We start from the raw sequence: 113,458 nt of genomic DNA on the forward strand, positions 1-113,458 counted from the left end.
CGGCTGGCCGGGCTTGGTGGCGAAGCCATCACGGCAGCACTGTACGAACTGGCGCATGGCAGCCTGGACCCCGAACCCCAGGACGATCACAGGGCCTCCTATGCGCGCAAACTCGAGCGCAGCGATGGCCGCATCGACTGGCAGGGATCGGCGCAGTCCCTGGCGCGCCGTATCCGTGCCTTCAACCCCTGGCCCATGGCCCACACCACGGTGGATGATGAGGCTGTGCGCGTGCTCTTCGCGGAGCCGGTGAACACCGAGGTGACGGATGCCGAGCCGGGGACGGTTCTCGAGCGCGAGCCCTCCGGCGCCCTGGTGCAGTGCGGCGAGGGCGTCCTCCGCATCACCCGGGTCCAGCTGCCCGGCGGCCGCCCCCAATCCATGCAGGACCTCATCAATGGCGGCAGGCCCGTGCTCCTCCCCGGTCAGAGGCTGGGAGCATGAGCGGCGTGACAGGGGGCTCCCTGCGCGCCACGGCAACCCGCATCATCCACCAGGTGGTTCACAGCGGCCAGTCCCTTGGGCAGATCCTGCCCCCCGCCCTTGAGGGTCTGCCGGCGGATGAGCGCGGCCGGCTTCAGGACTGGTGCTTCGGCAGCTGCCGCTGGTGGCACCGCCTCAACGCGGAACTCCAGCAGCGGCTGCACAAGCCCCTGCCGAAACGCCATGCGCAGCTGGAATCCCTGTTGATTCTAGGTCTCTACCAGCTTCGCCACACGCGGATAGCACCCCATGCGGCCATTCACCAGAGCGTCGAGACCGCCAGGGAACTCGGCGCGCACCAGCTCACCGGCCTGGTCAATGGCATACTCCGGAAAAGCCTGCGTGACGGCGAATCAGAGCCCGTTACCGATGCCATCCGCTACAGCCATCCGGAATGGCTGGTAGCCAAGCTCAGTGCCAACTGGCCGGAGCACTGGCAGGCTATGCTGGAGGCGAACAACCGCAGGGCCCCCATGAGCCTGCGCTATCATACCGGTCATCATGACCAGGCCAGTGCCCTGGCAGCACTGGCGGACGCTGGGCTGTCCGCACAACCCGGCCAGCTCGCGCCCCATGCCCTGCAGCTGGATGAAGCCTGCCCCGTGGAACGCATTCCAGGCTTCGCCGAAGGCCACTTCAGTGTGCAGGACGAAGCCGCGCAGCTGTGTACGCAACTGCTTGAGCTGGCCCCGGGCCAGCGGGTGCTGGACGCCTGTGCTGCCCCCGGCGGCAAGACCGGCGCCATCCTGGAGCACGAACCGGACCTCACGGAAGTAGTAGCGCTGGACTCGGACCGGGACCGACTCGGGCGGATCACCGAAAACCTTGAACGCATCGGCGCCGGCGCCCGGCTGGTGGCGGCGGATGCCGGCGATCCGGACGCCTGGTGGGACGGCACCGCGTTCGACCGCATCCTGCTGGATGCCCCCTGCAGTGGCACCGGTGTGATCCGCCGCCACCCCGACATCAAGCTGCTGCGCCGCGAGACCGACATCCGCGAGCTGGCGGATACCCAGCTGCGCCTGCTTGAGGCCTGCTGGCAGACGCTGGCCATCGGCGGCCGGCTGGTCTACGCCACCTGCTCCGTGCTTCAGCAGGAGAATGCGCGTATCATCCAGCGCTTCATCAATGGCCACATGGATGCCCAGCTGGTCCCCATAACGCTGGACTGGGGCATCGAGACCGGTTACGGTCGCCAGTTAATCACGGGGGAGCGGGAACAGGACGGCTTTTTCTACGCCTGTCTGGAGAAAAACCCGGCCCACTGGGTCTGACGGATCCGGCGAGGGAGTCAGCAGTTACCCATGAAGATCATCATTCTCGGCGCCGGCCAGGTTGGGGGTACGCTCGCGGAAAACCTGGCCAGCGAGGCGAACGACATCACCGTGGTGGACAACAACCCGGGCCGGTTGCGCGAGCTCCAGGACCGGCTCGACATCCAGTCCGTGCTCGGGCGTGCCTCCTATCCGCGCGTGCTCAAGCAGGCCGGGGCCCAGGACGCGGACATGCTGATCGCCACCACCAACAGTGACGAGGTCAACATGGTCGCCTGCCAGGTGGCCTGGACCTGCTTCCGAACCCCCACCAAGATCAGCCGTGTGCGCACCGGCGCCTATCTGGCCCGCCCGGAGCTGTTCGAGCGGGACAAGAAGGAAGGCTTCCCCATCGACGTGCTGATCAGCCCGGAGCAGGTGGTCACCGAGCACATCACACGACTGATCGAATACCCCGGCACGCTTCAGGTGCTGGATTTCTCCCGGGGCCTGGCGCGGCTGGTGGCGATCCGGGCGACCGAGGGCGGCCCACTGGTGGGGCATGAGCTGTCGTACCTGCGCGCGCACATGCCGCGCATCGACACCCGGGTGGCGGCCATCTTCCGCCGTGACCGGCCCATCATTCCCCAGGGCGACACCGTGATCGAGGAGGGCGACGAGGTCTTCTTCATCGCCGCCAGTGACCATATCCGTGCGGTCATGAGCGAACTCCAGCCCCTGGAGAAGCCCTACAAACGCATCATGATCACAGGCGGCGGCAACATCGGCCACCGGCTCGCGCGCACCCTCGAGGACCGCTTCCGGGTGCGCATCATCGAGCGCAGTCAGGACCGCTGCATCGAACTCTCCGAGAACCTGAACAACACCATCGTCCTCCAGGGTGACGCCGCCAACAAGGATCTGCTGCTGCAGGAGAATATTGAGGATACGGACGTCTTCTGTGCGGTAACCGACGACGACGAAGCCAACATCATGGCCTCGATGCTCGCCAAGCGCCTGGGCGTGCGCAAGGTGATGACGCTGATCAACAATCCGGACTACGTGGACCTTATCCAGGGCGGTGAGATCGATGTGGCGATCTCGCCGCAGCAGACCACCATTGGCAGCCTGCTCACGCATGTGCGCAAGGGCGATGTGGTCAACGTCCACTCCCTGCGTCGCGGGGCGGCCGAGGCCATTGAGGCTATTGCGCATGGCGACCAGCGCTCCTCGCGGGTCGTGGGTAAGCGTCTGGACGAGATTCCCCTGCCAGAGGGCACCACGATCGGCGCCATCGTGCGCGACAACGAAGTGCTGATCGCACACGATCACGTCCGGGTCCAGCCCGACGACCACGTCATCCTCTTCCTGGTGGACAAATCACGCATCCGCGAGGTGGAGAAACTCTTCCAGGTCGGACTGACGTTCTTCTAAAGGACATACCATGCGTTACGGGGTCATCGCCAGAATCCTTGGCCTGCTGATGATGGTATTCAGCCTGACGCTGCTGCCTCCAGTGGTGGTCTCGCTGATCTATGATGACGGCCAGGCCTATGCCTTCCTTGAGGGTTTCGGTGTGGTGCTTCTGGTTGGCGCCCTGGTGTGGTGGCCGAACCGCGGCAACAGCGATGATCTGCGCGTCCGCGACGGCTTCCTGATCACTTCCCTGTTCTGGATCGTGCTCAGTCTGGCCGGTTCCGTGCCGTTCTTCTTCAGCTCCGACCCCAGCATGCGCTACGTGGATGCCCTCTTTGAGGCAGTCTCGGGCCTGACTACCACGGGCGCCACCGTGCTTACAGGGCTGGACGCACTACCGGAGTCCATCCTCTGGTACCGCCAGCAGCTGCAGTGGCTGGGCGGCATCGGCATTATCGTACTGGCCGTGGCCATCCTGCCAATGCTGGGCATCGGCGGCATGCAGCTTTATCGCGCGGAAGTGCCCGGCCCGGTCAAGGACAACAAGCTGACCCCCCGGATTGCCGAGACCGCCAAGGCCCTCTGGTACATCTACGTGGGGCTGACCATTGCCTGCGCGCTTGCTTACTGGGTTGCGGGCATGACGCTGTTCGACGCCATCGGCCACAGTTTCTCAACCGTCGCCATCGGCGGCTTCTCCACCCACGACGCCAGCATGGGCCACTTCGACAGCCATGCCATCAAGCTCATCGCGTCTTTCTTCCTGTTCCTGAGCGGCGTCAACTTTGCGCTGCATTTCATGGCCTGGAATCAGCGAGGCCCCTGGCATTACTTCCGTGACCCGGAATTCCGGTTCTATGCCGGTGTCATGGGGGGGGCCTGCGTGGCAACGGTGGGCATATTGATCCTGACCGCCACCTACGATCCCTGGCACAGCCTCAGCAACGGGATCTTCCAGGTCCTGTCCATTGCCACGACCGCCGGCTTCACCTCGGCCGACTTCCATTACTGGCCAAGCGTACTGCCCGTCATGCTGATCCTGATGGCCTTCATGGGCGGTTGCGGTAACTCCACCGCCGGCGGCATGAAGGCCATGCGCATCCTGCTGATCTACCGCCAGGGCGCGCGGGAGATCCGGCGCATCCTGCACCCGAACGCGGTCATTCCCATCAAACTGGGTCACCGCCCGGTCTCGGACCGGATCCTCCAGGCGGTCTGGGGCTTTTTCTCCATGTACATGGTGGTCTTCGTGGTGCTGCTGCTGATCAACCTCGCCATGGGCCTTGACCAGGTCACCGCCTGGACCGCCGTGGTCGCCACCCTGACCAATCTCGGGCCGGGCCTCGGGGAGGTCTCAAGCACCTTTCAGAGCATGCCGGATGTCACCAAATGGAGCGGCATGGCCGCCATGATCCTGGGACGACTGGAAATCTTCACGCTGCTGGTACTTTTCACACCTGAGTTCTGGCGGCGCTGAACGGCCAATGTGACAACCACTGCGGCTCAACTAGACTGCGGAACATGAAACGTATTGTCGGAACGTGGTTTGCAGTCGTCATCCTGGTCCTCATGGTACTCGGCAGCGGCCCAGCAGCGGCGCTTGAGCTCGTCGAGGTCGATGATGAAAGGGAACTGGACCTCAGCGCTGATATGCGGTGGGTGGCCGACCCCAACTCTGAACTGAGCGCGCAATCGCTGTTACAGGCGCCTGGGGAGCCGGACTGGCAGACCACCAACGGCAGGATCCTCAACCTCGGGCTGGAGAGCGCCCCCGTATGGATGGGCGTCTGGCTCAAAAGCAGTTCGGAAATCGACCGCTATCTCCAGATAGGTTATCCACCACTGGATGATGTCCGGATCCAGCTTCTGCGGGCCAGTGACGGTGAAACCATCACCGAGGTCCACACCGGGGATACCCTGCCATTCTCATCCCGACCGATCGCGCATCACGATTTCGTGAGCCGGCTGACACTGGCTCCGGACACCCGCTACCTGCTGCTGATCCGCATCCAGACCGAAGGGGCCCTGCAGGCCCCGGTACGTCTGTGGGAGCCGGAGGCCTTCCTCAGGGATACCCAGGTATCCTCGGCACTGCACATGATGTTCTTCGGCATCATGGGGGCGCTCGCCATCTACAACCTGCTGCTGTACTTTGCGGTACGGGATGGCGCCTATCTCTGGTACGTCCTCTATCTGCTGGCCTTCGTTCTGTCACAGGCGGCGCTGCGGGGCTTCGGTTTCCAGTACCTGTGGCCCGGCGCGCCCTGGTTCAACGGCATCAGCCTGACGGTGCTTCTCTCACTCAGCCTTGCCGCCGTGGGGTTCTTTACCCATCAGTTCCTCAATGCCCCCAGGCACAGCCGCCTGTGGTCCATCATCTTCCGGGCCATCGGCTGGTCGGGTATTGCCCTGGCAATCATCAGCGTGCTCGTGCCCTATCACATCGCCATTGCTCTGATGCTCGGGGTCGTCAGCAGCGAGGCGGTACTGGCGCTGGTGGGTGCCTGCTATCTGTGGTGGCGCGGTGAAGTGCTGGCCCGCTTCTACGTCATTGCCTGGGGCATCTTCCTGTTTGCCAACATCGCCTATACCGTCAGCAAGACCGGCGTGATTCCCACCAATATGCTGGTGGACCATGGCACCCAGATCGGCGCCGTCATCCAGATGCTGCTGCTGTCCTTTGCTCTGGCCTGGCGCATCAACCAGGAACGCGAACAGCGCCAGCAGGCCCAGGCCGAGGCGCTGCGGGTGCAGCAGGACGCCAACCTCAAGCTGGAAGCACGGGTGGAGGAGCGCACCGAGGAGCTCCGCCACGCCTATGATCAGCTCAAGCAGCTGAGCGAGCTGGATGGCCTCACGCAGCTCAAGAACCGACCCTACTTTGACCAGGCCCTGGAGCGCGAATGGCGGCGCAGCTGCCGTGAGACCCATACCATGTCCCTTCTGATGCTGGACATTGATCATTTCAAGGCGGTTAACGACGACTACGGCCACCTCTGCGGTGATGACGCGCTGCGCCGGATTGCAGCGATCTGCGAAGAGGGAGTGGGACGGGTCGCCGACACCGTCGCGCGCTACGGGGGCGAGGAATTCGTGATCCTGCTGCCCATGACCGATCTCGGAGGCGCGACCCTGCTGGCCGAACGCATACGCGAGGCCGCGGCATCAGTGGAATTTGAATGGGAGGGCAACCCCATTGCGCTGAGCGTTTCCATTGGGCTGGCGTGCTGTATACCGGACTGCCAGCGGGACCATGAGTGGTTGATCCGTACCGCTGACGAAGCCCTCTATCAGGCCAAGACGCGCGGCCGTAACTGCACGGTTGTGGCCCGACAGAACGCTGATGGCGGTATCGACATGCTCACCCCCGAATCCCTTCAGGCATCCGCCGATGGCTCATCGCCCAGCGCCTGACGTTCCCATAGCCGGGCGTAACGACCGCCCAGGGCAAGCAGCTGTTCATGGGTGCCGCGTTCAACAATACAGCCGGCATCCATGACAAGGATGCTGTCCGCGTCATTCACCGTGGACAGGCGATGGGCAATGGCAAGCGTGGTCCGGTTGCTGGCGACCTCGTCCAACGCCTCCAGAATATGCTGCTCCGCCACCGAGTCCAGTGACGACGTGGCCTCGTCGAGCACCAGTATGGGCGGATCCTTGAGGATGACACGGGCGATGGCCACGCGCTGCTTCTCACCCCCGGAAAGCTTCAGGCCCCGTTCACCGACCCGCGTTTCCAGCCCCTCGGGAAGGCGTGCCACGAAGTCCTCCAGATGGGCCATGCGCAGCGCCCGCTGCAGGTCCTCCTCACTGGCATCGGGCCGTCCGTAGAGGATGTTGCGGCGCAGACTGTCGTTGAACATCACGGTGTCCTGGGGCACCACGCCGATGGCCTCGCGCAGGCTCTGCTGGGTGACCTCGCGGATATCCTGACCATCGACTGTAATGGCGCCTTCCTGCACATCGAAGAAGCGGAACAACAACCTTGCCAGGGTCGACTTGCCGGCGCCGCTGGCGCCCACCACCGCCACCCGGGAGCCGGCCGGCACCTCAAAGGAGACATCCTGCAGGATCCGCTGGTCCGGGCGATAGCCGAACCCAACATGGCGGAATTCGATCCGGCCCCCGGTGACCGCCAGTGGTTTCGCGTCCGGCGCATCCACCACTGTTGGTGGCTGTTCCAGCAACCCGAAAAGGCGCTCCACGTTGACCAGTGCCTGCCGGATCTCGCGGTAGACAAAGCCCAGGGCGTTCAGGGGAATGAACAGCTGCAGCAGGTAGGCGTTGATCATGGTGAAATCGCCCAGGGTAATGTCCCCAGCCGCCACATCCGTTACCGCCATGGCCATGACCGCAATGAGCCCGATGCCGATGATCAGGGCCTGACCGGCATTCAGCGTCGCCAGTGAAAGGCGGTTGTTGAGCCGGGCCTGTTCCCACTCGGCCAGGTTGGCATCGTAGCGCTCGGCCTCAAAGTCCTCGTTGCTGAAGTACTTGACCGTCTCGTAGTTCAGCAGGCTGTCCACCGCACGGCTGTTGGACTCGTTGTCCTTGGCGTTCGCCTCGCGCACGAACCGTGTCCGCCACTCGGTGACCCGGATCGAAAACACCACGTAGATCACGACGGCCACCAGGACGGTCAGCATGTAGCCGGGATCAAAAGCGAACAACAGGATGCCGCAGACCATCACCAGTTCCAGGATAGTGGGCGCGATGTTGAACAGCGTGAAGCGCAGCAGGAAGCTGATGCCATTGGTGCCGCGCTCGATATCCCGGGCGAGGCCCCCGGTACGGCGGTCCAGGTGAAAGCCCAGCTCCAGCCGGTGCAGATGACGGAAGACCTGCAGCGAAACACGACGCATGGCCCGCTCTGCGACGCGCGCGAAGACCGCGTCGCGCACCTCGTTGAACAGGGTGCCGCTGAAGCGCAGCAACCCGTAGGCGACCACCAGGAGAACCGGAATCCAGAGGACCATGTCGCCGCTGTCTTTCGCGTCCAGATGGTCGACGATGTATTTCAGTGCCACAGGCGTGGCCACCGTCGCCAGCTTGGCGACGATCAGGCAGGCAGCCGCGATGCCAACGCGGCCCCGGAATTCCTTCAGGTAGGGCCAGAGGCTGGCGATCACCCGCCAGTCCGGGCGGTAGTCGCCCGGGTAGTCGTTATCCGCGTAGGCGCGCACTCAATGGCTCCGTCAGAGGTCTCTGTAGGGGTTGGGCTTGCCGGATGGCTGCTTGCGGAAGCGTTTGTACTCCCACTGGTACTGTTCCGGAATCCGCCGGACAACGGATTCCACGCTGGCGTTGAGGGCGGCCACCGAGGTCTCCGTGTCCGCCGCGTAGAGCCGTGGATCCGCCTCGTCCGCAACCAGGCGGAACCCGCGGGCGCCAGGCAGCCGTTCGCAATAGGTCACCACAGCCCGGGCGCCGGTTTTCTGAACCAGGCGGGAAACCAGCTTCATGGTCAGAACATCAATACCGAAGAAGGGCGCGTAGGTGCCGCCACTGGCATCCGGAACCTGGTCCGGCAGTATCCCCACAACACCGCCTTCGCGCAGGATGCTGAACAGCCGCAGCACCCCCTTGCGGTCCGCCCGGACCAGCTCCGACCCACCACGACCCCGCACCTTCGACATGTAGTCTTCCATCTCAGCCATCTTGGGCGGGCTGTAGAGCGCGGCCATGGAAAAGCGGGTGGAGTAGTAGAGCCCCAGCAGTTCCCAGTTGCCGAGATGGGGCACGATCAGCACCACGCCGCGGCCCTCGGCCCGTGCCTCGTCCAGAAGATGCTGGCCCTCGAATTCACGGATCAGGCCCAGGCAGCGCGGGACTGGGCTTTCCCACATGATGGGGATTTCCGCGATCAGCTTGCCGGTCTCCCGCAGGCTGTCGCGGGCCAGGGTACGGCGCTCGGCTTCCGGCATGTCCGGATAGGCCAGGGTGAGACTGCGCTCGGTTACCTTGCGGGTACGATCGCGCGCGGCCCATAGACAGAGGCCAACAACACGGCCCAGCGACTGGGCGAGCGCCAGCGGCAGGTGACCGATGAGCCAGAGCAGGGCGCGCAGGCCCCTGATGCGCAGGGTTTTCATGGAAATTTGAACGACTCCCGGGCCGGGGTTTCCTAAGAACCGGAGGCGGAGCGTATAATACGCGCCTTTGGTAGAACGGGAAACCGATCCCCTCAATCCCCAGCAGGTGGACGCCGTGAGCGAACAGGCACAACCCGATGTAACAACCTTCCAGGGGCTGATCCTGGCCTTCCAGCAGTTCTGGGCCGAGCGCGGCTGCATCATCCAGCAGCCGCTGGACATGGAAGTGGGCGCGGGGACTTTCCATCCCGCCACCTTCCTGCGCAGTATCGGGCCGGAAAACTGGCATGCTGCCTATGTCCAACCCAGCCGCCGCCCCACGGACGGTCGCTACGGTGAGAACCCCAACCGGCTGCAGCACTATTACCAGTTCCAGGTGGTGCTCAAGCCCTCGCCGGACGACATCCAGGAACAGTACCTGGACTCGTTGCGGGTCCTGGGCCTGGACCCACTGGTGCACGACATCCGTTTTGTGGAAGACAACTGGGAGTCGCCAACCCTGGGGGCCTGGGGCTTGGGCTGGGAGGTCTGGCTCAACGGCATGGAGATCACCCAGTTCACCTATTTCCAGCAGGTGGGCGGTATTGAATGCTACCCCGTGACCGGTGAAATCACCTACGGCCTGGAACGCATCGCCATGTACCTGCAGGAGGTGGACAGCGTCTATGACCTGGTCTGGACGCGGACACCGGCCGGCGAAGTAACCTATGGCGACGTCTACCACCAGAACGAGGTCGAGCAGTCCCACTACAACTTCGAAGAGGCGGATGTCGAGTTCATGTTCCACGCCTTCGGCGTGCATGAGCGTGAAGCCCAGCGCCTGGTGGACGCAGGCCTGCCATTGCCGGCTTACGAGCAGGTGCTCAAGGCCTCCCACACCTTCAACATGCTGGATGCCCGGCACGCGATCTCGGTCACCGAGCGCCAGCGCTACATCCTGAGGGTACGCACCCTGGCCCGGGCGGTGGCCCGGGCCTATTACGACCGGCGCCGGGATCTCGGCTTCCCCATGGCGGACGAGACCATCCGGCGCGAACTGCTCGCCGACGACGACACCCAGAAGGAGGCATGATCATGGCCACACCGGATTTCCTGGTTGAAGTCGGCACGGAAGAATTACCCCCCAAGGCGCTGAAGACACTTTCGGAATCCTTCGGGGAGGGCCTGCGCAGCGCGCTGGCGGACGCGGGCATTGAGTACGGCGAGATCGAAACCTTCGCCACACCCCGGCGACTGGCCGTACGCGTGAATAAGCTCGCGGACGCCCAGCCGGACACTCCCTTCGAGAAGAAGGGCCCGGCCGTGAAAGCGGCGTTTGACGATCAGGGCAACCCCACGCGCGCCCTGGAAGGCTTTGCGCGCAACCTGGGCATCCAGCCGGACGAGCTGGACACCATGGAGACCGATAAAGGCGCCTGGCTGGTCTACCGTGGCGTGGAAAAAGGCCGCCCCACGGCCGAGCTGCTTCCCGGTATGGTGGAGCAAGCGCTCAATGGACTGCCCATCCCCAAGCGCATGCGTTGGGGGTCCCGCCGCGAGGAGTTTGTTCGCCCGGTTCACTGGCTGATCATGCTCTATGGCAGTAAGGAAGTACCCTGCACCGTACTGGGCTGCGAAGCCGAGCAGGCCACGCGTGGTCACCGTTTCCATCACCCGGGTGAGCTCATCATCTCCACGCCTGCGGATTACGAACTGGTGTTGCGCCAGCACGGCTGGGTTGAACCGGATTTCGCGACACGCCGGGAGACGATCCGTAGCGGGGTGACCCGTGTGGCGGAAGAACAGGCTAAAGGTAGCGCGGTCATCAATCCGGACCTTCTGGACGAGGTCACCGCGCTGTGTGAATGGCCGGTACCGCTGCTCGGCCGTTTTGAGGAGCGATTCCTCGACGTACCGCCGGAAGCCCTGGTGTCCTCCATGGAGGAACACCAGAAGTACTTCCACGTGGTGGATGCCAATAACACCATGATGCCGTGTTTCATCACAGTGGCCAATATCGCGAGCCACGACCCCTCGGCGGTGATCGCGGGCAACGAAAAGGTCATCCGGCCCCGGCTGGCGGACGCCGCCTTCTTCTACGATACCGACCGGAAAACCCCGCTCATCGACAGGCTGGACGATCTCAAACCCATTGTCTTCCAGCAGGATCTGGGCAGCCTGCACGACAAGACACTCCGGATTGCCTCCCTGGCCGGGCGTATTGCCGAGGGCATTGGCGCGGATCCGGACAAGGCACGGCGTGCCGGAACCCTGAGCAAGACCGATCTGCTGACCGAGATGGTCCAGGAGTTCGACGACCTCCAGGGTGTCATGGGCGAGTATTACGCACGTCATGATGGTGAGGACGAATCGGTCGCAAGGGCATTGAGCGAACAGTACCTGCCAGGCTTTGCCGGGGACCGTGTGCCGCAGACCGACATTGGCGCCTGCGTTGCGCTCGCGGACAGGCTTGATTCATTGGTGGGCCTGTTCGGGATCAACCAGCCCCCCAGCGGCACACGTGACCCCTACGCACTGCGCCGGGCGGCACTGGGCGTGATCCGCATACTGGTGGAACGCGAACTGACCCTGGATCTCGAAGAGCTGGCCGGTTGGGCTGCCGGGGAGTTCAACAGCCTTACTGTGAACGATCCGATCCAGCCGGTCGTGGACTATATTCTTGAGCGTTTCCGGGCCAGCTTCGAGGATCAGGGAGTTCCGGCGGAGGTTTTCCTGGCAGTTCAGGCGCGCCGACCCACCCAGCCCCTCGACTTCCATCGCCGGGTGCTGGCGGTGAACAACTTCGTCGCCCTGCCGGAAGCTCAGGCCCTGGCAGCCGCCAACAAGCGGGTCTCCAATATCCTTGAGAAACAGGGCGGCACCCAGGCCGGCAGTATGGATCCCGAACGCTTTCAGGAAGAGGCGGAACGGGCACTCTATGAGGCGCTCCAGTCCCAGGAGGGACAGGTCGAACCGCTGTTCGCCCGCGGCGACTATGATGCCGGCCTCCAGTCCCTGGCGCAGCTGCGTGAGGTGGTGGACCGGTTCTTCAACGACGTCATGGTGATGGCGGATGACGACAGCCTGAGAGCCAACCGGCTGGCACTCCTGGAACGACTCAGGCAGCTGTTCCTCAGGGTCGCGGATATTTCACTGCTGCAGACTGGCAGTGACTAGGGAAGATCCGGAGATCGCCATCATTAGTGCGAACCATTCTCATTGACATATAGGAAAAGGCCGGCAATACTGGCGATTCGATGACCCCACAGGAACCATTGAATCGCCATGAGCCAGTCTTTCACCCGCCTCCTGCCCGAACTCCAGGCCACCGTCAGTGCCTGCATCGAAACCGCGCTGGTCCTTCATGCCACGACGATGCCCCAGATCCGGCGTGTTATGGCCGGTGATGCGGTCATTGAGGACTACGTCCGAGCACTGGGCTTCGGGGACCGGCTGGTTCCCTGGCAGCATCTCGGACGCGATGATGGTCCGGACCCCGACCTGATCCTGGCCCACGAGATCGCCGGCGGGACCAGCCTGTGCCCGACCTGGCTGCCTACCCGCTACCAACCTCGCCTTTCCATGGTTCAAGGAGCGCGCAGCGCATCCGATGTCCAGGATAACCTGAAACGCATTGCCCGCATCCTTGGCAATACCATGGGTGAAATGGTCCCTGCCCAACGCTTCCGGGAAACGTTCGAGGGGCTGCGCGCCCGGCTGCACGTACCGGGTCCGCGGGTTCTGGTACTGGTGGAAACCGGGCGTGGTCGGTACCGCCTGACAGCGCCGGATCACCCCTGCCACAGCATGTTCGCGCAGCTTGGCTGGATCAGTGCGCCTTCAGAGAGGGTTGCGGGTGAGAAGCTGAGCGTCCGGACGCTCAGCATGGTGGAACACGACGCCGTATTGATTCTCGAAGCGTGGACCGGGGAGGAGGGGGAATCCGCTTTGGCGCGGCACTGGCCGTTGATGCTGTCACCGGCAGCGGAAACGGAGCGTTGGGCCCGGCTTCCGATGCTGGAGTTGATGTGTTTCGGGCCATCCCTGCCCGACCGCCTGGCGGATCTGGCCACCCGCTTCCAGGCCCTGAAACCGGATACCTGGGACTCGTAACCCTCAGATATCCAGGTTTGCCACTTCCAGCGCATTGGTCTGGATGAATTCCCGGCGGGGCTCCACCTCGTCGCCCATCAGGGTCGTAAAGATCCGGTCCGCCGCAATGGCATCCTCGATTGTCACCTTCATCATCCGGCGTGTCTCCGGATCCATGGTGGTTTCCCAGAGCTGGTCCGGGTTCATCTCACCCAGACCCTTGTACCGCTGGATGGTCAGGCCCTTCTGGCCTTCGCGCATGAGCCAGTCCAGGGCCCCCGCGAAGGTGTCCACCGGATGCCGGCGCTCGCCTCTCTGGATGTAAGCGCCCGGCTCAATCAGACCATCAAGTTTTTCACCAAGGCGCGCGATAGCGCTGTACGAGGGCGACTCGAAGAATTCATGGCGGAACACGTATTCGTAGGGAATGCCGTGGATCAGGAGGGTGACCTTCGGCAGCGTGAGTCCGCGTTCCGTGTCCTCAGTGGTTGAGAACTCATAACGGATACCGGTGCGGGTATCCAGCACCAGGCGTTCTCCCAGTTCCGCCACCCACTTCTGGATGGTTTCTGGGTCCTTGAGGTCCTCGGTCGTCAGTGTCCTGTGGGTGACCATCTCCTGGAGCACCCGTTCCGGATAGACACGGGTAAGCCGCTCAATGTTCTCCATCACGCTCTGGTATTCGTGGACCAGGTCTTCCAACGCCTGGCCTGCCAGAGGCGGTGCCTCGGGATTCACATAGAGCGCGGCGTTTTCCAGCGCGGACTGTGTGACGTAGGCCGTCTTGGCCTTCTCGTCCTTGAGGTACTGTTCCTGCTTGCCACGCTTGACCTTGTACAGGGGCGGCATGGCGATGAAGACATGGCCGCGCTCTATGAGTTCCGGCATCTGCCGGTAGAAGAAGGTCAGAAGCAGGGTACGGATGTGGGAACCATCCACGTCCGCATCCGTCATGATGACGATGCTGTGGTAGCGGAGTTTATCGGGATCGTAATCCTCCCGGCCGATACCACAGCCGAGGGCGGTGATCAGCGTGCCCACCTCCACCGAGGACAGCATCTTGTCGAAACGTGCCTTCTCCACGTTCAGGATCTTGCCCTTGAGTGGCAGGATGGCCTGGGTGCGGCGTTCACGCCCCTGTTTCGCGCTACCGCCCGCGGAATCACCCTCCACGATGAAGAGTTCGGAAAGTGCCGGATCCTTTTCCTGGCAATCCGCCAGCTTACCCGGCAGACCCGCGACATCAAGAGCGCCCTTGCGGCGTGTCATATCGCGGGCCTTGCGGGCGGCTTCCCGGGCCCGGGCGGCATCAACCATCTTGTTGACGATGGTTTTGGCCTCCTGGGGATATTCCTGGAGGTAGTCCGTGAACTGCTGGTTCATCTCCTGCTCGACGGCCGTCTTGACTTCAGAGGAAACCAGCTTGTCCTTGGTCTGGGACGAGAACTTGGGGTCCGGCGCCTTAACGCTGATGATCGCGGTCAGACCTTCGCGGGCGTCGTCCCCGGAGGTGTTCACCTTGAGTTTCTTGAGCAGCCCTTCCTGCTCCATGTAGTAGTTCAGGGTCCGGGTCAATGCCGCCCGGAATCCGGCAAGGTGGGTACCGCCATCACGCTGGGGAATATTGTTGGTGAAGGTGAAGATGTTTTCCTGGAACGCGTCGTTCCATTGCATCGCCACTTCCACCACGATGCCGTCCTCGCGTTCCCGGGTGAAATGGAATACCCGGTTCAGTGGCGTCTTGTTGGTGTTCAGGTGCTCAACAAAAGCCCTGAGTCCACCTTCGTACTCGAAAACCTCATCCTTGCCGCTGCGCTCATCGGTCAGCCGGATCCTTACACCACTGTTGAGGAAGGCGAGTTCCCGCAACCGCTTTGCCAGGATATCGAAATGGAACTCGATATTCGTGAAGGTTTCGGTGGAGGGAATGAAGTGGACTTCGCTGCCGGAAGCTTCCGTATCGCCAACGATCCGGAGCGGCTCCTCCGGAATCCCGTCGTGGTAGACCTGTTCATGGACCTTGCCACTGCGGCGGATCGTTAACTTGAGTGTCGAGGAGAGGGCGTTGACCACGGACACGCCCACGCCATGCAGACCCCCGGACACCTTATAGGTATTGTCGTCAAACTTACCGCCGGCATGGAGGACGGTCATAATGACCTGGGCGGCGGAAACGCCTTCTTCCTCATGAAGGTCCGTGGGAATACCACGACCATCGTCCCGGACGGTTACGGACTCATCCGGATGGATGACAACGCCAATCTCGGAACAGAACCCTGCCAAAGCCTCGTCGATGGAATTGTCCACCAGCTCGAAGACCATGTGGTGGAGACCGGTTCCATCATCGGTGTCGCCGATGTACATGCCGGGCCGTTTGCGCACGGCATCCAGACCCTTGAGTACCTTGATGCTTGTAGAGGTGTAATCAGACATTCGCAGGGTTCCCCCAGCTTGGCGTTCATTGTTCCGTGAATCGGCCATGTTCCACGTGGAACATCGCAGGTTCATGTTTGTGCATCAGGTGACCGAGCGCTCCTTCATTCGGAGCAGTGATCCCGGTAAGAAAAACCTGTGTGTTCAGGGCCAGCAGTTCACCGGCCAGAAGAGCCTGATTTTCGCCATCAAGCTCCGCATGGATATCATCCAGGAGGCAGATACCCTCGCAGCCCACGGATTGCAGCACCCGCATCTGAGCCAGCTTCATAAGCACCACCAGGGATCGCTGCTGGCCGCGGGACAATACCTCCCCGGCGGGCTGCTTGCCGACCCGGACGCGGATATCCGCCCGATTCGGGCCATAGAGACTGAAACCGGCACGGGCCTCCGCCTCAAGATTGCTTTCCAGAACCGAAGCCAGGCCGTTACTCGAATCCCAACCTGGACTGAAAGCCAGGGAAACGCTGTTGAGCCATTCCGCCTGTGACCTGGCGCGGATCGATTCGAACTCATTGTAAAACCGGTCGAAACCCGCCTGACGCCCCTGATTCAATCGCTCACCGAGCTCCGCCACTCTGGCGTTCCAGGGGCCGATGGACGAGTGATCAATTATACCATGCCGGAGCAGGTGATTGCGTTGTTTAAGGGCTCTCTGTGCTTCCTGCCAGACGCCACTGAACCAATGTTCCACGTGGAACACCAACCAATCCAGAAAACGCCGCCGATTACCCGGCCCTCCGGCAACCAGCTCAAAAGTCCCGGGTTCAATCACTGAGACAGGCAAAAGTCTCGCGAGCTCAGAGACCGAGCGCACTGCCTCCCCGTTACGCTGCAGACGGACGCCGTTTGCATCCCCGGGCTCCCGCTCCAGTCCAATCCGGAGCGATCCCCTTACCGGATCCGTCACCACACCGAAAAGGGTCAGTGACCGGGATCCCTCCTGCACAACACGACGGTGATTGGATGTGCGAAAAGAGCGGGCAGTGGAAAGATAGTAGATCGCCTCGAGTAGGCTGGTTTTACCACTCCCGTTAGCGCCGTAAATCAGATTGAGGTCGGAAGAGAACTGGAGTTTCTGCTGCTCAATATTGCGGAAGTGATGAAGATGGAGCTCACGCAGCGCCATGGATCAGATCTGGTAATGATCGCGGAGGTGCGCCAGTATCGTTTCGCTTTCATACATTGCCGTTCCCTGGTTCGGGTCCACCAGATAAGGCACGGCAACACGGCCCGTTCTGTCCAGCAGTTCCATACGATTGCGGGAGCGTGGCTGGTATTCAAGTCCAAGCCGGTCACGGACCGCAGGAAGGACAAACTCATTCCCCGACGATTTACCACAGTTCCTGATTACATAGGGAAGCTGCAGTTCGCACAGCAGTTCGCGTACTTCCCTGGAGTACGGGCTGGACTCGAAACTGTAGAGTTCCAGAAGCCGCTCGGGCCGACGGGCCGGCTTCGCGTAAAGCCCCCGACCAAGCCTCGAGGCGGTGGCCATTACAACACGCCCTTTATCGAGCGGTAACCGGCTGCTCACCCCGGGAACCCGTCCGTGACCGTAACGCTCCCACAGATAGCGCCTGATGCGCCGGCTTTCGTAGAGAACTTCTCCCTGTTCGGGATCCACCAGCAACGGAAAGCGTTCACGTCCGCCCAGTTCGCGAGCCCGGTTCCGGAACCGGTCACCCCCTTTCGGACACGGGTAGATCACCGCATCCAGATCAAGCTCCGTAAGTGTTTCCCGCACCAGACGGCAGTGAGGGCAGCCCTCCATATCAAACAGCTGCAGCGGCTGTTCCGGCTGATCCCCGTCAGGAGCGCGGATCGCGGTGCCTCGCCAGAGCGCCAGGGTGGAGGTAACAAGCTGGGGGAAAAGTGCCATCTGCCTGAGCCTCAATGGAGCATGTTAAGGCGTTCATCCAGAAACATATCCATTTCCGGCGCCAGTATGTGAACGTAGCGGTCAAAATACAGGAACTGTTTGATCAGTAGCGCGAATTCGCGTGGAAAGTGAAGACCGTGATCCTCGCCCACCCGGACCAGATCCATCAGCAGCTCATTCACGTCATCGTCCGTTTCCTCGGAGAGTGTTTCGATATCGGGCATCTCCTGCGGATCCGTCGGAACAACCGTCTCCATGTGCTGTTGAAGGCCGGAGAGGTCCCGCGCCAGAGCCTCGATATCCACTCCTTCCCTCGTCACCCCGATCCTGGCCATGGCATCCGCCATGGCCCCGAAATCGGCGTTCATCAGCGCGCCCATGAAGTCCGACACCGCCGTCCAGGTGTCGGGATCAATGCGCCCAACGATTCCGAAGTCGATGAAACCGACCCGACCATCCTCCAGCACCATCAGGTTGCCAGCGTGAACGTCAGCATGGAAAAACTCACACTGTGTCAGGCTGGAAAACCAGGTGTTCATGGCCGTAATCAGTGTCCGTTCCGGGTCGTCACTGTAGCGCCGGATGGTATCCAGGTCCGTCAGTGGTACGCCGTGGAAGCGCTCCATCGTCAGAACCCGCCCAGTACTCAGCCTGCGATGAACCCGCGGAACCGTAGCTTCAGTGTTACCAGTGCGATCAAGGAACTCCCGGAACGCCTCAAGGTTATTGGCCTCCTGGACGAAATCGCATTCCTCCATCATGGTCCGCTGGATCTCCTGGATGATCCCGGAAAGCGATGTCCACGCGAGCTTCGGTGCCAGGGTTTCCACAACGCGGGCTGATACGTAGAGGAAGTTGAGATCGGTAAGCAGGATGTTGGATACACCCGGCTTCTGGATCTTAAGTACCACTTCTTCCCCATTGGTCAGCCGGGCACCGTGAACCTGCGCGATCGATGCGGAAGCCAATGGCGTCCGGTCAATGCGGGTGAATTCCGTATCCACCGCACTGCCCAGCTCTTCCCTCAGGATCCGCTCCATCACCGCATAGGGCAGGGGGCGAGTCTGATCCAGACAGTTCTGGAATTCATCCACATACTCACGGGGAAAGAACGTCGGGGAGGACGCGATGAACTGACCCAGCTTGATATAGGTCGCGCCAAGCCTCTCAAAGGTATCCCGCATCAGCCACGGCAGGGGATGACGGTCACCCCGGAGCCAGCGAACCCCCTGACCTCCGACCACCATGGCCGTCTGCCCGATCCGGAACGCGCCCTTGATGCCATCCCCAAGGACACGTGCGGGATTGCTCCCCAGCGTCCTACCTTCCTCGTCAGGGGCTCGTTTGCCTCTGTTGCGACCCCCTAGCGGGCTATTCTGAATCAGTACACTCATTACCAAGCTTCCCTGTCAGTCCAATCTGGAAACGATTAAAGACGCATCGGCATCACAACGTACAGATTGTCATCCGGGCCAGTGCTCTCAATCAGTGCACTGGCATTGGGCCCGGACAGAACGATCCGGACCTGATCCTCACGGATGACGTTCATCACATCGATCAGATACCCCACATTGAACCCGATCTGCAGCGCCTCACCCTGGTATTCCACCGCCATGGTGTCCTCCGCCTGCTCCTGATCCGGGTTATTGGCGTAGACATGCAGTTCACCGGGCTCGAGTTCCAGCCGCACACCACGGATATTCTCGTGGGACAGGATTCCGGCGCGCTGAAGAATGCTGCGCAACGTCTCACGATCCGCGATCACGGTCTTGTCACCGCCACTGGGAATCACCCGGTTGTAGTCCGGGAAACGACCCTCGATGAGCTTGGAGGTGAAAGTGAACCCGTCCACTGTTGCCCGTATGTGGCTACCGCCGATGGTCACCGCCACATTCTTTTCACTGTCGTCCAACAACCGGATGAGTTCCTGAACGCCCTTACGCGGCACAATGATCTGTCGTGTCTCATCCAGATAGGTAGGGGCGGACAGATTCGACAGGGCCAGACGGTGCCCGTCCGTCGCAACTGCCCGTATGGCGTCATCCCCGATCTCGAGCAGCAGCCCGTTGAGATAGTAGCGAACGTCCTGCTGCGCCATGGCAAAGGCGGTACTGCTGAGCAGACTCTGGAAGCTGCCCTGTTCAAGATTGAGCGTGAAGCTGTCCTCATCGTCCTCGACATTCGGGAAATGATCCGCGGGCAGGGTAGCCAGGGTGAACTGGCTCGCCCCCGCCCGGATCCGCATGCGATCCCCTTCCAGGGCCAGCGTCACATCCGCTGCTTCCGGAAGCGACCGGCAGATATCCACCAGTTTGCGCGCCGGCACCGTAATGCGGCCTTCCTGTTCCACTTCCAGGTCGGTTACGGTGGCAACCAGTTCCACCTCCATATTGGTCCCGGTCAGCGTCAGGGCCTCGCCCTCGGCCACCAGCAGTACGTTCGACAGAACGGGCATGGTCTGTTTCTTTTCAACCACACCGGCGATTGCCTGGAGTGGCTCGAGAAGGGATTCGCGACTGGTCCGGATTTTCATGATTATCGGATTCCGCCTGGTTCGGATGTGGGTTTGTCAGTGATTCAGGTGGTCAGAAGCCGGAGGAAGTTCTGGTAATCCTCGCGGATATTGGCGTCCGATTCCTGCAGTTCCTCGATTTTCTTGCAGGCGTGCAGGACCGTGGTGTGGTCCCGGCCACCAAAGGCATCGCCGATCTCGGGCAGGCTGTGGCTGGTCAGCTCCTTGGCCAGTGCCATCGCCATCTGGCGGGGCCGTGTGATCGAGCGTGTGCGGCGCTTTGAGTGCAGATCCGCCACTTTCATCTTGTAGTACTCTGCCACGGTCCGCTGAATATTGTCGATGCTGACCTGCTTCTCATGCAGCGCCAGCAGGTCCTTGAGACTTTCCCGGATGAATGCCGGTGTAATCTGCTGGCCGGTGAAGTGGGAATTGGCGATAACCAGCTTCAGCGCCCCCTCCAGCTCGCGCACGTTGGACCGGATCTTCTGGGCGATGAAAAAGGCCGCTTCGTTGCTGATGCTGACCTGTGCCTGCTCCGCCTTTTTCATGATGATTGCCACGCGGGTCTCAAGCTCGGGTGGTTCCACCATGACCGTCAGGCCCCAGCCGAACCGGGACTTGAGCCGCTCCTCCATGTTCACGATCTCCTTGGGGAAACGGTCACAGGTCAGGATCACCTGCTGGCCGCCCTCAAGCAGCGCATTGAAGGTGTGGAAGAACTCCTCCTGGGAGCGCTCCTTGCCCGCGAAGAACTGGATATCGTCGATCAGAAGGGCATCGAGGGACCGGTAAAAGCGCTTGAAGTCATTGATGGCGTTGAGCTGCAGCGCCTTGACCATGTCCGCCACAAAGCGCTCGGAGCGAAGGTAGGCCACGCGTGCCCCGGGATTGCGGCGCACGATCTCGTTGCCCACGGCGTGCATCAGGTGGGTCTTGCCCAGACCCACGCCGCCGTAGAGAAACAGCGGGTTATAGGATCCCCCCGGGTTTTCCGCCACCTGGCTGGACGCGGCCCGCGCCAGCTGGTTGGACTTGCCCTCAACAAAGGTCCCAAACGTGAACTGCTGATTCAGGAAGGTCTCACTATGCTGGACACCGCCTTCGACATTCGCCCGGCGGTCATCACGTCCACCATTGGCACGCCCGGCAATGCGTGCCGCCACGGGTGAATCCTCTACCGGGCGTTCATCAGCGGTGTTCAGTTCGGCATCGTTCACCGGCGGTGCCACTTCCGCGCTGGCGGACTCCACCTCGGAACCTGCGCTGACCGCTGTTTGTCGCTTCGTCGCCCTGTCACTGCGATTACTGGAAGAATGGGTCGGCCGGGACCGGTTTTCCTCCGCTGACCCCACCTTGACCTCAACCTGAAGCCCCTTGGCGCCATTCAGGTCCCGGATGACCTCCTCAATGCGATCCAGATATTTCTGGCTCACCCAGTCGCGCACAAACCGATTGGGTGCAAGCAACACCAGAGACCCTCCGTCGTCGCGGGACTGCAACGGACGCAACCAGGTATTGAACTGCTGGGCGGGGAACTCATCCTGTAACAGCTCCAGACACTGCTGCCAGATTTCCTGTGCCACGACTGCTGACCTCGCATTGTTCTTCTTCGGACGGGTCTCTCCCCGGCAAGAGCGGTATTCTACGCTCCGCCCACCGTCTGTAAAAGCCCCCCAGGCCAACGATATAAACACCCTGTTGATAACTTTTTCGTTTTAAGTCAGTAAACTACCAACTTAAAAACAGATTCGTGCACAAAATTACAGATCAATTCTCCTTAAAACGACTTTTCCACAGAAGCCTGTGCAAACACCGTGTGTTCACGACCGTATAAACCCCGGACAGACCCCTTGATAACCCGACCCCCGGCCAGGGACCCCCGGTTATACCCATTCCATCCCCCCTCTTAGTCCCAGTTTGCCAAGCGCAACTGAACAGAACCGTCCCCAGCTTCAAACGGCGTCACCAGCCGCTGGTAACCGGTTATCCACAGAAATCCGCTTCCCTAATAACAGTAACAACAGTCTTATTGATTCATTAAAGATAAAAACTTTGTTTCTACTGTAACTGCCCCGCTTTTCCGTCAACGCTGCCCATTGTCTGAACGCCACAAATTGACTAGAATCCCGCATCCCGGTGGCAGCTCCGTGTTCGGACCATCGGCCGAAACCATCGTTCCGACATTCGCAGCCCTGAACAGGACCATCACCATGAAACGAACCTTTCAGCCGAGTAACCTCAAGCGCAAACGGACCCATGGTTTCCGTGCCCGCATGGCAACCCAGAACGGTCGCAAAGTGATTGCGCGCCGCCGTGCCAAGGGTCGCAAGCGCCTCAGCGTCTGAACCCGTCCAGTTGCCGCCTGACTTCCGATTTCCCCGCCAGGCAAGACTGCTCAACAGTCGTGATTACACGCGGGTATTCGACAGTGTCGAGTTCAGGGCCGGCAGCCGTGGATTCCTGATGCTTGCCCGGAGTTCCGACGAATCCCGGGCATTGCCCCGTTTGGGCATCATCGTGGCCCGCCGGCATCTGCCCAAGGCCACAGCACGCAACCAGTTCAAGCGTGCCGTACGGGAATCCTTCAGGCATCGACAGCACGATCTGCCAGCTCTGGACGTCATTGTCCTGGCCCGGCCCGGCGGCAATACCATGGACAATGCCGAACTGTTCCAGGAATTGGACCGGGCGTGGCGGAAGCTGGGCAAACAGGCGACCTCCCGGTCTCCGGCAAAAACGGGATAACCCAATGCGCTGGCTGCTTCTTCTGCTGATTCGCGCCTACCAGTACGGGATCAGTCCACTGATGCCCCCTCACTGCCGGCATACGCCCAGCTGTTCCGAATACGCCGTGAGCGCCATCGAGCAGCACGGCATGATCCGCGGTGGTTACTACGCGCTGCACCGCCTATTCCGATGCCATCCCTGGGGCACCTCCGGTTATGATCCGGTTCCAGGGGTTTCCCCGACCCATCAATCCTGTTCACGCAAAGGATGACCCAATCCATGGATATCCCCCGCGTCGCCATATGGCTCGGTCTGGCCATAGTCAGCTACCTCCTCGTCATGGCCTGGAACGAGGATTATCACCAGCAGCCCGTTTCCACCGAACCCGTGGCTGCCGAGGAGTCCGCTCCTGCCGATCCGGGCACCCAGAGCCAGCAACCTCCGAACAGCAGCGATAGCGGCGATGGTTTTGAGCGCCCGGAATCTGACATGGCGTCGGCCGGGCAGCAGACCAGCAGTAAAGCGACCGGGTCCGGCGCGACCGCCGACAGCAGTGACACCATCCGGGTGAAAACGGACGTTCTGGATGCCCGCATCAGCCTCAACGGCGGCCATCTTGTGGAAGCCTGGCTGCCCGAGCACACCCGAACTCTGAAGTCGGACAAGCCCCTGCAGCTGCTCCGGAGTGACGAGGAACTCACCTACATCCTTGAAAGCAGTCTTCTAGGTGATGGTGGTTCCGCACGCGGCCACGGGAATCTGACCTTCAACAGCGACTCCGACAGCTATCGTCTGGAGGAAGGTGAAGACAAGCTGACCGTGGATCTGACCCATAAAACGGATTCCGGGGTACAGATCATCAAACGCTACACCTTCGAGCGTGATCACTACCGCCTGAAGGTCAGCTACCATATACGGAACAATTCCAGTGAGCCCTGGAACGGATACTTCTCCGGTCGTATCGTCCGTGATGAAAGTGGCGATCCCACCGGCCAGAGGATCCTTGGCGTCCAGGCTTTCCTCGGCATGGTTCTGAGCACACCCCAGGAGCCCTATACCAAGTACGAGTTCTCGGATCTGAAGGAAACCCCCCTGAACCGCCAGGTCGAGGGGGGCTGGATCGCTTTCCTCCAGCATTACTTCATGAGCTCCTGGATCCCGGACCAGGATGAGACCCATCGCTACCAGACCCGCCAGCGTGGCAGTAACCTCCATGTCATGGGCTTTGTCAGTCCCGGTACCAAAGTCGCTCCGGGTGAAGAGAAAGAGATCAGTTCCAGGGTCTACGTCGGCCCCAAGATCATCGAGCGTCTCCAGGGCATTGCGCCCAACCTGGACCGCACGGTCGACTTTGGCTGGCTGTTCTTCATTTCCCAGCCCCTGTTCTACCTCCTGGACTGGTTCCATGGCCTGACCGGCAACTGGGGTGTTGCCATCATCCTGCTGACTGTCGTGGTTAAGCTGGCGTTCTACAAGCTTTCGGCCACCAGTTACCGTTCCATGGCCAACATGCGCCGTGTCCAGCCGGAGATGCAGCGTCTCAAGGAACAGTACGGCGATGATCGCCAGAAGCTCTCCCAGGAGATGATGAATCTCTACAAGAAGGAGAAGATCAACCCACTGGGCGGCTGCCTGCCGATACTGGTGCAGATGCCGGTGTTCATCTCCCTCTACTGGGTGCTGTTCGAGAGTGTTCAGCTGCGCCACGCACCCTTCATGCTGTGGATCAACGACCTCTCGGTGATGGATCCGTACTTCATCCTGCCGATCCTGATGGGCGGCTCGATGTTCCTGCAGATGCAGCTGAACCCGACACCACCGGATCCGGTACAGGCGAAGGTGATGAAGCTGCTGCCGATCATGTTCACCTTCTTCTTCCTGTGGTTCCCGGCAGGCCTGGTGCTATACTGGCTGAGCAACAACGTGCTCTCCATGGCACAGCAGTTCTTCATCTACCGCCAGATCGAGAAGGAGCAGGGGAAGTCCGCCAAGGGCTGATCCTCTGACGCGCCATGAGCGGTGCTGACCGGGATACCATCGCTGCCCTCGCTACGCCTCCGGGCCGCGGGGGTGTTGGCGTTATCCGCCTCTCGGGGCCACAGGCCCTGGTCCTGGCGCAAGCCTTCCTGGGGTTTGAGCCCCGGCCCAGGTATGCTCACTATGGCCCTTTCCTGGATGAGACGGGCGATGTCCTGGATGAGGGTATTGCCCTGTACTTTCCCGGTCCGCATTCCTTTACTGGTGAGGATGTCCTTGAACTCCAGGGCCATGGCGGACCCGTCCTCATGGACCGGATCCTGGCTTCCGCCACGGCCAGGGGGGCCCGACTTGCACGCCCGGGGGAATTCTCGGAACGCGCCTTTCTGAACGATAAACTGGACCTCGCCCAGGCCGAGGCCATTGCCGATCTTATTGAAAGCAGTTCGGAACAGGCGGCTCGAAGTGCCCTGCAATCCCTTCAGGGTGCCTTCTCCAGGGTGGTCTCGGGACTCATTGAGGAACTGGTCCAGCTCCGGGTCTATGTGGAGGCGGCCATCGATTTCCCGGACGAGGATGTGGATTTCCTCGGTGACGGCAAGGTTGCCGCGGATCTCCAGGCCCTGCTGGAATCACTGGACCGCACTGTCCAGGAAGCCCATCAGGGCACACTGCTGAGGGACGGCATGCAGGTGGTCATCGCCGGAAAACCCAACGCCGGCAAGTCCAGCCTCCTGAATGCCCTGTCCGGCCAGGACACAGCCATCGTGACCGAAATCGAGGGCACAACCCGGGACGTGCTGCGAGAGCAGATCCAGATTGACGGCATGCCGCTGCACATCATTGACACCGCGGGCCTGCGCGACAGCGCCGATGAAGTGGAACGCATCGGCATCGACCGGGCCTGGGCCGAGATCGAGAAGGCCGACCGGGTCCTGTTGCTGGTGGACAGCGTCACAACGCCGGATACTGATCCCGCGACCCTCCGAACCGGTCTGCCACGCCAGTTGCCGGAAGGACTCCCGGTTACCGTACTCCGAAACAAGGTGGATCTCTCGGGAGAAACGCCCGGGTTCACCGACCACGATGGCACTCCCGTCATCCGCCTATCCGCGCAGTCCGGGGAGGGCGTCGACACCCTGCGGGAACACCTGAAGGACTGCATGGGCTATCAGACTGCTGCTGAAGGGCGCTACATGGCGCGTCGGCGTCATCTTGATGCCCTGGAGCGCGCGCGTTCCATGGTCGTCCAGGGCCAGACCCAGCTCAGCGAGTTCGGTGCCGGCGAACTGCTGGCCGAGGATCTGCGCCAGGCTCAGGACGCGCTTGGCGAAATCACCGGGGCCATGACGCCCGATGAGCTCCTGGGCGAAATCTTCAGCTCCTTCTGCATCGGAAAATAACTCCTACCCAAGCGATTCATCAGCCGCCTGAATCATTGCCGATCAGGTTGTGCCTATTAAGGTTATGTTATAACATCCGTTTATTCATCATAGGGCACCAGATCGGATTCCAGTTCAACACATCTGATAGAGGGCGTGGTCGCTGGAATACCGTTTAAAGAAGTAATGATATAACGTCGTAAGGAGAACCCATGCAATTGAAACCCTTCAATGCCGGGCGGCTATCCGATGCCATCCCGGGCACCATGGGCGTTCTGGGTCTTGCAATGGCACCCGCGTTGGCGCTGGGACAGGATACGAACACCGGGGTGATGGCCCTGAATGAGGTCGTTGTGGAAGCCGTCGCGCCCGCTCCCGGTTCGCCACTGATGCAGGCCGCCCAGATTGACGTCCTGCAGGGCGAGGACAAGGATCGCCGCGAAAGCGCCACTCTTGGCCAGACGCTGGATCACCTTCCCGGGGTCGATACCGTCAGTGCCGGCAATCAGGCTGGTAAGCCGGTGATCCGTGGCCTGTCCGGTAATCGGGTGCGGATCCTGTCCGACGGTATTGCCGTGGACCACCAGCAGTTTGGGACCCGGCATTCACCCAACGTTGAACCCTTCCTGAGCGAGCGTATTGAGGTGGTTCGTGGCGTGTCCAGCATCCTTTACGGGTCCGATGCGCTGGGCGGTGCGGTGGATGTACAACCCCTGCCACTGACTTTCAGCAGTGATGGATCCCGTCACAACAGGGGCGAGGCGCTACTGGGGCATGCTACCAACAACGACCAGAATGACCTCGGGCTCAAGGGAACCAGCCAGGGGAAGCACTGGAGTTTTGCCGCTGGCATCATTCACCGGGACGCCGGGGATGTCACCGTGCCGGATGACCGGACCTTCTTCCCGCCGCCTCCCAGTGACGCCGGCAAACGCCGGGCACCCGCCTACACCGGATCACTGGAGTACACGGACTTTGACCAGACCAACGGTCAACTCGGCGTCGGTTATCGTGGGGCCTTCGGCGAGGTCCGGATGCGCTATACCGGATGGCGCAATGAACACAACTTCCTGCTGCCGCCCCCGGCCGGCAACAAGCCGCCTGGCCAGGGCCCGGAGGGCATCGGCCAGAATCTGGAGAACGACGAGCTTCGTCTGGACGCCACGCTGCCGGTCAATGACACCTGGACCCTTCAGCCAACCCTGGCATGGCAGAATAACCTGCGCCAGTCGAACGCGGCCGGTGTCCCGAGGGATGCGCTGTTTGATGGGACCCTCGACATTGAATTCGACCAGTACACCACCCGTCTCGAGGCCAGACACGGCCAACTGGCGTTTCTCGACGCCGGGCGCATGGGGATTGAATACCGCACCAAGCAACAGGTCTCCCGGGGCACCACCCAGCTGACGCCCGGAGGTCGGGTGAACAATGTCGGCCTGTTTGCCTTTGAGGAGCGCACACTGGGGCGTCTCACCCTGCAGGCTGGGTTGCGGCAGGACTGGACCGAGACCATTGCGAAAAGCAGCAAGACGGCGGCGCCGACTTCGTTCTCAGGCAGTGACTCCAATGACTACTCGGTGACATCGGGCTCGTTCGGTGGTTCCTATGCCCTGACCGATAACCTGACGCTTGCCAGTAACATCGGGCGTGGTTTCCGGGCGCCGACCCTTTTCGAACTCCATGCGGACGGGGTGCATGCTGGTGTTGCGGCGGTCCAGAAGGGCAATGACGACCTGGACGCTGAGAAATCGCTGAATACCGACCTGTCGCTCCGGTGGCGTTCCCACCAAACGTCTGCCAGTGCCACGGTTTACCGCAATGCGATTGACAACTACATCTACCTTCACGACACGGGCAATACGCAGGACGCTCTGCCGGTGTTCCAGTACCAGCAGACCGACGCCGTCCTCACCGGCGTGGAACTGACAGCCCGGGCACAGATGACTGAAACGCTCGAGCTGAGTACCACCTATAGTGCCGTTGACGGTGAAAACGACCAGACCGGTGAGGACCTGCCACTCCAGCCGGCTGACGAACTGCTGGTCGAAGGAACCTGGACACCCGGGAACTGGGGATGGGCCCGCAGTCCCTATGTCCGCCTGGGTCTCCGGCATAACGCTTCCAGGGAGGCAGCCCCGGGTGAACCCTTCGCCCAGTTCGACAACGCCCCCTTCGGCACGGCATCGACCGATGCCTATACTGTCGCGGACCTGGCCCTGGGCTTTTCCGTGGAGGGCGTTACGGGCGCGCCCATGCGGTTCAGCCTCGAAGTGCGGAATCTGACGGATAAGACCTACCGGGACTTTCTGGATACCTACAAAGGCTATGCGCTGAGCCCCGGGCGCGATGTGCGCATGACCCTCAGGGTGCCGCTGGGGGGTTGAGATGAAAAAGCCGGCCCGGAGGCCGGCAGGGGAGGGGTAAAAGGGGTTCAGTAATCGAAGGCGAAGGCCTCGTTACCCAGCTGCATCAGGGTATCGCTGGGGCTCAGCATGCTGTCGGCATGGCCCTGGGCCTGTGGCAGCATCCGCTCGAAGTAGAACTCCGCGGTCGCCAGCTTGGCGTTGTAGAATTCCTCGCTCTGGTCACCGCCTTCCTCGAGGCCCTTGCGGGCTGCTGCGGCCATGCGCAGCCACATGAAGGCCATGTAGACATAGCCGCTGTACATCAGGAAGTCATGCGCGGCCGCCGAAACCATGTCGCGGTCCTTGCGGGCGATAACCATCAGCCGGAACGTCAGCCAGTTCCACTGGGTTGCCAGCTTGAGGATCTGCCAGGCCCAGGGCCGCAGGGTGCTGTCGGTGAGGTGCTTGCGCGCCTCGTTGCTCATGCGCAGGGTGAAGTCACGCACCGCGCCGCCCTGTGTCATCATCAGCACCTTGCGGCCGAGCAGGTCGAGCGCCTGGATGCCGGTGGTGCCCTCGTAGAGGGTTGCGATCCGGGTGTCGCGCACGATCTGCTCCATGCCGTGCTCCTTGATGTAGCCGTGGCCGCCGAATACCTGCATGCCCAGGTTGGTGGCCTCATAACCCTTCTCGGTGAGGAAGCCCTTGAGGATCGGGGTCAGGAAGCCGAGCTTGTCGTCGTACTTCTGGATCTTCTTCGTGTCCTCCTCCAGGTGGCCGCAGACCATGTGATCCGCGTACTGAGCGGCATCATAGAGCATGGCCCGCCCGCCTTCAGCCACCGCCTTCTGGGTCAGCAGCATGCGGCGCACGTCCGCGTGGTACATCAGGCTGTCCGCCACCTGCTCCGGCTCTTTCTTGCCAGAGAGTGCGCGCATGGAGCGACGCTCCTTCGCGTAGGCCAGGGCATTCTGGTAGGAGAGTTCGGCTGGACCCACGCCCTGGATGGCGGTACCGATCCGGGCCGTGTTCATGAAGGTGAACATGCACTCCATGCCCTTGTTCTCCTCCCCGACCATGTAACCGTTGGCGTCATCGAAGTTCATGGTGCAGGTGGCCGAGGCCTTGATGCCCATCTTCTCTTCCAGCGCGCCCACGGAAACCCCGTTGGCCTCGCCCGCGTTGCCCTTCCCGTCCGGCAGGTACTTGGGCACGATGAACAGGGAAATGCCCTTGGTTCCCTTGGGCGCCTCTGGGGTGCGTGCCAGCACGATGTGCACGATGTTTTCGGCCAGGTCATGGTCTCCGGAGGAGATGAAGATCTTGGTGCCGGTGATGCGGTAACTGCCGTCCTCCTGGGGGACAGCCTTCGTGCGGACCTGGCCAAGATCGGTGCCGCACTGGGGCTCGGTCAGGCACATGGTTCCGGTCCAGCGGCCCTCGGTCATCGGCGTCAGGTAGGTCTGGCGCTGATCCTCATCACCATGAAGCTGCAGGGTGTTCATGGCCCCCATCGACAGACCCGGGTACATGCTGAAGGGCCAGTTGGCGGTGCCCATCATCTCCTGCTTCATCAGGCCCAGGGAGGCGGGCAGGTTCTGGCCGCCGTATTCCTCCAGGCTGGAGAGGCCCTGCCAGCCACCGGCCACGTATTCGTCGTAGGCTTCCTTGTAGCCGGCCGGGGTCTTAACCTCGCCATCCACCAGTTTGCAGCCTTCCTGGTCGCCGCTCTGGTAGAGCGGAAACAGAGTGTTCTCACAGAACTTGGCACATTCACCGAGGATGGCGTCCACCATGTCCGGTGTCGCCTCGGCCCCGTTGCTCAGGCTCTGGTAGTGACTGGGGTAGTCGAACACTTCGTTGAGCAGGAAATTCACGTCGGTCAGAGGCGCCTTGTAGCTTGCCATCTCGGACCCTCCCATCTGTTTACTGTGAAGACAGTTTCTGACAGCTCCGTCATTCGAGCCAATGGCGACGTGTACATCTGTGTACGTCACTGCGGCCACCCAATGAACCCTCCCGGGAAAACCCACGTATCCAGTAACAGTCACTCATTCCGATGGAGGTTCAGCCCATGGCAGTCATACATCCAGCCCGCCGCGTCTACGGGCTTCTTTTTCTGGTCCTGCCCTTTCTGGCGGCCTGCTCCGGCCCCGCAATCAACGACTATGCGGGCCAGGAGCCGGAGCTGGTGCCCAGTGAGTTCTTCCAGGGTGAGCTGACCGCCCGTGGTGTGGTGAAGAACCGTTCCGGCGAGGTGATCCGCCATTTCGATGCCACCATTGATGCGTCATGGGATGAGGAGGGCGTGGGTACCCTGGACGAGGTGTTCACGTACAGCGATGGTGAGACCGACACGCGCGTCTGGACCCTGGAGCCCCGTGACGGCGGCTATCACGCCACGGCTGGGGATGTGACAGAGCCGGGTTTCATGGAGTTCGAGGGCAATGCCATCCACATGAACTACGTGCTGGAAGTGTCCTTCGGAGGAAGCACCTACAACGTCCGAATGGATGACTGGATGTACCGTGTCACCGAGGACACCGTCATCAATGAAACGGAAATGACCTGGTGGGGATTCCGTGTGGGCGAGGTGGTCCTGGTGATCCAGAGACAGTAGGTCGCCTTCCTTGTGGAAAACTCTGTTTACAGAATAGGGAGAGATCTGTAGAAAATTTAAAAAATACTTTTACGTCAGCATTCTAGGTAATAAATAAGGCTTTTTAAGGCGCCTCCAATCTGTGGACAGTTTTTTGAGTGCTTTGTGACGAAAGCACTGCAGGTGTCTGTTATTCCGGGATAGATGGTATCTGTTCAGAAATTGTCCGGATCGCCTGCACAGGCTTGACGCTTCGGGTTATACTACGCGGTTCATTCAGAGATACCGGCAAACCCCGAGGTCCAGCGTGGAATACCCCAAGCACTTCGACGTCATCGTCATCGGCGGTGGCCATGCGGGCACCGAAGCGGCCCTCGCCGCGGCCCGCATGGGGCGCGATACCCTCCTGCTGACGCACAACATCGAGACCCTTGGCCAGATGTCCTGTAATCCCGCCATCGGCGGTATCGGCAAGAGTCACCTGGTGAAGGAGATCGATGCGCTGGGCGGGGCCATGGGCCTGGCCACGGACCAGGCGGGCATCCAGTTCCGGGTTCTCAATTCCAGCAAGGGCCCGGCCGTACGCGCTACCCGTGCCCAGGCGGACCGTGCCCTGTACAAGGCCGCCATCCGCAACATGCTGGAAAACCAGCCCAACCTGCATATCTTCCAGCAGGCGGCGGAGGATCTGATCGTCGAGAATGACCAGGTGCAGGGCGTGGTCTCCCAGACCGGTGTCGCCTTCCGGGCACCCACGGTGGTGCTGACCACCGGTACCTTCCTCGGGGGGGTCATCCACATTGGCATGCAGAATCAGCAGGGCGGCCGCGCCGGCGACCCGCCGACCATCGGCCTGGCCAAACGGCTGCGGGAGCTCCCGTTCACCGTGGGCCGGCTCAAGACCGGCACACCCGCGCGGATCGACGCCAAGACCGTGGACTTCTCGAAGATGGACGTTCAGCCCGGCGACGAACGCGAACCGGTGATGTCCTACATCGGCAGTGCGGATTCGCATCCAGAGCAGATGTGCTGTTACATCACCCGCACCACGCCGGAGACCCACGACATCATCCGGGGGGCCCAGGATCAGTCGCCCATGTTCTCTGGCGACATTGAAGGCGTTGGGCCGCGCTACTGCCCCTCCATCGAGGACAAGGTCCACCGCTTCGCGGACAAGGATTCCCACCAGATCTTCGTGGAGCCGGAAGGCCTGAACAGCCAGGAACTCTATCCCAACGGTATTTCCACAAGCCTGCCGTTCGACGTGCAGATGGCCTTCATCCGGACCATCCCGGGCTTCGAGAACGCCCACGTCACCCGGCCGGGTTACGCCATCGAATACGACTACCTGGACCCGCGCGACCTCCATCACACGCTTGAGACCCGCTTTATCGGCGGGCTCTATCTGGCGGGCCAGATCAACGGCACCACCGGTTACGAGGAAGCCGGCGCCCAGGGCCTGCTGGCCGGGCTCAACGCGGCCCTGGCCGCGCGTGGTGAGGAACCCTGGTACCCACGTCGGGACGAAGCCTATCTCGGTGTACTGGTGGACGACCTCATCACCATGGGGGCGAAGGAGCCCTATCGGATGTTCACCAGCCGGGCGGAATACCGCCTGGTGCTGCGTGAAGACAACGCGGATCTGCGACTGACCGAAACAGGGCGCAATCTGGGTCTGGTAAGCGATGAGCGCTGGGCTGCGTTTGAGGCCAAGCGCGCAGGCATCCAGGCGGAGCGTGAGCGCCTTGACCGCACACGGATCCATCCGGGCACGGAAGCAGCGGCGGTGGCCGACCAGTACCTGAAACAGCCCCTGAAAAAGGACCAGACCCTGTCCGAACTGCTGCGCCGGCCGGAGGTCGACTACGAGGCGGTTGCTGCCATTGGGGGCGAACGCGCCGAGGATCCGGTGGTGGCCGAACAGGTGGCCATCCAGGTCAAATACGAGGGCTACATCTCCCGTCAGGAAGCGGACATCGAGCGCCTGCGCCGGCATGAGAACATGACCCTGCCGAAGGATCTGGACTACGACAGTGTCGGTGGCCTGTCCAATGAGGTGAAGCAGAAGCTTGAGGAAACACGTCCGGAAACCATTGCCCAGGCCTCGCGCATTCAGGGCGTGACGCCGGCGGCGGTCTCCCAGCTGCTGATCCATCTCAAGAAACGGGATCTGCTGCAGCAGGAAAGCGCCTGAATGGACACGGAGCGCCGTGAACTGGAGGCGGGGGCCGAAGCACTCGGTGTCCGTCTCGCCCCGGAGACGGCGGACCGGATGCTGCGGCTTCTGGATTTACTGGAAAAGTGGAACCGGGCCTACAACCTGACCGCCGTACGCGAGCGCAGCGCCATGTGCGCCCGGCACCTTCTGGACAGCCTGACCCTGGTGCCGCGGCTCGGCCCTGGCCCCATACTGGACGTCGGCTCCGGCGGCGGCTTCCCGGGCCTGGTCCTGGCATTGCACTCGCCGTCCAGACAGGTGACACTGCTGGACAGCAACAGCAAGAAGACCCGGTTCATGACCCAGTGCCGGCTGGAGCTGGGCCTGGATAACATGCAGGTGGTGCATTCCCGGGTCGAGGACTGGCAGGGCGGCCCCTTCCCGCAGATCACAAGCCGCGCCTTCGCCTCACTGGCGGAAATGGTACCCATGACGGCCCATCTACTGGCGCAGGACGGGGAACACCTGGCCATGAAGGGCCCGGAAGCCACCACCGAGGTTGAAGGGCTGCCCACCGGTTGGCAGCTGCTTGAAGACAGTCGGGTCACCGTACCCGGCGTGGACGCGGAACGGCGGATACTGCGCATCGGGCGCAACAGCACGGATTCCACGGGCGAGACAGGAGACTGACGGTAATGGCGCGCATCGTGGCGGTAACCAACCAGAAAGGTGGCGTGGGTAAGACCACCACCTGTGTGAACCTGGCGGCCTCGCTGGCGGCGACCAAGCGCCGCGTGCTGCTGGTGGATATGGACCCCCAGGGCAACGCCACCATGGGCAGCGGGCTCGACAAGAACGAACTCAAGGTCAGCGGCTTTGACGTGCTGACCCGCCGCCAGAACGCTGCCGACGTCTGTACTGAAGCACCGGACTCCGGGTTCGATGTGCTGCCGGCCAACGGCGACCTGACCGCCGCCGAGGTGGAGCTGATGAACGAGATCGGCCGGGAGCACCGTCTGCGCCTGGCGCTCAAGCCCATCACCGAGCTCTATGATTTCATCCTCATCGACTGCCCGCCGGCGCTCAACCTGCTGACCGTCAACGCCCTGGCCGCCGCCGACTCGGTGCTGATTCCCATGCAGTGCGAGTACTACGCGCTGGAAGGGCTGGCTGCACTCATGGGTACCATCGAGCAGATCCAGGAAACCGTGAATCCGGCGCTGAAAATCGAGGGCCTGCTGCGTACCATGTATGACCCCCGTAACAGCCTGACCCTGGACGTATCGCGCCAGCTCAACGACTACTTCGGCGACCGGGTCTACTCGGCCGTTATCCCGCGCAACGTGCGCCTGGCCGAAGCTCCCAGTTACGGCATGCCGGCGCTGCGCTACGACCGCAGCTCCAAGGGTGCCATCTCGTATCTCGCGCTGGCGGGGGAGATGGTCAGGCGTAATGGCAGCCAGCAATCAGAGGGCGCCGTCGCCGTTTGACGGCAGGCACCCGCACCAGCAACGAACAGGATAACAAGCAACCATCATGTCATCGCGCAAACGCGGACTGGGCCAGAGAGGCCTCAACGCTCTTCTTGAAGGTTCCCGGACCAACCTGGAGGATGACGCCCCGGCGGATCCGGCCATTGAAGCCGAGCTGAAAGAGCTGCCCCTGGATCTGATCCAGCGCGGGCGCTATCAGCCGCGTCGGGACATGGATGAAGAGGCGCTGCAGGAGCTGGCCGAGTCCATCAAGCAGCAGGGTGTGATGCAGCCGGTGGTGGTGCGGCCTCTGGAGAGCGGCCATTACGAGCTGGTTGCCGGTGAACGTCGCTGGCGCGCCACCCAGCTCGCAGGCCTGGACCGCATACCGGCGTTGATCCGTCAGGTTCCGGATGAGGCTGCCATTGCCCTGGGCCTGGTGGAAAATATCCAGCGCGAGAACCTCAACCCTATCGAGGAAGCCGCCGCCCTTTACCGCCTGCAGGAAGAATTCGGCCTGACCCAGCAGCAGACGGCTGACGCCGTGGGTAAGTCACGCACCACCATCACCAACCTGCTGAGGCTCATGGGGCTGGTCGAAGAGGTCCGGATTATGCTGGAACACGGCGACCTCGAGATGGGCCATGGCCGCGCCCTTCTGGGTTTGCCGGAGCAGCAGCAGGCGCCGGTCGCCCGCCAGGTGGTGAGCAAGTCACTCTCGGTACGTCAGACAGAAGCGCTGGTGCGCAAAAGCCTGGAGCAGGGCCAGGACAATGCCAAGCCGGAACCGAAAAAGGAGGATCCGGACATCCGCAACCTCCAGGATCGGCTGGCGGATAGGCTCGGCGCGCGCGTGGCCATCAATCACGGCAAACGTGGTAAGGGGAAGGTGGTGATCGAATACAACAGCCTGGATGAGCTGGACGGAATTCTTGATCATATCCAGTAGTCGGCTGCTGGCAATCGTTCGAATTTTCATCCAAATTTATTGATCCAGACCACCCAAAGCCCTATAATCTGCCCCGCTTTAACAACGGCCGACAAGGGTTGGCATTTTGAACATCAGGCGGCCTCCGGTAGGCCGACTCATCACGCTACAGCTGGGAATTCTGCTGCTGATCAGCAGTCTTTTCCTGCTTGAGTCGGCGCTCGGTGCCCGCTCCGCCCTGTTCGGGGGGCTTGCTTACTGGATACCGAACAGCCTTTTTGCCCTGCGCTATTTCCGCCATAGCGGAGCGCGGCGGATGGGGGCGGTTTTCGCGGCCATGATGGCCGGTGAGATGTTCAAGCTGTCCGCGACAGTGGTTCTTCTGGCGGGCACGCTGATGCTGATCCAGCCAATCGACGGGCCGGCCCTGTTTACAGGGTTCGGCACCATGATCCTCAGCCACATGCTGACGCCGCTTGTGTTCAGTAGGGTTGCAAACCGATGACGGGGCGAGAGTAGAACATGGCAGGTGAATCTCCAGCGGAATACATACAGCACCACCTTACGAACCTCACCTACGGAAAACTGCCGGCCGGTTTCGAGCGGAACGGCACCGAACTCCAGGAAGCCACCTGGACCATGGCCCAGTCCGCCGAAGAGGCACGCGCCATGGGGTTCATGGCGTTTCATGTGGATACTCTCTTCATGTCGGCGCTGACAGGCATCATCTTTCTGGTTCTTTTCCGGATAGTGGCCAGGAACGCCACCAGTGATCAGCCCGGCAAGCTCCAGAACCTGGTGGAAATGGTTGTGGAATTCACTCAGGATCTGGTGAAGAACACCTTCCACGGTCGTAACCCCATGATCGGGCCAATCGCCCTGACCGTCTTTGTGTGGGTTTTCCTCCAGAACTCGCTCAAGCTCATCCCGGTGGACTACATTCCGGCCCTGACCTCGGCCATGGGCATCGAGTACACCAAGATCGTACCCACCACCGATCCCAATGCCACTTTCGGCATGGCTATCGGTGTCTTCCTGATGGTGCTCTACTACAGCATCAAGGTGAAAGGCGTGGGCGGTTTCACCAAGGAGCTGACCTTCAGTCCCTTCAACCACTGGTCTCTGTCCTGGTTCAACCTGATCCTTGAGACCGTGGGGCTGTTGACCAAGCCGTTTTCCCTCGCGCTCCGGCTGTTCGGCAACATGTACGCGGGTGAGGTGATCTTCATCCTGATCGCATTGCTGCCGTTCTGGGCCCAGTGGGCGCTGCAGGTGCCCTGGCTGATCTTCCACATTCTGGTGGTCACGCTACAGGCCTTCATCTTTATGGTGCTCACGATCGTGTATCTGAGCATGGCCCATGAAGAGCATTAACCATCAATCTTTGATGATCCTAAACCCCTAAACCGTCGTTAAATCAGGAGTTGTTATGGAACTCGTAATCATCGCCGCCGCAATCATGATCGCCTCTGGTGCTCTGGGTACCGCCGTTGGCTTTGCCCTGCTGGGTGGCAAGCTGCTCGAAACCACTGCACGCCAGCCGGAAATGGCCGCTGAGCTCCAGACCAAGACCTTCATCATGGCGGGTCTTCTGGACGCGGTTTCCATGATCGGTGTGGGTATCGGTCTTTACCTGATCTTTGTTGTTGCATAACACCGGATGGTTGAGGGGTGGTCCAATAGCGGCTGCCCCATCGTCCCGAACGCAACGAATCGGAAAGAGGTAGAACGCCGTGAATATCAACCTCACGATGATCGGGCAGACCATCGGCTTCTTCATCTTCATCGCATTCTGCGTGAAGTATGTCTGGCCCCCGCTGGTTCAGGCCATGCAGGATCGCCAGAAGAAGATCGCCGACGGCCTTGCCGCATCCGACCGGGCAAACCAGGACCTGGAACTGGCCCAGCAAAGGGCAACCCAGGAACTGCGGGAAGCGCGTGACGAAGCGGCCACGATCGTGGAAAAGGCCAACAAGCGCGCCAACCAGATTGTGGAAGAGGCCAAGACCGAAGCCCGTGAACAGGGCGATCGGCTGCTGGCCCAGGCCCGCGACGAGATCGAGCAGGAACGCCAGCAGGCACGGGATGCGCTGCGCGCTGAAGTTGCCACTCTTGCGATCGCCGGCGCGGAAAAGATTCTGGAATCCTCCGTCGACGCCAAGGCGCACAGCGAGATGCTGGATAAGCTCTCCGCGGAACTGTAAACGAGGTCCAACATGGCAGAGTCAACGTCACTCGCCCGACCCTACGCGCGGGCGGCATTCGAGGCGGCACGCGACAGCGGTCAGTTCGATGACTGGAGTCAGTCGCTCAATCTGCTGGCGGCCATCACCAGTGATGACCGCATGGCCTCGGTCCTGCGCCATCCGGGCCTGAGCGCCCAGGAAAAGATCCAGCTCATCAGCGACGTCTGTGAGAACCCGCTCCCGGAGTCAGTCAACAACTTCATCCATATCATGGCTGAAAATCGCCGGCTGGCGCAGTTCCCGGCTGTTGCGGCACTCTTCGAAGCCTATCGTCATGATCATGAGCGGATTGTCGACGTCACGCTGACCACCGCCTTTGAACTGAACGATGAGCAGAAGCAGCGGCTTTCCCAGGCCCTGGAAAAACGCCTGGACCGCTCGGTTGAGCTCAGTGTTGAGTCCGATCAGTCAATCATCGGCGGCGTGGTTATCCGAGCGGGTGACGAGGTTATTGACGCCTCGCTGCGCGGGCGCCTCAACAGGCTGGCCAACGCCATGAGCGCCTGAGTCCGCCAGGCACGGCAGGAACCGAATTCCGACACGCGGTCATTTGCAGAATTTTTTGAGGACACAGGCATGCAGCAACTGAATCCATCCGAAATCAGCGAGATCATCAAGAAGCGCATCGAAAAGCTCGATGTGTCTTCTGAAGCTCGCAATGAAGGGACGATCGTCAGCGTTTCCGACGGCATCGTTCGCATCCACGGTCTGGCCGACGTCATGTACGGCGAGATGGTTGAGTTCCAGAACGGCAACTACGGCATGGCCCTGAACCTCGAGCGGGATTCGGTCGGTGCCGTTGTGCTCGGTGAGGACGAGGGCCTCGCGGAAGGTCAGAAGGTCAAGTGTACCGGCCGCATCCTTGAGGTGCCGGTGGGTCGCGAACTGCTGGGCCGCGTCGTGGACGCCCTGGGTAACCCGATCGACGGTAAGGGTGACGCGGGAACCACCGAAACCACACCGATTGAGAAGGTGGCCCCCGGGGTTATCGCCCGCGAAGAGGTGAACGAGCCCGTCCAGACCGGCCTTAAGCCGATTGATACCATGGTTCCCGTCGGTCGCGGCCAGCGGGAGCTGATCATCGGCGACCGCCAGATCGGTAAGACTGCCGTGGCCGTTGATACCATCATCAACCAGAAGAACAGCGGCATTAAGTGCATCTACGTGGCGATCGGCCAGAAGCAGTCGACCATCGCCAACGTGGTGCGCAAGCTGGAAGAACACGGTGCCATGGACAACACCATCGTGGTCGCTGCTGGTGCCGCCGATCCGGCCTCCATGCAGTTCCTGGCGCCCTACGCCGGTACCTCCATGGGTGAATTCTTCCGTGATCGCGGCGAAGACGCCCTTATCATCTACGACGACCTGACCAAGCAGGCCTGGGCCTATCGTCAGGTGTCGCTGCTGCTGCGGCGCCCGCCGGGCCGCGAGGCGTATCCGGGTGACGTGTTCTACCTGCACTCCCGTCTGCTGGAGCGTGCGTCCAAGGTCAATCCGGAGTACGTTGAGAAGGCCACCAACGGTGAAGTAACCGGCAAGACCGGGTCACTGACGGCACTGCCGATCATCGAGACCCAGGCCGGTGACGTGTCCGCCTTCGTTCCGACCAACGTAATCTCCATTACTGACGGTCAGATCTTCCTGGAGACGGACCTGTTCAACTCGGGCATCCGCCCGGCGATGAACGCGGGTATCTCGGTCTCCCGTGTGGGTGGTTCCGCGCAGACCAAGATCATGAAGAAGCTTGGTGGCGGTATCCGTCTGGCTCTGGCCCAGTACCGCGAGCTCCAGGCGTTCGCACAGTTCGCGTCCGATCTGGATGAGCAGACCCGTAAGCAGCTGGAGCACGGTGCCCGTGTTACCGAGCTGATGAAGCAGGAACAGTACTCGCCGATGTCCGTAGGTGAGATGGCGACGGTCCTGTTCGCTGCCAACGAGGGTTACCTCGAGGATGTGGACGCCAAGAAGATCGTGGATTTCGAAAAGGCGCTTATGGATTACATGCGCACCGAGCAGTCTGAGCTGCTGGCCAAGATCAACGACTCCGGCGAACTGAATGACGAGGTCGAGAGTGGTCTGAAATCAGCGCTGGATAAGTTCAAGTCGACCCAGAGCTGGTAATGCCGTTCGGGGCCTGCGGGCCCCGTGACTGTGGCGGAGCGATCAACCGGAAAAGGCACTGAACTATGGCCAGCGGAAAAGAAATACGCACTCAGATCTCCAGCATCCAGAATACGCAGAAGATCACCAACGCCATGGAAATGGTGGCGGCGAGCAAGATGCGTAAAGCCCAGGAGCGCATGGAACTGACCCGCCCCTACGCGAGCAAGATCCGGGATGTGATCGGTTATCTGGCGGAAGCCGACTCCGACTACCGGCACCCGTTCATGGAAGCTCGGGAAGCGAATCGTGTGGGCTACATCGTCGTCTCCACGGATCGTGGTCTCTGTGGTGGTCTGAACAACAATCTGTTCAAGACCATGCTTCAGGACAGCCGCTCCTGGAACGACAAAGGCGTGCCGTCGGATTTCTGCACGCTCGGTCAGAAAGCCAGCGTTTTCCTGAACGTGGTGGGTGGCAATATCGTGGCATCGGAAACCCAGCTCGGGGACCGGCCCAGCGCGGAACAGGTCATCGGCAGCGTCAAGGTGATGCTCGACGCCTACCGCGACGGCAGCATTGACCGGCTCTACGTGGTGTACAACCAGTTTGTGAACACCATGACCCAGACGCCGACCATCGAGCAGCTTCTGCCGCTTCAGGCGGAAGCGGAACCGGAAGGCAAGTATCGCTGGGACTATCTCTACGAGCCGGATCCGCGGACCCTGCTTGACGGGCTTCTGACCCGTTACGTGGAATCCCAGGTGTACCAGGGTGTGGTCGAGAACATCGCCTGTGAGCAGGCCGCTCGGATGATCGCCATGAAGAGCGCGACCGACAACGCCGGCGAGATCATCGACGATCTCAAGACCGAGTACAACAAGGCCCGTCAGGCCAACATCACGCAGGAAATTTCCGAAATTGTCAGTGGTGCAGCGGCCGTTTAAGGCGATACCGAATACTGAGTTAGTGAGGAAGCAAGCATGAGTAGTGGACGTATCGTTCAGATCATCGGGGCGGTTATCGACGTGGAATTCCCGCGCGATTCCGTACCCAACATCTATGATGCCGTGCGGCTCGATGACGTGGGCACCATTCTGGAAGTCCAGCAGCAGCTTGGTGACGGCGTGGTCCGGACCATCGCCATGGGCACCACCGAAGGCCTGAAGCGCGGCATGAGCGTGACCGGGACCGGCGAAGGCATCAAGGTACCGGTGGGCGAGGAAACCCTCGGCCGCATCATGAACGTGCTGGGCGAGCCCACGGACGAAGTGGGTGAGATCGGTGAGAAAGAGCGCTGGACCATCCACCGCAAGGCGCCCGGCTATGCCGACCAGTCGGCCTCGGAAGAGCTGCTGGAAACCGGCATTAAGGTCATCGACCTGATCTGCCCCTTCGCCAAGGGCGGCAAGGTTGGCCTCTTCGGCGGCGCCGGCGTGGGCAAGACCGTGAACATGATGGAGCTCATCAACAACATCGCGAAGGAGCACTCCGGTCTCTCCGTATTCGCCGGTGTGGGTGAGCGGACCCGTGAGGGTAACGACTTCTATTACGAGATGAAGGGCTCGAACGTCCTGGACAAGGTCTCGATGGTGTACGGTCAGATGAACGAGCCGCCGGGGAACCGCCTGCGTGTCGCCCTGACCGGCATGACCCTGGCCGAGAAGTTCCGCGATGAAGGCCGTGACGTCCTGCTGTTCATCGACAACATCTACCGCTACACGCTGGCGGGTCAGGAAGTGTCCGCACTTCTGGGTCGTATGCCCTCCGCGGTGGGCTACCAGCCGACACTGGCCGAGGAGATGGGCAAGCTCCAGGAGCGGATCACCTCCACCAAGACTGGCTCCATCACCTCGGTCCAGGCGGTCTACGTACCGGCCGACGACCTGACCGACCCGTCACCGGCGACCACCTTCGCGCACCTTGACGCGACCGTGGTACTGGCTCGTGACATCGCGGCCAAGGGCATCTATCCGGCGATCGATCCGCTGGACTCCACCAGTCGCCAGCTCGATCCGCTGGTTATTGGCCAGGAGCACTACGAGGTTGCCCGTGGCGTCCAGGGTGTGCTGCAGCGCTACAAGGAGCTGAAGGACATCATCGCCATTCTGGGCATGGATGAGCTCTCCGAGGAAGACAAGCAGACCGTTGACCGGGCGCGTAAGATCGAGCGCTTCCTGTCGCAGCCGTTCTTCGTGGCCGAGGTCTTCACCGGTTCGCCCGGTAAGTACGTGTCGCTGAAGGAGACCATCCGCAGCTTCAAGGGCATTCTGGACGGTGAGTACGACTCAATGCCTGAGCAGGCCTTCTACATGGTCGGCAGCATCGACGAGGCGGTCGAAAAAGCGAAGGAAATGGAAAACAAAGCTGCGTAAACCATTTCCGACTGAGAGAGGCGTAACCAATGGCTAACACCGTACAGTGTGACATTGTGAGCGCGCAGGAAAGCATCTTCTCCGGTGAGGTGGAGATGCTGACCGCGACCGCAAGTAACGGCGAGCTGGGCGTTATGGCAGGCCATACGCCCATGCTGACCGGCCTGGCTCCCGGGCCCGTGAATATCCGGATGGCAGATGGCAAGGAGGAAGTCTTCTTCGTCTCCGGCGGGTATCTCGAGGTTCAGCCCAAGAAGATTTCGATCCTGGCGGATACCGCCGAGCGCGCTCATGATATGGATGAGGCCGCTGCGGAACGGGCTCGTCAGGAAGCCGAACGTGAGCTGGCCAACCGCAGCAGTGAAGTGGACTATTCCCGTGCTGCCGCGCGTCTGGCCGAGGCTGCTGCCCAGCTCCGGACGCTGGAGAAGCTGCGCCGTAAGAAGCGCTGAATACCGGCTGATCCGGACATCGGGTTGTTACTGGAAACCGCATTGCCGATCATGCCCCTGCTGGGGCATGATCCAATGCGGTTTTTCTGATTCAAGGAGTACGAACGGATGACGACACCCCTGCACATCGTCGTCCTGGCCGCCGGCCAGGGATCCCGGATGAAATCCTCCCTTCCCAAGGTGCTCCACTCGTTGGCTGGGCAGCCGCTTCTGCATCATGTGCTGGAGGCTGGGCGCAGCCTGGGCCCCGACGGGCTGCATGTGGTGGTCGGCCATGGCGCGGACCAGGTTCGGGAGCAAACGCCCGGCAACGATATCCATTGGGTCATCCAGAAAGAGCAGCTGGGAACCGGGCACGCGGTTGCCCAGGCCCTCCCGGGGATTCCTGAAACCGCACGGGTGCTGGTGCTTTACGGTGATGTGCCGCTCACTTCCGCCGATACGCTGTCACGCCTCGCCGGTGTCATCAGCCGGGATTCGCTGGGTCTGCTCACCGTCAATCTGCCGGATCCGGCAGGCTATGGCCGTATACTCCGTGACAGCAGGGGAACCGTTACCGGTATCGTGGAGCAGAAGGACGCCACCCCGGAGCAGCTGGTGATCACCGAAGTGAATACAGGTCTTCTGGGGGCTCCGGCGGAACGGCTGAAGCAGTGGCTGCCCGCGCTGTCCTCGAATAATGCCCAGGGTGAGTACTACCTGACCGACATCATTGCCCTTGGTCGCCAGGAGGGGCTGGGCATCGAAGTTTCCCAGCCGGATGAACCGGAGGAAGTGCAGGGGGTGAACAACCGCGCCCAGTTAGCCGAACTGGAGCGCTGGTTCCAGCGTCAGCAGGCCCTGTTGCTGATGGCTGGCGGTGCCACCCTGGCGGACCCGTCCCGTGTGGATGTCCGAGGCCATCTCGAAACCGGCCAGGATGTGGTCATCGATGTGAACACGGTATTTGAAGGCGCCGTGGTGCTTGGTGACCGGGTCCAGATCGGCCCGGGTGTGGTGTTGCGTAACTGCCGTCTCGATTCGGATGTCCGGGTCGATGCCCATTCCGTCATAGAGGGCGCACGAGTGGATCAGGGCGCTGTGATTGGGCCCTTTGCCCGCCTGCGACCCGATGCGCTGGTGGGCCGGGACGCCCGGGTGGGCAATTTTGTGGAGATCAAGAAAAGCAGCATTGGCGAGGGTGCCAAGGTGAACCATCTCAGCTATGTGGGCGATACCACCATGGGCGCGGGCGTGAATGTTGGCGCGGGTACAATAACCTGCAATTATGATGGCACCAGCAAGCACCATACGACGATCCGTGACGGAGCCTTCATTGGCTCCAATACTTCACTGGTGGCCCCGGTGACCCTGGGTGAGCGAAGCCTCGTGGGCGCTGGCTCCACCATTACGCGGGACGTCGCTGATCGCGAACTGGCGGTGGCCCGCGGTCGCCAGCGCAACATCCCGGACTGGGTTCCGGTGGAAGACGGACGGGACAGCGAACAGGGGGGCAGCTAGGCATGTGTGGAATCGTGGGAGCGGCTGCGCGCCGTGACGTCCAGGGCATTCTGATCGAGGGCCTGAGGCGCCTGGAGTACCGTGGCTATGATTCGGCCGGCCTGGCCGTTCTGGATCCGGGCAGCGGCATCCAGCGCCAGCGGGAGGTGGGCAAGGTCGCCGCCCTGGAAGAGGCGGTTGGCAGCAACCCGCCCAGTGGGCACCTGGGCATTGCCCATACCCGCTGGGCCACCCATGGTAAGCCTTCCGCGGCCAATGCCCATCCGCACATGTCCGGCGAACGTCTGGCCGTGGTGCACAATGGCATCATTGAGAATTTCGAGCCGCTTCGCGACCAGCTTCGCAACGATGGCTACACTTTCACGTCTGAAACTGATACCGAGGTGCTGGCGCACCTGATCGCGCGTGAATACGCCCGCGCGGGGGATCTGGTCACCGGTTTCCACAATGCTGTGAGCCAGGTTGAGGGGGCCTATGCGCTGGCCGTTCTGCACGCGGATGAACCCGAGACTTTGTTGGTAGCCCGCCAGGGCAGCCCTCTGGTGATCGGGGTGGGGATCGGCGAGCATTTTGTCGCTTCAGACCAACTGGCCCTGCTGCCGGTCACGGACCGTTTCATCTATCTGGCCGAAGGCGACACGGCTCTGGTCCGGGCCGAATCGGTGACCATCACTGACGCCAGCGGCCAGCGCGTCGAGCGGCCCATCAACCGTTTCGAGCACAGCGCGGACGCCGCGGAGAAGGGGAGCTACCGGCATTTCATGCTCAAGGAAATCCACGAGCAGCCGGACGTGATCGAGGCCACCCTGCAGGGACGGGTGACTGATAGCAGGGTGCTTGAGCAGGCCCTGGGTACCGAGGCCTCGCGTCTGCTGGGGGAAGTGCGTCATGTCCAGATCGTGGCCTGTGGCACCAGCTTCCATGCCGGGATGGTAGCGCGTTACTGGATCGAAGAGCTGGCGGGTATTCCCTGCAGCGTGGAGGTCGCCTCTGAATTCCGTTACCGCAGCCATGTCATTCAGGACGGGACCCTATTCCTGACCATCTCCCAGTCCGGCGAGACCGCCGACACCCTTGCGGCCCTGCGCCAGGCCAGGGATGCGGGTTTCCGGGCCGCGCTGGCCATCTGCAATGTGCCGGGCAGTTCCCTGGTGCGGGAATCGGACATGGTGATCATGACCCACGCCGGTCCGGAGATTGGTGTGGCCTCCACCAAGGCGTTCACCACCCAGCTCACGGCGCTGTTGATGTTCACTCTGGCGCTGGCCCGGCATAATGGGCTTTCCGAGGCCCGGGAGGCGGAACTGGTCCAGGCCCTGCGCGCCATACCGGACCAGATGCGCGCGATAATGGACCTGGACGAGTCCATCAAACAGCTTTCCCAGTGGTTTGTGGATAAGCACCACAGTCTCTTCCTGGGGCGTGGTTCGCTCTACCCGGTCGCGATGGAAGGCGCGCTCAAGCTCAAGGAGATCTCTTACATCCACGCGGAGGCCTACCCGGCCGGTGAGCTCAAGCATGGCCCCCTGGCACTGGTGGACAGCGAAATGCCGGTGGTTACCGTGGCGCCTTCCAATGACCTGCTCGAGAAGCTCAAGTCCAACCTCCAGGAGGTACGGGCCCGGGGTGGTGAACTCTTCGTGTTTGCCGACAGTGAAACCGCGATGGGCGATGGCGAAGGTACCCACGTCATGACCATTCCCCACACGGACCCCATTCTGGCGCCACTTTTGTGCACCGTGCCGTTGCAGCTGCTGTCCTACCATGTCGCGGTGCTCAAGGGCACGGACGTCGACCAGCCGCGCAACCTGGCCAAGAGTGTCACGGTGGAATAACGGAAAGCGGCCATGGTGGGGTCAATCCGCGCAGTACTGGGGCTGTTGGTAGTGCTGATCAATACACTGATCGGCATCGGCCCCATGATGGCGATCGCGCTTGCCAAGCTGGTCGTTCCCCACCAGCCTTTCCAGCAGCGCTGTGCCCGGGGCGTGATGTGGATCGCCGAGAAGTGGGTGGACGCCAACGTCGCGGTGCTGAACCGTATGCTCGATACCCGGTGGGAGCTGCGAGGCGATTTCAACCCCCGGCTTGATACCTCCTACCTCGTCCTGTGCAATCATCAGTCCTGGGTGGACATTGCCGCTCTGGTGGAAGTGCTCAACGGGCGGGTGCCGTACTACAAGTTCTTCCTCAAACGCGAGCTGATCTGGGTGCCCCTCCTTGGGCTGGCCTTCTGGGCCCTGGATTACCCGCTGATGCGCCGCTATTCCAGTGAGTACCTGAAGAAGCACCCGGAAAAGCGCGGACTGGACCTGGAAATCACCCGGAAGGCCTGTGAGAAGTGCCGGGGGATGCCCATTACCGTGGTGAACTTCCCGGAGGGAACGCGCTATACACCCGCCAAGCATGAGGCGCAGCAACCAGGTTTCCGGCATCTACTGCAGCCCAAGGCCGGCGGTATTTCCTTCGTACTCGCCTCAATCGGTGACCAGATCGACACCATTCTGGACATTTCCATTGTCTATCCAGATGGTGTTCCCGGCTTCTGGGATCTTCTTGCCAACCGGATTCCGCGGGTGATCGTGGACATCCGCCAGTACCCGCTGGATCAGCAGTGGGTCCGTGGCGACTACCGCAACGACCCGGCCTTCCGCAGCCGATTCCAGCAGTGGATTACTGACCTGTGGCAGCAGAAGGATGAGCGCATTGGTTTCATCCACACTTCAGTCGATGCCGAGCGCACTGAGTGAGTCCGGGTCCGGGAACCCATCGGCCCTGAGGTCATTTTTCTTCTGGAAGTCCCGCAGTGCCGAGCGGGTGCCGGAGCCCAGGATGCCGTCAACCGGACCCGGGTCATGGCCAGCTTCCTTCAGTGCCGCCTGAAGCGCTTCGATGGTGTCTCGACTCAGGGGCTCGTGATCCGGTGGCCGGGTCTGGAACGGGCCGGCACCTACGATCCGGTCCGCCAGGTGGCCCACTGCCAGGGCGTAGAATTCGGACTGGTTCCAGCCCATGATCACCCGGAAGTTATCGTAAACCAGAAAGGCGGGACCTTCGTGGCCGGATGGCAGCAGCAGTGCTGCCTGCATGTCCGCCTGTGGCAGTTCCCCGCCCCAGGCATTGCGGATACCGAGCTCCCGCCACTCGGAGAGTGGGCGTTTGCGCTTGAGCCCTGCTGCCAGGCTGTAGTCAAAGCCTTCGGGGAGCTGGACCTCCCGGCCCCAGCGTTCGGCCTCGTTCCAGCCCAGGCTTTCCAGAAGATGGCCCGCCGAGGTCAGCGCGTCCGGTATGCTGTTCCACAGATCTACCTGGCCGGACCCATCCGCGTCCACCGCATGCTTGAGGTAGACGGACGGCATAAACTGCATCTGCCCCATCGCGCCGGCCCATGAACCTTCCATGGCTTCAGCCTCCACGTCGCCGCGCTCGATGAGGCGCAGGGCGGATACCAGTTCACCGGTGAAATAGTCACTCCGGCGTTGGTCACAGGCGAGGGTGGCCAGTGCGCGTGGGATCGGCATCCTGCCGGTATAGCTCCCGAAATTGGTTTCCAGGCCCCAGAAGGCGATCAGATAGCGGCCGGGAACCCCGGTTTCCCGGGTTATCCGTTCAAGCAGCTGCGAGTGTTCCTGGTAGAGCATCCGGCCCTTTTCGATGCGTTGTTCCGTTACACGTTTTTCAAGATAGTCCCGGAACGAGCGGGTGAACTCCGGCTGGCTGCGGTCCAGCTCAATCACCCGTTCGAGCGGCTCGATACCGGCCAGTACCCGGCTGGTGACGGATTCGGAAATGCCCTGGTCCAGCGCATGGTCGCGCAGGCCGGCCACACAGCGATCAAAGTCATCAGATGCCATGGCCTGTACAGTACTGGTAGCCGCCAGAAGTGCCATGAAGAGGTAAGTACGCATTCGGAGCGTCCTTTTATGCAGGTTCGTTTACGCATTCTGCACGAAACCATCGGTGTGTCGAGGGCTCTCGGTTGCTACCATGCATTACAATCCAAGCTCACATGTGTTCTGCCATGGAAAAGATCGAGCCGGTTGAAATACGGGTTTCTGTCAGCGAATTGAAGCTCGGCATGACGGTAACGCGCCTGGATCGTTCCTGGCTGGAAACCAGTTTCCCGGTTCAGGGTTTCGTTATCCGCCATACGGCGGATATTCAGGCGCTGCAGGAACAGTGCCGGTACGTCTATGTGGAGGGGCAGGAGGTTCCGGAAGCCCGGCCCTGGCGCTTCGGTTTTGGTGGCGGTAAACGCCGTCGGCAGGAGCCCCGGTTGAGTACCGTGGACATTGAAACGGAGTTGCCGAACGCCCGGGAGGCCTTCGAGCAGACCAGGGCGCTGGCTGAAGACATCATGGGAAACGCCCGCCTTGGCAGGACGATTGACGCCCGGCAGGCCCGGACCGTGGTCAAATCCTGCGTGGACAGCGTGATGCGTAACCATGAAGCACTGCAGATGCTGCTCCAGGTTCGCAGCAAGGATGACTACACCGCTGAGCATGGCATCAACGTCTGCATCCTGTCGGCCATTTTCGGGCGCCACCTGGGGCTGCTCGGGGGCGAGATCGAAAAGCTGGCGCTCAGTGGTCTGTTGCATGACGTGGGTAAGATGCACACACCCGCGGAGATCCTCCACAAGACAGAAGCGTTGACGGAAGCGGAAAAGGTGGTCATGCGTCAGCATGTGGAGCATGGCCGGCGCCTTCTGACCGGCATGAAGGGGGTGGATCCGGTTACCGTGGATGTCGCTTATGCGCACCATGAGCGCATGAACGGTACCGGCTATCCCCAGGGCCTTCTGGCTCACCAGATTCCCTTCTTTGCCAAGATTGTGTCCATTGTGGACAGCTACGATGCCATGACCAGCCACCGTGTATTCGAATCCGCGCGTTCGTCCAAGGAAGCGCTGGAAATCATCTATGACCAGCGCGGTGACCAGTTCGATGAAGCGCTGGCTCTTGATTTCATACAGTGCATTGGCGTCTACCCGCCGGGCTCCATTGTCCAGCTTAACAGCGGTGAGTCAGCCATTGTCATCACCACCTATGCGCTTAACCGTCTGCGCCCCAGGGTGCTGGTGGTGCGGGATCCCCAGGGCCAGCCCTGCCCCCAGCGTGTTGTGGACCTTCGCCAGAAAGAGGAGTACCGGCCGGGTATGCCCTACCAGATCAGTCGTGAGCTGCCCATGGGCAGCCACGGGATTGATTTGAAGGTCTTTACCGATGCGGGGCTGACCCTGGAAGAGGATCAGCCGGATGCGGAGGTGAGTACGCTGGTCAACGCCCTCCGTGGTATCGATACGGACTGATCAGAAACTGCTCCAGCCGGTGAACTCCGTGATACGATAAAGCAGGTAACGGCGCCGGCGGCCGTCCGCCCAGACGCCATAGGGCACGCTGCACTGGAAGCCCGGCGGGTTGCTCCAGCAGCGCTCAAACCAGTCTCCGGCCGCCCGCAGGGCGGGCAGCTCCTCATTGCCCACCAGTTCACAGCCGGCTTCAAGGTTGAGGTCATCCAGATTGCGCCGGGTCAGGTTGGCGGAGCCGAGGATCAGCTCCACCCGCCCGTCCCGTCGTTCCAGCCGCACCAGCTTGCAGTGGAACTGTTCACCATGGGTGCGGTACCAGCGCACCGGGATTCCGTGGGCGTGCAGCTCCAGCGCTACCTGCCGGTTGGGAAGACCGCCCTTGATGCGCCCGAAGGCGTCCTTGTTCGGGTCAAGCAGTACCCTGAGCCGGCAGCCCCGGGCCTGTGCCCGCTTCAGGGCCTTTATGACGCGCCTGTGGCTCAGGTAGAACAGCGCCAGATCCAGTTCATCACCCGGGTTGGCCCTGTTGATCAGTGCCACGCTGGCCTCCCGGATACGGGACTCGGTGAGCAGTCTCAGTCCCGGTCCCTCCGCTGTCGGAGCCGTTGCGGGGCCCGGCGGTGCCCTGAAATCGCAGCGATACCCCCGGGCCCAGCTCAGCAGGGTCTGCTCCTGGTCAAGCAGGGCAAGGGCTGCGTCACCATGGACCAGAAGCCCCACGTTGGAATGGGCGCTGCTGGCATCGTGTGGGTTGCCGGAGCTGATCAGCCCGCACCAGCCATCATGGGTGTCCGCCACCATGACCTTGCGGTGGTTGGCGCGGAAGTTGAACAGGGTCAGCCAGCTGCGAAGGGTCACCGGCCAGGGGCCGATGGGGTTGGGCAGCCAGCCGTTCTGGGGCCAGCGGGACCAGGGCTGAACCAGCAGGCGCCAGAATACCGACCAGCCCGGGTTGGAATCCCTCAGCCGTGCCAGGGGCGTTTCCAGTATTTCCACACCCGCCTCTTCCAGACGCTGGAGGTGCTCCGGCCAGTGGGCGCCGTAATAGCTGTTGATCGGATCCACCAGAACGGTGGCGCGCAATCCGGGGCACTGGCGCTGGCGCTCGATCAGCGCCCGGGTCAGCGTTTCCGTGACCGGCAGGTGTTCGGCAGGATCTGCACCATCCGGATTGAACAGGAACATGTCCATCACCAGCCGCTTCCGGGCATCCCGGATCAGCCTGAGCATGGCTGGAACCAGCTCGCGGCGGCTGCGGGAACGGCCCCGGGCGTCCACGTAACGGTGGTCGACCAGGAAGCGTGCTTCGCCCGGTTCGAACCAGGTGGAGGCCATGGCGACTGCCGCCGGCAATGGCTTATAGCGGTGGTACAGGCCCACCCCGAGCAGTACAGCCAGAAGCAGCAGGACCAGTCCTGTCATCATCACGGGAATACCCCAGTCCTGTTGAACGAGTTGAACAGAATCCTTTGATTGTCTGCCGGACGGCACTGGGAAATACTGGCCTCATCAGTAACCGGTATGAACCCAGGGAGTCAGACATGACCGAACGCATTGTTGAACGCCTTATCCACGGCGAGCGCGCCTCTGACGGTGATGGGGTCCAGCTCAGGCGCAGCCTGGGCCAGGGCCCGTTTGCACGCCTGGATCCCTTCCTGATGCTGGATGAGTTCCAGGCCGACGACAGAAGCGGCCCTATTGGCGGCTTCCCGCCCCACCCGCACCGGGGCTTTGAGACCGTCACCTACATGCTCGCCGGCAGCATGCAACACCGCGACTCGCTGGGCAACAGTGGCCGCATTGGCCCTGGCGGGGTGCAGTGGATGACCGCCGCCGGCGGCATTGTGCATTCGGAAATGCCGGAACTGCACGATGGCTACATGCGCGGCTTCCAGCTCTGGATCAACCTGCCCGCCGCGGACAAGATGAAGGCCCCGCGCTACCAGGACATCCAGGCGGATCGGGTACCGGAATACCCCTTCGACGGTGGCCGGGTACGCGTGATCGCCGGCGAGGTGGTGCTCGAAGGCAATACCCTGGTGGGCCCGGTCTCCGGCGTGGCCACGGCGCCGACCTACATGGACCTGGTGATCAAGCCGGGTCGGGAACTGACTCTGCCGATCGAAGCGGACCACAATGCCATGATCTACGTGTACGACGGGGAAGTATCGGCCGGCGATGACGGCTTCTCACCCGTAGCCGCCACCAACGCCGGTCTCCTGTCACGCGGAGACGAGGTCCGCCTGCGTGCCGGGGATGAAGGCGCCGGCCTGCTTCTGCTTGCGGCAAACCCGGTGAAGGAGTCCGTGGTCCAGCACGGGCCTTTCGTGATGAACGCCCGGGATGAGATTGAGCAGGCGATCCGGGATTACCAGGAAGGGCGGTTTGAGCGGGAGGATGTGGCCCTTTCCTGACCCGCCCCTTGGCGTCGTCATGCATAAAAAACCCCGGCAGGGCGAACCTGACCGGGGTTTTTAACACTCTGGTACGTGGTTACAGCACGTTGTGCTTCACCAGCTTGCGCTTGTTGTGGGCGAGCCCGTCGAACGGGAAGTCGTCCACGCTCAGCATCTCCAGTACTTCGGCCTCGTACTTGCGCATGAACTCGGCGTCGTCCTGGGAGATCAGACCGGCTTCCAGACCCGCCTCGAACTTCTGCTCGGGGTGCAGGGCTTCGGTGGGCAGCTCACCCTTGGCGTGCGCCTTGTCCAGGGTCTTGTAGAGCTTGTCCGCGCGCGGGTAGTCCGCCAGCAGCTGGTTGTAGTGTGCCAGCGGGTTGAAGACCTCGCCCTTCTGCTCAAGCGTGTCCCAGGTGTTGCTGGTGAGCTTGGCGCGCAGCGCGGAGTCCGTGCTGATCGCGCGGGCAATCGCCTGGGTGCGCTTGTCGGAGGGTGCCTTCCAGCGCCGGCCCAGCGGCATGGTGACCCAGCGCAGGGCCACGGCAACCGCCCGATTCGGCAGGTTGTCCAGCAGCTCGTCCAGCGCTTTCTCGGCGCGGTTCAGGAGGTACTCGCAGCTGTAGGCCATGAGCTCGCGTTCGCCTTCCACAGCCTGCCCTTCGTGCCAGTTCTTGAGCACCATGGAGGTCAGGTAGAGGTTGGCGAGCACATCACCCAGCCGCGCCGAGAGCAGCTCGCGCAGCTTGAGGTCCGAGCCCAGTGTGGTCATGGCTGCATCCGAGGCCAGGCCGAAGGCGGCGCTGAAGCGGTTCACGGCACGAGCATAGGGCGCCGCCGCGTTGTCGAAGGGCACGTCGCCACGGCCGAGACCAATGGCTTGGGTGAAGGCGCGGGCGGCATTGCCGAAGACGAGGCCCGCATGGTTGAAGAAGGCATCGTCGAAGGCATCAATGTCGTCACTGTCCTTGGCCGCCAGCTCATCCAGCACATAGGGATGGCAGCGGATCGCACCCTGACCAAAGATCATCAGACTGCGGGTCATGATGTTGGCACCCTCCACCGTGATGGAGACGGCCGAGCCGGCAAAGGACAGCCCCAGGTAGTTGCGTGGCCCCAGGGTGACAGTCTTGCCGCCGTGAACGTCCATGGCATCGGAGAGGATGTCACGCTGATACTCGGTCAGCTGGCTCTTGAGGATGGCCGAGGGGACGGCGGGCTTTTCGCCGTTGTCGATCATGTTGGCGGTCTGCATCACCGCGGACTGGGCGATGTAGGCCTTGCCGGCGATACGCGCCAGCGGTTCCTGCACGCCTTCCATGTCCGCCACCGGGGTGTTGAACTGGCGGCGGATGCGAGTGAAGCCACCGGCCAGGCCTACGGCGTAGCGGCCACTGCCGCTCGCGCCGGAGGGCAGGGTGATGCAGCGGCCCACGGAGAGGCACTCAACCAGCATGCGCCAGCCCTGGCCGGCCATATCCGGGCCGCCGATGATGTAGTCCAGAGGAATGAACACATCCTTGCCCTTGATCGGCCCGTTCATGAAGGGGGTACCGATGGGCGCGTGACGGCGACCGATTTCCATGCCTTCGGTGTCACGCGGGATCAGGGCGCAGGTGATGCCCAGATCCTTCTGTTCGCCCAGCAGGTTGTCCGGGTCGAACATGCGGAAGGCCAGACCGACCACGGTGGCGATGGGCGCCAGGGTGATCCAGCGCTTCTCGAAGTTCAGGCGCAGGCCGACCACTTCCTTGCCGTCGATCTCCTGCTTGCACACGATGCCGGTGTCCGGCAGCGAGGTGGCGTCGGACCCGGCGCGCGGGCCGGTGAGGCCGAAGCAGGGAATCTCCCGGCCGTCGGCCAGGCGTGGCAGGTAGTAGTTCTTCTGGTCGTCGGTGCCGTACTTGAGCAGCAGCTCACCGGGGCCCAGGGAGTTGGGCACGCCCACAGAAACCATCAGGGACTCGTTCACGGAGAGCTTCTGCAGCACCGCGGACTGGGCGCGGGCGGAGAGGCCGAGGCCGCCGTATTCCTTCGGGATGATCATGCCGAAGAAGCGTTCCTTTTTCAGGTAGTCCCAGACCTCCTTGGGCAGGTCCGCGCGCTCGAAGCCGATGTCCCAGGCATTGCACATGCTGGCCGCCACGGCGCACTGGTTGTCCACGAACGCCTGCTCGTCCTGGGAGAGACCTGTGTTGCGATTGGTCAGCAGACGGTGCCAGTCCGGGCGGCCGGTGAAGAGTTCACCGTCCCAGCCAACGGTGCCCGCGTCCAGGGCTTGCTTCTCGGTCTCAGAGACCTTGGGGGCGACCTTCTTGAACATGGCGAAGGCGCGCGGGGTGAGCCACTGGCGGCGCAGGCCGGGGAGTCCGGCAAAGGCGGTGATGCCGGCGCCGATGAACAGCAGCAGGCTGAACCAGCCGGTGCCCATGAACAGGCCGATGATGCCGACCACGACCATGACGGCGATGGCCGCCGCTGCGCCGGATTCGCGCCGCAGCACGAACAGCAGGCCGGCGAGAGCGAGCAGAACAACAATGAGGAGATCCATAGTGTTTCCCTGTGTTGGCCTTGGAGTTGGATTGTCTGGCTGTATACGATACCAGCAATGCAACGGATTGTATCGCCGTTGGGCCCGCTGATGGCAAGCGTTGTGGCGTTGTTGGCAGGGAAGGGGGAGGGGCTGGTGGTTACAAATCACAACCCGGGATGGCCGGTGGTCGGGGTTTACCTCTGGTCAGAAGTTGTTCAATATGGGAAGTAGACAACCCACCTGAGCGAGGTGAGAGGCATGATTGAAGGCATGAACCCGCAGGCGGCCAACCTGGCTCGGGATACCGGCGCCCAGCAGTTGCAGTCGCGTGGCGCCCAGGAAAGTGCCAACCAGGGGCCCCAGGCTCGTGAGAATTCAGTCGGCAACACTAATGCCCGGCCAGCGCAGGACGTGAGCGTCCAGATCTCCCAGCAGGGCCTGGATTCCGCTGCCGCCAACAGTGGTGAGGCGGTGCCCGATGCCGCCGCCACGGATACCAATACGGCGTCGACACTGTCCAGCGGTGACTTCGGCAGTGCTGCCAGTGAGACGGGCAACAGTGCCAGCAGCCGTGCCGAGGCCACCAACAGCCCGGGTGGCGGAGCCGTAGCCGGCAACCAGTCGGTCAGCGCGGACGAGCAGCTGGGCACCAATATCGACGTGGAGGCGTAAACCGCCTCCCGCCGTTTTCCTTTCTACTGGCTTTCCGCCAGCGTCGGATAATCCGTGTAACCCCGTTCATCGCCGCCGTAGAAGGTGCTGGCGTCCCACTCATTGAGCGGTGCGTCCTGCCGGAAGCGTTCCACCAGATCCGGATTGGCAATGATCGGCCGGCCGAAGGAGGCCAGGTCACAGCGCCCGGCATTGATGCGTTCAATGGCCTCATTCCGGCTGTAGGCCCCGTTGCCGATATAGGCGCCGGTGAATTCCTCGCGGATGGCGTCGATCACGGATTCCGGGCGGCCGTTCTCATGGTTGCCCTGGAAGGAATCCTCCACCACCTCGATGTAGGCCAGGCCTGCTTCCTGCACCTTGCGTGCCAGAGCCCGGAAGGTACTGTGCGGGTCCGCGTCGAACATGCTGTTGAAGCTGCCGGTGGGGCTGACCCGGATGCCGATGCGTGCCGCTGGCCAGACCTGCTTGACCGCTTCCACCACCATCATCGGGAACCGCAGGCGATTTTCCACTGAGCCGCCATAGTCGTCGGTGCGGTGGTTGCTGCCGGACTTGATGAACTGGTCCAGCAGGTAACCGTTGGCGGCGTGGATCTCGATGCCGTCGAAGCCGGCTTCGCGGGCGTTCTCGGCGCCCTGGCGGTACTGTTCAACAATGCCGGGCAGCTCATCGGCTTCCAGTGCACGGGGCGTGGGGATATCCACCATGCCGGAGTCGGCGCTGATGAACACCTGGGAGCCTTCCGGCTTGATGGCCGAGGGACCCACGGGCAGTTCGCCACCAGGCTGCAGTTCCGGATGGGAAATGCGGCCCACGTGCCAGAGCTGGGCGTGCATACGGCCGCCGGCCGCGTGGACCGCGTCCGTGACTTTGCGCCAGCCGGCGATCTGCTCCGGGGTGTAGATGCCAGGTGTGTAGGCGTAGCCCTGGCCCTGCTGGGAAACCTGCGTTGCCTCGCTGATGATCAGCCCAGCACTGGCGCGCTGGGCGTAATAGCGGGCGTTCATGTCGCTGGGTACGTCGCCCGGCTGGCTGGCCCGGGCGCGGGTCAGCGGCGCCATGATGATGCGATTGGGCAGCTCGAGATCGCCCAGGGTAAAGGGTTCAAAAAGCACGTTGTCCCCGTTGGTCATCGAAGGGTCTCCTCTTGGTGGTCGGATGGTTTCTGATAGATACGTCTACGACAGAAAACCGAATCCGATTGATGTGCTCTATAAGATGGGGGTGAGAGGAGACCCCTTCAACCGGTCAGCGTGTCTCAGGTTGTCAGTATCATCCGCAATCCCTCCAGCTCCACGCCGGCCCGGTCTATGGCCGCAGTGCCCTGTTCGCGCTGGGCTTCCAGAGCCTCGATCTCGCGGTTTTTCAGTTCATTACTGGTGGCCTGCAGTTCCCTGAGTGCTTCGATTTCGGTGTTGTAGTGGGCCTCCAGGGCCTGTCGGGCGTCGGCGATGGTTTCCGGCAGGCCTGCCTCGGCCTTCTCCCGGATGGCCGGCAGCAGGGCCTCGATGTCGTCGCGCAGGCGCGGCAGGATCTGCTGGGCGTCCTTGCGCTTGATGCGGCCACCGATCTGGTTGAGCTTGTCGTGGGTGAGCATGGCGCTCAGGTCGCGGCCGTCACTGGTCAGCAGCAACCGGCCCGGGGCCAGTGGCAGGAAGCGGCCCACGGCCACGGCGCGCGGGGCGGCGGTGGTGACGCGGTAGAGCGCCTCCAGCATCAGGGTGCCGGGCTGTACGCCCTTGAGCTCCAGGGTGATGAGGGCGGCGTTGCCGAGCTCTGAATCGGTCACCATGTTCATGGCATCGCGCACCATGGGGTGCTCCCAGCTCATGAAGGCCAGGTCCTCCCGGGCCAGCGCCACATCCCGCTCCAGGGTGAAGCTGAGGCCGTCGTCCGGCAGGTGCGGGAAGTGCTCGGTTTTCATATGGTCCGTGGGCCGGATGGTCCACTGTTCCTTGCCGGTTTCCTCGTGGTCGATGCCGTACTGGTCCAGCAGCTGGGTAAGGTAGGCGGCAAGATCGTCCGGCGCCTCGGTTTCCCGGATGGTGCTGATGCTGGCATCGGCGGCTGCCTGTTCGTCCCGGGTGAGGGAGGCGATCAGGCGGCGCTCCTCCTGCAGGCTTTCCTCCTGGGCTTCACGTGCCTGGCGCGTGGCTTCCAGAAGCCCGTCCAGCGGCGCTTCCGGGTCATTGAGGGCGGCGTCGAGCTGTTCCGCAACCTCGTGCTGAACCGCCACGCCCGTGGGGCAGTAGGCCTGGAGGGCGTTGAGGCCCTGCTGGTACCACTGGAAGAGCACCTGCTGGGCTGAGCCAGCGATGTAGGGCACATGGATGTGGATGCGCTCCCCCTGGCCGATGCGGTCAAGCCGGCCGATGCGCTGCTCCAGCAGGTCCGGGTTCTGGGGCAGATCGAACAGCACCAGGTGGCGGGCGAACTGGAAGTTGCGCCCCTCGCTGCCGATCTCGGAGCAGATCAGTGCCTGGGCACCCTGCTCGTCGTCCGCGAACCAGGCGGCGGCGCGGTCGCGCTCGATGATGCTCAGGCGTTCATGGAAGGCGGCGCTGCGGATGCCGGCACGCAGCTGCAGGAAATGCTCCAGCGTCTCGGCGGTATCCGCATGGGCACAGATGACCAGGACTTTTTCGTTGCGGTTGGCCTTGAGCATCTGCTGGAGCCAGGCGACACGGGGATCCTCTGCGAGCCAGGTTTCACTGTCCAGGCCGGTTTCCGGGAAAAGGCCTGCAGTCCCCGCCAGCTGCGCCTGTTCGGCGTAGTCCAGGCCCGCCTCAAGCGGGGCGGATTCCACCACCCGTTCCGGAAAGCCACCCACGTCATCGCGGGTGTGGCGGAACAGGACGCGGTGCTGCTCGGGCAGGCCACCGTGGTCACGCACTGTCTGCTGGAAGGCCGCGTAGTCGGTGAAGCGCGCGGGATCGATCAGGCGCAGCCGCGCGAAGTGGCTGTCCAGGCCCACCTGTTCGGGGGTGGCGGTTAACAGCAGCACCCCCGGAATCTGCCCGGCGAGCCGTTCCACGGCCTGGTAGCCGGCATCAGCGCCGTCCGGCGTCCAATGCAGGTGATGGGCTTCGTCCACCACCAGCAGGTCCCAGCCCGCTTCCTCCGCGGCGGCCAGGTTGGCCTCGCTGTCACTGAGCAGCGAGAGCGGGCAGAGTACGAACTGTTCGTTCTCGAAGGGGTTGCCTTCCTCGGCCTCCAGGCGTTCCTGGTTGAAGAGCGCGAAATGCAGGTTGAAACGCCGGCGCATCTCCACGAACCACTGGGTCAGCAGTGCGTCCGGCACCACCACCAGCAGCCGTTCGGCCTGGCCGGTGATGACCTGGCGGTGGAGAATCAGCCCGGCCTCGATGGTTTTGCCCAGGCCGGCCTCGTCCGCCAGCAGCAGGCGCGGATGGGGGCGGCGGGCGGTCTGCTCGGCGATCGCGACCTGGTGCGGCAGCAACTGGGTCCGGGTGCCGATGAGCCCGCGAGCCGGCGAAGCCTGGAGTCGTGCCTGGTGCTGCAGGGTGGCATAGCGGAGCTGGAAGTCGCCATTGCGGTCAAACTGGCCGCAGAACAGACGCTGCTCGGGGTGCACGAAACGGGCATGGGGGCTGAGCATGACCTCCGTCAGGGTGACCGGTTCGCCGGTCTCGTCCTCGCATTCGTAGGTAAAGAGCCCCTCGGAATCCTCCACTTCGCGCACGGTCAGTGCGCGCTCATGGCGGTCCCTCAGGGTCTCACCCACGCGGTAGCGCACCCGGGCGAGGGGCGCGTTGTCCATGGCGTAGGTGCGTTCTTCCTCGGCTGCGGGAAAGGCAATGGTAACGCGGCGGCCGCTGACGTCGGTGATCAGGCCGAGGCCGAGATCGGATTCGGTCTGGCTGACCCAGCGCTGGCCCATTGTGAAGGTCATGGAGGCTCCGGACTGGCTGTTTCGGGAGCGCAAACGTAGCGGCTGTGTCGGCTTATTGCAATGCGTGATTGGCCGGGGGTACCGGGCCCGGCTAGAATGCCGGCAGCAGCCCTTCACAGGAGCCGGATTTGGCAGCCAGCGACATGGACACCCGTTATGCCTGAGGCGGACAGCAGCATCCTGGCTGGCCTCTTCGCGGTTTTCTACGTGAGCCTGGCTATTGCGGCCTCCGGGCATGCCATCCTCAAAAAGGAAGACAGCCGCGCGGCGGTGGCCTGGGTCGGCGTTATCTGGCTGGCGCCGCTGATGGGATCGCTCCTTTACCTGATGTTCGGCATCAACCGCATCCGGCGCAGGGCGGCCGAGCTGCGTGGCGAAATGCCCAGGGTGGATCAGGGATCGGCGGTGCGGGCCTATGTGCCCGAAGACATGGGCCGGGAGCTTCCCCGGGAGATGCAGGCGCTGGCCCGCCTGGCCGACCGGGTCTCACGCCAGCCCCTGCTCACCGGCAACCGTCTTACACCGCTGAGTAACGGAGACGAGGCCTATCCCCGCATGCTCGAGGCCATTGCCAGCGCCCGCCAGAGCATCACCCTGAGCACCTACATTTTCAGTAACGACGCCGTGGGCCGGGATTTCGCCCGCAGCCTTGGGCAGGCCGTGCGCCGGGGCGTGAGCGTGCGGGTGCTGGTGGACGCGGTGGGGCTGCGCTACTCCGTTCCATCGATCATCCGGCACCTGCGCCGTGAGCGGGTGCCCTATGCCCGCTTCATGCCCACCCGCACCCCGCTCACCATGCCGTTCATGAACCTGCGCAATCACCGCAAGATGCTGGTGGTGGACGGCCTGCTCGGATTCAGCGGGGGTATGAACATCGCCGCCGGCAACTGTGTGGAGAGCCAGCCGCGCCATCCCATCCGGGATCTGCATTTCGCCATTGAAGGGCCGGTGGTCGCGGAGCTGCAGACCGTATTCGCCGAGGACTGGGCCTTCGCCTGCCGGGAACGGCTCAACGGCGAACGCTGGTTCCCCAAGCCCTATGCCCCGGGCTCCACCCTCAGCCGCGTTATTCCCGACGGGCCGGATGAAAACCTGGATACCCTGCGCCAGGTCATTGTCGGGGCCCTTTCAGTGGCGCGGCGCCATGTACGGGTCATGACGCCCTACTTCCTGCCTGATGCCACCGTCCAGGACGCGCTCAAGACGGCGGCGTTGCGCGGTGCCACCGTGGATGTGGTACTGCCGCTGCGCAACAACCTGCCGATGGTGGACTGGGCCTGCCGGGGGCAGCTCGAGGATCTGCTCCATTGGGGCGTGCGGGTCTGGTACAGCCCGGGCGATTTCGATCACAGCAAGCTGTTCACAGTGGACGGGCGCTGGAGCATGGTCGGTTCCGCCAACTGGGATCCGCGCAGCCTGCGCCTGAACTTTGAGTGCAACCTGGAATGCTACGACGCGCGCCTGGCTCGCTCGCTGGAACGGATGGTCGATCAGGTAACGGCCCGGGCCGAACCTCTTGAGCTAGCTGAGCTGCGCAATGCCTGGCTGCCAGTGCGCCTGCGCAACGGCATTGCTCGGCTGATGTCGCCCTATCTGTAAAAGTGTTAATGAATTCGTGGCCTTTGCGCGTGAAACACCCCCCGGAGTCGCGTTATGCTCGCGGGCTCATACATCATTAACACTATAACCGGAGTGTTCCCTATGAAGACCTTCCGACTCCTCGCCGCCGGCCTTGCCATGGCGTTTGCCTTCACCGCCGGCGCCCAGCAGATGGGTCAGCAGGGTGGTGACCAGGTGGATCAGCTGGCCCGCATGATCGATCTCACTGATGAGCAGCAGGAAGAGATCCGTGGCATCCTGGATGAGATGCAGGGTGATATCCAGGAGACCCAGAAGCAGATCCAGCAACTGCAGCAGAAGCTGGACGGCCGGGTTGGCCCGGACTATGACGAGGAAGCCATCCGGGCGGATGCCGAAAAGCTGGGTAATCTTACCGGTGAGATGACAGCGGAAAGCATTCTGCTCCAGTCCCGCGTGGAGTCGGTGTTCACCGAGGAACAGCGCAAAGAGCTGGAAAAGCAGATGCAGAAGCAGCGCCAGCAGATGCAGCGTATGCAGCAGCAGATGCGTCAGCAGCGTAGTCAGGGCCAGGGCCAGGGCCAGGGTCAGCAGTAAGACTGACGCGCGTGATGCGTACGGGTGGTTTCCCGGTCAGAACAGGCTGGGAACCACCCGTCAGAACATGCCGGCATCCAGTCCCGCTGCCAGGTAAAGGCCCAGTTCCTCACACTGGGTTATGAATTCCTCCCGGAATTCACCGTGGCAGAGCAATGGCTCCTGCACTGCCCGCCAGCGCAGCCCGGTGGTGATGGTATCGATGGCCTTCAGTGTTCCCGTTCCATCCTTCCCCGCCCGTACAAAACTGGCAAACGGCAGGGCCTGTGTCTGTTCCAGGCAGGGGTAATAGATCCGATCAAAAAAATCTTTTAGCGCCCCACTCATATATCCTAGATTCTCGGTGGTCCCGAGAATGATGGCGTCCGCTGCGAGCACATCGTCCGGACCCGCTTCCAGGGGCGGTATGTGCCGAGCCTCGACGTTTTCGATATCCTCATGACGAGCGCCCTGCAGTACGGCCTCGGCCATGCGGGATGTATTGGGCGACGGGGTGTGGGCGACGATCAAAAGCTGCCTGGCAGTCACTGGGCCACCTCCTGCGGGGAACCAGTCCTTATGGTGGTGCGTATGAGACTCAAGTCAATCCATTCCAGCGCAACGGGGAATCCAAACCTATGAAATACCGTGGCATGAGTGAGCACTTCACCCACGACCAGCCGGCCAGGGTGGGCGTGCTCATCACCAACCTGGGCACGCCGGATGAACCCACCACGCCGGCGCTGCGCCGCTATCTGGATCAGTTCCTCTCGGATCCCCGCGTGATCGAGCTGCCGCGGCTTCTCTGGTGGCTGATCCTGCACGGCATTGTGCTGCGGACCCGCCCGAAGAAATCCGCTGAGGGCTATCGCAGCGTCTGGAGCGAGGACGGATCACCGTTGCTGGTGCACACGCGTGGCCAGGCCGAGGGGCTGAAGCAGCGCCTGCAGTTCCGCTACGGGCAGAACATCGAGGTGGCCTACGCCATGCGCTACGGCAATCCGTCGATCGAATCCGCGATTGAGGATCTGCAGCGCCGGGGTGTGCGCCAGCTCCTGGTTCTGCCGATGTACCCCCAGTACTCGGCTTCCACTACCGGGTCCACCTTCGATGCGCTGGCGCAGGACTTCCAGCAGCGGCGCTGGCTGCCGGATCTGCGCTTCATCAGCCATTACCATGACTTTGAGCCCTACATCGAGGCCGTGGCGCGCAAGATCGAGCGCTACTGGGAAGACAATGGCCGGCCGGACATGCTGGTGCTGTCCTACCACGGCGTGCCCAAGCGCTACCTGCTCAACGGGGATCCCTATCACTGTGAATGCCACAAGACCACGCGGCTGCTGGCCAGGCGGCTGGGGCTGCGCGAGGGTGAGTACATGACCACCTTCCAGTCCCGCTTCGGCAACGAGGAGTGGCTCCAGCCCTATACGGACGAAACCATGAAGTCACTGCCCGGCCAGGGCGTGAAGCGGGTCCATGTGGTCTGTCCCGGTTTCTCATCGGACTGTCTGGAGACCATCGAAGAGATTGATGAGGAGAACCGGGAGTACTTCATGGAGGCCGGAGGCGAGGATTTCCACTACATTCCGGCCTTGAATTCGGACGAGGATCACATCGACATGATCACCACCCTGGTGGAAAAGCATATTCAGGGCTGGACCCTTCCCGAGAACAACCCGGAGGAGCTGACGGCCAGCCGCGAGCGCGCCGAGGCACTCGGGGCTGACCAGTAGGGCGGGTCAGGCGTCGACCAGATCGAAGCGGATCTGGCGGCGCTCCTCATCCACCTCCCTGAAGCGCACCGTCACCGCCTGGTCCAGCCGGAAGCGGCGCTGGTCACTGGCGATGGTGTGGGTGACCGGGTCGAAGCTGAACTTCTCGGGCAGATCCCGTGCGGCCACAAAGCCCACCAGGCCGGTTTCATCCAGCTTCACCTGGAAGCCCCCGGCGTTGACCTGGACGATGGTGCCGTGGTGCGCCGCGTCCCCCAGGCTGGGGGCGAACTGGCACTTGAGACTGTGCTCCATTTCGTTGACCGCCTGGCGCAGCTGCCACTGGGACTCCTGCAGGGCCTTGAGCACGGACTCATCCCATTCCGGTTTGCCAGCAAGACCCAGGTGGTGGCGGATCAGCCGGTGCACGAAGTAGTCGCTGTACTTGCGCAGAGGCGAGGTCATGGTGGTGTAGAGAGAAAGGCCCATGCCCTGGTGGGGCGCCGCCTGGGTGGCCATTTCGGCGCGTTCGAGCTGGCGCATGACGATGGCCTTCACCGGCAGCTCCGTCTCCAGTGCCGATGCCCGGCGTACGAGGCTGGTAAAGCCCTCCGGTGTGGTCGGGTCAACGTCCAGAAGCTCCGGGCAGTGCTGTTCCAAGAGCTGGCGGATGTTGTCCGCCTTTTCCTCACGCACGCCGGCATGGGTGATGAAGAGTCCATCCCCGCTGCGCTGCTGCAGGAAGTCCGCCGCACAGCGGTTGGCGGCGATCATGCATTCCTCGATCAGCCGGTGGGCGCTGGTCTGGTAGGCTTTCTGGATGCTGCGGATCTTGCGGTTCTCGTCCAGTCGGATGCGGTAGTCCGGCCGTTCCTCGTTGACCAGGGCGTTGGTCTCGCGCCACTGACGCAGGGCCTGCCCCACGGATTTCAGCTGGTTCAGGCTCTCCAGGGTGCTGTCGTCCAGCGCCTGGATCTCCTCGTCAGTCCGGTCCTCAAACAGGGCTGCGACGCTTTCGTACGCCAGCTTGGCGCGGGAGCGGATAGTGGCGGCATACAGCTGGTAATCGCCCATGTTGCCTTCGGCGTCCAGCTGCAGGTCACAGACCAGTGCCAGCCGGTCCCTGCCCGCCATGAGCGAGCCCAGGTCCTGGCTGATGGCCGAGGGCAGCATGGCCCGGGGCTGGCCGGGGAAGTAGGCGGAGCTGGCGCGCAGCCGTGCTTCCTGTTCCGTGGCTCCATCCTCCGGAAGCAGCGCCGCTGGGTCCGCAATGGCGATGCACAGGCGCCAGCCCCCTTCCGGGCGTGCCTGGGCCATGACGGCGTCGTCCATGTCCTGGGTGCTGGGGGCGTCGATGGTGACGAAGGGCAGATCCGTCAGATCCTCACGCCCGGATGTGGCCTGTTCAATGGCCGCCTCCGAGAGTGTGGCGATCTCTTCGTTCACCGCCTCTGGCCATTCGTCGCGCAGCTGGTATTTGGCCATGGCGTAGCCGCGCTCGATGCCCGGGTCCGACTCGTTACCGATGACACTCAACACCTCGGCCTGGGCGTTGCCGCTGCTGAACGGATGACGGGTAACCCGGGCATGGACGAAGTCGCCGTTCTTCGCCTCGTTGCGCTGTTTCGGGGGTACGAAGAACCAACGGCTAAGGCCGTTGATGTCCGGCGCCACAAAATGGCCCTTGCCCCGGACCACGTACTGGCCGATGAAGGTATCCAGTACCCGCTCATCGACGCTCTCAAGCTCCCCTGCCTGCTTGCCGCCGTTGCCCTGGGTGATCTGGATCTGGACGCGGTCGCCCAGCAGTACCTTCTGGGCTTCGTCCTTGGGCAGATAGATGTCGCGGCCGTCATCCAGGGTGACGAAACCGAAGCGTCCGGTGACGCGCTTGATGGTGCCTGCAAACAGCTCCTTGTCGGACTGGATGTCGGAACGGAGCTGCTGGAGCTGGTTCAGGGCGTCGCTGTTCAGCATTGAGAGAATAACCTGTCAGTATTGCGGAGTCAGAGGCTGGTCTGGGCGGGGTAGTGTTCAAAGACTTCCTGCTCACCGTTGTCCCGGAAAAGAATCACATCGAAGGCGTCCCGGCCACGGCCTTCCACCTCCATGCCCGGCGAGCCTACCGGCATACGCGGCACGCTGAGGCCGGCGGCTTCGGGTTGCTCCCGCAGAAGACGCTTCACGTCGGAGGCGGGGACATGGCCCTCAATGAGGTAGCCGTCGATGAAGGCGGTGTGGCAGCTTGCCAGTGAGCGTGGCAGCCCGGCTTCCTGTTTGACGCGGTTGATGTTGCTGACTTCCCGCTTTTCAGCCTGGAAACCGGCGTCGCGCATGTGATTGATCCAGTCGCCGCAGCAGCCGCAGGTGGGCGAGGCGAAGACGGTGAGGGTCTGCTCCGGGGCGGCGCTGTTGTTCGCCTGCTCCGCTGTGGCGGTTTCCTCCCGGGTGCCGGAAACCAGCTGGGTGGCGCCAAGGGCGACAGCGGCGATGGCGGCCAGGCTCAGTACAGTGATGATCAGGCGGCGCATGATGGTCAGGAGTACTCTGTTGTGTTGGCTCGGTTGAAACCGATGTGTTTCACCAGTTCATCCGCGGCCAGGGGCGGGCTGATCCGCTCACCCTGGGCGAAATCGCACCGGTGTGCGTTGACGAACGTCAGGTGCGCATCGGTATCGACACCCGTTGCGGTGACCTGCATGCCCAGATTGTGGGCCAGGTTGATGATCGCCCTGACGATGACACTGTCATTATGACGGCTGGTGACGCGCCGTACAAAGCCCGGCTCGATTTTAAGCTGATGCACCGGGAAGTCCCTGACCCAGGCGAGGGAGGCGGTGCCCTGTCCGAAGCCGTCGATACTGATGGGCAGGCCCAGCTCGCTCAGCGCCCGCAGCTGCTTTTCCCGCTGGTGGCCGTTGCTGGCGAGACTGGCCTCGGCCAGCTCCATTTCCAGGGCTTCCGGGGCGATCTCACAGCGCCTCAGGGTCCCGGCGATATGCTCCACCAGGCCGCCGTCCTCAAGTTCCGGGCCGTACAGGTTCACCGCCACCGTCAGGTGGTGCGCCCCGCTCTCGCGCCAGCGCCGCAGCTGATCGCATACCAGCGTGATGGTGTGACGGGTGATGGCCGGTGTCAGGCCTGTTTCCAGTGCCGCTTCCATGAAGGATTCGGGCCCCAGGTCCCCGCGTTCAGGGTGCTCCCAGTACAGCTTGGCCTCCGCCGAAACCCATTGCCCTGTGGCCAGGTCCTGCTGTGGCTGATAGCGCAGATGGAAGCGCCTGTGCTCCAGGGCATCGTGCAGCCCCCAGTGCAGCTCCATACGCTCCCGGATCCGTTCGTGCAGGCGTTCGTTGTAGAACTGGTAGCGGGTGCCGGAAAGCGCCGCCGCCTGGTTGAGCGCTGCCTCGGCACTGGCGATCAGTGACTGGGCGTCGCCCACGTGATCCGGGAAGAGGGCGACACCAATGGAGGCGGACAGGTAGCGGTCCTCGTCATCCATTCGGATGGGACGCCGGAACAGATCCCGGATGCGGTCCAACAGGTGGATCAATGATTCCAGATCCGACAGCGGGTAGCAGCGCAGGTAGAAGTCGTCGCTGCTGGCCCGGCAGAACAGGTGGTTGCTGTCTTCCAGGGTGCGCAGGCGCTCGGCCACCGACATCAGCAGCTGGTCGCCGTAATCGTGGCCCATGGAGTTGTTGAGCGTCTGGAAGCTGTCCAGGTCAATCGCGATCACCGCGATCTTCTCACCGGACAGGCGTGCGCGCTGGACCGCGTAATCCAGGTCCTCCATGAAGAAGTGCCGATTGGCGAGGCCTGTCAGCGGGTCGTTGCTGGCAATGCGTTCGAGGTCAGCTACGGCACTCACCCGTCGGTCCGTTTCCTGACGCAGGGCGGCACGGGTTTTTTCCAGAAGCTGATTATGGCGCTGAAGGCCCTGTCCCAGTGCCAGCGCCAGGGTGCCCAGGGCCCCGCAGGTGAGGATCAGCGGTGGCCAGAACGGCCCCTGGTGCCAGGACAGTATGGTCCCGGCTGCAACCAGCGACAGGGTGGTGAGCCAGGCCAGCGTGAGCAGAATCGGCGGTCGGGTGTCAGCACTGAACAGCGAACGCAGTGACATCGGGGTCGGGCCTCAGGGCCGGAAGCGGTGGTTCCTCAGTGTAGGAAAGTGTGCACAAATGTCCACGGCCGCTATGAGCGCTGGCGGGACGCCCCCAGTGTAACCGACACCGAGTCCGAGAAACGCAGGGCATGGGGCTTGTCGATTTCCACCTCGGCCTCCAGAACAGCCTCGGGCTCCATGGCCAGGTCCAGGACTTCACGGGTCATCCGTTCCAGCAGTGCGAAGCTGTTGCCCTCGACATACGCAATGATGTTCTTGGTGATGGTGCGGTAGTTCAGCGCCGCCTCGATGTCGTTATTGCGGATGGCCTGGTCGGCGTCATACAGCAGTCGGATGTTGATCACTACGTCCTGGCGGTTGTTGATCTCCTCCTCCTTGATACCGACGTAGGTGCGCAGGCGGAGATCCTTGATGCGGATGGTGGCGGTGCGTGCGTCGGTCATGGCGGCCCCGTGGCGGTCAGCTGCGTTTGAGCAGGGTCAGGAATTCCATGCGCGTGGCCTGGGATTCACGGAAGGTGCCCAGCATCACTGAGGTCTTCATGGTGGAGTTCTGCTTTTCCACCCCGCGCATCATCATGCACATGTGATGGGCCTCGATGACCACCGCCACACCCTTGGCACCGGTGACCTCCTGGATGGCCTCGGCGATCTGGCGTGTGAGCGATTCCTGGATCTGCAGCCGACGGGCGAACATATCCACGATGCGGGCACACTTGGAAAGCCCCAGGACCCGTCCGTTGGGCAGATAGGCCAGGTGGCACTTGCCCACAAAGGGCAGCAGGTGGTGCTCGCACAGGGAGTAGAGCTCGATGTCCTGGACCGCAACCATCTCATCATTGGAGGATTCAAAAATGGCACCGTTGACGATCGAATCCAGGTCCTGATGATAGCCATGGGTCAGGAATTCCATGGCCTTGGCGGCGCGTTCGGGGGTCTCAGCCAGGCCCTCGCGTTCCGGGTCCTCTCCCAGCCGCTGGATGATGTCCCGGTAATCGGCCGCCAGCCCCTCAGTGTTGTGCTCCATGGTGTGCTCCCGGGTTCAACCCATCGTTGATCAGCGATCCATTATGCCGTTCGCCCGAATCCCATCATAGATAGGCTCAATGGAGGACGGCGGACGGATTATCTCTTTTTCTCGGTTTACGACGCAATGAAGGCACTGGATCAGTGCTACAGGCTCGTTGCATATTGCACATTGCGATAGACTCAGCCGCCGGAAGACAGAATCGTCGCACAACAGACAGGGAGAGACCGTGATGGACCGGATCGAGGGGGAATCCCATGGACTGCAGCGCTGGCAGGAGGCCGGGTGCTGGTTCATGTACGGCGAGCATGCGGTCTTCAGCCGTATCGGCGGTCGGGGTGAGCCCCTGCTGCTGATCCACGGCTTTCCCACGGCCTCCTGGGACTGGCACCGATTGTGGCCGGCGCTGAGTGAGCACTACCGGCTGCTGGCGCCGGACATGCTGGGATTCGGGTTCTCGGACAAGCCCCAGGATCATGACTATTCCATCATTGAACAGGCGGACCTGATCCAGGGCTGGCTGGAGCAGATGGGCGAGGAACGGGTGCATGTCATGGCGCACGACTACGGGGCGACCGTGACCCAGGAGCTGCTGGCGCGCCAACGCGAGGGCAGCCTGGGATTCCGCCTTGAGAGTGTCGCCCTGATGAATGCCGCGCTCTTCCCGGAGGTCCACCAGCCCATCCTGATCCAGAAACTCCTTCTGGGGCCGCTGGGCGGGCTGGTGAGCCGGGCGCTGACCCGACGGGTGTTTGAAAACAGCCTGGGGCGCATCTTCGGCGCGGCCACCCAGCCCACGGCACGGGATATCGAGGATTTCTGGCAGCTGCTGATCCACAACAACGGACGGGGCGTCATCCATCGCATCATCCACTATATGGAAGAGCGCCGGGTTCACCGGCACCGCTGGGTGGGTGCGCTCCAGGCCATCGATCAGCCGGCGCTGCTGATCTGGGGCGGGGCGGATCCGGTCTCCGGGGCCCCGATGCTGGCGCGTTACCGCGAGCTGGTCAGTGACCGCGGGATTGCACTGCTGGACGACATTGGTCACTATCCGCATTTCGAGGCGCCCGCGGAAACGCTCCAGCACTACCTGGCCTTCCGTCGCCGTATTGCACTGGGTAATGACTGACCGCGCTGATGACCGATTCCATACCGCCCCTGAGCATCCATGCCGGTGACCGCGCCCTGGCACGTATCCGTGAACGCGGACTCCATCCGGGGGATGTGGGCACCATTCCCGGCGCGGCGGGTGGCCCCAAGGCTCTGGGGCTGCTGGGGCTGGACCGGGTACTGTTCGGGGACTGGCTGGAACGGGAACCGCGAGAGCGCACTCTGATCGGCTCGTCCATTGGCAGCTGGCGTTTTGCCTGTGCCTGCACGCCGGAGCCGGTGGCCGCTCTGGAGCGCCTCGGGGAGCTCTACACCACCCAGCGCTTTCCGAAAGGGATAACCCCGGCGCAGGTTTCCGAGCAGTGCCGGGAGATGCTGCAGGCGCTGCTTGGCGGGCATGAGGCCACCATCCTTGAGCAGCAGCGTTACCGTCTGAACGTGATGGTGGCACGCTCGAAAGGGCTGGTGGCTTCGGACCACAGGCCGCTGCTGATGGCCGGTCTGGCGCCGGTGGTGCTGGCGAATGCCATTCACCGGCCCTGGATCCGGCTGGGGTTTGAGCGGATGGTGATGCACGATGAGCGCGCCGAGCCCCCACTGGATGCCTTCAGCGACTTCCCCGGGCGTTATGAGGGACTGAACGCGGGCAACCTGCAGGCCGCGCTGCTGGCCTCAGCCTCGATTCCCTTCGTGATGAACGCCGTGGACACAATCCCCTGTGTTGCGGGCCACTCGTTCCGGGACGGCGGCCTGACCGATTACCATCTGGACCTTCCCTACGCCGGGGACGATCTTGTCCTCTATCCGCACTTTACCCAGCGGATCGTGCCGGGCTGGTTCGACAAGAGCCTCCCCTGGCGCAATGGGGATCCCGAGCGCCTGCGCAACCTGGTCCTGATCGCGCCCACACAGGCGTACCTGGAGGGGCTGCCGGATGGCAAGCTGCCGGACCGTCGGGATTTCCCGGCCTACCGGGACGATGACGCCACGCGCGAAGCCCACTGGCGCCGGGCCATGGCTGAGAGCCAGCGGCTGGGGGACTACTTCCTGGAGCTGGTGGACAACGACCGCGTGGCCCAGGTGGCGAGGCCGCTGTCCGAACTGGGCTGAGGCTCAGTCGCGCGTCCGGTCCTTTTCCAGCTCATCCACCCGTCGGCGCAGCTCGCGGACCTCCTCAAGCAGGTCCAGTGACAGGGCCACGCCGGGCAGGTTGACGTCCAGATCCCGGCGCAGCCGTTCCGCTTTCTTGACCCTGACCAGATCCTCACCGGCAAAGATCCATTCCCGTGGGCTCCGGCCCTCGCGCGGCTGTACCACGCCGAACTCCACCAGCTCGATGACATACTCGGCGTTGACCTGGCAGTCATGGCAGAGATCGCGCAGTGTCAGCCGCATCAGCTCGTCCATCATCTCGGCTTGAGGCGTTCTGCTGCTCATGATCAGACTCCCAGGTGGTCGCGTGGGTTGAACGGCACTTCCTCGCCCAGCTCGCGGAAGAGGTCGCGGCTGCGCTCGGTCTGTTTCGGCGGCATGGCGATCTGGAGTACCACGTACTGGTCGCCGGCCGTCTTACCGGGCATGCCCTTGCCGCGCAGGCGCAGCTTTTTGCCTTCGCGCGTGCCTTCCGGAATGGTGAGCGTCGCTTTGCCGCCCATGGTGGGTACTGTAATGCGACCACCCAGTGCCGCCTCCCAGGGGGTCACGGGCACAGTCACATACAGATCGCCGCCCTCCAGCCTGAAGTGTGGATGGGGAGCGATCTGGATGTCCAGATAAAGATCCCCGTCCGGACCGCTGCCCATGCCGGGCCCGCCCTGGCCGCGCAGGCGTATGGTCTGGCCGTCGCGCACGCCGGCGGGTACCTTCACTTTCAGGGTGCGCTCGCGGCGCTGGACACCGCCGTCAGGCCCGGGTTCCGGCTGCTGCATGCGCAGGGACTTCTCACAGCCGTTGTAGGCCTCCTCCAGGAACAGCGACAGCTGGTGGTGGAGATCCTCGCCGCGCATGGCGAAGCCCTGGCCGCGCTGCTGCCGGAAGCCGCCTCCGGCGCCGCCGAAGATGGATTCAAAGAAGTCGCTGAAGTCCATGCTGTCCGCACCGGTGAACCCGCCGCGCGAGAAGCTGGCACCGGATTCCCAGTCGGGCGGCGGATCAAAGCCACCGTCCGCCGTCTGGCCATACTTTCGGAGCTGGTCGTACTCAGCGCGTTTCTCGTCGTCCTTCAGGACCTCGTAGGCCTCACTCACTTCCTTGAAGTGGTCCTCGGCGTCCGCTTCCTTGCTTACATCCGGATGGTACTTGCGCGCGAGCTTGCGGTAGGCGGACTTGATCTCGGACTTGGAGGCGTCCTCGTCCACGCCCAGTATCTTGTAGTAATCCTTGAATTCCATTGGCGAACCTCTGTTCAGAATCTGGCGCCGTGTTCAGGTCATCTCTGCTCACAGAGGTGGTGGCGAATCACTGCTATTCAATGGGGCCACGTGGTGAGCAGACCACACGGAAGCCCTGGCAGTGGGAAAGCGCGTCCACGATGGCGCAGATACGTACGTGCACGGACAGGGGCTCGCCCCCAGGCTCCGTGAGCCAGGTGTCCAGGGTGGTGTGGCGGGCCTCGCGACGGCTGGTTTCCAGGGCTTCATCAAGACGCTCGTGTTCGGATTCCGGAAGGAGAGAGGCAAAGCATTCGCCCGCCAGAGTGGAGGGGGTATGCCCCAGCCAGCTTTCAACCTGGGGCGAGACATAGCCGATGGTCCGGGCATCATCCAGCTCCAGGGCAATACCGGTGCCCAGGCGGATGAAGTCACGGGTCCGTTGTTCACTGTCTGAAAGCGCCCGGCTCATTACTTCTTTTTCGAGGCGTTTGTTCTCAAGGGCGCGGCTGTCGCGCTGGCGCAGCCGTTCCAGGCGCACCTCGCGGCGGATCATGAGTCGGTGGGCACGCACGAGCTGCCAGGTGACCAGGGCCATACCAACGCTCAGAAGGACACCGCACAGCAGAAGGAGGCCCGGGAAGACCGGGTCGTCGCCGGTGGTGGCTGCACGGGCCAGTGCCTGGCGGGTCTCGGACCACAGCAGCAGGCTCAGAGCCAGCCCCACACCCAGAACGATCGGGGGCAGTGCCCGGTACCAGCCCGGCTGATCGGTATCGGGTACGCTTTCCGGTTCCATCGTCCTGGCTCCCCCGCTGTCTGCCTTGTTTCACTGTAGCGCAGTGGTGTGCGCAGACCAAGCGGTGGGTGTCTCAGGCCGGCGCGCGAGCCCGCACGAGCCAGAGGAGAAGGAAGAAACCGAAAGCGGCCACCACTACCGAGGGGCCGGCTGGGGTGTCCACGTGCCAGGACAGGGTCATGCCTGCCACCACCGAACCCATGCCCAGCAGGGAGGCGATCACCGCCATGCGCTCGGGGGTGGCGGCCAGCGGCCGGGCGGCGGCTGCGGGTATGATCAGCAGAGCGGTGATCAGCAGAACCCCCACGATCTTCATGGCGGTGGCGATCACCAGCGACAGCATCAGCATCAGCGCCAGCCGCAGCAGACCGGTGCGGTGGCCCTCCACTGTCGCCAGTTCCTCGTGGATGGTGATCATCAGCAGGCCGCGCCAGAGCCAGACCGTGAGCATCAGGATGAAGGCGCCGCCGAGGGCGATCCAGAGCAGGTCCCGCTGGTTGATGGCGAGCAGATCCCCGAACAGGTAACCGGTCAGGTCGATGCTGAAATCCTGCATCATCCCCAGCACCACAAGCCCGATGGCCAGGGAGCTGTGGGAAAGGATGCCCAGAAGGGTGTCGCTTGCCAGTGACTGCTGGCGTGAGAGCAGCATCAGGATCACTGCCAGCAGTACACACACCAGGACGATGCTCAGGTTGAGATTGGCCTGGAAGGCGGTGCCCAGCGCGATGCCCAGAAGGGCGGAGTGCGCCAGTGTGTCCCCGAAATAGGCCATGCGCCGCCAGACCACGAAGCAGCCCAGGGGCCCGGCGACCGTTGCCACCATCAGGCCGCCCGCCATGGCGCGCCAGAAGAAGTCGTTCAGGATAAGGTCGATCATGGCACGGTCTCTCCGTGCACGTCATGGCTGTGGTTATGGTGGTGATGGTAGACCGCCAGGGTGTTGGCCAGGTTTTCGCCGAACAGCTGGGTGAAGGCCGGATCCTGAGAGATCTGTTCCGGCTGGCCGCGGCAGCAGATGTGACCGTTCAGGCACAGCACCGTGTCCGTCGAGGCCATGACCACGTGCAGGTCATGGGAGACGGTCAGTACCGCGCAGTTGAGCTCATCGCGCAGGGAGCGGATCAGCTCGTAGAGCGCGGACTGGCCGTTAACGTCCAGCCCCTGGGCCGGTTCGTCCAGCACCAGCAGCTGGGGGCGGCGCAGTATGGCCCGCGCCAGCAGTACCCGCTGGAACTCGCCGCCGGAGAGGTGATGCACGGACTCGTCTGCCAGCTGGGCCACGCCGGTGCGCGCCAGGGCCGCCTCAATGGCGCTGGGGTCGCCGCCGGCGAGCCCGAGGAAGCGGCCCACCGTCAGCGGCAGGGTAGGCTGGAGGGTCATGCGCTGGGGCACGTAACCCACCCGGGTACCCGCGCGCTGGCGCACATGGCCGGAGCTGGGCTTCTCGATGCCCAGGATCAGCTTGATCAGGCTGGTCTTGCCAGCGCCATTGGGGCCGATGACGGTGACGATGTCCCCTTCGCTCATGCTGAAGGTCAGGTCGTGCAGGACATGGGTTTCGCCATAGCGCAGGCCGGCGTCCTCCAGTGATACCACGGGTTCAGTCATGGCCGTCTTCCTCCCGACAGGCGGGACAGAGCCCGGTCACTTCGGCCACTGTCTCCTCATTCAGGAACCCGTGGCTCCGGGCCTCACTGTCGATGGCCTTCTGTATGCCGGATGCCTCAATCTCCAGCACGTTGTGGCACTGGCGGCAGATCAGGAAGCAGCCGGTATGGCGATGGTCCGGCTGGTTACAGCCCACAAAGGCATTGAGCGAGGCGATCCGGTGAACCAGGCCCATCTGCAGCAGGAAGTCCAGAGTGCGGTAGACGGTGGGTGGTGCCGACCGGCGGCCTTCCCCGTTGAGGATATCGAGAATGTCATAGGCCCCAAGGGGCCGGTGGGACTGCCACACCAGTTCCAGTACCTGTTCCCGCAGCCGTGTCAGGCGTGCGCCTTTCTCGGCGCAGATACGTCGGGCGTCGCTGAGGGCCTGGCTGACGCAGGCCTCATGGTCGTGGGAGCGGTAGGGCAGTGGATGCGTCATATGTTACAGGGTAACACTGGCTCCACAGGGACGGAACCTCAGCCGGCGGCGCGCTGGGCCAGGTCCTCGAGCACCGACATGTCCGGAATCACACAGTGCTCCCCCTCGAAAACGACCTCCATCAGGGTCGCGTCGCCGGCTGCTTCGGGCTCCCGGCGCAGCTCCTCGGGGCTGACCTTGGCCTGGCGGGGGATGCCCCGGGTGGCCATGGCCATGAAGGGCATGGCCTCATGGTGTTCGGTGATGGTGTTGAGCACCAGTATACGCCCGCGCCGACCCTCGGGCGGGAAGGGGTCGCCGCCGTTGGCTGCCTCCCAGGACAGCACCGGCAGACTCACGCCCCGCCACTGGAGCCGGCCGAGCACCCATTCCTGGTCCTCGTCCGCCGGGTCGGGCTCGTAGTCCACGATCTCGGCGATGGAGACGTTGGGCAGAAGCAGGGTGGTGTCCTGGACCGGGATCAGCACGCAGGACAGTTGTTCGGGGTTCTCCGCCATGATGGGTTCCTTGCAGGTCGAATCAGGCTGAATGGCATCGGGAGCGGCCCGTCAGCAGGGTCTGTTCCTCGAGCACGCGCAGAAGCCGTGCCGCCAGCTCGCGTGGATCGCCCTGGAAATCCACCGTGCCGGTGGCCTGGACGGATTCCGGCATGGCCGGGCTGGCGCAGGTATCCGGGCGCTGGACCCAGACGTGACCGCCCGCCTGGTTGAGGGCGGGCGCGGCCAGAGCGCCGTCGTTGCCCATACCGCTGAAGATGATGCTGTGACAGTGGCCGCCGTGCACCCGGGCGATGTGGGTCATCACCTGGTCGATGGAGGGGCCGTAGGGGCCGGACCAGGACTCCTCGTGTAGCTGGATCCGGGCGTCCCCGTCCAGCCAGAGCGCCTGTTCCACGGGCACTTGCAGGATCTCACCGCAGCGCAGCGTGCGGTCCTGTTCGGCATTGACCAGATGCCATTCCGAGTCGCGGGTCAGCACCCGGCTGAGCACGCTGCTGAAATGGGCATCGATGTGCTGGGCGTAGACGAAGGCGATGGGCAGACGCCCGGGCAGGGCATCGAGGAAGGCCTTCACTGCCGCGGGGCCACCCAGTGAGGCGCCCAGAACCCAGAGCTCCCGGGCCGGTTCGTCCTCTCCCACAGGTTCCAGCCAGTTGGGCATGGGCAGGCGTTCCCGGGTTTCCGGCTGCGCGGCCAGTGCATCCAGGCTGCCTTCATTCTCAAGAGCCTCCAGGCGGCCCAGCTGGTCCTCCAGCTTGGCGAACAGGCGCCGCTCCCAGCGCACGTATTCCTGGCGACCCGGCTCCGGTGCCGCGCCCGGGCCGAACAGCAGGGGGCGCTCGTCCTCCGCCAGCAGCGCCTCGATCAGCTCCGGATATTCCTCCTCATCGGTGAGTTCCACCAGGCAGAGATCCGACTCGGGGGCCGGGTCCAGGGTGGCAAAACGCTCCGGGTCGCCGATGAACGCGACGGGCAGGCCGTGCCGGTCCAGCGCCTGCTGCAGCCGGTGGCGCTGGAGCACGTCGTCGGCGATGACGATCACGCCCCTGCCCGTGCTCATTGCTCCGCTCCGACGCTGGCATGCTCCATGATGGTGTCCAGCAGCTCCTGCTCCTGGAACGGCTTGCCGAGGTAATGGTTGACGCCAATGGCCTCGGCCCGCTCCCGGTGCTTATCGCCGGTCCGGGACGTGATCATGATGATGGGCACGTCGCTGAGCTTACTGTCATGCCGGATGAAGCTGGCCACTTCGAAGCCATCCATACGCGGCATCTCGATGTCCAGCAGGACAATATCCGGGCGCCGGTCCTGGAGCTGGCCGACGGCGTCCAGCCCGTCCTTGGCCAGCAGCACCTCCATACCGTGGCGTTCCAGCAGCCGCGAGGTGACCTTGCGGACCGTAACCGAGTCGTCCACCACCATGACCTGTGTGGCGCGCTGTTCACGCGGCGTCTCGCCGGTCTCAACATGGGCCAGCATGCGCTGGCGCTGGGCCAGGATGTCGCCACGGATCATGGCCGGCAGGTCGAGAATCACCACAACGTTACCATCACCAAGGATAGTGGCACCGGAGACGCCGCGAACGCTGCCGAACTGTGGCCCCAGGGATTTGACCACGATCTCGCGGCTGCCCATCAGGCTGTCCACCTGCAGGGCCATGGGCTGGTCGGCGCCACGCACCAGCATCACGGGCAGCGGCAGGGCCTGACCCTGGAGCTTCGGCTGGCTCTCGGAATTGAGCAGGGCGCCCAGGTACTGCAGGCGGTACTGTTGGCCGGCGTACTCGTACATGGGGGCGTTGGGCTGGTAATACTCCTCCAGCTCATAGGTGGAGACCCGCACAATGCCTTCGATGGTGTTCAGCGGGATGGCGTAGTAGTCGTCTCCGATGGTGACCATCAACGCCCGGTTCACGGACACCGTGAACGGCAGCCGCACCGTGAAGATGGTGCCTTCGCCCAGGGTGGAGTCGATGTCCAGGCTGCCGCCGAGCTGCTTGATTTCGCTGGCGACCACGTCCATGCCCACGCCACGCCCGGAGATCTGGGTGACGGAGGCAGCGGTGGAGAAGCCCGGCTGCAGGATGAACTGCAGGATCTCGTGATCGGTCAGGTCCTCGCCGCTTTCCAGCAGTCCCTGCTTGATGGCCTTCTGGCGGACCTTTTCCGTGTCGATCCCGCCGCCGTCGTCCCTGAGGCGCAGGACCACTTCGCCGCCTTCGCGGCTGAGGTCCAGGCGCACGTTGCCGGTGGCGGGCTTGCCGGCCTGTTCGCGTTCGCCGGCATCCTCGATGCCGTGGTCGATGGCGTTGCGCAGCATGTGCTCCAGTGGTGCCACCATGCGGTCCAGTACCGTCCGGTCCAGTTCCCCCTCGGCGTTGTTCACCTCGAAGTGGGCCTTCTTGCCGGTCTCGCCGGAGATCTGGCGCACGATCCGGCGCAGGCGCGGCACCATCGAGGAGAACGGCACCATGCGCGTCTTCATGAGCCCTTCCTGGAGCTCGGTGTTGGTGCGTTGCTGCTGCAGCAGCAGCGTCTCGGCATCACGCACCTTGTCGCTCATGGTCTCGCGCAGGTCGGCAAGGTCCGAGGCGGATTCCGACAGGGCCCGTGACAGCTGCTGGATGGCCGAGTAGCGGTCCATTTCCAGCGGGTCGAAGTCCTGGTCGTAGTCCGGACCGAATTCCTGTTCGGCGCGGTGCAGGATCTGGGCTTCGGTCTCGATCTCCATCCGGCGCAGCTGCTCGCGCAGGCGGTCGGTGGTGGCCGCCATTTCGTCCAGGGTATGGCTGAAGTCGCTGATCTGCTGCTCCAGCCGACCGCGGGTGATACTGGTCTCACCGGCGAGGTTGACCATCTCGTCCATGAGCTGGGCATTGACCCGCAGGGTCTCCTGGGCGCTGCGGGCCAGTTCGGCCCGGCGCTGGTCCCGGGCCTGCTGCTGGGGCTGGGTCTCCTGGCCCGCGGGACTCGGTTCCGGGGTGGTCTGTGCCTCGGGCTGCGCGGGCTCTTGCGGTGACTCAGCGGTTTCCGCGGGTGCTTCCGGCTCCTGTGCCTGCGGGGCCTCGGTTGCCGCCCCGGACGGTTCCTCCCCCGTATCCCCCTGCCAGGTGCGGCGGACCTGTTCCACGCGGCTGATGATCTCGTCGTGGAGGCCGTGGATTTCCTCCCACTGGGCTTCCGAGGGCTGATTGCCCTCGGATTCAATGCGCGAGAGCAGGCTCTCGAACCGGTGGGCCTTTTCACCCAGGGTGGTCAGCTCGGCCAGCCGGGCGCCGCCCTTGATGGTGTGAAGGGCGCGCTGCGCTTCCTGGCTGTGGGCGGCTTCATCGCCGTCCTCGGCTCTCTGCCAGGCGGCCAGGGTGTGATCCAGGGTGTCCACCAGCTCGCCGGCTTCCTCCAGGAAGATCTCGAGGACTTCCGGATCCACGTTGCTGGGGTCGTCTTCCGCCTCGTCGCCCGTTGTGGCTTCGCCGGCTTCCGCTCCGGTCGCATCGGCCGCGAGTGACTCACCGGCCTCGACCCGGTCGAGCATTCCGCCCAGCCGGGTCAGGCTCTGCTGGCTGAAGCTCAGGGCCTGGTGGCTGTCGCCGGCGCCTTCGATGACGCTGTCGAGGGTGCTTTCCCAGGTATCCGCGAGCTCGGCAATGGATTCGAGTTCGGACAGGCGGGCACCGCCCTTGAGGGTGTGGAGCTCTTCGCGCATCCGCGCCATGGGCTCACCCTGTTCGGGGTCGCCTTCCCAGTCCCGGACGGCCTGCTCCAGGGCATTCTCAATCTCGCGGGCTTCGTCCAGGAAGAGAACACTGAGTTCATTTTCGGGCGCGCTTGTGGGCTCTGCTTCGGGTTCGGCGGCGGTTTCCGCTGCCGATGCCTGCTCCGATGTTTCGGGCTCGGGCTCTTTGGCTTCGGTCTCTGCTGCCGGGGTGGCCGTTTCGCCCCGCATCAGGGCGTGCACCCTTTCGGTCAGCTCATCCGCCGGTTCACAGGGTTGGAAGGCACTGGTCTGATCCACCATCCGCGCCAGTGCGTCATGGCAGGCGAGCAGGGTTTCGCCAGTGGCTTCGCCCAGCGCCAGTCGCCCTTCGGCCACGCGCTCGAACAGGTCCTCCAGCGAGTGCGACAGGTCCGCGATGGGCGCGATCTCCGCCATACGGGCGCCACCCTTGAGGGTATGCAACTCACGCTGGAGCGTTTTGGCCAGCTCGGTGTTGTCCGGTTCGGAAATGTACTGGTGCAGCGCCTCCCCGGTGCTGTCGATCAGTTCATGGGCTTCCTCGAGGAAGATTTCCGCCAGTTCCGGGTCGATGTCCGCGCTGGCCTCCCCGCCACTGGCGGTCTCATCCTGTTCTACAGGCTCAGGCTCAGGCTCAGGCTCAGGCTCAGGCTCAGGCTCAGGCTCAGGTGCCGGTTCCGCTTCGATGTCTTCGTTCAGGGCTTCGTCCATGGACGCCAGATCCCCGCCAAAGCGTTCCTCGAAGACCTGTTGTTCGGCGTCAGTGCGGGCCTGACGCAGGTCTGCCGCCTGTTCGTTGAGGCGGGTCACGAGCCCGGCCGGGGATTCGGTGGCAAGCCCCGCGGCCAGCTGGTCCATGAGGTTGATCATGGCCTCGTGGGCTTCCCGCAGCAGCGGTGTCAGCTGGTCCACGGGCAGATCCGTGGTTTCGATGACTTCCTCGTAGAGGTGCTGCAGGGCCCCGGCGAGTTCACTGACGTGCTGCACCTGGGCGCGGTCGGCACTGGCACTGAGCGTGGCCAGGCTGTCGATCAGGGCCTGCAGGGGCGCTTCGCCCGTATTGCCCTCCAGCCACTGCTCAAGGGTCTGGTCGGCGTCGAGCAGCTGTTCAATGCCTTCATTGAGGAAGATGCTGATCAGGCTGTTGTCGCCGGCCGCCCCGGTCTCGGGCGAGGTGGTGCCGGCCGGGGGCGCCTCGTCGGGGTAACGTGCCTGGTGCAGCTCCCGCAGGTCGGTGAGGAACGCATCCGTTCCGTCGAGCGGGGTCAGGGGATCGCTGGTCAGGCGATCGAGCCCCGCCTGCACAAAGTCGCGCACCCGCCGGATGAGGCTGATCACATCGGCGTCGGCCCGGTCGCCCGCGGCCCGGGCCCGTTTGACGAACTTCTCCATGGGCGCGGTGACCCGGGCGATGGGCTCAATGCCGGCGGTGTGTGCGCTGCCCTTGAGGGTGTGCAGCGCGCGCGACAGGTTATCGGTGTAGTCGGCTGTTTCCTGGTCTTCGGCGTCCGCCAGGAAGGTGTCCAGCGCCTCCAGGTGGCTGTCGGCCTCGGAACGGAAGATGTCCATGAGCATCGGGTCGAGCTCGGGCTCTTCGACGTCTGCTGGCTCTTCGGCCGGGGCTTCGGGAGCCGGGGCTTCGGGCTCGGCTTCCGGCATGGGTTCGGTGTCCAGAACCTCACCACGTGCCAGGGCATTGGCGCGCTCCCCAAGCCGTGTGGTGTCAATGGAGGGTGCGCGCTGTTGCCGGAAGTCTTCCACCAGGGTGGGGATGGCATCGGTCACCTCCTGCAGCACCGATGCCATGTCATCGCTCATGAAGAGGGTGCCGTCCAGGACGCGGTTGAGAGCGTTCTCCACCGCCCAGGCCAGTTCGCCGATGCGTTCCGCCTCGACCATGCGTCCGCTGCCCTTGAGGGTATGGAAGGCGCGGCGGACTTCGGTGAGGGCGCTGGTGTTCTCGTAGCTTTCCAGCAGCCGAGGCAGGTATTCATGGATGGTTTCCAGGACTTCCTCTGCCTCCTCGATGAAGATATCGAGGATCTCCTGGTCCACCAGCGGCTCGTCGGCGGTTGCCGCCTCTGTTTCCGGTGCCGACGCTGCGCTGGCTTCAGGCTGTGGCTCCGTGTCTGTTTCCCTGTCTTCTGGCTCTGGCTCTGGCTCTGGCTCTGGCTCTGGCTCTGGCTCTGGCTCTGGCTCCTCGCGAACGGCGTGCTCCGCGTCCGTGTCCTCGGGCTCTTCGGCGTTGCGGGTATCCGCGAGGCCGTGTGCCTCGTTCATCAGGTCGTCCACATCGCCGGTGGCCTCACCGTCACGGAAGGACTGGATCAGACCGGGGAGTCGTTCGATCACCCGGTCGAGCAGGCTCATAATGCGCTCACCGGGCTGGATGGAGCGGTCCAGAACGCGGTTCAGCAGGTTCTCGACCGACCAGGCAAGCTCGCCGATGCTGGTTGCTCCCACGAGGCGGCCGCTGCCTTTGAGGGTATGGAAGGCGCGGCGCACTTCGCTGAGTGCCTGATGGTTCTCGTAGTCAGCCCGGAAGGTCGGGTAATGCTGCTGGATGGCCTCCAGAACTTCATCGGCCTCTTCCACAAAGATCTCAAGGATGTCGTCATCCAGCAGTTCGGAATCGCGCTCCTTGGGCGGCTCCGCGGTGGCGGCGGCAGGGCTGTCGGCGGGCGCCGCTTCGGTGGCTTCATCGGCTTCCGGTTCGGGGGCGGTGCGGGTCGGTTCGCGTCCGGGTGGGAACCCGAGACTTTCCAGGCGTTCCTCGGCCATGGCCAGGATGGCATCGTTGTCGTCGATGCCGTCCATCAGCCTTTCCAGGTGATATTCGATGCTGGTGATGGCGTCCGCGAGGGTATCGAGCTGTTCCCAGTTGGGAGTCCAGACGCCGTCAATCAGCACGTCCTGGATGAAACGCTCGCAGGCCCCCAAGGCGGTGGCGGTGCGTTCCAGCGGAATCAGGTGCAGGCTGCCGCGGATGCTGTAGAGCAGTTCCGGCACGCCACTGATGGCTTCGGTATTCCACTGGGATGCGATGAAGTTGACCACACCGGTCTTCACCTGCTCCAGCGCGTTGCGGGATTCGCGCAGCACGGCGCCGCCGGCTTCGGTGGCCTGGATGCCGGTGATGCGGTGATCGGTACCGTGCCCGGCATCGGACGGTTGTTGGCTCTCGCCTTCAGAGAGGCCGGAGATCGCGGCTTCCACATAGAGCAGTGCCCCGGCGATGTCCATCAGTGTGCCGTCGTCCACGGCATCCGCACTGGCTGAAAGTTGCTCGATCCGTTCGATCTGGTCGTTGATGACCCGCTGGCTGGTGCCCTGTCGCAGCATGGCGAGGGTGTTGGCCACCTGGCGCAGCCCGGGTAGAAGTTCCGCGAGATCGGCGTTGCTGCGCTCGTGGGCACGCACGAACAGGTCAAGCCGGTCCTTGATGGTGTTGAGTTCCTCGGTAAGCACTTCCACCACCGAGGTCATGGCCGCCCGCGCCGGCGCCTGGCTCTGGCCGTGGTCGCCGGTGTCGTCCGGGAGCGCTTCCCGCAGGCGGTAGCGTTCCACCATGGTGCTGACGCGCTCGCTCTCGCAGTCCACGCCACGGGCAACGTAATAGAGCAGGTTCTTGAGGGTATCCTCGGGAACGGACTGGCTGAGGATGGTGTCGCTTTCGCTGATCAGCCGCTCCAGCTCGCCATCGAGATCGCTGATCAGTGCCAGGGTGGCTGCGCCCATGGGGTTGTGGCCGGATTTCAGGGTATCAACAAGGGCGCCCGCGGCCTGCCAGATCTCACCCTGTGGGGTTCTCTGGCAGAGTTTGATCAACCGGGTGATGACCTTGTCGAGATAGTCCAGGTGGGTGTCCACATCCTCGCCCCGCTCCAGGCCGGCACGGGCGAACTGGAACATCTGCTGGAGCTTGCGCACCTTGTCGAGCACACCGGAGGCGGTTAGGCGCTGGTTGACCTGGGCCGGTGCCTGAAAACGTGCCGGGCTCAGATCCGGGTTGAACAGGGCGCTGGCGGAGAGGAAGGTCTCGCCGCGTGCGGCCCGCAGGTCATTGAGCAGCGGCAGCAGCCGCAGTGGCACATCCTCGCCGCGGGAGTGCAGGGTACTGAGGTAATCCGGCAGCTGCAGGATGCTCTGCATCAGGCTGCCGATGGCCGTGTCGCTGTCCCCGGGTTCATGGTTGAGCAGGGCTTCGGCCAGGGCTTCCATCTCCGCCGCGACCAGGCTGGCGCCCTCGAGCTGGACCATCCGGAGTGTTCCGTGAACCTGGTGCAGGTGGTTCAGGCAGAACCGGAGCTGGGCCAGATCCTCGCGGTTCTCGGCAAAGGCTTCCAGCGCATGCTGGCTCTGTCTGAGCGTTTCCTGGATTTCGCCCCTCACCCAATGGAGGGAAAGGCTGTCATCGTGCTGGGCCATGATCACTCCGGTTGCCATTCTGGGGGTCCGATCGCTGCCAGGCGAGGACCTTACGTGCTGCCACAGGGGTCAGCTCCGGGTGCTGCCAGTCTGTCAGTTCGCCCTGCCCGAGAATCAGCAGTCCGCCCGGGGCGAGCAGATCGGCCAGTCGGTTGGCGATGTCCCGCCGCCGCCAGCGGCGGAAGTAGATCAGTACATTCTGGCAGAAAATGATGTCCATGCCGTGCATGGGCGCGTGTCGCAGTTCAACAATATTGAGCTGGGAGAAGCTGACGCGCTTCCTGAGCTCCGGAATCACGGAGACACTGTTGTCTGTAAGGGTCTCGAAATAGTGTGACTGCCAGTAAGGGGCCGTGCCCGCCAGCCGACGCGGTCCGTATACACCGTGGCGGGCTTTATCCAGTGCCACCAGGCTGATGTCGGTGCCAGTAACGCCGAAATAGCGGCGTCCTGCTGCCTCGCTGGCCGCCTTATGCAGGATCATGGCCAGGGTGTAGGCTTCCTCGCCGGTGGCGCAGCCCAGGCTCCAGGCCTCCAGTGTTCTGCAGTTGGGCTCCCGATAGCGCTCGCGGGCATAATCGGCTACCAGTTCAAACGCATCCGCGTCGCGGAAAAAGCGGGTTTCCTGAACGGTCAGCCGGTCCACCAGGGTCGCCCATTCGGCGATGGCCCCGGGTCCGTACATGACCTTCTCGTAGTAGGCCTGATAGCTGGGAAAACCGAGTTCCCGGAGGCGGGTGCCCACATTGGCTTCCAGGAAGGAGCGCCGCTCCGGGGTCAGCGTCATGCCGGTACGCGATTCAAGCAGGTCCCGCCATTGCTCGAACTGGGCATCATCCATAGCCATTCCCGGCGCGAAGCCGGGCATGGCCATTGTGGATGGGTTGTCGTTTTCAGCATTGACCATGGTACGCCCGCACCTGACCGCTGGTTCTGATTAACGGACTGTCGGGACATCCTGGTCGCTGTCATCCCCGTCATCCATGGGCTCGTCCTCGTTGGAAATCTGCGGGGCTTCCGGCGCTGGTTGTGCCTCCTCGCCCTCGCCGGCCGTCTCCGGCAGCTTGAACCCGGCCACGGACTCACGCAGCTCGGCGGCCATCTCCGCCAGATTGCCGATGGACTCGGCGGTCTGGTTGGTGCCTGAGGACGTCTGCGAGGTGATCTCCTGGATCACGTTCATGGTGTTGGAGATGTGCGCCGCTGAAGACGACTGCTGGCGCGCGGCATTGGAGATGTTCTGGATCAGTTCCGCCAGGTTGGTGGAAACGTTCTCGATCTCTTCCAGTGCCACACCGGCGTCCTGGGCCAGTCGGGCGCCACGCACCACCTCGGAGGTGGTGTGCTCCATGGAGATGACGGCCTCGTTGGTGTCGGACTGGATCGTCTTGACCAGGGCCTCGATCTGCTTGGTCGCTGCGGAGGAGCGTTCCGCCAGCCGCTGGACTTCGTCCGCGACCACTGCGAAGCCACGGCCCGCGTCACCGGCCATGGAGGCCTGGATGGCGGCGTTCAGCGACAGGATGTTGGTCTGGTCGGCGATGTCGTTGATCAGCGATACGATGTCGCCGATCTCCTGGGAGGATTCACCCAGGCGTTTGATCCGCTTGGAGGTCTCCTGGATCTGCTCGCGGATGTCGTCCATGCCCTTGATGGTGTTCTGCACCACTTCGGCGCCCTTCTTGGCGATGGATACCGAGCGTTCCGCCACTGAGGAGGATTCGGAGGCGTTCGACGACACCTGGTCGATGGAAACGGCCATTTCGTTCACGGCTGCCGAGGCACCGGCAATCTCCTGGGCCTGATGCTCCGAGGCCTCGGCCAGCTGTTTCGCCGTGGCCTGGGTCTGCTCGGCGGAGGAGGCCACGTTCACGGCCGTGTCGCGAATCGACTGCACCAGGGTGCGCATCTGGTCGATGGCGTAGTTGATGGAGTCGGCGATGGCACCGGTGAAGTCCTCTGTGACCGTGGCCTCGGTGGTCAGGTCACCGTCGGCGAGGTCGGCCAGTTCGTCCAGCAGCCGCAGGATGGCGTTCTGGTTCTGTTCGTTCTGCTCCTGGGTCTCGCGCAGCCGCCGTTGCGAGGCCTGATACAGAGCCACGCCGATGGCGATGATGTTGGCCAGGATGGCGATGAGGATCACGTAGGCCCACAGCGGCGTGACGATGTGGCTGCGGTTCTGCACCAGGGAGACCAGCTCCGAGGTTTCGCTGAGCAGTTCAGGGCTCTGGCTGAAAATGGTGTTGGCGGAGTCCCGCGCCTGGAACAGGTCCGGGGAGAAGTTGAGGATCCGGTCGACGTTTTCGTCCACCACGCTGAAGAGCTCGTTCTCGACATATTCGAGGATGAACTGCGCGTCCGGATCCTCCAGCGCGCTCACATCCATGGACTCGTCGCCGCGAAGCTGGGCGTTGAGCACCCGGCCGAAGCGCTGGGCGTCCTGGCCAAACTGGTTGGCGGCCACCACCGCGTCCTCGTCACCACTGAGGATATTGTTCACGCTCCGGGCGATACGCTCGGCCAGCAGCGACTGGCGCTGGGCCAGTGAGATCTGCTGGGGGGCTGCTTCGGTGTTGATGAGGATGTCCACCACGTCCTCGTATTCCACCTGCAGGTCCGGAATGATGCTGTTGAGTTCGCCGGCCACCTGGTGCAGTTCCAGGACGGCGCCGCGGGTGGCGAGGATCTCATCCGCGTTGGTCCGTACATCGTTCCACAGCGATTGCACCCCGGTTTCCCCGGTGAGCTCGAGCGGGGGCAGGCCGGTTTCCGGGTTGCCTTCGCGCAGATAGCCCCAGAGCTCATCGAACCGGTCGCGGGAGCTCTGGAGCTGGTCGAAGGCCGACTCGGTGCCGCCGGCGGCCTCGGTGGCGTTCTTGGCGATCTCCTGGGAGAGCACCCGCAGGTCACCCGCGTAGTCGATGTACTGGGCATCATGGCTGCTGTTGCGGTTGATCAGGAACAGCACCACCACCAGCGCAATGGTCAGCACCCCGAGCAGACCGATCAGACCCACAATGGGCCGGTTGGCGCTCTGCGCTGAGATGAATTTTCCGGCACGGTTCTGCATTTTCGGCTCCTGGCCTGTCACTCTGATGTTGTTTTTGATTGATGGATCCGGTGGCTACCACGCGCGCACTACCAGTGCGCCACATCCAGAAACTGTTCATTCTCGGCCAGCGCCAGCGTGGAAAACACGTTCCACACCTCGTCGCTGCGCTGGTAAGCCCCCCGCAGGCAGGGTTTCACCGCGGCGGGAGGATCTTCCGGGTCCGGCACATGACTGTCGACACTGAAGTACTGCATTCCGAGCACGTCATCCACCACCAGCCCGCTGAACAGGTTGCCCTGTTCGATGACCAGCACGCGGCGTTCACGCAGGGCGCCGGCGGGCCTGGGTAGACCAAAGTAGAGGGCCAGATCGGTGATCGGAAGCAGACGGCCACGGACGTTGGCGACGCCGAGCATGAAGGCACGGACGCCGGGAACTGGAGTGAACCGGGGGACGTCCAGGATTTCGACCACCTCACCCATGGGGGCCACATACCGCTGGCCCGCCAGGGTGAACCCGATACCGCTGAACAGTTCGACCGCTTCTTCCTGCTTGGGCAGCCCGGCCGCCTGTTCACGGCTGCGCCGGGCAATGTCGGTCAGGACGCTGAACGGATCGGCTTCGGGGGAAGTGGCCTGCGCGGACATCCGGAGCTCCTGTTCAGCTCAGCAGGTCGTCGATGGTCTTGAGCAGCTCGTCCTCGGGCACAGGCTTGACCAGATAGCCACGGGCGCCCTGGCGCGTGCCCCAGACACGGTCTGTTTCCTGGTCCTTGGTAGTCACGATGACCACCGGGATGTGCTGGGTTTCCGAACTGCGGGTCAGCTGCCGGGTCGCCTGGAAGCCGTTCAGTCCAGGCATGACCACGTCCATGAGGACCAGATCCGGCTGCTCCGAACGGGCGATGGCCACGCCGTCGGAGCCATTGTCGGCACTGAGCACTTCGTGGCCGTTCTTGGTCAGCAGTCCGGAGATCTTTTTCACCTCTGTGGGTGAGTCGTCAACGATCAGGATGCGAGCCATGGGTTCCTCTACTCTGGGTCGTCAAATGATGGGCATGCCGGCGCTGTTATTCCTGGCGTGCGGGCATGTGGTCGCGGATGGTGCCGAGCAGCTCATCCTTGCTGAAGGGCTTCGTCAGATACTGGTCCGACCCCACGATGCGGCCCTTGGCCTTGTCGAAGAGGCCGTCCTTACTCGACAGCATGATCACGGGTGTCTGCTTGAAGGCATCATTGTTCTTGATCAGGGCGCAGGTCTGATAGCCATCAAGCCGTGGCATCATGATGTCCACGAAGATGATGTCCGGCTGGGAGTCCGCGATCTTGGCGAGTGCGTCAAAGCCATCGGTGGCGGTGATGACTTCGCAGCCCACTTTCTTGAGAAGGGTTTCAGCGGTGCGACGGATGGTTTTGCTGTCGTCGATCACCATGACTTTGAGGTTTTCGAAGTTATCGTCCATTGTCCAACAGCCCTGCGCTAGAGATAGAGATCATTATTGTTGTCGGCGGCCCGGATGGCGTCCAGTGCCCGTGCTTCGGCCTCAGTAAGAGGCGCCGTTTTAACACAGATCCCGTGCATGTTCTATATAGCCCCACTGTTATAGCGGACGATGGCCCGGGCCTCCAGCGGCACCGTGTCACTGATTGTGATCTGTCTCACTATATGGGCGCCATGCAACAGCCTGCAAAGCCAGCTTGCAGAACCGCTGCCCTTTTTCCAGCATAGCAGGTATTCTCTGGCACGCATTTCCGGCACATTGCCGGTCCGTTAATCCGTCTCCGGGAGGCCCCCTGATGAGTGTGACCCTGGGTGTGGTCATGGATCCGATCGAACGGATCAGTTTCAAGAAGGACACCACGCTGGCATTGCTGCTGGCGGCCAGGCGCCGTGGCTGGGCGCTGCGCTACATGGAGCTCGACGACCTCTACGTGCGCGATGGTGCGGCCCGGGCCAGGACGCGCGAACTGGAGGTGTTTGACGATCCGCAGCACTGGCATGAGTTCGGCGAGACCCGGGATCAGGATCTGGGTGAGCTGGACGTCATCCTGATGCGCAAGGACCCGCCGGTGGACGACGCCTTCACCATGGCCACCTGGATTCTGGAGATGGCGGAGGGCCAGGGCGCGTTGGTGCTCAACCCGCCGCATACATTACGTGATTGCAACGAGAAGCTGTTCGCGACGCGCTTTCCCCAGTGCATTCCGCCGCTGGTGGTCAGCCAGGACCCGCAGCGGCTGCGTGAGTTCCACGCAGAGCACGGCGACGTCATCATGAAGCCCATGAACGGCATGGGCGGTAAGTCCATCTTCCGGGTACGCCCCGACGATGAGAATCTGAGTGTCATCCTCGAGACCCTGACCGAGGACGGTACGCGGACCGCCATGGCCCAGCGCTACCTCCCGGAGATCCGTGACGGTGACAAGCGCATCCTCATGATCGACGGCGAACCGCTGCCGTATTCGCTGGCGCGCATCCCCGGTGCCGGTGAGAGCCGTGGCAACCTCGCCGCCGGCGGACAGGGCGTCGGGCGAGAACTGACCGACCGGGACCGCTGGATCTGTGAGCAGGTGGGCCCGGCCCTGAAGGCGAGGGGTCTGCTGTTCGTTGGCATTGATGTGATTGGCGACTACCTGACGGAAGTGAATGTGACCAGCCCCACCTGTGTGCGCGAGCTTGACCGGGCCTTTGACGACGACATCGGCGGACGCCTGATGGAGGCCATTGCAGTGCGCCTGGACAACCGGGCCGGCTGAGGGCTGTTGTGGCGGAGGTAACGCATACGGATCGCCTGGGGCTGACGCTCTTTGCAGCCCTGGTGTTTCACGGTGTACTGATCCTGGGGGTGGGGTTCGCGCCGGAAGACCCCTCGACCACGGATCACAGCATGGACGTGACCCTGGCCACCCAGCCGAGCGCGGAGACGCCCGAGGACGCGGACTTCCTGGCGGAGGCGGCCCAGAAGGGCAGTGGTGATGCGGACTCCGTCCAGGAGGTTACGGCCACCGAGCCGGCGCCGCTGTCCGCCCCCGAAACCCGCCAGGCCGTGCCGCCGCGGCCCGAACCCCGGCCCGAGAGTGGCGGAACCACCAGCCGTGTCACCACGCAGGCCGAATCCCGCCGCGAGGTGCCGGAGGACAGCGAGGAAGACCGGGAGGCCCCGGAGCGGGACAATCCCCATGAAACCCTCCGGGAACGCAGCCAGGACATCGCCAGCCTGGAGGCCCGACTCAGCCAGCAGCAGAACCAGTACGCCAAACGCCCCCGTATCACACGGGTCACCGCCGTCTCCACGATGGAGGATGCCGGCGCCGCCTATGTGCGCAACTGGCAGCAGACCATTGAGCGCACGGGCAACCTCAACTACCCAGAGGAGGCGCGCAGGCGGGGGCTGCACGGCCAGGTGCGCATGCTGGTCGCCATCAACCGCGATGGCAGCCTGCGCGAGCTGGAGGTCCTGCAGTCCTCGGGGCACGCGGTTCTGGATGACGCGGCCCGGCGCATCGTCCGCCAGGCGAGCCCGTTCGAGGCCTTCAGCGGACGCATGGCCGAGGAACAGGATGTGCTCGAGATCATCCGCACCTGGTCGTTCCAGCCGCGCGGTCTCAGCGGCAGCGCCCCGGATAGGGGATAACCCCTCTTGTACGCACGCCGCAGGCAAGGAATACTGCGGCCATGAGCACGCAGCCGGAATTCCTGACGAATCAGTTCCTCATCGCCACCCCTTACCTGGCGGATCCGCGCTTCGAGGGGTCGCTCACCTATATCTGTGAGCACAGTGATGAGGGGGCCATGGGCCTGACCATCAACCACCCGCTGGATCTCGACCTGGGGGATCTTCTGTCGCAGCTGTCGATGGAAGGCGAGCCTCCCCATGAGCCCGTCTACCAGGGCGGCCCGGTCCAGCCCGAACGCGGCTTTGTCCTGCACCGGCCGGTGGGCCACTGGCAGAGCTCGCTGGCACTGACCGACACCCTGGCGCTGTCCACCTCGCGGGACATTCTCAGTGCCATCGCCGTGGGCGAAGGGCCGGCGGACTTCCTGATGCTGCTGGGGTATGCCGGCTGGTCGCCGGGGCAGCTGGAGGAAGAACTGGCGGGGGATGCCTGGCTCACCTGCCCGGCGGACGAAACCATCCTGTTCGAGCGTGAACCGGGGCAGCGTCTCAACGCCGCCCTGGAGAAACTGGGCGTGAGTCCCGGCCACCTCAGTGGAGGCGTGGGGCATGCCTGAGAGCCGGAGCCTGATGGCCTTCGATTTCGGTGAGAAGTGGATCGGTGTGGCGGTGGGGCAGGAGATGCTCGGGTACGGTTCCGGCAAGGCGCGGCTGAAGGCGCGGGACGGGATCCCGGACTGGAACCAGGTGGCGGAGCTGGTCGAGGACTGGCAGCCAGATCTGTTCCTGGTGGGGCTGCCGCTGAACATGGACGGCACCGAGACCTGGCTGTGCCATCTGGCCCGCAAGTTCGCACGACGGCTCGAAGGGCGCTATCATCGCCCCGCAACCATGGTGGACGAACGCCTGACCACCCATGAGGCCAAGCAGGAATCGCTGGCACAGGGCCGGGTGCCGGATCACGCGGATGAGGGCGTGGACCGGCGCGCGGCGGAGCTGATCCTCGAGACCTGGTGCGCCTCGGCCAGTGACTGACTACAGGAGCCTCCGTGCAGGATATTGAACAGCTTCTGGACCGGATGACCGACGACCTGCGCGAGCACATCAATGCGCGGGGTCTTTCCAGCCTGTGCCCCGTGGGCATCCGCACCGGCGGTGTCTGGGTCGCGCAGGCGCTGCGCGAACGCCTTGGCATCCAGGCCGAATGCGGCGAACTGGACATTACCTTCTACCGGGACGACTTCAGCCGCATCGGGCTTCACCCCCGGGTCAGCCCCTCGCGGCTGCCGTTCGAGACCGAGGGCCAGCACCTGCTGCTGGTGGACGACGTCATCATGAGCGGTCGTACGATCCGCGCCGCCATGAATGAACTCTTCGACTACGGGCGTCCTGAGTCGATTACCCTGGCCGCGCTGGTCGACCTGGGTCGGCGTGAGCTGCCGATCCAGCCCGACGTGACCGGCACCCATGAGACCCTGGGCCCGCGTCAGCGCATCAAGCTCCGGGGGCCGGAGAGTCTGGAACTGGCGGTGGAGGAGGTGCCCGATGCCTGAGACCAGCCGCGATCTCCAGCTGACCGCCGATGGCGAGCTGCGCCACTTTCTCGCGATTGAAGGACTGGACCAGGCTCTGCTCACACGCATTCTGGACACCGCCGATTCCTTTATCGAAGTGGGTGAGCGCACCATCAAGAAGGTACCGCTTCTGCGCGGTCGCACCGTGGTAAATCTCTTTTTCGAGCCCAGCACCCGCACCCGCAGCACCTTCGAACTGGCCGCCAAGCGTCTCTCGGCGGATGTGCTGAACCTCGACATCGGTACTTCCGCGACCTCCAAGGGCGAATCCCTCTCGGACACCCTGCTCAACCTGCGCGCCATGGCCAGCGACATGTTCGTGATGCGCCACTCCCAGAGCGGGGCGCCGCATTTCGTGGCCCAGTCCGTCACGCCGGATGTGGCCATCATCAACGCCGGCGACGGGCGTCATGAACACCCCACCCAGGCCATGCTCGATATGCTGACCATCCGCCAGCACATGAAGACCTTCAGCGGTCTGCGGGTGGCCATCGTCGGCGATGTCCAGCACTCGCGGGTGGCGCGCTCCCAGATCCGGGCACTGAACACCCTGGGCGTGGACGAGGTCCGGCTGATCGCGCCGGACACACTGCTGCCCCATGAACCCGAAGCTTTGGGCGCGCGGGTTTTCCACCGCATGGAGGAGGGGCTGCGCAACGTGGACGTGATCATCATGCTGCGGCTCCAGCACGAGCGTATGGAGGGGGCACTGCTGCCGAGCGAGAGCGAGTTCTACCGCATGTACGGTCTGACCCGTGAGAAGCTGGCCTATGCCAACCCCGGCGCACTGGTGATGCACCCGGGGCCGATCAACCGGGGCGTGGAGATTGAATCCGCCGTCGCGGACGGCCCCCAGTCCGTGATTCTGGGGCAGGTAACCAATGGCATCGCCGTACGCATGGCCGTGATGTCCATGTCCATGGGCGGCCAGCTCAATGAACGCCAGTCTGCAACCGGAGAGGGAGTGGCTTCAACGTGAAGTGGCGCGTCGATAATGTTCATCCGGTCATTGATGGCGAACCGGCGGTGGAGGCCACCTCGGCACTGGTGGTCGATGGCCGCATCGCCGCACTCGGGGCGGGTCTTTCGGGCGAACGGGTGGAACGTGAGGTGGATGGGGCCGGCCAGTGGCTGCTGCCCGGGCTGATCGACCTCAACTGCCATCTGCCGGAGCCGGGCAGCGACCGTGGTGGCAGCATCGAGAGTGAAACCCGGGCCGCCGCCCGTGGCGGCTTCACCACCGTCTGCACCACGCCGGATACCAGCCCGGTCAACGATTCCAGCGCCGTAACCCATCTGATCCGGGATGTGGCCGAACGCAACGGTCACACGCGGGTGCTGCCCGTGGGGGCGCTTACCCGGGGCCTGGAAGGCGAGCGGCTGAGCGACATGGCCGGGCTGACCCGTGCCGGGTGCGTGGCGCTGGGCAATGGCGGCCACGCCACCGCCAGCTCACGGGTGCTGCGCCGCTGCATGGCCTATGCCCATACCTTTGACATCCGGCTGTTCCTGCAGCCGGAGAACGCCTCGCTGGCCTCGGATGGCTGCGCCCATGACGGACTGGTGGCCGCCCGCCTGGGGCTGCCCGGCATCCCCGAGGTGGCGGAAACCACCGCTGTGAACGAACTGCTGATGCTGGCGGAGGAGACCGGGGCGAACCTGCATATCGGGCCGCTCAGCTGTGCCCGCTCGGTGACACTGGTCCGTGCCGCCAAAGAGGCAGGGCACAGCGTCACCGCCGAGGTGGGTATCGCCCATCTGGTGGCGACGGAGGCGGCCATTGAGGGCTACAACGGTACCTTCCACAGTCGTCCACCGCTGCGGACGGAGGCGGACCGGCGCGCCCTGCTCGAGGGCGTGGAAAGTGGCGTGATTGATGCCATCGTCAGCCAGCACCGGCCTTCGGATAAAGCCGCCAAACTCGCGCCGTTCCCGGAGACCCAGCCAGGGCTCTCCACAGTGGAATCCACGCTCTCGCTGGGGCTGGAGCGGGTGGCCGCCGGAGAACTCTCCCGCGGGGCTCTGCTGCGGGCGTTGACCAGTGGGCCGGCGCGGGTGTTGGGTCTGGACGCGCCGACCATTGCCGAGGACAGTGTCGCGGATCTTACCCTGGTGGCGCCGGAACAGCACTGGATGCCGGCCGTGGGGAGTCTGTATTCCGCGGGCCCGCACCTGCCGGTCATGGAACGGGAACTGCCCGGAGTGGTGATGTTGACGGCCGTTGATGGCCGCATCCGGCACGAGCATGAAGGAGACGGATCATGAACTGGCTCGCGATACTGCTGCTTGCCGTTATCGTCTGGCTGCTGTGGCGGATTGTCCGTAATACCGGGGATGCCCTGGATCGTCAGGCTGCTATGCAGACGGAGCTGACTTCCATTGAGCGGCGGCTGGCACGGCTCGAGGCGGGAAAGGATGAGAACCCCGGGTGAAACCCCGGGGTCCGGGTTTTACTTGATGGCCTCGCGAAGAGGCTTGCCCGCCTTGAAGCCCACCGACTTGCTCGCCGGAATCTGGATGGAGGCGCCCGTCTGCGGGTTGCGTCCGGTGCGCGCACTGCGCTCACGCACGTTGAAGCTGCCGAAGCCCGGCAGGGTCACGCCTTCGTTCTTCGCCAAAGCCGCACTGATCTGATCCGTGAAGGCATTCAGTACTTCCTGAGCCTTGCTTTTTGAAAGGCCCGTTTCCTCGGCAACGGCTGCTGCCAGTTCCGGTTTGCGCATAGCTGGTTCTCCTTTGGATGGTCGCGGTCGACACCGTTCAGATATAGCCCACCAGACTCCGCTGTCAAACCCCGTAATGAATTTGGTCCCGACACCAGTGCAGCCGCATACCAGGCTTTGTGGTACTCATCTCACAAATTCGCCGAAGGGTCGCACATAATGCCGCCCTGGATTTGACACGCTTTCAGGGGGCGGCGAGGATTCGCTGCACACAACGGAACAACAAACACAAGAAAGGTTGAGGACCAACCATGACCGTAATCCTCTCTGCCGTGGCCCGGCCCCGGTTCTGGGGGCGGGCCATTGTGCTTCTGGCACTGGTGACCATGCTCGGCGGCTGTTCCATGATCCGCCATCACATGTACGCCACCAGTGGCAGCGTGATGCAGGGGCTCTCGAAGGAGCACACCACCCCCTACGTGCTGCAGCAGTCCGATGTGGGCATGTCCTGCGCCATGAGCGAGGCGACCACGCCACTGATGATGTCCTTCGGGCGCGTGACGGACGAGCCCAACCAGCTCGGCATCATGATGCACCTCTCTGCCGCCGGCTGCTCCGTGACCCGGGCGCGCGAACTGGATCTTGAGTACGAGCGCCTGATGCGCGATCGCGATCCGGATGCCGCACAGGATGCCCGCTATGCCGCGAGCCGCCACTATCGTGAAGCCGCTATGCGTTTTCACGAGGCCTGGAAGAACATGAATGAACACTACGGCCGGGTGGGCAATGGCGAATGCCCCACGGAGCGGCTGGAAACGGAAACCGACCAGTTCATGTTCCTGGCTGGGTTGGTCTCCGGCCTGCAGGCCATGCACACCCAGGTGCGTGCCGGGGAACAGCTGGGCATTCCCAACAACATTGGCTCGCGGGTAGCCCGTGCCTCCGAGTGCCTGGACGACGACCGCTGGTGGGGGGCACCGGGTGCCATGCAGGCGGCCGTCTGGGCCATGCTGCCCTCTGCCGCACCGGAAGATGCAGAACCGTTCAAGCAGCTGAGGGAGGCCAGCCGGAAGGGTGAGAAAGCTGGTGTGCGGCTGGCCCATGTGTTCCATGCCGTGGCCGCCGAGAACGCGGGTGACCAGGCCATGGTGCGGGACGTGATCCGTCGCCATGCCGAGGCCAGGGAAGCCAAACCCGCCGCCGATGACTGGGTCATGATCGATGAAACGGCCACACGGCACATCCAGGCCCTGTCTGACCGTCTCTGGACCCGGGCCGAGGGCCATCGCACGCCCACCGGCCGGCTGGGCGAGTTCTGGGACGACCCGGAACCCGAATCCGAAACCATTGACCTGAATGAACTGATGTAACGGGCGCCGGAGGAATGGACATGAAGACCCTGAAACGCACACTGATCAGCGCGCTGGCCGCCCTGACCCTTGGAACCGCGGTCAATGCCACGGCCCAGGAAGAAGAGGTGATCAAGCGCAGCTTCTGCGTGTTCGACCCGGTGGGCGCCAACGGCCCGCTGTTCGAGCTGATGCAGTCCGCCCGCCCCATGGCGCTGGAGCGCGGTGTGGAGCTGGACATGCGAGCCTACACCAGCGAGAAGATCGCTGCCGAGGAATTCCGCAATGGTCAGTGCGACTCGGTGCTGCTGACCGGCACCATGGCCCGGGACTTCAACCGCTTCACCGGCTCGCTGGAGGCCATGGGGGCCATCCCCGGCGAGGAAGAGATGCGCATGCTGATGCAGGTGCTCAGTCAGGATAACGCGCGCCAGTACCTCCAGACCGAGAAGTACGAAGTGGTGGGGGTACTGCCGGCGGGTGCGGTCTACCTCTTCCTGGATGACCGCTCGATCGACACCGTGTCGGATCTCCAGGGCAAGCGCATCGCCACCCTGGACCACGACAAGGCCTCCATCACCATGGTCCGGCACGTGGGGGCCTCCGTGGTGGGCTCCAGCACCTCCAACTTTTCCGGGCGCTTCAATAATGGCAGCGTGGACGCCGCCTACGCTCCCGCCGTGGCCTACGAGCCCCTGGAGCTCTACAAGGGCCTGGGCGAGGACGGCGCCATCCTTGACTACACCCTGGCGCAGATGAACTTCCAGATCATCGTGCGGCGCGATCGTTTTCCGGATGAGTACGTGAACCAGGTGCGCGACTACGCCTTCAGCCGGGTGGATCAGGCGTACGGGATCATTGAGGATGCCGAGTCCAAGGTGAAGGAGAAGTACTGGATGCGGCCGACGGAACAGGAGCGCCGGGAGTACAACGCCATGCTGCGCGAGGTGCGCCAGCAGCTTCGCGAGGAAGGCGAATTCGACGAGACGGCCCTGAAGCTGATGCGCGGCATCCGCTGCCGGGTGGAACCCTCACGTGCGGAATGCGCTCGCTCTGAGGGCTGAAGCCACCAACTGACCAGGGTTGTTGTATGGGTCTGCCACGCCGTACCGGCATCGAATGGTTCTCTTCGCTGCCGGCCTGCCTGATTCTGCTGCTGTTCGTGTTCTTCGCCACGACCACGGACTTCCACAACAAGGCGCTCCAGCTTGGGGAGTATTTCTGGTCCGGCTACTACCAGCTGAGGGAGGACCCGGAGCGCCCGGACTGCAACCCCATGGTGGACGTCGAGTCCGAAGTGGATCGTCTGGCGGAACGCAGGATGGACGACGAGATCGCGGGCCTGCTCGGCGAGTCCGAGGTGGATCGCGAGGCCATTCGGCGCTCGGTGATCGCGGCCCGGCGGGCCTGTGAGGCTGACCATCTCCAGTACCAGGCAACGAAGGAACGGATCACGACCCCGGTGCGCCTGTACCGCAGCATGGAGCAGGGTCTGGCGGAACTGACGGCGGTCGGGCTCAACTGGCAGCGGCCGTTGCTGATCCTGCTGGTCGCCATCTGCGCGGCCACGGCCACCCTGGGGCGGCACCAGATCGCCATCCGGGGCATCGAGACCCGTACGGACTACCGGGTCTCCTACAGCGCCCAGACCATCGCCAACATGATGCTGCTGGCCTCCAGCTGGATCTACCGCAACCACGTGCAGCAGGCCATGGATGTGGTGCCGGCGGCGCGAGACATGCTGAACCTGCTCTGGGTGCTGTGTTTTGCCGTACTGAGTATGGCCAGTGTCTACCGGCTGCTGCGTGAACCAACAGATCTGCGCACCGGCGGCAGCATCCTGCAGGCGCTGCCCACCATTCCGCTGTATTCGGTGATGTGTTTCATCTCCGGGGCCTACTTCCTGAGTTTCGGGTACATGCAGGGCATCGGTGTCTACCTGGGCGCGCTGATGGAGCACGCGGAAATCTTCGTGAACGTAGCGCTCTACGTCTGGGCGGGCATGATGCTCAAGCAGACACGGGTGGCTACCCTGGTGTTCGACATTTTCCGGCCCCTGCGCATGCCGCCGGAGCTACTGGCGACAGTGGCCGTTGTGGTTGCCGCCATCCCAACCGCCTATACCGGTGCCTCCGGTATCTTCGTGATCGCTGCCGGTGCCGTGATCTACCACGAACTGCGTTCCGCTGGTGCCCGCCGTCAGCTGGCCCTGGCCGCCACCGCGATGTCCGGCTCCATGGGCGTTGTGCTGCGGCCCTGCCTGCTGGTTGTGGTCATTGCGATGCTCAACCGCGAAGTCACAACGGATGAGCTTTTCAGCTGGGGGGCAATTGTCTTCGCGCTCTCGGCGGTTCTGTTCTTCCTGGTGACCATGCTGTTCAACCGCCAGAGCGAGATGAAGCTGGCGCCTTTGGGTGAAGCCATTCCAGAGATGCTCCAGGCCCTGCGGCCGCTGATTCCCTATGCTCTGGTGGTCGCCGCGGTGGTTCTGGCTTACAGTTGGGGGTTGGGCGTGGGCCTGGACGAATTCTCAGCGCCACGGATCCTGCCCGTCATGCTGCTCAGCATCCTGGTGTTCGAGGCCATCCGCTTCCGGGGCCGGGAGCTGCCGCAGACCGCCGGCGGCCAGGCGCACAGCGGCTTTGAGCCAAGCCTGCGCCACGCCACCAGTGATACCACCGCCGAGATCGGGGCGCTGCTGCTGCTGTTCGGGCTCTCCATCAGCCTGGGCGGCGTGATTGAACGCGCCGAACTCATGGACCTGTTCCCGGACAGCGTGGCGAGCCCCTGGATGGCCATGGGCCTGATGGTGCTGCTGCTGGTGGGTCTGGGCATGATCATGGATGCCTTCGGCGCCGTCATCCTGGTGAGCGCCACTGTGGCGAGCTTCGCCTACCAGAGCGGAATCGACCCTGTACACTTCTGGATGGTGACGCTGGTGGCGTTCGAGCTGGGCTACCTGACGCCGCCCGTTTCCCTCAATCACCTGCTTACGCGGCAGGTGGTGGGTGACGAGGAGGTACGCCTGGCGCGCACGGAGGCCAGTGGTGGCAGCTTCTACCAGCGTCATGAACGCATCGTCATGCCCATGGTGGTGATGGGGACAGCGCTGGTGCTGGTGGCGTTCGTGCCCCTGCTTCTCTACGCCCTGTGACAGGTTCGCCTGAATGAAAAAGGCCCCGGTCATGTGATCACGCCGGGGCCTTTCCGCTTGAGCGCCCGACAGGGCGCGGAGGCGGGCTTACTGACGCAGCTTCGGGCCGGCGTTGACGATCGAATCCGGCACGTCGAACTTGCTGAAGTTCTCGACGAACTGGCTGATCAGCTCCTGAGCCTTTTTGTCGTACTCGGCCGGGTCATCCCAGGTGTTGCGTGGGTTGAGCAGCTTGGTCTCAACGCCCGGTACCGACGTCGGCACGTCCAGGTTCAGGTCTTCCAGATGCTCGGTCTCGACGTCGTCCAGCTCACCATCCTGGATGCCATTGATGATGGCCCGCGTGGTGGGAATGGAGAAGCGCTTGCCCACACCGTAGGGGCCGCCGGTCCAGCCGGTGTTCACGAGGAAGACCTTGCTGTCGAACGCGTCCATCCGCTTCATCAGCAGTTCGGCGTAGACGCCGGCCGGGCGCGGGAAGAAGGGCGCTCCGAAGCAGGTGGAAAAGGTGGACTGCAGCCCCTCGCCGGACCCCATCTCCGTGGAGCCCACCAGTGCGGTGTAGCCACTGAGGAAGTGGTAGGCCGCGGATTCGCGCGAGAGTATGGACACGGGCGGCAGCACGCCGGTCATGTCGCAGGTCAGGAAGATGATGTGCTTGGGCTCGCCGGCACGATTCTCCACCACCCGCTTTTCAACATGGTCCAGCGGGTAGGCGCAGCGGCCGTTCTCGGTAAGGGAGGTGTCCGTGTAGTCCGGCTCACGGGTCGCCTCATCCACCACCACGTTCTCAACCAGAGCGCCGAACTTGATCGCGTCCCAGATGATGGGCTCGTTCTTGCGCGTCAGGTCGATGGTCTTGGCGTAGCAGCCACCCTCCAGATTGAAGACGGTGCCTTCTCCCCAGCCATGCTCGTCGTCACCGATCAGGTGGCGGCTCTGGTCGGCCGAGAGGGTGGTCTTGCCGGTACCGGAAAGACCGAAGAACAGGCAGACATCGCCGTCATCGCCCACGTTGGCGGAGCAGTGCATGGGCAGCACGTCATGGTCCGGCAGCAGGAAGTTCTGCACCGAGAACATGGCCTTCTTCATCTCGCCGGCGTAGTGCATGCCCGCGATCAGCACGCGCTTGCGCGCGAAGTTGATGATGACGGTGGCGTTACTGTTGGTGCCGTCGCGTTCGGGCACGCACTCGAAGTTCGCCGCGTTCAGGATTTCCCATTCCGGGTTGTCGATGGGGTTGTACTGATCAGGGCGGATGAAGAGGTTCAGGCCGAACAGATTCTGCCAGGCCGTCTCGGTGGTCATCTTCACCGGCAGGTAGTAGTTCGGGTCCGAGCCCACGTGCACGTGCGAGGTGAAGTGCTCATGCTCACCCAGGTATGTCTTCACGCGCTCCCAGAGCGCATCGAATCGGTCCGCATCGAAGGGGTGATTGATCTTGCCCCAGTCGATCTGGTTAACGGTGCTGGGCTCTTCAACAATGAAGCGGTCCACCGGGGAGCGACCGGTGCGTTCGCCGGTGGTTACCACCAGTGAGCCATTGGAGGCGAGTTTGCCCTCATTCCTTTCCAGCGCCAGCTCAACAAGCCGGGCCGGGCACAGATCCGTGTAGGTTTTACTCACGATGACCTCACTTTCAGATGTTTCAAATCGGTTGCGGCGCGCGGCTGCCGGGATGAAAGGGCAGCGCGGCGGCCCGGGGGTGCGGATGGTTGTTCGGGGCGCACCCCTCTAAGCGGTAGCACCCCGCCACGCTCGCGGCGTGCCGGGGTGCGGGAAAGCATTCCTGTCGTCTACAGGCGCGACAGTATGCCAGAACCTTTCGGTAATTACGACCATCGCACGGGGGCTGGAGTGGGCCAGCGGGTAGTGATGAGGACTTTCTCCCTTTGGGGTGGGACGGTACCTTGGAGGACGAATCAGTGTGGTAAATCAGGTAGGGATATGACTGAACAGAGCCTCGAAACACCCCTTACGCGCCTTCTCGGCATCCGCCACCCCATCCTGTCCGCGCCAATGGCGTGGGTCGCTGGTGGGCACTTGGCCTCGGCGGTCTCGGAGGCCGGTGGGCTGGGCCTGATCGGGGGTGGCTACGGTGATGCGGAGTGGCTCGAGCGGGAGCTGGCCAACGCGGGTGACACGCCCGTCGGCGTTGGTTTCATCACCTGGAGCTTGAAGCAGAAGCCGGAACTGCTCGACCAGGTGCTGGCGCATCAGCCCGGGGCCATGATGCTGTCGTTCGGGGAACTAGCCGGGTTTGCCCAGCGGATCAGGGAAGCCGATTGCTGCCTGCTGGCCCAGGTCCAGACCGTGGAACAGGCAAAGAAGGCCGTGGATGAAGGGGCGGACGTCATCATCGCCCAGGGCACCGAGGCCGGTGGGCACGGCGCGAACCGGGCCACGCTGCCCCTGGTTCCTGCGGTGGTCGATGCCGTTGGCTCTGTCCCCGTGGTCGCCGCCGGTGGTATCGCGGACGGGCGCGGCGCAGCGGCGGCCATGATGCTCGGGGCAAGTGGGGTCCTGATGGGCAGCCGCTTCTACGCCACCGAGGAATCCCTGGCGCATCCCATCGCCAAGGCGGGCGCGGCTGACGCCCATGGTGACGACACGGTTCGCGGTTCCGTATTCGATCGGTTAAGGGGCTACGGTTGGCCGGAACCCTACACGTTGCGCAGCCTGCGCAACCGCATGACCGACCAATGGCACGGCGATCTGTCCCACCTGGAAGACAACCTTACCGAGGAACGCGAACGCTTCCAGGCCGCGATAGAGAATGCGGATTTCGAACTCGCGCCGCTGATCGTGGGTGAAGCGGTGGATCTGGTTGATCGGGTGCAGTCGGCTCAGGAAGTCGTCGAAGGTGTGGTTGCTGAAACGACCGCGTTGCTTCAGAAGGGAGCGCCGAATGTCTCATTGCATTCCGGGGGCGCTTGATAGGATGAATGGGCGATTTCTGGCTTGGATGCCACAGGGGCAATTACATTGTTGAAGCGGCGGACGTGGAACTAGTCTCTGTTGCGCCAATACCCCGGTTTTCTGGAATGGTGGGCTACGGCAATCACAACCGCCTCGGTTCCCGTCTCAATAACAACGAGATCATAGGGAAAGCGGTCGAGCATGAGTCGCTTCGCACCCGAATTACCCGCTTCGCCAGGAAGGGGTGATAAAGGAAGGTAGTTTTCTTCAATAATATCCAGAGCCCTGTCGATAGCCGTGAAAAACTCGGCGCCAAGGCCTGGCTGTTCGGATTCATACCATGCGGCTGCCTCTTCTGCTTCCTGCGAGGCCTCTTCCAGTATCCTTACTGTTCTCACTGTTATTCGCCCAGCCTGCCCCTCATTGTTTGCCGGAATTCATCACGGGTTAGCAACCGGGCATTACCCTCTCGGACACGGGACGCACGCTGAACGACTTCCTCGTTCCACGCCTGTTCAGCCGAGTCATCGCGCGGGCCATCCAGGCTCATAATGAGCTCACGGGCCAATTCGGCACGCTCTGACTCAGAAAGGTTCGAGATCTGGGAGCGGAGGTGGCTCAATGCTTCAGTTGTCATGTTGACTCCATGAACCGCAGTACTTTAATGCTATCCGGATTGAACAACCCGGACAAGCTGTATCCACAAGCGGGGTGGGTGCCTTTGCGAATACTCTGCGACGAAATGCTCAATGGCATCGCCCAATGGCTGCGCGTTGCGGGGTACGATACCGCGGTGCCCACGCCGGGGCTTCCGGACGATCAGCTGATGGCTCAGGCGCGTGCCGAAGGGCGCTGGCTGCTTACCGCTGATTCCGATCTTCTGGCGTTCGCCGATGCGGCCCGCTATGTCATCTATCTGCAGGGCCAGGATGACGGGGCCCGTCTCCGGGAGTTGACCCTGCGTCTGGACCTGGACTGGTGCCGGGCGCCGTTCACCCGCTGCAAGAACTGCAACACGCCATTGCACGAGGCGAGCGAATGGGAGGTGGCGCATTACTACCCCGGTTCCATCTGGTTGGACGGGCAGAGTGTCTGGGCCTGTTCGAGTTGCTGCCAGCTGTTCTGGGAGGGCAGCCATGTGCGGCGGATGTGGGCGCAACTGGAGGCCATGAACGGTTGGCGTCAGGCGGGCTCATCAGGAAACTGAACAGGGAGAGTCACTTTGGAACTGGATCATGTCGTCCCCTGGGGGCGCTCTTTCGAGGAATACCAGCGGATGTTCAACCTGGCGCCCGCCGACCTGGATAAGCGTATCCTGGGTTGTGGCGATGGCCCCGCCAGCTTCCATGCCACGCTCACGGCCCGTGGTGGCCGGGTGGCGAAAGAGGTCAGGGTCTTTCCGTTGGTGTCCCTAGATCCGGTTGATTATCGGTTCCAGAAGGGGGCAACCGAGATGCTGGTGGCGACGAGGGCATAGGGCCGCCTTGCGGCTACCCTGAGCCGGGGTATCGGTGCTTCAGACCGTTACCACCAGCTCCACCGGCACATTGTTCCGGATGGCGTTGGAGTAGGGGCACACCTGGTGCGCCTTGTGCACGAGCTCCTCGGCCTGTTGCTGCTCGAAGCCCGGAACGTGCACGTTCAGGGTAACCGCCAGGCCGAAGCCTTCGCCCTCCGGGCCGATGCCCACCTGGCCGGTGATGGCGGTTTCTTCCGGCAGCTCGACCTTGGCCTTGCCGGCGACCAGTTTCAGGGCGCCGATAAAGCAGGCGGAATAGCCGGCAGCAAAGAGCTGCTCGGGGTTGGTACCTTCACCACCGGCACCGCCAAGTTCCTTGGGCGTGGTGAGTTTGACGCTGAGCTGGCCATCGTCACTGGTGGCCTTGCCGTCACGGCCGCCGCTGGCGGTTGCCTGGGCCTGATAAAGGATTTTTTCTGCACCCATGATGATTTCTCCTCTCTCTTTCCTTTGATTGCACGCGATTAAATCGCGCACGATTTAAATAATCCAAAAAAATGCCTCAGCTGGCCAGCCGCTCTCGCAAGTTGTGCAGGTCGTCGCGCAGCCGCTCCAGCTCATCCGGGCTGCACTGCGTGGCACACATGACGGACTCCGGCACCGCTTCGGCTTTCTCGCGCAGTTTGTGGCCCTGTTCCGTAAGCACTACGGCCACCTGCCGCTCATCCTGGCGGCTGCGCTGGCGTTGCAGCAGGCCCGCCCCTTCCAGCCGCTTGAGCAGGGGGGTGAGCGTGGCCGAGTCCAGGAAGAGCCGCTCACCGATGCCGGAGACGGTCTGGCCGTCCTGTTCCCACAGCACGAGCATGACCAGGTACTGCGGGTAGGTCAGGTCCAGTTCCCGCAGCAGTTTCCGGTACACCTTACTCATGGCCAACTGCGCCGAGTACAGGGCAAAGCAGACCTGTCGGTCCAGTGCCAGCAGGCTTTCCTGTGAGTCGTTGCGATCAGTCATGCCACGCATCTTATATAGCGCGCGATTTAATAGCAAGCATGGTTTAAGCCGGTACAGGTCGACCCTGCTATAGTGGCTCGGTCAGAGACATGCTTGAACGAGAATAAGGAACCCGACCCTATGACGGACAGGACCATCACCAAGACCGAGATCCTCAACAAGGTCTACACGGCGGATGACCACGAAAAGCTGATGGACGCCTACAAGGACTGGGCGGCCGATTACGACAGCGATCTGGAAGAGCTGGGCTATGTGGCTCACATCACCAGCGCCAGGGCCCTGGATCAGGCGCTTGGCGGGAATCATGATGCAGTGATCCTGGACGCCGGCAGCGGTACGGGCCTGGTAGGGGAGGAGCTGGCCAGGCTGGGTTACCGCACCATGGACGCGCTGGACTACTCCCAGGACATGCTGGACCAGGCGGAAACCAAGAACGTCTACCGTAAGCTGATCCAGGCTGACATGAAGGAACGCCTGCCGCTGGATGACAACGCCTATGACGCGGTGGTCTGCACGGGCACCTTCACCTATGGCCACATAAGCGCTGAGGGCTTTGATGAGCTGATCCGCGTCACCCGCCCGGGTGGCACGATCGTGTTCACCGTGCGCGAAGGCGCCTACGAGGAATACGGCTACCGGAAGAAGATGCTGGATCTCGAGGTGAAGGGTGAATGGGAGCTGGTCAGCTTCTACGACACGCCCTACCAGATCGAGGAAGGCAATACCTGCAAGATGTGCACCTATCGGGTGCGTTGAGGGGCCATTAAGGCCCCCTACTCTCCGGGGCGGATTCCCAGCAGGCGCACATAGCCCGCCGGCAGCACTAGAATGGTCAGGATCGCCGCAAAGGCGAGCCCGAACATGATCGCCAGTGCCATGGGTGCCCAGAAGGGCCCGGACAGCGCCAGCGGCAGCATGCCGAGCATGGTTGTTGCGGCGGTCAGAAGGATGGGGCGCACGCGGCTTGTCGCGGCCTCGCCAATGGCTTCCAGCGTGCCGCTCTCGGCCAGCGCCATATCCATTTTCTGAACCATGACCACGGCGTTGCGGATGATCATGCCGGACAGGCTCATGGTTCCCAGAAGCGCCATGAAACCAAAGGGCTGCTGGAACAGCAGAAGCCCGACACTGACGCCCACCAGCCCCAGCGGCACCATCAACATGACCAGCAGGGTGCGCCGGAACGAGTTGAACTGGGCCATGAGCACCAGCACCATCAGCCCAAGGATGACCGGCACGGGTTTCAGCACACCCGCGCGGGCTTCAGCGGACTGGTGAACCTGGCCATCCCACTGGGTGTCATACCCGGAGGGAAGCGTGACCTTCTGGATTTCGGGTGCCAGGGCGGCGCGCACCTCGGACGCGGTATACCCCTTTGCCAGGTCTGCTTGCAGTGTAATCGCCCGTTCCCGGTTGTGCCGCCAGATCACGGGGCGCTCCCAGTCGAGCTCAATATCGGCGACTTGTGTGAGCGGGACAGGCTTGCCGCCGCTTTCCGGCCAGACAACCATGGTTTCAAGCTCGGAGGGGTCGGTCCGCTCGGGCAGAGGAAAGCGCCAGACAATGGGAATACGCTCATCGCCCTCACGGAACACGCCAACCCCTTGCCCGGCAAAGGCGGTGTTCAGGGCCAGGTTGATGCTGTTGGTGGTGATCCCGGCGCGACGGGCCCGGTCCTGGTCCACGTTGATGGTGACCCGGGGCTGGGTCTGGCGCCAGTTGTGCCGCAGGTTCGTGACGCCCGGGTGCTCGGCCATGATGGCCTGCAGTTTTCCGGCCGTATCCACGAGCTCCTCCCGTTCCGGCCCGGTGATCCGCAGCTGGAGCGGGAAGCGAACGGGTTCGCCCAGCTGCATCGCTCGCACCCGGGGTTCGGCTTGCGGGTAACCATCTTCCAGATGCTCCCGGACCTTAGCCATCACAGGGTCAACGTCCTCCTTGGTCTCCACGTTAACCAGGATCTGCCCGAAGGCGGGGTTGGGGGTTCGCGGGATCATGGGCAGATAGAATCTTGGCGCGCCTTCACCGATGAAGGCGGTGACGTCCGTCACCGGTTCCATCTCCATCAGCCGTTGCTCAATCCGGGCCATGTCCTCGCTGGTCTGCTCAATGCGGCTGCCTTCCGGGAGCCAGTAATCCACCATGAACTGGGAGCGTTCGGCCGGTGGGAAAAAGGTCTGTGGCACGAAGCTGAACGCCACAGCACTGGCGGCAAAGATAATGATGGCACTGCTTGTCAGGATCCAGGGACGCCGGAGTGTGGCGGTTATCAAACGGTGCACCCACTGGTAGAAGGCGCGGTCCTCGGGGTTTCCAAGCCCGCTTTTGCTGTCCAGTAGCCAGTAGTTCATCAGTGGTGTGGCAAAAACCGCGAGCAACCAGGAAATGGCCAGGCTGATGGCCACCACCCAGAACAGCGAGCGGGTGAACTCGCCCGTGGCGGTGTTGGTCAGGGCGATCGGGGCGAATGCGAGGACCGCTATGGCGGTGGCTGCCAGCAGGGGCCAGGCGGTTTCCTGCACGGATTCCGCGGCTGCTTTCAGACGCTCCGTGCCGCGCTGCATTTTTACCTGCATCAGCTCGGAGATGACAATGGCATTGTCCACAATCATACCGAGCACGATCACCAGGGCCCCGAGTGATACCCGGTGGAGTTCAAAGCCCATCAGGTACATGCCCACAAAGGTGCCCAGAATGGTCAGGGGCACCCCCAGTCCGACGACGAAGCCGGTGCGCAGGCCCAGCGAGACCATCAGGACTGCCAGCACAATGGCCACTGCCGTGACCAGGTTGATCAGGAATTCGCCGACGGCCTGCTCGACTTCCTCGGACTGCAGCGCGATGCCACCGAACTCAATGCCCACCGGCATCCTGGCCTCGATACGGTCCAGCTCGGCCTGGACCCTTTCGGTGAGCTCGACCACATTGGCCCCCTCGGCCGGCACGACGCCCAGAGCCAGGGCGGATTCGCCCTGATGGCGCAGGCTGGCATCGGGCGGGTTGGCGTACCCGCGCCTGACTTCCGCGAAGTCACGCAGCTGGACGAGTTCACCGGTCACGGGGCTGCGGATGTTCAGCCTGGCCAAGTCGTCCACGGCCTCAAAGGTGCCAGTGGTATTGATCCGCAACCGGCGTGATCCCATCTCGGTGAAGCCACTGGGAGCGACCACGTTCTGCTTGTTAAGGGCGTTCACGACCAGCGCTGGGGTCAGGCCCAGTTCGGCGATCTTGGAACGGCTGGTTTCAATGAAAACCCGTTCGCCCTGATCGCCGAACAGGTCGACCTTGGCAACGTCATCAACCCGCAGCAGACGTTGCTGGAGGTGGTCTGCAATGTCGTTGAGTTCGGCGTAGCTGTAGTCGGCGCCTTCCACGGAAAGCAGCATGCTGTAAACGTCGCCGTAGTCGTCATCAACACGCGGGCCACGCACGGAATCGGGCAGGCTGGCGCGGGCTGCTATAACCTTCTTGTTGAGCTCGTCCCAGATCTGGCGCAGTTGCTGGCCGCCGTACTGGTCCTTAACCTCAACGTAGATAATGGAGGTGCCATTGCGGCTCAGCGACTCAATGCTCTCCAGCTCACCAAGCTGCTGGATCTGCTTCTCAAGTGGTTCGGTCACTTGCTGTTCCACCCGTTCCGCGTCCGCACCGGGGTAGCCGGTCATCACGATGGCGGTTCGGATGGTGAACTCAGGGTCCTCGAGCTGCCCGAGCCGAGTGAAGGCGATGACCCCGAGCAGGGTGATCAGGAGAATCAGGAATCCCACAAAGCGATTGCGGCTGATCGCGCCGCGCACCAGTTGCGCCAGCATCACTGAATTACCCCGCCTTCAAGCCGCTTGACCTTCTGGCCTTCCTGCAGGTGTTGCGCGCCGGCCACCACGATCTGCTCACCGGATTCGAGCTGGCCGGTGATCCGGACGCTGTCCGTCTCCAGTGACTCGGTGGTGACCGGGCGTGACGTGACCTTACCGGAGTCCGGATTCCAGACCCAGACATGGGGTTGGTCCGCTTTTTCGAAGATGGCTTCCACCGGCACCAGGAAGCTGTCATCCCAGGGGGTATTCCTGAGACTGGCCTTGAACGAGACTTCGGCGGTCATTCCCGGGAGCAGCTCTTGCTCCGGGTTCTCGACCGCAACCCGTACGGGGTACGCCTGGGTGGCCGGCGAGACATCAAGGCGGACATTCTCCACCCGTGCGTCGAAGCGCTTGTTGTCCATAACGGGCATGAATACATGAACGTCTTTAAGATGGTCGCGGAACTGCATCAGCCGTTCCGGGATGCTGACCTCGACTTCCACGGTTTCAATGTTGTCGATCGAGAACACTGGGCGCTGCGGGCTGACCTGCTCGAACGGCTCCGCCATGCGGCGGTTGATCACCCCATCAAAAGGCGCCTCCAGAACGGTGTCATCCAGCGCCGAGCGGGCTGTTTCCAGGGCTTCACGCGTGGCGTTGCGCTTGGCGCGGGCCTGCTCATAGGCACTTTCGAGGCGATCGAACCTGGCGTCGCTGATGGCGTTGGAATCCACCAGTTCTTTGCCCCGTTCCCAGTTCTTGCGCGCTTCGTTCAGGGTGGCCTGGATGGATTCCAGTTTGCTCTCGGTTTCGTTCACCTTGAGGCGGAAATCCCGCTGATCCAGTTTCCCCAGCACCTCGCCCTCGGCGACCTCATCACCCACATCCGCGCTGAGTGTTTCGATCTTGCCGGGCACGCGGAAACTCAGGGTGGTGGTCTCGGCGGGTTCCACACGCCCGCTGAACCGGCGCGAGGCCAGGCCGGTGGGCGTTTCAAGCGTCATCATCCGGGCGGGCCGCAAGGGCTGGGCTTCAGCGGTTTCGGAGCTCTTGCCGGGATCCCCGTCACAACCGCTCATCAACAGTGCGATGGCTGGGATCCAGAGGTAGCGGCCAAAGGATGAGAAAGAATGAGTCATGAAACAGGTCCCTGCTGCAGAGGAGGTGATCAGGCGATCAGTCTATTCTGAGCGCCTGCGTGGGCTCTGGCAATCTGTCGGAAGTGATAGCGCCGGCATTCGTGCGGTTCAGAGCACGGACCGCAGCCAGGCCCCGATCGCCTGGATTTCTTCCAGGCATACCTCATGTTCCATGGGGTAGGTACGGTACTCGGGCTCGTAACCCAGCTTCCGAAGATGCTCCAGGGCCTCCTGGCCGAGGAATTCGGGCAGCATGGGGTCGTTGGTGCCGTGGGCCATGAAGATCGGCAGCTGTCTGTTGGCCTCGGAGGGCGTGGTCAGGTTGATGCTGGCGAAGTAGCCGGAAAGGACCATAAGCCCGGCCAGGGGCTGCTCGAAGGTCAGGGCCGTGTGGTAGGCCACGGCGCCGCCCTGGGAGAAACCGGCGATGACAATGCGGTTGCTGGGCACGCCACGCTCCATCTCGCGATGGATTAGATCCCGGATGCGGCCGGCGGAGGCGAGAATGCCCTGTTCGTCGGTATCGTTGTGGCGGTCCAGTGAACGGATGTCGTACCAGGCGGGCATGACCATGCCGCCGTTGAGGGTGACCGGGATCTGTGGGGCGTGTGGGAAGACGAAGCGCACGTGCGCGTCCTGGGGCAGCCCCAGGTGCGGGATTACGGGCTCGAAGTCATGCCCGCTGGCGCCCAGCCCGTGCAGCCAGATGACGCTGGCGTCCGGGTTCTCGCCGGTGGTCTTTTCCACGCATTCCAGGTATTCCATGGTCCCCTCCGCTGTTCAGTGAGGGCGTTACTCTAGCGTGCCGGGCGGTGCCCGGGCCAGTGTCAGTGGCGCTGGTGGGGGCCGAAGAGGGCCTCAATGTCGTCCTGGCCGAAGCGGTACTGCTGGTTACAGAACTGGCAGTCGACGCTGATCTCGCCCTGTTCCGCCAGCAGGTCGTAGCACTCCTGGGCGCCCAGGGTCTCCAGTGCGTTGGCGGTCCGCTCGCGACTGCAGTGGCAGTGGAAGAAAACCGGCTCCTCGGGGTAGAGGCTGATGGATTCCTCGTGGAAGAGCCGATGCAGCAGCGTCTCTGGCGCCACCGAGAGCAGTTCCTGCTGGCTGGTGGTCTGGGCCAGGTGCGTCAGACGGTTCCAGAGATCGTCGTCCTCGGTCGTCTCGTAGCCGGGCATCTTCTGCAGCATCAGGCCGCCGGCGCGCTCATTGTCCGCGAACAGCAGGATCAGGGTGTCGAGCTGTTCCGAGCGGGTGAAGTAGTCCTGCAGGCACTCCTGGAGGGTCTCGGACTCCAGCGGCACGATGCCCTGATAGCGCTGGCCCTGTTCCGGTTCGATGGTGATGACGAGCTGGCCATGGCCGAGCTGTTCCCCGATGGAGCCGTGCTGGATGCTGTCCTCGGTGTGGATGAGCCCGCGCGCGCCGCGTTCATTGCTGCAGTCCGCCATCAGCAGGGTCACCGGGCCCTGGCCCTTGGCCTGGAGGCTGATGCGGCCCTTCATCTTGAGCACGCCCCCGAGCAGCACGGCGGCGCTGAGGCTCTGTGCCAGCAGTTGCTGGGCGGGCTCGGGGTAGTCGCGGCCCTCGAGGGCGGTCTTGAGGGTGTCCTCGATCAGCACGAGCTCACCACGGACCTCGCCCTCGTTGAAGACAAAACGCTGCAGGGTATCGGTCATGTTGGCTCGCTAGTGGGACATCTGGTTCTTCACGCGCTGCAGTTCGCGGCGCTGCTTCTTGTTCGGGCGACGTGCCGGCGGGTGCTCGGCGGCGACCATCATGCGCCGGCGCCAGGCGTTGTCCTCGCGCTTCTCCTTGCTGGCCTCGGTCTCGGTGTAGAGCATCTCGGCCTGGGGGGCGCTGCCACGCTTTTCGCTGAGTTCATCGATGATGACTTCGAACGTGGTCGAGCCCTTGTGCACCTGCACTCTGGCGCCCCTGGTGACGAACTTGCCCGCCTTGGGGCGTTGGCCCTCGTAGCGGACCTTGCCGCCCTCAATGGCCTCGCGTGCCAGGGTGCGGGTCTTGAAGAAGCGCGCGGCCCAGAGCCATTTGTCGAGTCGAACGCGTGCGGAGCCGGAGTCGGATTGGTCGCCCTTTTTGCTCATGGGAGCATTATACCGGTTGGGGCGGTGTGATCGGAAGGAGCGTCTCGAAGCGTTCCAGCGCTGGCCAGCGGCCCTCCGGAAGGGGGTCGCGCTGGCTGTCAGGCTGGTGAATGCTCAACAGATGCCTGACGCCGAAGGTCTCGGCGGCGCTCAGGGCGGTGTGGTTATCGTCGATCAGGACTGTGGTCGCCGGGTCGAAGGGCTCGCTGGCGTGCAGGGCGGGCCAGAACGCCGGGTCTTCCTTGGGTCGGCCGAAGCTGTGCGTGGTGTGGATGGCATCCACCCACTGGTCCAGGCCGGTGCGTTCACGCTTGAGGTCCAGTCCGCCACGGTGGGCGTTGGTAACGATCACAGTGCGGCAGTGGGACGCTTTCAGCGCGCGCAGGAAGGCCGGCGCGTCCGCCCGGAAGCGGATGCGATCCCCCACCTCGTGCTTGAGCTGGCTCACGTTCATGCCCAGGCGGTTGCTCCAGAAATCCAGGCAGTACCATTCCAGTGAGCCCTTCAGGCTCTGGATGGTTTCGTGGATTTCCCGGCTGGCTTGCTCCGGTTCAACGCCCCGGGTCTCCGCGTAGCGGGCCGGGAGATGGGTGAGCCAGAAGTACGTGTCGTAGTGGAGGTCCAGAAGGGTGCCGTCCATGTCGAGCAGGACGGTCTGGATGCGCTCCCAGTCAATCATCGCCCGGGTTGACGACCTCGCCGGCATTGCGTCCGGAATGGGTGCAGCCCAGGCAGCGCACGAAGGTGGCCTTGGCCGGGCCGACCACCAGGGTCTCGCCCACTTCATCGGCATTGCCGCCCAGCGCCGAGAACGGCAGCGTTACGGTATGCACGACACTGCCCACCACGGTGGCGCCCAGCAGCAGCGGGCGGGCGATGACGGCGTCACCGACCATGGCCAGGGCGGAGGGTTTCTCCTCAACGCGCTGGGCCTGTGCGGGACCGGCGAACGCCATGAAACCGCTCAGGAGGGCGACGGTAACCAGTGTGCTCAGCTTTTTCATCAGGTGTCTCCGGGACTGTGTGATACTGCCTCCACTATGGCCCAGATACGCGTTTTTTCAAGTCCTGACGCTATCGGAAGCGGACTCAGCGCTGACAGCGGCTGCAGAAGACCGTGCCGCGCTGGCCGATAACCCGGTGTCGCAGCGGCTGTCCGCAGTGGTGGCAGGGTTCGCCCTCGCGGCCGTAGACAGTCAGTGACTGACGGAAGTAACCGGGGTTGCCCTGGCTGTCCGTAAAGTCGCGCAGGGTGGTGCCACCCAGCTCAATGGCATTCGCCAGAACCTCGCGGATGGCCTCCGCCAGCCTGCGGTAGCGCGCCCGACCCACGCGGCCGGCCGGGCGCTGGGGGTGGATGCCGGCCATGAACAGGGCCTCGGAGGCGTAGATGTTGCCCACGCCCACCACGATCTTCGCGTCCATGATGAACGCCTTGACCGAGGCCCGGCGGCCCCGGCTCAGCCGGTACAGGTGGTCGCCGTCAAAGTCCGGCTCCAGTGGCTCCGGGCCGAGCTTTGCGAGCAATGGGTGCTGTTCCGGGTCTGTGCTCCAGAGCCAGGCCCCGAAGCGGCGCGGGTCGTTGAACCGCAGAATCCGTTCCGCCAGCGGTATCTCCACATGGTCGTGGGGCCGACGGGGTTCCTCCGGCGGGCTCAGGCGCAGGCTGCCGGACATGCCCAGGTGTACCAGGGCGGCGCCGCGTGCATTGCGCAGGAGCAGGTACTTGGCGCGCCGGCCTACCGCGGTGATGGGCGTGCCGATCAGCTGCTCCGGTAAGTCCGCCGGAATAGGCCAGCGCAGGGATGGGTTGTGGATACGCACCTCCGGGGGCGTCACACCCTCCAGCCAGGGAGCGACACCGCGCCGGGTGGTTTCGACTTCGGGCAGTTCCGGCATGGGTCAGGCCACCTCGAACAGGCTGTAGGCGACCTGGCCCGCCTGTTTGCGCCGGGCCAGAGTCCAGTCCGGCGGCACAGAGGGTTCGTGATCGCTTTCGTGTTCCACATAGACGCGGGCATTGTCCGCGAGCAGGCCGGAGGCTGCCAGGGCCTGACAGACCGGTTCGATCAGGCCGGCCCGGAAGGGCGGGTCCATGAACACAATCCGGTAGGGCCTGGTTTGTTCCGGCGTCCTGAGCCAGTTCAGGACGTCCTGCCTGGTCACGGACCCTCCGCTTGCCTCGAGGGTGGTCAGGTTCTGATGGAGTGCACGGCTCAGGTCGGCGCTCTGCTCCACAAAGGTCACGCTCTCTGCCCCGCGTGACAGGGCCTCCAGCCCAAGGGCCCCGCTGCCGGCGAACAGGTCCAGGCAGTGGCTGCCCGGCAG

103 protein-coding genes (2 of these 103 cut by a window edge) are annotated in these 113,458 nt (G+C 63.2%); 54 read left to right on the forward strand and 49 right to left on the reverse strand.

Annotated elements, in window-relative coordinates; translation table 11 throughout:
- The 5 genes in view from fmt to QZ501_RS00335 are tightly spaced (at most 44 nt apart) and all read left to right on the forward strand, a layout consistent with a single transcriptional unit that may run on beyond the window.
- Window positions 1-444, forward strand: partial view of a methionyl-tRNA formyltransferase gene (fmt, locus tag QZ501_RS00315; RefSeq protein WP_151440171.1) — the 3' end only. Its footprint begins 498 nt before the window's first position; 444 of the gene's 942 nt are visible here — the last part of the coding sequence; its start codon lies beyond the left edge, outside the window; its stop codon occupies window positions 442-444.
- Window positions 441-1,757 (forward strand): 16S rRNA (cytosine(967)-C(5))-methyltransferase RsmB, encoded by a 1,317-nt coding sequence (gene rsmB / locus QZ501_RS00320; protein WP_095616113.1) that lies wholly within the window; start codon window positions 441-443, stop codon window positions 1,755-1,757. The genes fmt and rsmB overlap by 4 nt, the downstream gene beginning before the upstream one ends.
- A 30-nt stretch (window positions 1,758-1,787) precedes the next feature.
- Window positions 1,788-3,170: a Trk system potassium transporter TrkA gene (gene trkA / locus QZ501_RS00325; RefSeq protein WP_160898184.1), complete on the forward strand. Its 1,383-nt coding sequence runs from the start codon at window positions 1,788-1,790 to the stop codon at window positions 3,168-3,170.
- A gap of 10 nt (window positions 3,171-3,180) precedes the next feature.
- Window positions 3,181-4,629, forward strand: a complete 1,449-nt coding sequence (locus QZ501_RS00330; protein WP_160898185.1) for a TrkH family potassium uptake protein — start codon at window positions 3,181-3,183, stop codon at window positions 4,627-4,629.
- Window positions 4,630-4,673: 44 nt separating this feature from the next.
- Window positions 4,674-6,566, forward strand: coding sequence for a diguanylate cyclase (locus QZ501_RS00335; protein ID WP_295716375.1), 1,893 nt, complete (start codon window positions 4,674-4,676; stop codon window positions 6,564-6,566).
- On the opposite strand, the gene QZ501_RS00340 is transcribed toward QZ501_RS00335, so the two are convergent.
- Both QZ501_RS00340 and QZ501_RS00345 read right to left on the reverse strand, forming a co-directional pair.
- On the reverse strand, window positions 6,530-8,335 hold the full coding sequence (locus tag QZ501_RS00340) for an ABC transporter ATP-binding protein/permease (protein WP_295716377.1): 1,806 nt from the start codon (window positions 8,333-8,335) through the stop codon (window positions 6,530-6,532). The two genes, QZ501_RS00335 and QZ501_RS00340, sit on opposite strands and share 37 nt — an antisense overlap.
- A 12-nt stretch (window positions 8,336-8,347) precedes the next feature.
- Complete coding sequence (locus tag QZ501_RS00345) at window positions 8,348-9,244, reverse strand: lysophospholipid acyltransferase family protein (RefSeq protein WP_151440165.1); 897 nt, start codon at window positions 9,242-9,244, stop codon at window positions 8,348-8,350.
- 115 nt (window positions 9,245-9,359) lie between these two features.
- On the opposite strand from QZ501_RS00345, the gene glyQ reads away from it, so the two are divergent.
- The 3 genes from glyQ to QZ501_RS00360 all read left to right on the forward strand — a co-directional run bounded on the left by glyQ (window position 9,360) and on the right by QZ501_RS00360 (window position 13,336).
- On the forward strand, window positions 9,360-10,316 hold the full coding sequence (gene glyQ, locus QZ501_RS00350) for a glycine--tRNA ligase subunit alpha (protein ID WP_295716379.1): 957 nt from the start codon (window positions 9,360-9,362) through the stop codon (window positions 10,314-10,316).
- Between the two features lie 2 nt (window positions 10,317-10,318).
- Entirely contained in the window at window positions 10,319-12,400 is a 2,082-nt protein-coding gene (glyS, locus tag QZ501_RS00355) for a glycine--tRNA ligase subunit beta (RefSeq protein ID WP_295716381.1), read from the forward strand.
- Between the two features lie 108 nt (window positions 12,401-12,508).
- Window positions 12,509-13,336, forward strand: coding sequence for a hypothetical protein (locus QZ501_RS00360; protein ID WP_295716383.1), 828 nt, complete (start codon window positions 12,509-12,511; stop codon window positions 13,334-13,336).
- Window positions 13,337-13,339: 3 nt separating this feature from the next.
- Here the strand turns inward: QZ501_RS00360 and gyrB are convergent, their stop codons facing one another.
- Genes gyrB through dnaA form a run of 6 tightly spaced genes read right to left on the reverse strand, consistent with a single transcriptional unit; the run spans window position 13,340 to window position 21,728 of the window.
- Entirely contained in the window at window positions 13,340-15,748 is a 2,409-nt protein-coding gene (gyrB, locus tag QZ501_RS00365; protein ID WP_151440161.1) for a DNA topoisomerase (ATP-hydrolyzing) subunit B, read from the reverse strand.
- Window positions 15,749-15,773: 25 nt separating this feature from the next.
- Window positions 15,774-16,877, reverse strand: a complete 1,104-nt coding sequence (recF, locus tag QZ501_RS00370) for a DNA replication/repair protein RecF (RefSeq protein WP_151440160.1) — start codon at window positions 16,875-16,877, stop codon at window positions 15,774-15,776.
- A gap of 3 nt (window positions 16,878-16,880) precedes the next feature.
- Window positions 16,881-17,630 (reverse strand): glutathione S-transferase N-terminal domain-containing protein, encoded by a 750-nt coding sequence (locus QZ501_RS00375; protein ID WP_295716386.1) that lies wholly within the window; start codon window positions 17,628-17,630, stop codon window positions 16,881-16,883.
- Window positions 17,631-17,641: 11 nt separating this feature from the next.
- Window positions 17,642-19,024 carry an AarF/ABC1/UbiB kinase family protein gene (locus QZ501_RS00380; protein ID WP_295716388.1) on the reverse strand — a complete coding sequence of 461 codons (1,383 nt, stop codon included), beginning with the start codon at window positions 19,022-19,024 and terminating at the stop codon, window positions 17,642-17,644.
- A 35-nt stretch (window positions 19,025-19,059) separates the two neighbouring features.
- Complete coding sequence (gene dnaN, locus QZ501_RS00385; RefSeq protein ID WP_151440157.1) at window positions 19,060-20,163, reverse strand: DNA polymerase III subunit beta; 1,104 nt, start codon at window positions 20,161-20,163, stop codon at window positions 19,060-19,062.
- Between the two features lie 44 nt (window positions 20,164-20,207).
- Entirely contained in the window at window positions 20,208-21,728 is a 1,521-nt protein-coding gene (dnaA, locus tag QZ501_RS00390; RefSeq protein ID WP_225741706.1) for a chromosomal replication initiator protein DnaA, read from the reverse strand.
- 627 nt (window positions 21,729-22,355) lie between these two features.
- On the opposite strand from dnaA, the gene rpmH reads away from it, so the two are divergent.
- From rpmH to QZ501_RS00420, 6 genes are all read left to right on the forward strand, one after another.
- Window positions 22,356-22,490, forward strand: coding sequence for a 50S ribosomal protein L34 (gene rpmH, locus QZ501_RS00395; protein ID WP_077529936.1), 135 nt, complete (start codon window positions 22,356-22,358; stop codon window positions 22,488-22,490).
- A 10-nt stretch (window positions 22,491-22,500) separates the two neighbouring features.
- Window positions 22,501-22,890: a ribonuclease P protein component gene (rnpA, locus tag QZ501_RS00400; RefSeq protein ID WP_160898191.1), complete on the forward strand. Its 390-nt coding sequence runs from the start codon at window positions 22,501-22,503 to the stop codon at window positions 22,888-22,890.
- 4 nt (window positions 22,891-22,894) lie between these two features.
- Window positions 22,895-23,143 (forward strand): membrane protein insertion efficiency factor YidD, encoded by a 249-nt coding sequence (gene yidD / locus QZ501_RS00405; protein WP_225741705.1) that lies wholly within the window; start codon window positions 22,895-22,897, stop codon window positions 23,141-23,143.
- A gap of 8 nt (window positions 23,144-23,151) precedes the next feature.
- A complete protein-coding gene (gene yidC, locus QZ501_RS00410; RefSeq protein WP_160898192.1) occupies window positions 23,152-24,870 on the forward strand; it encodes a membrane protein insertase YidC in 1,719 nt (572 codons plus the stop codon).
- Between the two features lie 14 nt (window positions 24,871-24,884).
- Window positions 24,885-26,252, forward strand: a complete 1,368-nt coding sequence (mnmE, locus tag QZ501_RS00415; RefSeq protein WP_295716394.1) for a tRNA uridine-5-carboxymethylaminomethyl(34) synthesis GTPase MnmE — start codon at window positions 24,885-24,887, stop codon at window positions 26,250-26,252.
- Between the two features lie 191 nt (window positions 26,253-26,443).
- The gene (locus tag QZ501_RS00420; protein WP_295716396.1) at window positions 26,444-28,615 is read left to right on the forward strand and encodes a TonB-dependent receptor; all 2,172 of its coding nucleotides are present in this window, start codon (window positions 26,444-26,446) and stop codon (window positions 28,613-28,615) included.
- 47 nt (window positions 28,616-28,662) lie between these two features.
- Here the strand turns inward: QZ501_RS00420 and QZ501_RS00425 are convergent, their stop codons facing one another.
- Entirely contained in the window at window positions 28,663-30,483 is a 1,821-nt protein-coding gene (locus QZ501_RS00425; RefSeq protein WP_295716398.1) for an acyl-CoA dehydrogenase C-terminal domain-containing protein, read from the reverse strand.
- A gap of 167 nt (window positions 30,484-30,650) precedes the next feature.
- On the opposite strand from QZ501_RS00425, the gene QZ501_RS00430 reads away from it, so the two are divergent.
- The 17 genes from QZ501_RS00430 (at window position 30,651) to QZ501_RS00510 (ending at window position 47,156) form a co-directional block, all read left to right on the forward strand.
- Window positions 30,651-31,196, forward strand: coding sequence for a DUF3833 domain-containing protein (locus QZ501_RS00430; RefSeq protein WP_202405556.1), 546 nt, complete (start codon window positions 30,651-30,653; stop codon window positions 31,194-31,196).
- A gap of 286 nt (window positions 31,197-31,482) precedes the next feature.
- Entirely contained in the window at window positions 31,483-33,369 is a 1,887-nt protein-coding gene (gene mnmG / locus QZ501_RS00435) for a tRNA uridine-5-carboxymethylaminomethyl(34) synthesis enzyme MnmG (protein WP_095616138.1), read from the forward strand.
- Complete coding sequence (rsmG, locus tag QZ501_RS00440; RefSeq protein ID WP_151440148.1) at window positions 33,370-34,023, forward strand: 16S rRNA (guanine(527)-N(7))-methyltransferase RsmG; 654 nt, start codon at window positions 33,370-33,372, stop codon at window positions 34,021-34,023.
- Window positions 34,024-34,028: 5 nt separating this feature from the next.
- Window positions 34,029-34,823 (forward strand): ParA family protein, encoded by a 795-nt coding sequence (locus tag QZ501_RS00445; protein ID WP_095616140.1) that lies wholly within the window; start codon window positions 34,029-34,031, stop codon window positions 34,821-34,823.
- Between the two features lie 46 nt (window positions 34,824-34,869).
- A complete protein-coding gene (locus QZ501_RS00450; RefSeq protein WP_151440147.1) occupies window positions 34,870-35,754 on the forward strand; it encodes a ParB/RepB/Spo0J family partition protein in 885 nt (294 codons plus the stop codon).
- Window positions 35,755-35,860: 106 nt separating this feature from the next.
- Window positions 35,861-36,238, forward strand: a complete 378-nt coding sequence (locus QZ501_RS00455) for an ATP synthase subunit I (protein WP_158223020.1) — start codon at window positions 35,861-35,863, stop codon at window positions 36,236-36,238.
- A 17-nt stretch (window positions 36,239-36,255) separates the two neighbouring features.
- A complete protein-coding gene (gene atpB / locus QZ501_RS00460; RefSeq protein ID WP_151440146.1) occupies window positions 36,256-37,107 on the forward strand; it encodes a F0F1 ATP synthase subunit A in 852 nt (283 codons plus the stop codon).
- A 55-nt stretch (window positions 37,108-37,162) separates the two neighbouring features.
- Complete coding sequence (atpE, locus tag QZ501_RS00465) at window positions 37,163-37,387, forward strand: F0F1 ATP synthase subunit C (RefSeq protein WP_077529949.1); 225 nt, start codon at window positions 37,163-37,165, stop codon at window positions 37,385-37,387.
- Window positions 37,388-37,466: 79 nt separating this feature from the next.
- A complete protein-coding gene (locus tag QZ501_RS00470; RefSeq protein WP_077529950.1) occupies window positions 37,467-37,937 on the forward strand; it encodes a F0F1 ATP synthase subunit B in 471 nt (156 codons plus the stop codon).
- A gap of 12 nt (window positions 37,938-37,949) precedes the next feature.
- Window positions 37,950-38,486 (forward strand): F0F1 ATP synthase subunit delta, encoded by a 537-nt coding sequence (locus QZ501_RS00475; RefSeq protein WP_151440145.1) that lies wholly within the window; start codon window positions 37,950-37,952, stop codon window positions 38,484-38,486.
- A gap of 69 nt (window positions 38,487-38,555) precedes the next feature.
- Window positions 38,556-40,100: a F0F1 ATP synthase subunit alpha gene (atpA, locus tag QZ501_RS00480; protein ID WP_295716405.1), complete on the forward strand. Its 1,545-nt coding sequence runs from the start codon at window positions 38,556-38,558 to the stop codon at window positions 40,098-40,100.
- Window positions 40,101-40,165: 65 nt separating this feature from the next.
- The gene (atpG, locus tag QZ501_RS00485; protein WP_151440143.1) at window positions 40,166-41,026 is read left to right on the forward strand and encodes a F0F1 ATP synthase subunit gamma; all 861 of its coding nucleotides are present in this window, start codon (window positions 40,166-40,168) and stop codon (window positions 41,024-41,026) included.
- A gap of 36 nt (window positions 41,027-41,062) precedes the next feature.
- Window positions 41,063-42,454, forward strand: a complete 1,392-nt coding sequence (gene atpD, locus QZ501_RS00490; protein ID WP_151440142.1) for a F0F1 ATP synthase subunit beta — start codon at window positions 41,063-41,065, stop codon at window positions 42,452-42,454.
- 29 nt (window positions 42,455-42,483) lie between these two features.
- A complete protein-coding gene (locus QZ501_RS00495; RefSeq protein ID WP_151440141.1) occupies window positions 42,484-42,906 on the forward strand; it encodes a F0F1 ATP synthase subunit epsilon in 423 nt (140 codons plus the stop codon).
- Between the two features lie 108 nt (window positions 42,907-43,014).
- Window positions 43,015-44,406 carry a bifunctional UDP-N-acetylglucosamine diphosphorylase/glucosamine-1-phosphate N-acetyltransferase GlmU gene (gene glmU / locus QZ501_RS00500; protein WP_160898199.1) on the forward strand — a complete coding sequence of 464 codons (1,392 nt, stop codon included), beginning with the start codon at window positions 43,015-43,017 and terminating at the stop codon, window positions 44,404-44,406.
- A gap of 2 nt (window positions 44,407-44,408) precedes the next feature.
- On the forward strand, window positions 44,409-46,241 hold the full coding sequence (gene glmS, locus QZ501_RS00505) for a glutamine--fructose-6-phosphate transaminase (isomerizing) (protein WP_151440139.1): 1,833 nt from the start codon (window positions 44,409-44,411) through the stop codon (window positions 46,239-46,241).
- Window positions 46,242-46,253: 12 nt separating this feature from the next.
- Window positions 46,254-47,156, forward strand: a complete 903-nt coding sequence (locus QZ501_RS00510) for an acyltransferase (RefSeq protein WP_151440138.1) — start codon at window positions 46,254-46,256, stop codon at window positions 47,154-47,156.
- On the opposite strand, the gene QZ501_RS00515 is transcribed toward QZ501_RS00510, so the two are convergent.
- Window positions 47,130-48,314, reverse strand: coding sequence for a lytic murein transglycosylase (locus QZ501_RS00515; protein WP_295716411.1), 1,185 nt, complete (start codon window positions 48,312-48,314; stop codon window positions 47,130-47,132). The genes QZ501_RS00510 and QZ501_RS00515 overlap by 27 nt on opposite strands.
- A 113-nt stretch (window positions 48,315-48,427) precedes the next feature.
- Here QZ501_RS00515 and QZ501_RS00520 point away from each other — a divergent pair, with 113 nt between their 5' ends.
- Window positions 48,428-49,717, forward strand: a complete 1,290-nt coding sequence (locus tag QZ501_RS00520) for an HD-GYP domain-containing protein (protein ID WP_151440136.1) — start codon at window positions 48,428-48,430, stop codon at window positions 49,715-49,717.
- Here QZ501_RS00520 and QZ501_RS00525 read toward each other — a convergent pair whose 3' ends face one another.
- On the reverse strand, window positions 49,718-51,142 hold the full coding sequence (locus QZ501_RS00525) for a phospholipase D-like domain-containing protein (RefSeq protein WP_295716414.1): 1,425 nt from the start codon (window positions 51,140-51,142) through the stop codon (window positions 49,718-49,720).
- A 116-nt stretch (window positions 51,143-51,258) separates the two neighbouring features.
- Between QZ501_RS00525 and QZ501_RS00530 the strand changes: the two genes are divergently transcribed.
- Window positions 51,259-52,131 (forward strand): pirin family protein, encoded by an 873-nt coding sequence (locus QZ501_RS00530; protein WP_295716416.1) that lies wholly within the window; start codon window positions 51,259-51,261, stop codon window positions 52,129-52,131.
- 79 nt (window positions 52,132-52,210) lie between these two features.
- On the opposite strand, the gene QZ501_RS00535 is transcribed toward QZ501_RS00530, so the two are convergent.
- The gene (locus tag QZ501_RS00535) at window positions 52,211-54,664 is read right to left on the reverse strand and encodes an acyl-CoA dehydrogenase (protein WP_295716417.1); all 2,454 of its coding nucleotides are present in this window, start codon (window positions 54,662-54,664) and stop codon (window positions 52,211-52,213) included.
- Window positions 54,665-54,904: 240 nt separating this feature from the next.
- Here QZ501_RS00535 and QZ501_RS00540 point away from each other — a divergent pair, with 240 nt between their 5' ends.
- Window positions 54,905-55,318 carry a hypothetical protein gene (locus QZ501_RS00540; protein WP_295716419.1) on the forward strand — a complete coding sequence of 138 codons (414 nt, stop codon included), beginning with the start codon at window positions 54,905-54,907 and terminating at the stop codon, window positions 55,316-55,318.
- Window positions 55,319-55,341: 23 nt separating this feature from the next.
- Here QZ501_RS00540 and QZ501_RS00545 read toward each other — a convergent pair whose 3' ends face one another.
- Both QZ501_RS00545 and rapA read right to left on the reverse strand, forming a co-directional pair.
- A complete protein-coding gene (locus tag QZ501_RS00545; protein ID WP_295716421.1) occupies window positions 55,342-56,454 on the reverse strand; it encodes an alkene reductase in 1,113 nt (370 codons plus the stop codon).
- A 125-nt stretch (window positions 56,455-56,579) separates the two neighbouring features.
- Window positions 56,580-59,234, reverse strand: a complete 2,655-nt coding sequence (gene rapA, locus QZ501_RS00550) for an RNA polymerase-associated protein RapA (RefSeq protein WP_295716423.1) — start codon at window positions 59,232-59,234, stop codon at window positions 56,580-56,582.
- A gap of 156 nt (window positions 59,235-59,390) precedes the next feature.
- Between rapA and QZ501_RS00555 the strand changes: the two genes are divergently transcribed.
- Both QZ501_RS00555 and QZ501_RS00560 read left to right on the forward strand, forming a co-directional pair.
- Window positions 59,391-60,833, forward strand: a complete 1,443-nt coding sequence (locus QZ501_RS00555; protein ID WP_295716425.1) for a phospholipase D-like domain-containing protein — start codon at window positions 59,391-59,393, stop codon at window positions 60,831-60,833.
- A 102-nt stretch (window positions 60,834-60,935) separates the two neighbouring features.
- Complete coding sequence (locus QZ501_RS00560; protein ID WP_151440126.1) at window positions 60,936-61,409, forward strand: Spy/CpxP family protein refolding chaperone; 474 nt, start codon at window positions 60,936-60,938, stop codon at window positions 61,407-61,409.
- 60 nt (window positions 61,410-61,469) lie between these two features.
- Here QZ501_RS00560 and QZ501_RS00565 read toward each other — a convergent pair whose 3' ends face one another.
- Window positions 61,470-61,880 (reverse strand): flavodoxin family protein, encoded by a 411-nt coding sequence (locus tag QZ501_RS00565; RefSeq protein ID WP_160898436.1) that lies wholly within the window; start codon window positions 61,878-61,880, stop codon window positions 61,470-61,472.
- 146 nt (window positions 61,881-62,026) lie between these two features.
- On the opposite strand from QZ501_RS00565, the gene hemH reads away from it, so the two are divergent.
- Window positions 62,027-63,121: a ferrochelatase gene (gene hemH / locus QZ501_RS00570; RefSeq protein ID WP_151440125.1), complete on the forward strand. Its 1,095-nt coding sequence runs from the start codon at window positions 62,027-62,029 to the stop codon at window positions 63,119-63,121.
- A 6-nt stretch (window positions 63,122-63,127) separates the two neighbouring features.
- Here the strand turns inward: hemH and QZ501_RS00575 are convergent, their stop codons facing one another.
- From QZ501_RS00575 to folE, 5 genes are all read right to left on the reverse strand, one after another.
- Complete coding sequence (locus tag QZ501_RS00575) at window positions 63,128-65,077, reverse strand: VacB/RNase II family 3'-5' exoribonuclease (RefSeq protein ID WP_295716428.1); 1,950 nt, start codon at window positions 65,075-65,077, stop codon at window positions 63,128-63,130.
- Window positions 65,078-65,106: 29 nt separating this feature from the next.
- Window positions 65,107-65,631 carry a DUF411 domain-containing protein gene (locus QZ501_RS00580; RefSeq protein ID WP_151440123.1) on the reverse strand — a complete coding sequence of 175 codons (525 nt, stop codon included), beginning with the start codon at window positions 65,629-65,631 and terminating at the stop codon, window positions 65,107-65,109.
- Between the two features lie 5 nt (window positions 65,632-65,636).
- Complete coding sequence (locus QZ501_RS00585; RefSeq protein WP_151440122.1) at window positions 65,637-67,223, reverse strand: bifunctional diguanylate cyclase/phosphodiesterase; 1,587 nt, start codon at window positions 67,221-67,223, stop codon at window positions 65,637-65,639.
- 71 nt (window positions 67,224-67,294) lie between these two features.
- Window positions 67,295-67,669: a dihydroneopterin triphosphate 2'-epimerase gene (folX, locus tag QZ501_RS00590; RefSeq protein ID WP_151440121.1), complete on the reverse strand. Its 375-nt coding sequence runs from the start codon at window positions 67,667-67,669 to the stop codon at window positions 67,295-67,297.
- Between the two features lie 16 nt (window positions 67,670-67,685).
- Window positions 67,686-68,252, reverse strand: coding sequence for a GTP cyclohydrolase I FolE (gene folE, locus QZ501_RS00595; RefSeq protein ID WP_151440120.1), 567 nt, complete (start codon window positions 68,250-68,252; stop codon window positions 67,686-67,688).
- Between the two features lie 232 nt (window positions 68,253-68,484).
- Here folE and QZ501_RS00600 point away from each other — a divergent pair, with 232 nt between their 5' ends.
- Window positions 68,485-69,384: an alpha/beta hydrolase gene (locus QZ501_RS00600; protein ID WP_160898215.1), complete on the forward strand. Its 900-nt coding sequence runs from the start codon at window positions 68,485-68,487 to the stop codon at window positions 69,382-69,384.
- Window positions 69,385-69,392: 8 nt separating this feature from the next.
- Window positions 69,393-70,475 (forward strand): patatin-like phospholipase family protein, encoded by a 1,083-nt coding sequence (locus QZ501_RS00605; RefSeq protein WP_295716432.1) that lies wholly within the window; start codon window positions 69,393-69,395, stop codon window positions 70,473-70,475.
- A 3-nt stretch (window positions 70,476-70,478) separates the two neighbouring features.
- Here QZ501_RS00605 and QZ501_RS00610 read toward each other — a convergent pair whose 3' ends face one another.
- The 14 genes from QZ501_RS00610 to pilG all read right to left on the reverse strand — a co-directional run bounded on the left by QZ501_RS00610 (window position 70,479) and on the right by pilG (window position 87,802).
- The gene (locus QZ501_RS00610; protein WP_151440117.1) at window positions 70,479-70,802 is read right to left on the reverse strand and encodes a chaperone modulator CbpM; all 324 of its coding nucleotides are present in this window, start codon (window positions 70,800-70,802) and stop codon (window positions 70,479-70,481) included.
- A 2-nt stretch (window positions 70,803-70,804) separates the two neighbouring features.
- Window positions 70,805-71,755, reverse strand: coding sequence for a DnaJ C-terminal domain-containing protein (locus tag QZ501_RS00615; protein WP_151440116.1), 951 nt, complete (start codon window positions 71,753-71,755; stop codon window positions 70,805-70,807).
- 73 nt (window positions 71,756-71,828) lie between these two features.
- Window positions 71,829-72,533 carry a PAS domain-containing protein gene (locus QZ501_RS00620; RefSeq protein WP_151440115.1) on the reverse strand — a complete coding sequence of 235 codons (705 nt, stop codon included), beginning with the start codon at window positions 72,531-72,533 and terminating at the stop codon, window positions 71,829-71,831.
- 73 nt (window positions 72,534-72,606) lie between these two features.
- On the reverse strand, window positions 72,607-73,413 hold the full coding sequence (locus QZ501_RS00625; protein ID WP_295716436.1) for an iron chelate uptake ABC transporter family permease subunit: 807 nt from the start codon (window positions 73,411-73,413) through the stop codon (window positions 72,607-72,609).
- The gene (gene znuC, locus QZ501_RS00630; protein WP_151440113.1) at window positions 73,410-74,144 is read right to left on the reverse strand and encodes a zinc ABC transporter ATP-binding protein ZnuC; all 735 of its coding nucleotides are present in this window, start codon (window positions 74,142-74,144) and stop codon (window positions 73,410-73,412) included. Before znuC ends, QZ501_RS00625 begins: the two co-directional genes overlap by 4 nt.
- Window positions 74,137-74,625: a Fur family transcriptional regulator gene (locus tag QZ501_RS00635; protein ID WP_095616177.1), complete on the reverse strand. Its 489-nt coding sequence runs from the start codon at window positions 74,623-74,625 to the stop codon at window positions 74,137-74,139. The genes znuC and QZ501_RS00635 overlap by 8 nt, the downstream gene beginning before the upstream one ends.
- 38 nt (window positions 74,626-74,663) lie before the next feature.
- Window positions 74,664-75,122, reverse strand: a complete 459-nt coding sequence (locus QZ501_RS00640) for a chemotaxis protein CheW (protein WP_151440111.1) — start codon at window positions 75,120-75,122, stop codon at window positions 74,664-74,666.
- A 22-nt stretch (window positions 75,123-75,144) separates the two neighbouring features.
- Entirely contained in the window at window positions 75,145-76,185 is a 1,041-nt protein-coding gene (locus QZ501_RS00645; protein WP_160898219.1) for a chemotaxis protein CheB, read from the reverse strand.
- Window positions 76,182-83,288, reverse strand: coding sequence for an Hpt domain-containing protein (locus QZ501_RS00650; protein WP_295716440.1), 7,107 nt, complete (start codon window positions 83,286-83,288; stop codon window positions 76,182-76,184). Before QZ501_RS00650 ends, QZ501_RS00645 begins: the two co-directional genes overlap by 4 nt.
- Window positions 83,272-84,195: a protein-glutamate O-methyltransferase CheR gene (locus QZ501_RS00655; RefSeq protein ID WP_295716442.1), complete on the reverse strand. Its 924-nt coding sequence runs from the start codon at window positions 84,193-84,195 to the stop codon at window positions 83,272-83,274. The genes QZ501_RS00650 and QZ501_RS00655 overlap by 17 nt, the downstream gene beginning before the upstream one ends.
- 30 nt (window positions 84,196-84,225) lie before the next feature.
- Entirely contained in the window at window positions 84,226-86,358 is a 2,133-nt protein-coding gene (locus QZ501_RS00660) for a methyl-accepting chemotaxis protein (RefSeq protein ID WP_151440109.1), read from the reverse strand.
- Window positions 86,359-86,426: 68 nt separating this feature from the next.
- Complete coding sequence (locus QZ501_RS00665; protein ID WP_151440108.1) at window positions 86,427-86,987, reverse strand: chemotaxis protein CheW; 561 nt, start codon at window positions 86,985-86,987, stop codon at window positions 86,427-86,429.
- Window positions 86,988-87,000: 13 nt separating this feature from the next.
- Complete coding sequence (gene pilH / locus QZ501_RS00670; RefSeq protein WP_095616183.1) at window positions 87,001-87,363, reverse strand: twitching motility response regulator PilH; 363 nt, start codon at window positions 87,361-87,363, stop codon at window positions 87,001-87,003.
- A gap of 46 nt (window positions 87,364-87,409) precedes the next feature.
- Window positions 87,410-87,802, reverse strand: coding sequence for a twitching motility response regulator PilG (pilG, locus tag QZ501_RS00675; RefSeq protein ID WP_095616184.1), 393 nt, complete (start codon window positions 87,800-87,802; stop codon window positions 87,410-87,412).
- Between the two features lie 334 nt (window positions 87,803-88,136).
- Here pilG and gshB point away from each other — a divergent pair, with 334 nt between their 5' ends.
- Genes gshB through QZ501_RS00715 form a run of 8 tightly spaced genes read left to right on the forward strand, consistent with a single transcriptional unit; the run spans window position 88,137 to window position 93,962 of the window.
- The gene (gene gshB / locus QZ501_RS00680; RefSeq protein WP_295716445.1) at window positions 88,137-89,096 is read left to right on the forward strand and encodes a glutathione synthase; all 960 of its coding nucleotides are present in this window, start codon (window positions 88,137-88,139) and stop codon (window positions 89,094-89,096) included.
- 8 nt (window positions 89,097-89,104) lie between these two features.
- Window positions 89,105-89,974 carry an energy transducer TonB gene (locus tag QZ501_RS00685; protein WP_151440106.1) on the forward strand — a complete coding sequence of 290 codons (870 nt, stop codon included), beginning with the start codon at window positions 89,105-89,107 and terminating at the stop codon, window positions 89,972-89,974.
- Between the two features lie 41 nt (window positions 89,975-90,015).
- The gene (locus tag QZ501_RS00690) at window positions 90,016-90,573 is read left to right on the forward strand and encodes a YqgE/AlgH family protein (RefSeq protein WP_295716447.1); all 558 of its coding nucleotides are present in this window, start codon (window positions 90,016-90,018) and stop codon (window positions 90,571-90,573) included.
- Window positions 90,566-90,991, forward strand: coding sequence for a Holliday junction resolvase RuvX (ruvX, locus tag QZ501_RS00695; protein WP_160898223.1), 426 nt, complete (start codon window positions 90,566-90,568; stop codon window positions 90,989-90,991). Before QZ501_RS00690 ends, ruvX begins: the two co-directional genes overlap by 8 nt.
- Window positions 90,992-91,005: 14 nt before the next feature.
- Window positions 91,006-91,509 carry a bifunctional pyr operon transcriptional regulator/uracil phosphoribosyltransferase PyrR gene (gene pyrR, locus QZ501_RS00700; RefSeq protein WP_225741703.1) on the forward strand — a complete coding sequence of 168 codons (504 nt, stop codon included), beginning with the start codon at window positions 91,006-91,008 and terminating at the stop codon, window positions 91,507-91,509.
- Entirely contained in the window at window positions 91,502-92,509 is a 1,008-nt protein-coding gene (locus tag QZ501_RS00705) for an aspartate carbamoyltransferase catalytic subunit (protein WP_151440105.1), read from the forward strand. The genes pyrR and QZ501_RS00705 overlap by 8 nt, the downstream gene beginning before the upstream one ends.
- Window positions 92,506-93,795, forward strand: a complete 1,290-nt coding sequence (locus tag QZ501_RS00710) for a dihydroorotase (protein ID WP_295716450.1) — start codon at window positions 92,506-92,508, stop codon at window positions 93,793-93,795. The genes QZ501_RS00705 and QZ501_RS00710 overlap by 4 nt, the downstream gene beginning before the upstream one ends.
- Window positions 93,792-93,962, forward strand: a complete 171-nt coding sequence (locus QZ501_RS00715) for a hypothetical protein (RefSeq protein ID WP_295716452.1) — start codon at window positions 93,792-93,794, stop codon at window positions 93,960-93,962. The genes QZ501_RS00710 and QZ501_RS00715 overlap by 4 nt, the downstream gene beginning before the upstream one ends.
- A gap of 18 nt (window positions 93,963-93,980) precedes the next feature.
- On the opposite strand, the gene QZ501_RS00720 is transcribed toward QZ501_RS00715, so the two are convergent.
- A complete protein-coding gene (locus tag QZ501_RS00720; protein ID WP_077529998.1) occupies window positions 93,981-94,253 on the reverse strand; it encodes an HU family DNA-binding protein in 273 nt (90 codons plus the stop codon).
- A gap of 251 nt (window positions 94,254-94,504) precedes the next feature.
- Between QZ501_RS00720 and QZ501_RS00725 the strand changes: the two genes are divergently transcribed.
- The 3 genes from QZ501_RS00725 to QZ501_RS00735 are packed head-to-tail and all read left to right on the forward strand — an operon-like array spanning window position 94,505 to window position 98,696.
- Complete coding sequence (locus QZ501_RS00725; protein ID WP_295716454.1) at window positions 94,505-95,563, forward strand: hypothetical protein; 1,059 nt, start codon at window positions 94,505-94,507, stop codon at window positions 95,561-95,563.
- Between the two features lie 20 nt (window positions 95,564-95,583).
- Window positions 95,584-96,606, forward strand: a complete 1,023-nt coding sequence (locus QZ501_RS00730) for a putative solute-binding protein (RefSeq protein WP_151440103.1) — start codon at window positions 95,584-95,586, stop codon at window positions 96,604-96,606.
- 26 nt (window positions 96,607-96,632) lie between these two features.
- Complete coding sequence (locus QZ501_RS00735; protein WP_295716457.1) at window positions 96,633-98,696, forward strand: TRAP transporter large permease subunit; 2,064 nt, start codon at window positions 96,633-96,635, stop codon at window positions 98,694-98,696.
- Between the two features lie 87 nt (window positions 98,697-98,783).
- Here the strand turns inward: QZ501_RS00735 and QZ501_RS00740 are convergent, their stop codons facing one another.
- The gene (locus QZ501_RS00740; RefSeq protein ID WP_151440101.1) at window positions 98,784-100,322 is read right to left on the reverse strand and encodes a phosphoenolpyruvate carboxykinase; all 1,539 of its coding nucleotides are present in this window, start codon (window positions 100,320-100,322) and stop codon (window positions 98,784-98,786) included.
- 321 nt (window positions 100,323-100,643) lie between these two features.
- On the opposite strand from QZ501_RS00740, the gene QZ501_RS00745 reads away from it, so the two are divergent.
- A complete protein-coding gene (locus tag QZ501_RS00745; RefSeq protein ID WP_295716459.1) occupies window positions 100,644-101,633 on the forward strand; it encodes a nitronate monooxygenase in 990 nt (329 codons plus the stop codon).
- Between the two features lie 71 nt (window positions 101,634-101,704).
- On the opposite strand, the gene QZ501_RS00750 is transcribed toward QZ501_RS00745, so the two are convergent.
- On the reverse strand, window positions 101,705-102,013 hold the full coding sequence (locus QZ501_RS00750) for a type II toxin-antitoxin system RelE/ParE family toxin (RefSeq protein WP_295716461.1): 309 nt from the start codon (window positions 102,011-102,013) through the stop codon (window positions 101,705-101,707).
- A 2-nt stretch (window positions 102,014-102,015) separates the two neighbouring features.
- Window positions 102,016-102,252: an addiction module protein gene (locus QZ501_RS00755; RefSeq protein ID WP_151440096.1), complete on the reverse strand. Its 237-nt coding sequence runs from the start codon at window positions 102,250-102,252 to the stop codon at window positions 102,016-102,018.
- Window positions 102,253-102,336: 84 nt separating this feature from the next.
- Between QZ501_RS00755 and QZ501_RS00760 the strand changes: the two genes are divergently transcribed.
- Window positions 102,337-102,822, forward strand: coding sequence for a DUF5615 family PIN-like protein (locus tag QZ501_RS00760; protein ID WP_295716464.1), 486 nt, complete (start codon window positions 102,337-102,339; stop codon window positions 102,820-102,822).
- A gap of 15 nt (window positions 102,823-102,837) precedes the next feature.
- Window positions 102,838-103,092: a hypothetical protein gene (locus tag QZ501_RS00765; protein ID WP_202405558.1), complete on the forward strand. Its 255-nt coding sequence runs from the start codon at window positions 102,838-102,840 to the stop codon at window positions 103,090-103,092.
- A 39-nt stretch (window positions 103,093-103,131) separates the two neighbouring features.
- Here the strand turns inward: QZ501_RS00765 and QZ501_RS00770 are convergent, their stop codons facing one another.
- Both QZ501_RS00770 and QZ501_RS00775 read right to left on the reverse strand, forming a co-directional pair.
- On the reverse strand, window positions 103,132-103,560 hold the full coding sequence (locus QZ501_RS00770; RefSeq protein ID WP_295716467.1) for an organic hydroperoxide resistance protein: 429 nt from the start codon (window positions 103,558-103,560) through the stop codon (window positions 103,132-103,134).
- A gap of 76 nt (window positions 103,561-103,636) precedes the next feature.
- Window positions 103,637-104,086 (reverse strand): MarR family transcriptional regulator, encoded by a 450-nt coding sequence (locus tag QZ501_RS00775; protein ID WP_151440092.1) that lies wholly within the window; start codon window positions 104,084-104,086, stop codon window positions 103,637-103,639.
- 120 nt (window positions 104,087-104,206) lie between these two features.
- Between QZ501_RS00775 and QZ501_RS00780 the strand changes: the two genes are divergently transcribed.
- The gene (locus QZ501_RS00780) at window positions 104,207-104,842 is read left to right on the forward strand and encodes a class I SAM-dependent methyltransferase (RefSeq protein WP_160898232.1); all 636 of its coding nucleotides are present in this window, start codon (window positions 104,207-104,209) and stop codon (window positions 104,840-104,842) included.
- A gap of 17 nt (window positions 104,843-104,859) precedes the next feature.
- Here the strand turns inward: QZ501_RS00780 and QZ501_RS00785 are convergent, their stop codons facing one another.
- The 9 genes from QZ501_RS00785 to rsmD all read right to left on the reverse strand — a co-directional run.
- Window positions 104,860-107,898 (reverse strand): efflux RND transporter permease subunit, encoded by a 3,039-nt coding sequence (locus QZ501_RS00785; RefSeq protein WP_295716470.1) that lies wholly within the window; start codon window positions 107,896-107,898, stop codon window positions 104,860-104,862.
- Window positions 107,898-109,025, reverse strand: coding sequence for an efflux RND transporter periplasmic adaptor subunit (locus QZ501_RS00790; RefSeq protein WP_160898234.1), 1,128 nt, complete (start codon window positions 109,023-109,025; stop codon window positions 107,898-107,900). Before QZ501_RS00790 ends, QZ501_RS00785 begins: the two co-directional genes overlap by 1 nt.
- Window positions 109,026-109,133: 108 nt before the next feature.
- Window positions 109,134-109,790 (reverse strand): alpha/beta fold hydrolase, encoded by a 657-nt coding sequence (locus QZ501_RS00795; protein WP_295716472.1) that lies wholly within the window; start codon window positions 109,788-109,790, stop codon window positions 109,134-109,136.
- Between the two features lie 62 nt (window positions 109,791-109,852).
- Window positions 109,853-110,701 carry an Hsp33 family molecular chaperone HslO gene (gene hslO, locus QZ501_RS00800; protein ID WP_295716474.1) on the reverse strand — a complete coding sequence of 283 codons (849 nt, stop codon included), beginning with the start codon at window positions 110,699-110,701 and terminating at the stop codon, window positions 109,853-109,855.
- A gap of 9 nt (window positions 110,702-110,710) precedes the next feature.
- Window positions 110,711-111,130 (reverse strand): S4 domain-containing protein, encoded by a 420-nt coding sequence (locus QZ501_RS00805; protein ID WP_160898236.1) that lies wholly within the window; start codon window positions 111,128-111,130, stop codon window positions 110,711-110,713.
- Window positions 111,131-111,137: 7 nt separating this feature from the next.
- A complete protein-coding gene (gene yrfG / locus QZ501_RS00810) occupies window positions 111,138-111,809 on the reverse strand; it encodes a GMP/IMP nucleotidase (protein ID WP_160898237.1) in 672 nt (223 codons plus the stop codon).
- The gene (locus QZ501_RS00815; RefSeq protein WP_151440083.1) at window positions 111,802-112,134 is read right to left on the reverse strand and encodes a hypothetical protein; all 333 of its coding nucleotides are present in this window, start codon (window positions 112,132-112,134) and stop codon (window positions 111,802-111,804) included. The genes yrfG and QZ501_RS00815 overlap by 8 nt, the downstream gene beginning before the upstream one ends.
- A gap of 85 nt (window positions 112,135-112,219) precedes the next feature.
- A complete protein-coding gene (mutM, locus tag QZ501_RS00820; protein ID WP_295716477.1) occupies window positions 112,220-113,029 on the reverse strand; it encodes a bifunctional DNA-formamidopyrimidine glycosylase/DNA-(apurinic or apyrimidinic site) lyase in 810 nt (269 codons plus the stop codon).
- 3 nt (window positions 113,030-113,032) lie between these two features.
- On the reverse strand, window positions 113,033-113,458 hold the 3' portion of the coding sequence (gene rsmD / locus QZ501_RS00825; protein ID WP_151440081.1) for a 16S rRNA (guanine(966)-N(2))-methyltransferase RsmD. It continues 165 nt past the right edge of the window; only the last 426 of its 591 coding nucleotides appear in the window; its start codon lies beyond the right edge, outside the window; the stop codon is at window positions 113,033-113,035.

It is taken from the genome of uncultured Halovibrio sp., assembly GCF_913056445.1.
Lineage (GTDB): Bacteria > Pseudomonadota > Gammaproteobacteria > Pseudomonadales > Oleiphilaceae > Halospina > Halospina utahensis_B.

Excerpts from the sequence above, each read along its gene's own strand:
- rsmB (WP_095616113.1), top strand. The coding sequence starts at position 441 with ATGAGCGGCGTGACAGGGGGCTCCCTGCGCGCCACGGCAACCCGCATC.
- trkA (WP_160898184.1), top strand. The coding sequence starts at position 1,788 with ATGAAGATCATCATTCTCGGCGCCGGCCAGGTTGGGGGTACGCTCGCG.
- QZ501_RS00330 (WP_160898185.1), top strand. The coding sequence starts at position 3,181 with ATGCGTTACGGGGTCATCGCCAGAATCCTTGGCCTGCTGATGATGGTA.
- QZ501_RS00335 (WP_295716375.1), top strand. The coding sequence starts at position 4,674 with ATGAAACGTATTGTCGGAACGTGGTTTGCAGTCGTCATCCTGGTCCTC.
- QZ501_RS00345 (WP_151440165.1), bottom strand. The coding sequence starts at position 9,244 with ATGAAAACCCTGCGCATCAGGGGCCTGCGCGCCCTGCTCTGGCTCATC.
- glyS (WP_295716381.1), top strand. The coding sequence starts at position 10,319 with ATGGCCACACCGGATTTCCTGGTTGAAGTCGGCACGGAAGAATTACCC.
- QZ501_RS00360 (WP_295716383.1), top strand. The coding sequence starts at position 12,509 with ATGAGCCAGTCTTTCACCCGCCTCCTGCCCGAACTCCAGGCCACCGTC.
- gyrB (WP_151440161.1), bottom strand. The coding sequence starts at position 15,748 with ATGTCTGATTACACCTCTACAAGCATCAAGGTACTCAAGGGTCTGGAT.
- recF (WP_151440160.1), bottom strand. The coding sequence starts at position 16,877 with ATGGCGCTGCGTGAGCTCCATCTTCATCACTTCCGCAATATTGAGCAG.
- QZ501_RS00375 (WP_295716386.1), bottom strand. The coding sequence starts at position 17,630 with ATGGCACTTTTCCCCCAGCTTGTTACCTCCACCCTGGCGCTCTGGCGA.
- QZ501_RS00380 (WP_295716388.1), bottom strand. The coding sequence starts at position 19,024 with ATGAGTGTACTGATTCAGAATAGCCCGCTAGGGGGTCGCAACAGAGGC.
- dnaN (WP_151440157.1), bottom strand. The coding sequence starts at position 20,163 with ATGAAAATCCGGACCAGTCGCGAATCCCTTCTCGAGCCACTCCAGGCA.
- rpmH (WP_077529936.1), top strand. The coding sequence starts at position 22,356 with ATGAAACGAACCTTTCAGCCGAGTAACCTCAAGCGCAAACGGACCCAT.
- yidD (WP_225741705.1), top strand. The coding sequence starts at position 22,895 with ATGCGCTGGCTGCTTCTTCTGCTGATTCGCGCCTACCAGTACGGGATC.
- yidC (WP_160898192.1), top strand. The coding sequence starts at position 23,152 with ATGGATATCCCCCGCGTCGCCATATGGCTCGGTCTGGCCATAGTCAGC.
- mnmE (WP_295716394.1), top strand. The coding sequence starts at position 24,885 with ATGAGCGGTGCTGACCGGGATACCATCGCTGCCCTCGCTACGCCTCCG.
- QZ501_RS00420 (WP_295716396.1), top strand. The coding sequence starts at position 26,444 with ATGCAATTGAAACCCTTCAATGCCGGGCGGCTATCCGATGCCATCCCG.
- QZ501_RS00425 (WP_295716398.1), bottom strand. The coding sequence starts at position 30,483 with ATGGCAAGCTACAAGGCGCCTCTGACCGACGTGAATTTCCTGCTCAAC.
- QZ501_RS00430 (WP_202405556.1), top strand. The coding sequence starts at position 30,651 with ATGGCAGTCATACATCCAGCCCGCCGCGTCTACGGGCTTCTTTTTCTG.
- rsmG (WP_151440148.1), top strand. The coding sequence starts at position 33,370 with ATGGACACGGAGCGCCGTGAACTGGAGGCGGGGGCCGAAGCACTCGGT.
- QZ501_RS00445 (WP_095616140.1), top strand. The coding sequence starts at position 34,029 with ATGGCGCGCATCGTGGCGGTAACCAACCAGAAAGGTGGCGTGGGTAAG.
- QZ501_RS00450 (WP_151440147.1), top strand. The coding sequence starts at position 34,870 with ATGTCATCGCGCAAACGCGGACTGGGCCAGAGAGGCCTCAACGCTCTT.
- atpB (WP_151440146.1), top strand. The coding sequence starts at position 36,256 with ATGGCAGGTGAATCTCCAGCGGAATACATACAGCACCACCTTACGAAC.
- atpE (WP_077529949.1), top strand. The coding sequence starts at position 37,163 with ATGGAACTCGTAATCATCGCCGCCGCAATCATGATCGCCTCTGGTGCT.
- QZ501_RS00475 (WP_151440145.1), top strand. The coding sequence starts at position 37,950 with ATGGCAGAGTCAACGTCACTCGCCCGACCCTACGCGCGGGCGGCATTC.
- atpA (WP_295716405.1), top strand. The coding sequence starts at position 38,556 with ATGCAGCAACTGAATCCATCCGAAATCAGCGAGATCATCAAGAAGCGC.
- atpG (WP_151440143.1), top strand. The coding sequence starts at position 40,166 with ATGGCCAGCGGAAAAGAAATACGCACTCAGATCTCCAGCATCCAGAAT.
- atpD (WP_151440142.1), top strand. The coding sequence starts at position 41,063 with ATGAGTAGTGGACGTATCGTTCAGATCATCGGGGCGGTTATCGACGTG.
- QZ501_RS00495 (WP_151440141.1), top strand. The coding sequence starts at position 42,484 with ATGGCTAACACCGTACAGTGTGACATTGTGAGCGCGCAGGAAAGCATC.
- glmU (WP_160898199.1), top strand. The coding sequence starts at position 43,015 with ATGACGACACCCCTGCACATCGTCGTCCTGGCCGCCGGCCAGGGATCC.
- glmS (WP_151440139.1), top strand. The coding sequence starts at position 44,409 with ATGTGTGGAATCGTGGGAGCGGCTGCGCGCCGTGACGTCCAGGGCATT.
- QZ501_RS00510 (WP_151440138.1), top strand. The coding sequence starts at position 46,254 with ATGGTGGGGTCAATCCGCGCAGTACTGGGGCTGTTGGTAGTGCTGATC.
- QZ501_RS00515 (WP_295716411.1), bottom strand. The coding sequence starts at position 48,314 with ATGCGTACTTACCTCTTCATGGCACTTCTGGCGGCTACCAGTACTGTA.
- QZ501_RS00520 (WP_151440136.1), top strand. The coding sequence starts at position 48,428 with ATGGAAAAGATCGAGCCGGTTGAAATACGGGTTTCTGTCAGCGAATTG.
- QZ501_RS00525 (WP_295716414.1), bottom strand. The coding sequence starts at position 51,142 with ATGATGACAGGACTGGTCCTGCTGCTTCTGGCTGTACTGCTCGGGGTG.
- QZ501_RS00530 (WP_295716416.1), top strand. The coding sequence starts at position 51,259 with ATGACCGAACGCATTGTTGAACGCCTTATCCACGGCGAGCGCGCCTCT.
- QZ501_RS00535 (WP_295716417.1), bottom strand. The coding sequence starts at position 54,664 with ATGGATCTCCTCATTGTTGTTCTGCTCGCTCTCGCCGGCCTGCTGTTC.
- QZ501_RS00540 (WP_295716419.1), top strand. The coding sequence starts at position 54,905 with ATGATTGAAGGCATGAACCCGCAGGCGGCCAACCTGGCTCGGGATACC.
- QZ501_RS00545 (WP_295716421.1), bottom strand. The coding sequence starts at position 56,454 with ATGACCAACGGGGACAACGTGCTTTTTGAACCCTTTACCCTGGGCGAT.
- rapA (WP_295716423.1), bottom strand. The coding sequence starts at position 59,234 with ATGACCTTCACAATGGGCCAGCGCTGGGTCAGCCAGACCGAATCCGAT.
- QZ501_RS00555 (WP_295716425.1), top strand. The coding sequence starts at position 59,391 with ATGCCTGAGGCGGACAGCAGCATCCTGGCTGGCCTCTTCGCGGTTTTC.
- QZ501_RS00560 (WP_151440126.1), top strand. The coding sequence starts at position 60,936 with ATGAAGACCTTCCGACTCCTCGCCGCCGGCCTTGCCATGGCGTTTGCC.
- QZ501_RS00565 (WP_160898436.1), bottom strand. The coding sequence starts at position 61,880 with ATGGCCGAGGCCGTACTGCAGGGCGCTCGTCATGAGGATATCGAAAAC.
- hemH (WP_151440125.1), top strand. The coding sequence starts at position 62,027 with ATGAAATACCGTGGCATGAGTGAGCACTTCACCCACGACCAGCCGGCC.
- QZ501_RS00575 (WP_295716428.1), bottom strand. The coding sequence starts at position 65,077 with ATGCTGAACAGCGACGCCCTGAACCAGCTCCAGCAGCTCCGTTCCGAC.
- QZ501_RS00580 (WP_151440123.1), bottom strand. The coding sequence starts at position 65,631 with ATGCGCCGCCTGATCATCACTGTACTGAGCCTGGCCGCCATCGCCGCT.
- QZ501_RS00585 (WP_151440122.1), bottom strand. The coding sequence starts at position 67,223 with ATGTCACTGCGTTCGCTGTTCAGTGCTGACACCCGACCGCCGATTCTG.
- folX (WP_151440121.1), bottom strand. The coding sequence starts at position 67,669 with ATGACCGACGCACGCACCGCCACCATCCGCATCAAGGATCTCCGCCTG.
- folE (WP_151440120.1), bottom strand. The coding sequence starts at position 68,252 with ATGGAGCACAACACTGAGGGGCTGGCGGCCGATTACCGGGACATCATC.
- QZ501_RS00600 (WP_160898215.1), top strand. The coding sequence starts at position 68,485 with ATGGACCGGATCGAGGGGGAATCCCATGGACTGCAGCGCTGGCAGGAG.
- QZ501_RS00605 (WP_295716432.1), top strand. The coding sequence starts at position 69,393 with ATGACCGATTCCATACCGCCCCTGAGCATCCATGCCGGTGACCGCGCC.
- QZ501_RS00610 (WP_151440117.1), bottom strand. The coding sequence starts at position 70,802 with ATGAGCAGCAGAACGCCTCAAGCCGAGATGATGGACGAGCTGATGCGG.
- QZ501_RS00615 (WP_151440116.1), bottom strand. The coding sequence starts at position 71,755 with ATGGAATTCAAGGATTACTACAAGATACTGGGCGTGGACGAGGACGCC.
- QZ501_RS00620 (WP_151440115.1), bottom strand. The coding sequence starts at position 72,533 with ATGGAACCGGAAAGCGTACCCGATACCGATCAGCCGGGCTGGTACCGG.
- QZ501_RS00625 (WP_295716436.1), bottom strand. The coding sequence starts at position 73,413 with ATGATCGACCTTATCCTGAACGACTTCTTCTGGCGCGCCATGGCGGGC.
- znuC (WP_151440113.1), bottom strand. The coding sequence starts at position 74,144 with ATGACTGAACCCGTGGTATCACTGGAGGACGCCGGCCTGCGCTATGGC.
- QZ501_RS00635 (WP_095616177.1), bottom strand. The coding sequence starts at position 74,625 with ATGACGCATCCACTGCCCTACCGCTCCCACGACCATGAGGCCTGCGTC.
- QZ501_RS00640 (WP_151440111.1), bottom strand. The coding sequence starts at position 75,122 with ATGGCGGAGAACCCCGAACAACTGTCCTGCGTGCTGATCCCGGTCCAG.
- QZ501_RS00645 (WP_160898219.1), bottom strand. The coding sequence starts at position 76,185 with ATGAGCACGGGCAGGGGCGTGATCGTCATCGCCGACGACGTGCTCCAG.
- QZ501_RS00650 (WP_295716440.1), bottom strand. The coding sequence starts at position 83,288 with ATGGCCCAGCACGATGACAGCCTTTCCCTCCATTGGGTGAGGGGCGAA.
- QZ501_RS00655 (WP_295716442.1), bottom strand. The coding sequence starts at position 84,195 with ATGGTCAATGCTGAAAACGACAACCCATCCACAATGGCCATGCCCGGC.
- QZ501_RS00660 (WP_151440109.1), bottom strand. The coding sequence starts at position 86,358 with ATGCAGAACCGTGCCGGAAAATTCATCTCAGCGCAGAGCGCCAACCGG.
- QZ501_RS00665 (WP_151440108.1), bottom strand. The coding sequence starts at position 86,987 with ATGTCCGCGCAGGCCACTTCCCCCGAAGCCGATCCGTTCAGCGTCCTG.
- pilH (WP_095616183.1), bottom strand. The coding sequence starts at position 87,363 with ATGGCTCGCATCCTGATCGTTGACGACTCACCCACAGAGGTGAAAAAG.
- pilG (WP_095616184.1), bottom strand. The coding sequence starts at position 87,802 with ATGGACGATAACTTCGAAAACCTCAAAGTCATGGTGATCGACGACAGC.
- gshB (WP_295716445.1), top strand. The coding sequence starts at position 88,137 with ATGAGTGTGACCCTGGGTGTGGTCATGGATCCGATCGAACGGATCAGT.
- QZ501_RS00690 (WP_295716447.1), top strand. The coding sequence starts at position 90,016 with ATGAGCACGCAGCCGGAATTCCTGACGAATCAGTTCCTCATCGCCACC.
- ruvX (WP_160898223.1), top strand. The coding sequence starts at position 90,566 with ATGCCTGAGAGCCGGAGCCTGATGGCCTTCGATTTCGGTGAGAAGTGG.
- QZ501_RS00705 (WP_151440105.1), top strand. The coding sequence starts at position 91,502 with ATGCCTGAGACCAGCCGCGATCTCCAGCTGACCGCCGATGGCGAGCTG.
- QZ501_RS00715 (WP_295716452.1), top strand. The coding sequence starts at position 93,792 with ATGAACTGGCTCGCGATACTGCTGCTTGCCGTTATCGTCTGGCTGCTG.
- QZ501_RS00720 (WP_077529998.1), bottom strand. The coding sequence starts at position 94,253 with ATGCGCAAACCGGAACTGGCAGCAGCCGTTGCCGAGGAAACGGGCCTT.
- QZ501_RS00725 (WP_295716454.1), top strand. The coding sequence starts at position 94,505 with ATGACCGTAATCCTCTCTGCCGTGGCCCGGCCCCGGTTCTGGGGGCGG.
- QZ501_RS00730 (WP_151440103.1), top strand. The coding sequence starts at position 95,584 with ATGAAGACCCTGAAACGCACACTGATCAGCGCGCTGGCCGCCCTGACC.
- QZ501_RS00735 (WP_295716457.1), top strand. The coding sequence starts at position 96,633 with ATGGGTCTGCCACGCCGTACCGGCATCGAATGGTTCTCTTCGCTGCCG.
- QZ501_RS00745 (WP_295716459.1), top strand. The coding sequence starts at position 100,644 with ATGACTGAACAGAGCCTCGAAACACCCCTTACGCGCCTTCTCGGCATC.
- QZ501_RS00755 (WP_151440096.1), bottom strand. The coding sequence starts at position 102,252 with ATGACAACTGAAGCATTGAGCCACCTCCGCTCCCAGATCTCGAACCTT.
- QZ501_RS00770 (WP_295716467.1), bottom strand. The coding sequence starts at position 103,560 with ATGGGTGCAGAAAAAATCCTTTATCAGGCCCAGGCAACCGCCAGCGGC.
- QZ501_RS00775 (WP_151440092.1), bottom strand. The coding sequence starts at position 104,086 with ATGACTGATCGCAACGACTCACAGGAAAGCCTGCTGGCACTGGACCGA.
- QZ501_RS00780 (WP_160898232.1), top strand. The coding sequence starts at position 104,207 with ATGACGGACAGGACCATCACCAAGACCGAGATCCTCAACAAGGTCTAC.
- QZ501_RS00785 (WP_295716470.1), bottom strand. The coding sequence starts at position 107,898 with ATGCTGGCGCAACTGGTGCGCGGCGCGATCAGCCGCAATCGCTTTGTG.
- QZ501_RS00790 (WP_160898234.1), bottom strand. The coding sequence starts at position 109,025 with ATGACTCATTCTTTCTCATCCTTTGGCCGCTACCTCTGGATCCCAGCC.
- QZ501_RS00795 (WP_295716472.1), bottom strand. The coding sequence starts at position 109,790 with ATGGAATACCTGGAATGCGTGGAAAAGACCACCGGCGAGAACCCGGAC.
- hslO (WP_295716474.1), bottom strand. The coding sequence starts at position 110,701 with ATGACCGATACCCTGCAGCGTTTTGTCTTCAACGAGGGCGAGGTCCGT.
- QZ501_RS00805 (WP_160898236.1), bottom strand. The coding sequence starts at position 111,130 with ATGAGCAAAAAGGGCGACCAATCCGACTCCGGCTCCGCACGCGTTCGA.
- yrfG (WP_160898237.1), bottom strand. The coding sequence starts at position 111,809 with ATGATTGACTGGGAGCGCATCCAGACCGTCCTGCTCGACATGGACGGC.
- QZ501_RS00815 (WP_151440083.1), bottom strand. The coding sequence starts at position 112,134 with ATGAAAAAGCTGAGCACACTGGTTACCGTCGCCCTCCTGAGCGGTTTC.
- mutM (WP_295716477.1), bottom strand. The coding sequence starts at position 113,029 with ATGCCGGAACTGCCCGAAGTCGAAACCACCCGGCGCGGTGTCGCTCCC.